Genomic DNA, 115,343 nt, shown 5'->3' with positions numbered 1-115,343 from the left:
ATAAAAAAGTGTTTTAAAGCAAATCGAGATGAGCGAAATATGAACGAAGCCGAAACCCGTGCCGAACTAATGAACAATACATCAACGCTGGGGTGAGAGAACTCGATCGCACTAAATTACCTCAACTGTTAGAGTTGAACTATCAGACCGTTCGTGATGCTGTTGCAGAACTGGGAAGCGTTGCGAATATCAGTGAAGTCTTTATCGGATTTCAGCAGTATTTGTACTCACAGGACAGAGCAGCTTAATTGGGCAGATCGCTACAATGAAACGCTGTTAATGTACTGAAATCTTGACTGTTGACTGTTGGAAATCAATTTGCTGTGTTATTATGTCTTGCATTTGTCGATTGAACTGCTTAAGTTTATCAATGTTGACTCCAGACAACTGCCAATATTTTTGATAATCGTAGGTCGTCATCCATAAATCATCGTTAAACTCGACAAGAATTAGTTCATCTAACTGAATTGAGCTATCAACATTCGCAGAATTGTCAACACTAATGAACATACAATCAAAAACTTTCTGATTAGATTGTAGTGTTTGCTGTTTACGTTGGATATTATCGAAACACTCTTCGATTTTCCGACTGCTTCCCGTATGTGCTTGCAGTATTTCAACCCATTGTCCGAACTCTAGATTAAACAGCCATTCCTTAAATGTTGAATAATTTGTTTCAGAATGAATAGCTTGATAAGTTTTGCTTATAATAATAGCAAATTGACGGTCATGCACGCCTAAACTCATTGCATAAACTGCTGCGGTAGTTGATACACCATGCGTTACAAATGAGGTTAGGTTATTGAAAATTTTAGGGATATTTTGACGATTTAGATAAAAGTTAAGATGTCTGATAAGTGAGTTAAATCCCCAAGAAAAGGCATGAGTTACTTTCTCCAATTTTTTGACAACGATTTCCGTTTTACCATCAAAATATAAATCTGCTAATTCTTTATAGTCCTTACCCTGAAGCCAGCCTATCAGTGGATCAATGCTATCAATCTTTAAACTTTCTGTTAGTTCTGGAAGATTTTTAAATACATCATAAGACGACAGTGAGAGAAAATCTTCAGTTGTCTCAAGCGAGAATAACCTAGACTGTGTCAAATGCCTTATGCCCGAAACAATAAAGCTTTCTGATACTTCTGTTGTTACTTCCTGGCGAACCATCTCTAAATCGTTTCTGTCACAAAAGATAATGTGTCCTTCTGTCTCAGAGCCTGCTCGACCTGCACGCCCGACAGCATTAGCATACTGAGCCATGCTAATCTTATTGTGCATTGACAAAGAATGAACAATTACATTCTTGATTGGAAGATTAACGCCTTGTGACAACGTGGTTGTAGAAACAATGAGTGGAATGATGTTATCGCGCACTGCATTCTCGATACGCCGCCTAACAACATTAGGGAGTTCGGCATGGTGATAACAAAATCCGAGAGCAACAGCTTTTACAAGTAAATGCTCAGAGCCAAGCAATTCAGTGCATTCATTTACAATTTGTTGTATTTCTGGTGAAACTGCTAAAGGCTGCTTTTGCAAAAGCGAGATTAAACACTCAGCAATAGTTTCAACAATAGGTTTAGTTGTAGTCAAAACTAAGGTAGAGCCAGTTTGCGTATAATACATAGCCAGCCGCGCTGCAACAACAACATTTTGTTTATGAAATTTGCCATTTGACTTCTTCATACTGCATTCTTTTTTTAAGAAAGGCAATGGCACAAAGAAATCATCAGATGGATAATCTCCCGTTTGAGGCAAATAACAGACTGTTGCTCTTGTAGTTTGACTCCATTGCAAGAAGCCCAATCGTTGTTTTGTCGGTCTCCAATCTATTTTGACAACATTATTTTCGTTTCCAGAAAGCCATTGGGCAAAATCACCAGCATTGTTAATAACTGCTGAAATTCCAATTACTCTAGCGTGATTTTTTTCGGCAATAGTTAGTAATCTTGAGTAGATTAATTCCTGTCTAAGACTTCTAGGATTTGCGGCAGATGAATCATGTGCTTCATCAATGATAATAAGTGCAAGCTTACTTTTGAAATCCTCGCTGTTGCGGGTGAGTAAATCTAATTTTCTGAAAAGGTTATATTTTCGTAGGTAGGGCTAAAGCCCACCGCCCCTTTATTGAGAAGGTGCAAGATGTCAGCTAACCATATAATCAAAGTTTTTTTGAAGGAACACTGGTAAACATTACACTCTTATGCGACGAATCGTATTATGCCTTGGAGCTTGAACAGGATGATGAGCCGTTGTTTTAAGGGAGAGGTCGAGACTATGAAACATGAAATCCTAACCCTAGTAGGCAAAAACTGTATTACACCTGGGGATGGTCAAAAGGTGTATGCTTTGATTCATCCAGAATTGCAAGCAGACCAACCTGTAGAACTGGACTTTGCAGGAGTGGAAATATTTGCCTCTCCATTTTTCAACTTTGCTATTGGGCAATTACTTAGAGATATCAAACCGGAAAACCTCAATCGCTTGTTGAAGGTTTCTAACCTTAACCCAGTTGGCAAGCAAATACTCAAGCTAGTCATAGATAATTCAAAACGGTATTACTCTGACCCTGAATTCCGTAGTAGATTAGACCAAGTCATCAGCGAGCAGGCTAATACCCTTTAATGCCAGTTAACTACACAGTTCAGGCTGAGGTAGTTAATCTCCAGTCTGACACTCCAAAAAAAGAAGACATATTTTTAGTAGATACAAACGCTTGGTATTGGTATACCTATACTAATGCCAGCATTTCATCTCGTCCCTATCAAATTACGGAATATCCTTCCTACATAGCAAAAGGCATTTCTGCTGGTTCGTTTGTGTAGCTGCACGTAGCCATAGCCAAGCCTTGCAATAGGTGTTTCGTTACCTTGGAAATCAATCATATCTTGCACCATTGGCATTGCGCTTGGCGATAATGTAACTGGCGAAGGCGGAAGCGAACCTCCCGGAGCGAATTTGGGACGGGGTGAGCTATTAGTCATTAACGCTATGCTCGCTAATAATAGCTGGTGGGCTTTAGCTCTACCTACTATCGGGATCGGCTTTTTGGGCTTTGATTTTCGCTCTTGAGACAATGGTGCAAGATAAATATCACCTTGCGAGTGATATTGCAATCATTAAATTATATAAAAACTAAAAGTTTAATTTATCTTTTACGTGTAGTTTCTCTTTGCATTACTTAACTTTGTTCTAATTAAAAAGAGTAAACATAGATTACAACTAATAAATTTAATAACCATTCATAAAGTTCATGAGCCAAAATTGATAGTAAGCTTAAATCATCAAAGCCTAGTTAAACATTTCAGCAACTAGGTGTAAAAAAACTTAACGGTTAGTAGTTAGTCGTTAGTAGTTAGTCGTTAATTGTTCTAACAACCACTAACTAGTAACCACTAACCACTAACTATTAGCTAGTAAACCAGGCAACCTGAACAATCCGAAGATCTAAGATGATAGAAAAAATTTTGCTGGCAGTCTCTGGATTAGGGCACGCGGAAGAAATGCTCAAAACTTTAAAGGACGTGCCATCAATTCAAAGAGCAAAAGTAACAGTTTTGCACGTTGTTCCCGACCAAGTGAGTGCTGAAAGCATGACCGCTAAATGGGAAGAAGGTGGCAAAATTCTGGCTAATGCCATTCAGTATTTGAGCCTAGATCCCAGTCAGGTGTCCTCTATTTTGCGTCAAGGTGACCCCAAAGCTGTAGTTTGTCAGGTTGCTGACGAAATTGATGCTGACTTAATTATTATGGGTTCCCGTGGTCTAAAGCGCCTGCAATCTATTTTGTCGAACTCAGTCAGTCAGTACGTTTTCCAATTGTCTTCTCGTCCCATGTTGCTGGTTAAAGATGACGTTTATGTCAAAAGAATTAACCGCATTATGGTAGCAATGGATAACTCAGATGCTTCCAAACACTGCTTGACTTTAGCTCTATTCCTCCTCAGAGATATTAAGGGAGGAGAGTTGTTCTTAGCTAATATTAATACAGATTTGCGTGGCAAAACATCTGATTTGGCTGAAGTTAGCCCGGAACAAAATTCTATTTTAGCCGCAGCTTCTCTAGAAGCTAAAAAATACGGCATTCCAGTTCGTTGTGTCACCAGTACCGGTAAACCTGGTGAAGAAATTTGTCGTTTGGCAGACGAGTGGAAGATAGATTTATTGCTGCTTGGTTCTCCCGACCGACGTCCCTCAATTGCTAAGAGTTTGGTAGATATCGACCGGCTTCTGGGTGCATCTTTGTCTGACTACGTTCGAGTGAATGCAAACTGTCCGGTGTTGCTAGCACGGACGGTTGCTTAAGTAAAGTAGACACATTAGTGGTTGATAAGTCAAAACCCCTACGTTATAAACGCAGGGGTTTTTGTGTTGCTTAAAAAAATTATGACTAATTTTTCTTGCCTTCGCGGCTAGCAGTTTGGATGTAAAGGATTATTAAAAAAACGCTGGGTACTAGAACGAACAGAATGCTCGCTACAAACCCTAAATCATTAACTTGCATGGAAAGATTCCCTCTCTTAAAATCTCCAGGTAACAATTTTAGGATACCACTATCTTGAACTAGTACACATCGGCAAAAATCAGGCTACTATTGCAAATGATTGTAAAGATTGCAGTGTAAGCGTATTACTTTCATCCTTTAGCCTTCATACTTTAGCCTTTTTGTACTAGTGTTCTTCTGGCGTGGCAAGAGTAATTTTACTCAGCAACTAAGATACTGGTTATGGCTTTGTTACAACGCTGACAGCCCCATTCACTAAAGTTTGACAAGCAAGACGGAAGTTTTCAGGCTTTTTCTTCAATAATTTGTTTTCTGCATCTGTACGGGGTGATAAATTTTCCAATCCTTCAACAATCTCAACTACACAGCAGCCGCACTGTCCGTAGCCTCCACAATTCATCATTTTGCCAAAAAGTTTGTATATGTCAACGTTGTTTTGTAAAGCTCTTTCTCGTAAGTTCGCACCAGTGGCTGCTACGATTTCTTTGTTTTCTTTCACAAATGTAATGTTACCCATATTTTATACCTCGATTACTGTAAGCTTGACCAGAAAAGTGTCATGGATAAAGGGTAAAGGATAAAAACCTGCTATTTCGTCCTTCATCAGATACAACCTCCCAGCTTTATCTGTAAAGGCTTCATCCTTTATACTTCCGGCTTTATTCTTTGAATCTATTACCTACTATATTAATGTATTACATTTTGTTAAGAAGTATCAACTTTACTTACATAATTAATTCTACAAAAAAACCCGGCTCTCAGTAGCAACCGGGGTCAGGGAGTATTGAGCTTAATATTGGGTCGATTGGTTTACCTAAAACCAATAGCTGCTTGCCATACGAAAGCCAGCAACAAGAAGAAGACGGGAATGATTGGTAGGACATCTACCAATGGATCGAGAACTTGGTAAGCTTCGGGTAATTTTGCTAACAACAGTGCTGCTTCCATATTTATTAAATCCACTTATCCAACACAGCTTTCAGAATTGAGAAATATCTTAACACGGGTCAGTAGTTAGTAGTTGGTGGTTAATGGTTAGTTGCCAAAAAATTACCAATCACTAAAGTTGTCACTCTCGACTTCTCCTGGAGTCAGCCATTGAGCAAACTCGGTAGCAAAGGTATTGTGCAGTATTGCCTCTCGTATCTTTTGGGTAAATCGAATCAACTCAGTAATATTGTGGATACTTAACAAAGTGTAAGCCAATATTTCTTGTGCTCTGACTAGGTGAGAAATGTAAGCACGGGTAAAGTTTTGGCAAGTGTAGCAAGGGCAAGTTTCATCTATTGGCGTAAAATCTTCACGAAACTTTGCATTTTTCAGGTTCCAGCGATCGCCCTGTACTATTGCGGTTCCATGTCTAGCCCAACGCGTGGGAATGACACAGTCGAACAAATCAATTCCCGATGCAATTGCAATGGCAATTTCGCGGTATGTACCAACACCCATTAAGTACCGGGGCTTTTCTGGTGGTAGTAGGGGTGCAGTAGCTTGTACTACACGAGCAATGAATTCTGGCGGTTCACCTACACTAACACCCCCGATAGCGTATCCCGGCAAATCTAACTCTCGCAGAGAAATAGCTGCTTGAGAGCGCAAATCAAGATATACACCCCCTTGTACAATCCCAAACAGGGCTTGGTCTTGACGTTGGTGGGCGGCTATACAACGTTCCAGCCAACGGTAAGTCCGTTGCGTAGCGGCTTCTACCTCTTGGCGCGTTGCTGGATAGGGCGGACACTCATCAAATGCCATAATGACATCCGCCCCTAAAGTATTTTGAATTTCGATGGAACGTTCTGGAGTCAAGTTAATAATTTGACCATCATGGGGTGAACGAAAAATGACTCCTTCTTCACTAATTTTTCGCATTTCGCTCAAACTGAAAACCTGAAACCCACCTGAGTCCGTAAGAATTGGCCCATTCCAGCCCATGAATTTGTGCAGCCCTCCACCTCCAGCGACAATGGCTTCACCTGGTTGGAGGTGCAAATGGTATGTATTGCACAAAACCATCTGCGCTCCAGTTTCCCCTAGTTGGGCTGGTGTGAGAGTTTTAACGTTTGCCAAGGTTCCCACTGGCATAAATCGTGGGGTTTCAACAAGACCATGAGGGGTACAAAAAATTCCAGCCCTCGCTTTCGTCTGGCTACAGCTAGCTAGACGTTGAAAAGAAAATTGTGCAGTCAAGACAGAAGTTGCTAATAGCTAATGGCTAATAGCTAATGGTAACAATGCAATTAGCAATTAACAATTAGGTAGCGGCAATTGGTTTTAAAACAAATCGGAATTATCGTCATCAATTTCCGCATCCCACCTAGCCGAGAGAACCTGCTCCATCATTGCCTCTAAAGTGCTGACATGAAAGCAACGCTCTTGTCTCTCTTGCAAAGGAGTCGAAAGGGGAATCAGCCGCAAACACATTCCTTCTTGAATCAGGTCAAAATAAGTGTCTTTTTCCGGAGACTGCTTTAATTCCAAGTAATCAAAACTATAAACATTCAGATAAAGTGCGTGATTGGCAACTAAGGTAGACCGTTGCGGATTGGCAAATACTTCCATCACATCGCCTTCCCCTTCGTTCTGCAATTGTCCCTCATGAGTGTGTATGTAGCGAACGCGACCTAGGTCTGACAGTAATCGCCGCATATCCTGCTTATTCACAACTACGCCTGTATTGATGATGCACGGTGCTGGTACCTTTGTTTCGGGTAGATGGTTACTCATAATTAAACAATTTTTGGAGCGGTTCGGGGATACAACATAGCTAAACAGCCATTGTTACAGCTTTGTTGAATCCCTACATTTTAATAAATATCTACACTTAGTAGGACGACTAAATTGAAAGCTTTAATTCCTTAAATTTGAGAGAGGCAGCACTACAAAACTGCCGTGACTCATCCAAGGTTACCTAAATTCATCCAACCAAGCGATCGTTTATACAAATATAAAAATTCAACACTGAGTTCAGCATAACAAAATTCTTGGAGTTCGTTCCTTAAACTGATAAATCTTATCTAAAGCTTCAAATATTGTTGTTATTTACCTGTGACTTTACTTTAATTGTAATATCTATTGTTTACAAAATACTTCATACTTTATCCTTAAAATGACCGATCGGCATCCGTGGTGGCAACAACAACTGCTGAATATAGCAGCTGCCACAATATTCTATACAAGTATCCCCTTACCATATATAAATGGATTAGATTTCCAATATGTAGCTCGCTATGCCCCGCTTATAGGGCTAATAATTGGGGGCATTCTGGGGCTAATTGATGCTGGAATGAATTTTTTGGGTGTGCCAACACTCACTCGCAGTGCTCTGATAGTAGCTGTCTGGATTGCCATTACTGGAGGATTGCATTTAGATGGGGCAATGGATACTGCTGATGGATTAGCTGTGGGCGATGCGAAGCGGCGACTTGAAGTGATGGCAGATAGTGCTACGGGTGCGTTTGGCGCAATGGCAGCTGTCATGTTGGTTTTTCTTAAAATAGCTGCACTGACAGATTTGCAGACAAACCGTTGGTTGGGATTATTGGGGGCTTGTGGATGGGGGCGTTGGGGTCAACAATTGGCAATTGCCCGCTATCCTTATCTCAAACCAACTGGTAAAGGCGCATTTCACAAACAAGCTATTGACTCTTACAAAGTTTTGTTACCGGGGTTGTTGTTGGTAATAAGTTTAAGTGGGTTAGAATTATTATTCAACAAACAACGTCTGTTTTTTGCTTTGGGAATGGCAATTGCAGGGAGTGCGATCGCAACTTTGACTGCTGCTTGGTTCAACCGTATTTTAGGCGGGCACACGGGGGATACCTACGGTGCGGTTGTTGAGTGGACTGAAGCTCTATTTTTATGTGTACTTACAGGTTTGGAAGGGAGTGAGTAGTTAGTGGTTGGTGGTTAGTGGAACAACTAACTACTTTAAGGGCGGCTTTGGTTATTGTTAACTGCCTTTCATGGGTTGTAATCGTGTTACCTTAAGTTTGAAAGCCCCAATCCCAGTTTCTCCAAAAGACCGCACGCGAATGATGTAATTTCCCGTCTCTGAGACGCGGGTAAAAAGCAGAGAATTGCTGCTACCATCGGGACCATCGTCATTTTCTGCTACAGTGGTACCATCTGGTGCTAGCAGCGTAATGATAGCATCGAAGCTCTCAGACGCTAGGTCAATTGCCAAGTTATCTCCCTTGGTTAACTTTACCGCGTAATCGCGAGCAAATCCGCCTTGACCTGTAGGTATGTCTTTGTCAGAGAGCATATCGGAAACTTCATTACTCAAAGGCAAAGGAATCGGACTATACAACTTGTTGGCTGGTTGAGCGAAAGCTGCTGTTGTACCTCCGCCAATTGCCAGCAGCATAGCACTCGCGATCGTGATTTTTCTCAACCCCACTGCAAAAGCCTTACTTATCATGCAGAGACTCTTCCCATGAAAACAGCGCCGTTAGGTTAATTATAGTTTTCTCAACCAGAAATTGCCCATGTATTACTTTATAGTTAGTACACATCGGCGAAATCAGGCTATCATTGCAAATCCTTGTCAAGCTAGCAGTATAAGTCTGTTACTTTCATCATTTAACCTTTATACTTCAGCCTTATAAAGGTTCTCCTGCTTGAGAGTAGTTGCTGTGGTGACTAACCCCAAAACTTTAATTCCGGCTTGATGAAATGTTTGTATTGCAGATTGAGCAGTAGCACCCGTAGTGTAAATATCGTCCACCAAAATTACCGAGGCTTCCAAGTTACGACGAAAATCTTCCCCGATGCCAAAAGCTTTAGCTAAATTTTCTTTTCTCTGCGACTCAGATAATTTATGCTGGGCTTCGGTATCTCGTGTTCTCTCTAACCCATTGATTTTTAATTTTAATCCTGTGGTTTGGCAAAAGCTTTGAGCTATCAGCGCGGCTTGGTTGTAGCCTCGCTTTTTATGCCTGTTAGGATGGAGTGGAATGGGAACAACCACAAATTGAGAATCCGAAATTGGGCAATTTGATAGCCATGTTTGCCCTAAATATTTACCTAAAGGGCGAGCAATTTCAGGATGATTTTGATATTTCATAATGGCAAGCGCGGTTTTAAGAGAACCACTGTAAGTTCCCCATGCAAAAACTGGTATGGGTTGATGCCAAAGAAGACGAGGTTCAGGCAAACGACATTTTTGCAGTTGTTTAGTACAGTTTTGACATAATTCTTGGGAAGTAGGGCGCTGGCATAAAGGACAGCTAGACTTTAAAAAAATATTCAGTAAATTTTTTAAATCTCCAGTCAAAAGTTGCATATTTTCAGCTATTAATTCTAGCTCGGTCAATTCCTAAAGCAATATAAGGCTAACTATTTGGAATTTATATATTTTAAATCATTCCTAAATGCCATTAGCAACCGCAAATACCGCAATCCTCGTTTTTGTATGAATGTTTAATTCATTATAAAACCTCCTTGAGTATAGTAAATTTACTGAAATATAAGTTTTTTGAATTTTTGATACATTCAGAATCGGTTAAGGTATCTAAAATATAGGCAAATTTCTAGCGACAGTGGAGCAGTAGAATGGATTCAAGGAGTGTAAAGACCGTTGCGGTTGGTGCATTATAGTACAATGAGTTGTTTAAGATTCCCAAAATCTCATACCAATACGCCTAAAGCAGCCTACAATTCAAATTGATATCTGTTTAAACCCGTAACAAAGTAGTTCCTATGGATAATTTCTCTAAAGTAGATAACAACCAGAAAAATCTTGGCAAAAAAAGATTAGAAGCTATTTGGGCAATAGCTACCTATGCAGTTGGAGGTGGTATAGTTTCAGGTGCGCCAAACCCAGGTGTGGAACTTCCAAAACAAGTTATATTAACTGCTTCTGATATTCTCATGTACACCACTATCTGGAAAATCTATTTTGAAGAAGAGTTATCCCACAAGGGACTTGTGGAAATACTGTTAGATATGGGTTTTGTGACCATTGCCGCAACAGGGACAGCCTACGTTGTAGCCAAAGGTACTACAGCAGTATTGCAAGAGATGACAAATTGGTTTGGTCCTTTGGGATGGGGTGTCTCAGCTGCAATATCTGGTTCCATCACAGGTGTAGTTGGAGCTATGTGGACATTATATTGCGATCGCCTTTACTCTCAGAAACAATCTCAACTAGCGTTATAAGTTATAAATTATCAGTTATCAGTTAATCTACATAAATTGCTGATAACTGATAACTGTTTACTAATTGCGATCTGTTACCAAATATTGCTCAAACCACTCACTTGATAGCCGTGCAACCATCTCTAGGGTTCCTGGTTCTTCAAAAAGATGGGTTGCTCCAGGAACAATTTCTAGCTTGTTTTCTACCCGTAATTGTTCCAACGCTTCTTGATTCATGCGAAGGACTGGAGTGTCTCTTTCACCAACAATAAATAGTGTTGGTGCTTGAACATTTGATAGTGATGCTCCTGCCAAATCCGGTCTTCCACCACGAGAAACAATAGCACAAATACCTTCTGGTTGTAGTGTAGCTGCAACCAATGCTGCAGCTGCACCAGTGCTAGCACCAAAGTAACCTATTTTCATTTTCTGAATATCCAGGTTTTGGGCAAGCCATTGTGTAGCATTCATGAGCCGTTCAGCCAATAAGTTGATGTTGAAGCGCAATTGTCCTGTCTGATTGTCTATTTCTTCTTCATCTAAAGTCAGCAGGTCAATCAAGAGGGTAGCAAAGCTTGCCTGATTCAGTTCTTCAGCAACATAATGATTTCGAGGACTGTGCCGACTACTGCCACTTCCGTGGGCAAGTAGTACAACTCCACGGGCTATTTCAGGTATTCTTAAATCACCTTCTAAGTGAATTGAACCTGATGCAACTTGAACTGAATGTTGTTCTATTGGCGATTTTATTATTCTATCCATGACATAATTCTCCTATTGCTTATGGACTACAGATAATTAGCGTCATTTGTATTGATAAATCATTAACTTTCTATTAAAAATGGTTAAAAATTTTGTCTTAAATTTAAGCTTCCAGTAGCCTTCTTGAGTAACTCTCATCTACCCTAAGTATAGAGCAACAAATAAAGTTACCTCGTGAAGAGCCTTATGTGCCATTTGTAAAAGGTTTAGCTATTTTTACATTTCTTCACATATTTGCTTTTATCTCCGCCCACTTACTTATTTATACTGTAGGATGGGGAGGATCAACCATTGTTCAATTACTGGGTCATAATTTTATTTTTAAAACATACGCAGGCAGTGCTCACCATTGTTCAATTGGTGGGTTAATATTCTCTATTCATTGCAGAAACATACTTATGGTGGGCAGTGCCCACCATACATCAATTGCAGAAGAAATTTTGAATTTTTAGAAGTTTGTGCTTGTAGTTACACTGCTACTTAAGATTGTTTTCTCACTTTTGGTATGCTCGTCATTTTAGTAACATGACTGGAGAAAGAGGAGAAAAGGCTAGCATCGATTTAGAATAGATTCGTAACATAAGTAATTTTAAAACACTTGATAGAAATTTCTCCTTACTCTAGAGCATCAGTGCAGTAATTCCAAGCAAAGCAGTTTCTTTGGCTGCAAAAATTGATATTTCGTTCACTAAACTCAAAGAAACTGGGTTTTTTACCCCTCATTTTGAATCATGGTCTGGTGTTATCATGGTTCGCCATATTGATTTTATGGGCTGCAAAATGCCCGACTTCCTTTGAAAAGTTAGGGAGCAGAACCACTAAAATCCTCATTCTCATATCTTGCACCATCACCTTATTGCAAAAATTAAAGCCCAAAAAGCCGATCCCGATCGTAGGTAAGGCTAAAGCCAACCACCTCCTCCCACAAAGAAGGTGCAAGATGTCAGCATTCCAATTAAGGGATTTGTAATTTGCTGCAATTGCAATGGGGTGTAAATAAGAGATTTGTTAGTAGTCATTGGGCTTAGAATCATGGCAAATGCAAGCACAACAAAACTTAGCGACGCAGTCCGTCAAGCAGTTCATCCCCTCACGGGTGCAGCTAACGATTACGATCCTCTATTGGAACTTATTGGTGATGCTCGCTTTGTGCTGATCGGTGAAGCATCTCATGGCACCCATGAGTTCTACGAGCAACGCGCTGAGATTACCAAACGCCTAATTCAAGAGAAAGATTTTACAGCTGTAGCAGTTGAAGCAGATTGGCCCGACGCATACCGAGTGAATCGCTATGTAGGGGGAGTCAATGATGACCTTACCCCAGAGGAAGCATTGGGAGGTTTTCAACGCTTCCCAGGTTGGATGTGGCGCAATACCGATGTAGTGAGTTTTATCGGCTGGCTGCGCCAATATAATGATTCATTACCGCAGAGTAAAACGAAAGTTGGTTTTTACGGGCTTGACCTCTACAGTATGTATTCCTCAATTGATGAGGTTGTTGCTTACCTGGACAAGATTGACCCAGAAGCCGCAAAACTTGCTCGTTCCCGTTATTCGTGCTTGGAACATTTTGGCGAAGACTCTCAAGCCTATGGGTATGCGGCTAGTTTTGGTATGAGCGAGTCTTGCGAGAAAAATGTCGTCAATCAATTAATGGAGTTACAACGCAAAACTGCTGAGTATAGACGGGTAAAAGAAGATGAGTTTTTCTATGCAGAACAGAATGCCCGACTTGTAAAAAATGCTGAGGCATACTACCGCTCAATGTTTCAGGGGAAAGTGTCGTCGTGGAACGTGCGAGATACACACATGGCAGAAACCTTAGAGTACTTGGTTGCTCATTTTGATAAACAGGGAAACCGTACAAAAGTTGTTGTTTGGGAGCATAATTCCCATCTTGGAGATGCACGAGCAACTGATATGGCATCTGCGGGTGAATTAAACGTAGGGCAATTAGTGCGCGAACGTTACGATCGCGATGCTGTACTTGTAGGCTTTAGTACATACACGGGCACGGTTACTGCTGCTTCTCATTGGGGTGGTGTGCCACAACTCAAACAAGTTCGTCCGGGGTTACCAGACAGTTATGAAGCATTATTTCACGATACTGGCTTACCTCGGTTTTTACTGAATTTGCGGCAAGATAATCAAGCAGTAACAGGGCTGCAAACAGAAAGATTAGAGCGAGCAATTGGTGTTATTTACCTGCCCCGAACAGAGCGTAGAAGCCACTATTTTTTCGCTAAACTTCCAGAGCAATTTGATGCGGTGATTCACATTGATAATACAAAAGGTGTACAACCTTTGGATCGCAGCCCTAATTGGGAAACCAAAGAAGCACCGGAAACATTTCCATCGGGGATTTGAATGATTGTGTTGAGAGTTATTGTGTGTCAAATACACCCATTTGTAGAGATGCTCTTATCTTACACCCCCACAATTGGGTGTATTTTATTCATTCAAGAATGGCTATAATGACTCATGACTAGCCTTACGCTTTTAACTTTTTGCTTAATAGAAGCAGCAAGGGTTTGATGGGTAAAACAATCATTCCAACACAACGCCTCCGCAGGCAGTTCATCCATTGGCTGCTCGAAGAAGACCGACAAGAGAAAGAAGGACCGTACCACAGGGAAAAACCACACCGAAGTCATCCTTGGTGGCAAGTTATGTGCCTGACAGGTGTAGATTATTTCTCTACCCTTGGCTATCAACCTGGTATTGCAGCATTGGCTGCTGGTGCTCTCTCTCCTCTTGCCACTCTCATTCTAGTCCTGCTAACATTGTTCGGAGCATTGCCAATCTACCGACGCGTTGCTGCCCAAAGCCCTCATGGGGAAGGCTCGATCGCAATGCTCGAACACTTGCTCGCCTGGTGGCAGGGTAAGTTACTCGTGCTTTGTCTACTTGGTTTTGTAGCAACAGACTTTATTATCACCATTACCCTCTCAGCAGCTGATGCCACGGCTCATATTATTGAAAATCCCCTTATGCCTGGTTGGGTTCACCATCAGGGGATCGGTATTACCCTGGTATTAGTGGCATTATTAAGTGCCGTTTTCCTGAGAGGTTTCCGCGAAGCCATCGGTCTTGCAGTCTTTTTGGTGGGATTGTATCTACTGTTAAATTTTGTTGTCATTAGCGTCGGTTTCTACCAAATTCTGCATCATCCATCTGCGATCGCTAACTGGCAAACTACACTTTTTGCAACCCATAGCAATCCTATAAAGATGCTTGGCGTAGCCATCTTGCTATTCCCGGAGTTAGCGTTGGGGCTGTCGGGCTTTGAGACGGGCGTTGCCGTTATGCCCCTTGTACGCGGTAGCAGCAGTGACACTTCTGAACAACCCAGAGGGCGCATTCGCAATACCCATAAGCTGCTTACCGCTGCTGCTGTTATCATGAGCTTCTTTTTAATTACTAGCAGCTTGGTCACGACTCTACTGATTCCTGCAGCAGAATTTAAAGTCGGAGGCAAAGCAAGTGGACGTGCCCTTGCCTACCTGGCACATATGTATCTTGGCAATGGCTTTGGAACAATTTACGATATCAGTACCATTAGCATTTTATGGTTTGCGGGTGCATCTGCAATGGCAGGTCTCCTTAATATCGTACCTCGGTATTTACCGAGATACGGCATGGCACCTAATTGGGCATTAGCATCGCGACCTTTAGTGTTAGTTTATACGGCTATTGCCTTTGCTGTGACAATTATATTTAGAGCTAATGTAGAAGCCCAAAGCGGAGCCTATGCCACGGGTGTGCTTGTGTTGATAAGCACAGCTGCATTTGCAGTCACTCTATCAGCCTACCATCGAAGCGCAAAGCGAAAAGCATTCGCCTTTGCAATTATCACGCTGATGTTTATATATACCACTATTGTTAATATTATTGAGAGACCCGAAGGGATTAGAATAGCTGCATTTTTCATCGGTACTATCATTCTCACCTCACTGGTTTCACGGGTGTGGCGTTCGACCGAACTACGAGTGGAGCAGATTGAACTTGACGAAGTTGCCCACCGATTTATTGCCGAACAGCGCGAGGGTACAATACGACTGATTGCTAATCGATTGAATCAAGGTGATGCCCAAGAGTATATTTTAAAAGAGAAAGAGGTGCGCGAGGACAACCATATTCCTCCTACCGATGCAGTTCTCTTTCTAGAGGTTTTGGTATCCGATGCTTCGGAATTTGCAAACACCATTAGAGTCAAAGGGGTAGAGGTTGAGGGCTATCGCATCCTGCGTGCTGAGAGTGCGGCTGTACCTAACGGTATTGCTGCCATACTTCTCTATCTTCGCGATCGCACGGGTAAGATACCCCATGCTTATTTCGGCTGGGCAGAAGGCAACCCCATAAAATACTTGCTGCGTTTTATCTTGTTTGGTGAGGGCGATATTCCCGTTGTCACCCGAGAAGTACTTCGCAAAGCCGAGAAGAATCCTGAAATGCGTCCTGCCATCCATGTAGGAGGATGAACTACTTGTTTTGACATCCTCCCCGCCCACACATAGTTAGGGATTCCTTAAATCACTTATTGGGTTTCCTCTTTCCAGGGCTTGGCTGACACTCTCGCAGTTGCCTCACTCATCTCTTGCACCACTGCTTTATTGAGAGAATCATAGGCTAAAAAGCTCATGAATTCATAGGGTGGACACTGCCCAGCTTCCCTTTATTGAGAAGGTGCTTTATTCATAGAATTTAACCTATGTGTATTACTATTTATGTGAAAAAATTAAATAGTTTAAGCAAAAGAAATAGTTTGTTATAAAATTTACAACTAGCTTAAGTCATCATACTTATGGATCGTAGGCAGAATATTAAATCTTGGATATTTACACTACCTTTTGCAGGTTAAAACTACCGATTTAATTCAATTAGTGATATATTTATAATCGGCTTGTTGTAACTAAATATTGACACTTTATGTCATCAACAAGCAAAGATTTGATTTTTGGTTTTCTCGCTATCGTTGCATTAGTAGGGTTATTGGGATTGTCCATGATAGACCAGTTCGCTAAGGAGACTTTTCTTAAGGTAGCCGAATGGTCGCTTGCAGCTTACCTGGGATATCTCATTCCAAATAAATAACCCCTATCGTTTTACATAGGGGTCACTCGATTATTAAGTCATATTGTCCTTATCATACCCCTATATTTTCAATTTGAATCACTCCCCAACTGGTAAGGGAGTGTTTCTTATTAAGCTGTACTGCGGCATAGCCCTGGCTATAAAAATCGGTAATGTTAGAGCGCAAAGGTAGTAAGCGCAACCATATGGTAGACAACGTATAAAACACAGTGTAAAACTTGACCAACCAAACTGAAGAGAGCAATAATTTTTCAAAAAAACCTATAAGATAATGTGTGAGGGTAGTGGAACGGTGGCAACACTAAAGACTGGCCTCAAATACTCAACCATTGCCGGAAAAAGTCCATGCAGTATCACTAATTGATTTGGCTAGGTCTCTGTTCCTCACTGTATTACGTACTTTTGAGATAGTAGTTTTCGACTGACACTCTAGCTTCCTAGTTGAAGTAAGTATAAACTGATTATTTATGTGTAATCTCTTTCTTCAAGTAGGAATCCTATATGAGAATTTTAATAGTAGAAGATGACGATCGCATTGCCAAACCCGTTGCAGAAGATTTAAAGCATCAATACTACGTTGTAGATGTAGCCCGTGATGGAATTGAGGGATGGGAATATACGCAATCTGCTCAATACGACCTAATTTTATTGGATTTGATGTTACCTAAACTAGATGGAATTAGTTTGTGTAAGCGTTTACGTGCTGAGAAATGCAATGCTCTCATCTTAATGATGACAGCACGAGATACAACTGCAGATAAAGTTATTGGGCTAGATGCCGGGGCTGATGATTATTTAGTTAAGCCCTTTGAATTAGAAGAATTAGCAGCTCGAATTAGAGCTTTATTTCGGAGAATTCCAGAGACTCGTCAACCAATACTTGTTCACGGTCATTTACAACTCGATCCCAGTAGTTGCCATGTCACATATCAAGGTAACCTAGTATCACTAACACCTAAAGAATATATGATATTAGAATGTTTTATGAGAAATTCCTCTCAAGTTCTAACTCGTTCAGTTCTTTTAAACAAATTGTGGGATTTTGACAAATCTTCCGGAGAAGATACAGTAAAAACTCATATAAAAAATTTGCGAAAAAAACTTAAAGATGCAGGAGGTTCAGAAAAATTAATTGAAACTATATATGGAATTGGTTACCGTTTAAGCAATGACTAGTAATTACCAAATACCTATGTTTCGGAAAATAAGGTATCGTTTATTATTATCTTATTTAGTTGTTTTGACATTAATATTGGGAGTTTTTGCTTTAGCAGTACGTATTTTTTTTATTCACAGTTTGACTCAGGAATTAACAGATAAACTCATTGATTTAGGAGAAGGATCTGCTGCTAATGCTAGATTTGAAAATGGTAATGTGAGAATAGAAAATTCATTTTCTATTCTCAATATTACTGCTCGGCACCAAGCCTTACAGTGGTTTGATACACAAGGAAATTTAATTGCTCAGCAGGGAAGTGATGTTCTTAATTTACCTCTTTCCCGCGATCGCACTATACAAATTCAAAAACAAAAAAATCCCATTCAAGCGGTGACTTTGCCGATTATTGGCAGTGATGATAGAAAGTTAATAGGGTATGTAAGAGCAAGTCAGTCCCTAAATGACTTTAATGCAACTTTAAATAAATTAGATTGGGGATTAAGCGGAGGAATTCTAATTGCAATTCTTTTAAGTGGCGTAGGTGGAATTTTGTTAACTCGTCAAGCAATGCAACCAATTGAAGACAGTTTTCAACGACTAAAACAATTTACTGTTGATGCTTCCCATGAACTCCGCAGTCCTTTAATGGCAATCAACACTAATGCTAAAGTAGCACTTAAGTACCCAGAAGGTATGCGAGAAGCAGATGTAGAAAAATTCCAAGCCATTGTTAGTGCTACTCAACAAATGTCTCGTCTCACAGAAGATTTATTATTTTTAGCACGTACTGACAAAATACCCAACCAAAAATGGGATACGGTCGATCTAGCTGAAATTTTAGAGAACTTAGTACTGCAATACAAACCTCAAGCAGAGGCTAAACAAATTGATTTACAATATGAAATAGGTAAAGACTTGTACTCCATAGGTGATGCCACACAACTAACGCGACTTTTTACTAATTTAGTTCAAAATGCACTGTACTATACACCTTATGGTGGCAAAATTGAAATTAAAGCTAGCCGTATAAGTTTTCATCTATTGGTGAAAATACAGGATACAGGTGTGGGAATTGCACCTGAGAACCTTGAAAAGATTTTTGAGCGGTTTTGGCGAGCAGATTTATCCCGTTCATATCATTCTGGGGGTGCGGGATTGGGATTACCTATTGCTCAAGCTATTGTCCAAAGTCATGGAGGCTCAATCGCTGTTACCAGTCAGTTGGGTGTTGGTAGCTGTTTTACAGTTCGTCTTCCAACTAGCGCAGCCTAAAAGCTTGCAAGTTCTGTTCCTTGCTTTGTATTTGCAGAAGTTCTAAAATAGTGACAAATTTATAACCTTTCTGCTTTAATTGACTAATAATTTGTGGTAAAGCAGCTACAGTTCTTGTGCGATTTCCACCACCATCGTGCATGAGTATAATACCACCGGGTTTTGACTGTTTTAGCACTCTATTGACCAAAGTTTTTACAGAAGGACGGGTGTAATCCTGGGAGTCATCAGACCACATAATAATAGTGTAATTTTGCTTTTTAGCGTAAGCCGCAGGACCATTCTTGAGTATTCCGCCCGGTGGACGAAACAATGTTGTTCTAGTACCAGTAATTTGATAAATTAAATTGCTGGTATTCTCTATTTCGGCTGCTGCTGTTTGATTATTGAGAGAACGATACCAATGATGCCAAGTATGATTTCCGATAGCATGATCTTCAGCTACAATCCGTGCTGCTAGTTTTGGATATTGCTTAATATTTTCTCCTATCATAAAAAAAGTTGCCTTGATATCATTCTGGTGAAGGATATTGAGTATCTCGTCAGTAGAATGTGACCAAGGACCATCATCAAAGGTCAGAGCGATGTATTTCTCATCCTTTGGAAGTTTTGCCCGATAAATAATAGAACCAGCAAATTGCGGTGCTACTGTAAGTGTAACATTTTTGGCTTTTATCTGTGAATTTAAATTTGTTACTTGTGTTGAATTAAACCTATTATTAAAAGATTTTTGTGATAATTGATAGTGTTTCGTATTCAGTTGCAATGCTAGTTTACTAAGAGTATTAATAGTATCATCATACTTATCATTTAACATTAGATATTGAAATAGACCAACAACTATAGTAAATAATGTTAATGATATGAAGTGCCATGAAACAAAGATTTTTTTTGCTTTCATTTTAATTACAATAAAAAAGTTGGGTTTCATCACTCCGTTTCCGCTATAAAATTACCGACTTTTGTAGGGGGCTATGCCATACAGCAGGCAACGTGAGGCATAGCCCTACCTACGTTTTTAGGTAATATTTTTGCCGGAAGAGAGCAATAGAAGAAACCCAACCAGAACAAGATGTGGTATGAGAGGTTCTATTGTTAGATAGTAACTTCTCTAGCAAGAGGAAGAAAACGCGGTCATGAAATCAAGTTATTGTTTCTTATAAAACTAAGTTTATTTCTTAGGATGAGTTGGTGTTGTTACATTAGTAGATGATACTCCTTTAACAGGTACTTGGTTGGCGGCGGGCTTGTGAGATTGTAGATTACTTGAAGATTTCTTAGTATTTTGTTGAGGTTGCTTTGTATTCAACGGATGTTGTGTAGTATTGTGGGTAGTCTTTACCGCTGTACTAGATTGAGTCTTTTTTTGATTTGAGATTTGAGATGATACAGCAAAGGTAGCCTGGGACATTACACCAAAACTCAAAAAACTCATTAAACCTAGAGTAAGAATAGTTCTGGATGCACTTGTCATAGTTTTCAAAACTTCTCCTTTATCTAGTTTTGTTTTCTTGATTGTTTAATCTATTGGGTAAAAGTGAAGAACTTGGAAAGATTTATTGGTATATGTCAAGTTTTTTTAGAGTAATGGCTTTGGTTAAAATTCGCCACTCTACACTCAATCTTCCCAAGTTCTTGACAAATTTTGTGTAATGTGGAGTTTTTCCCTAAAGATTTATAACTATGAGTAATTCAATCAAAACTCTTCTCACAGCCTCATTGTTTGTTGGTTTGGGCATAACTGAGTTATTAAAAACAACAGATATCAGCAAATCTCCACAACCTGTTGCCATTATGCCCCAGCATGACAATAGTTTTTTAAATACTCAAAACATAGTCAGCACTCGCCATCTCAATGACGTGCCAGACAAGCCATATCTAGTAAGGGATGTCAACTCTATGGTCAACAGCCGCCCTCTTCCTGTTTCCTTAACCAAGGTAGGTCAATACAGTAAAACGATTTATAACACAGCTAAGGCAAATGATTGGAAAAATGCTACAAAGAATTTATCTTTGTTGGAATGTGCAGTAAAGGATTTGAACACTGAAGTCAAAGGCGAAAAAATACTAATTTCAAGGTTAAATTCCAAAATTGCAATCCTTAAAGCTACTGTGAGTGCTAAAAATGGCTTAGCTGCAATGCATAATGCCAATCAAGTCATGCTAATAGCTGCTAACATGGCTGTGCAGTTTCAGCAAAAAGTACCCGTTGAGGTAACACTACTTCATTACTACGGACATGAGTTGGAAATTTGGGCACCCACAGGAAATAGAGCTTGGCTGCACAAAACAGCTGATAATATGCGTTCTACTTGGTATAGAATTCGTCCATCTGTTTTGGTTCATAGTGGAACTTCTCAAACGCAGAAGTTTGATACCTTGATTGAGCGTGTTGAGATGGCTTCGTCAGCTCAAGAATACAGTCATCTAGCTACATTTTTGCTTGATGAAATGGACAAGATTGAAGGTGTCTATAAAGACCAAGATAAAATCGATTCTGTTTCCAAATCTCCATAAATCTTTCCAAGTTCTTTACAATTGCTTCTTACTCTTGAAGATGCAGATTTATAGGACAGAGCTAGCCAGAATCGAGAGAATTTCAGGTTATGAAAACTTCAAAGCAGAATTTTCAAGAGAACTTTCAGCCAAACTTCCATTCATCAACTGATAAAAGTGTGAAACGATATAAGTTCAAACAACCAACAATTTATTTGGGTTTAGGATTGGTTCTTGCAGGAACAGGAATCGCAGTTTCAGGTATGCACTTACTGCAACCACCCCAAGCTGTGCTAGCTTTGACTCAAGCTCCTGCTGACTTAGCAGCAGCTCGTAGTTCTAACTTTATTACAGCAGTTGTCGAGCGCGTCGGACCTGCAGTAGTGCGGATTGATTCCACTCATACGGTAACGCATCCGACATCTGAAATTTTTGATGACCCATTTTTCCAACAATTTTTCGGCTCTGAATCGCCTGCACCCCCATCTAAAGAAGTTGTCCGAGGAGTTGGATCTGGTTTTATTATTAATTCTAATGGTGAAATATTGACCAACGCTCATGTGGTCAATGGAGCAGATACGGTAACAGTTACCCTTAAGGATGGGCGCACTTTCAAAGGTCAAGTTATGGGTACCGATGCGGTGACAGATGTTGCAGTTGTCAAAATTAAAGCCGATCGCTTACCAACAATATCTTTGGGTAATTCTGACCAACTCAAACCGGGGGAATGGGCGATCGCTATCGGTAACCCCTTAGGTTTGGATAATACAGTTACTGAAGGTATTATTAGCGGAACAGGTCGTTCTAGTTCTCAAGTGGGAGTACCTACCGAACGAGTTAACTTTATTCAGACTGATGCGGCTATTAATCCCGGTAACTCTGGCGGACCATTGCTAAATGCTCAGGGTCAAGTCATTGGTATGAATACTGCTATTATTCAAAATGCTCAAGGTTTGGGCTTTGCAATTCCAATCAATACAGCTAGTAATGTTGCCAAGCAATTAATTGCTAAGGGTAAAGTTGAACATGCTTATTTGGGAGTTCAAATGGTGACTCTAACACCAGAACTCAAGCAACAAATTAATAACAATCCCAATGCTCCCATTAGTGTTTATGAATCTCAAGGTGTATTGGTAGTCAAGGTTGTACCTGAATCACCTGCTGCAAAAGGGGGAATTCGTGCGGGGGATGTGATTGTCAAGGTTAACAACGAGCCTATGAATCAAGCTGACAAACTACAACAAACGGTAGAAAATACATCTGTTGGTAGCAATCTACAATTAGAAATTCGGCGGAACGAACAAACTCTCAATTTGACTATCAAACCAGGGGCGTTACCTGTTAGTGATAATCAAGGTTAGAGTTTTTCACTCATCTACATTAATTCAGCAGAAAGTTGTTTAATAGAGACAAACTTATCCATATAAACCCAAATTAAGCCTGTACTGAGTGTCAAAAATTTAAATGATAGAGAAAGTAGACGAGGTCATGTACTTTGTCAAGCATCATGGTAAAAATTGAATTCAGCACACAACTCTTACCTAGTTGAATTTGATGTCTAACAGCGAATGTGCGGCATAGATTTACCTACAAAAATTACAACGGTGGGCACTGCCCACCCTACAAAAATCGGTAATTTTAGAGCGAAAAAGGAGTAGCAATCACAAATTAACTACTTCCAGCCTAATATCCTAATGGTGGTTCAATTAGGGCTCGATCGGATTTACCAGCATTTGCACCAGGCTTGTCTACAATTTGTACTGTAGAAGCTTGGGGTCCTTCTTCACCCATAACCATAGAGAAACGGACACCCGTACCAATTTCTATACGGTCAAAGTCATCATGAATAACGCTGTTGCGGTGGAAGTAAATTTCTTGACCGTCTAAGGCTCTTATAAAGCCATAGCCACCATCACGAAATAGTTTGGTTACAATTGCTGTTGTTTCGTCTGCGTCATTGTGAGTTTGGGATTTATCACTCTCTTGCTGGCGCTCGTTAAGTTTTTTCAACTGAGTCACAGCCGCCTTAAATGCATCCCGAATCACTGCTTCTACGGGTGCATACTGGTTTTCATCTGTAGGATTGCTTTCTGCCACTAGTTCATGACCTGGTGGTACAGTCATATCAATCCGCACTCTGTAAGGAGAACCATTGCGCGGGCGATCGTGAATTTTTTCAATGGCAATATGACAGCTACTAATGTGATTGCAAACTTGCTCTAGCTTGGCAACTTTTTCGTTGACTAAGTTCTCTAGGGCAACTGTTTTATCTACGTCGCGATAGGTAATCTCTGGTGGTACTTTCATAGTTTAGTTAGTAGTTATTAGTTATGAGTCATTGGTCATAAGTCCTAAATCATTACTTTTGACTTTTGACTTTTGACTTTTTAAGACGCGCCTACTGTGACTTTGTCTTGTCTATTTGCAGCCTTCTCTAGTAGGTCGTAAACTTCTTCATCTGTGGTTTGTGGAAAATTTTCGTACCACAAACCAACGCTGTAGAAGGGATTTGGAGTGACTCCACAGATAATTTCATCGACTTTGGATTTAAATTCGTCGCAGTTTTCAGGTGCAGCAACAGGCACAGCAATAATTGTTTTGGCAGGCTCATATTTTTGCAACGCCATTACAGCTGCACGCATAGTGGCACCTGTCGCTAGACCATCATCTACCAAAATCACAATACGTTGATGCAGTACTAGATAAGGACGATCGCCGCGATAAAGACGTTCCCGTCGCTCTAATTCCTGCTTTTCTAACGCCGCTACCTGGTTTATATCTGCCTCGGAGATACAAAACGATTGCACAATATCTTCATTTAGTACCTGTACGCCTCCTGAAGCGATCGCTCCCATTGCAAGCTCTCTTTGCTCTGGTACGCCAAGTTTGCGTACTACAAAAACATCCAAGGGAGCATTTAGGGCTTTGGCGATTTCAAAAGCGACAGGTACACCACCACGTGGAAGCCCTAACACCAAGGTATCCGGACGGTTAGCATATGCAGCCAACTCCTGAGCCAAAAATTGACCAGCCGCTATTCTGTCTTTAAATCGCATGGTGCCACGCTCCTTTGTGCTGTCAAAATAAAAGAGTTTTACTGGGATGGGCGCTTCGGTTGGTTGTCTCTGCCCGATCGACTAGTCGTGTTGCATCTTTCCTCCTGATAGGTCTTAAACTACCACTTGCTATCGTAGTAAGTGTCACCCGTCTCTGAATTTTGCGCTTTTCACTCTCATAAAACGATCATAGAGAGCTAAAAATTCCCTTTCCTCTGACTAATGGCGGGTTGTACCTTTTTTATCGATATGCTGAACGAAGGAATTCACCCGTAGGAGTGGTATCATTATATAGTCAGCAATTCTCCATCGCGTCTTGTCAAAAAAGCGTCACAGGTTTCAAGTAAACAATGCCATATCAAACTATTGTCGTTGGCGCAGGACTAGCGGGGCTCAGTGCAGCTTACGAGTTGGTACGCGCAGGTAGGGACGTCCAAGTGTTTGAGGCACAAGAGCGTCTGGGGGGTCGCGTCCACACCGTGCAACTTGGCGCGGGACAGTATGGTGATTTAGGTGCTGAGTTCGTTGACGATAACCATACTGCTTTCATGACCTATGCACAAGAGTTCGGTCTTCAACTTGATTTTGCCTGCCGATTACCCGATGACCTGTATTGGTATATTGATAGAACACTCAAAAACCGGGAGTTGCTGAGTGTAGAACAACAGGATGCCTTGGGCGAATTGTACGCAAAGCTCCAAACCCTGGTGGACAATCAAGAAGATCCACAACAAAACCTCAATCAGTGGTTGGAAGCAAGCCGAATACCGCCCTTTGCCGCCTGGATTGCCCGTTTGTTGTCGCGATCGCTTTATACAGTTGAGCCAGAGTTGATGGGCGCGGGCTTCTTCGCCTACTATAGTGCAGCTAGCAGCAATGGATACAATATGCGCGTCCGTGGTGGGAGTTCGCGTCTAGTTGATGCTCTAGCTAACTATTTAGGAGAACGAGTTCACACCAGTACTCCCGTGCGCCGTATTGAGCAAGAAGATAGCTTCGTTAGCGTTAATATTGAGACATCCTACGGTTTAGTTAAGGTTACGGCTCACAATATAATTGTAGCAATTCCGTGGAGCGTGTTGCGCCATATTCCCATAATTGCCCCTCTGACTGACTCACAGCGAGAGGCAATTGCTCATTTGCCTTATGGTAGTTTGGTGAAGACGCTACTGCAATACCCACATCGTTTTTGGTCGAGACCTAATTTTGGGCTAGTGTTAATTGAGGGTAAGTACCAGGTGATTTGGGAGCCCAGCTATGCACAGACAGGAACAGAAAAAATTCTTTCCTGTTTCAGTGGGGGTAGTCCAAGTATAGAACTATCTGAGGATGCAGTTGAGCATGCAGTAGGAACAGTGCGTGCTATGTATCCTGATGCACCTGAGATTATAACTTCTCGTTCCTATGATTGGAGTGCTGATGAATGGGCACAAGGAGCCTACTGCTACTTTGGACCGGGGGATTTGCATCGCTTTAACCCACATCTGACGCAGCCTGCCGGTCGGATCTTCTTTGCGGGCGAGCATACTGCGCCTGTGGAGTATCGCGGTTATATGGAGGGAGCAATTCGCAGCGGTCAGTTTGCGGCACAACAGGTTCTAAAATCAGCGACCAATGACAACTAATCTAACTCACGTCGTCCTTCCAATGCCCTTGCCAAAGTGACTTCGTCGGCGTACTCTAAATCTCCACCTACAGGTAAACCGAAGGCAATCCGCGTGACCTTTGTAAATGGTCTCAGGAGTTGACCGACATACAATGTCGTTGTCTCACCTTCGACACTTGGACTTATTGCCAGAATGACTTCATGAGGTTTTTGCTGACTCACCCGTCGTACCAAAGCTTGGATAGTCAGCTGTTCTGGCCCAATGCCATCGATTGGGGAAATGACTCCACCCAAAACATGGTACTTTCCTTTGTATTCACGTGTTTTTTCTAAGGCAATCACATCGCGAGGGTCTGCTACCACACAGACAGTGGTGTTATCCCGGTTTGGATTGCGACAGATTTCACAAACAGGTTCAGCAGATAGGTGAAAGCAAACAGAACACAAACCCACCTGTTTTTTTGCTTCCATGAGGGCTTGTGCCAAAGCCTCTACTTCTGTTTCTGGTCTTTTGATAATGTGCAATGCCAACCGTTGGGCAGTCTTTGGACCCACTCCGGGCAAGCGTTGCAACTGCTCAATTAATCTTGCTAGGGGGCGTGCGTAAACCGTAGTTTTATCTCCAATTTTTTACTATCACTATGATGACATTAAAATCTAACGATCGCTGCTTCAATAGGAATTTGGATCTCAAACTCACTTCCCTCACCCGGTACAGATTTTACGTGGATCGCACCTCCGTGTTTCTCCACTATAATTTGATGGGCGATCGCTAATCCCAACCCTGTCCCTTTTTTTACACCTTTAGTAGTAAATAAGTGGTCAAAAATATGCTGTTTGACTTGTTCGGTCATGCCAATACCATTATCTTGAATGTAGATGGCGACATGTTTGAGATCTTTGGTTAAGCGGGTCTGAATAGTAATCCGGTTGGGATTGGCTTTGATATCTGCAAAACTACGTCCTTGATTGAATTCTTCTAAAGCATCTACGGCATTAGCTAAGATATTCATAAACACCTGATTCAATTGTCCGGGGAAACATTCAATTAGGGGAATATCACCGTAGTTTTTGACAACTTCAATGGCTGGATGTTGTTCATTTGCTTTCAGACGGTGTTTGAGAATTAAGATTGTGCTGTCGAGCCCTTCATGAAGGTTAAAATACTGAGGATAGTCGCTATCTGCACGAGAAAATGTTCTCAAACTGGTACTAATATTTTTGATGCGATTTATTCCTTCTCTCATTGACTCAATTAACTTAGGTAAGTCTTCCCGCACATACTTTAAGTCCATCGCTTCAATTTCATTTTGGATAACTGTACTGGGATTGGGATATTCTTCCTGATACAAATCGAGTAAAGCAAACACATCTTTGATATAGTCGAGGGCAGGTTGAATATTGCCTGCTAAGAAACCGGCTGGATTATTAATTTCGTGGGCAACACCTGCAACTAAATTCCCCAAAGCAGACATTTTTTCACTCTGCACCAGTTGAAGTTGAACTTTTTGCAGGTCTTTGAAAGCTTGCTCTAATTCTTCTGCTTGCTGTCTGAGTCTAACTTCTACCTGATGCCGTTCGATGGCAATCCTTGACAGGTAGGTTGCTTTTGCCAACAATTCGCGATCGTGCTTGTTTGGTTTGTAGGGAAAGGGATGATACATAGCAAAGGTTGCTAGCACCCGTCCGTCTGCAGCCAAAATTGGTGTAGACCAACACGCTTTCAAACCGTATTTCAATGCCATTTGGAAGTTTGCCCAAAGCGGATCGTTCGCAATGTCTTCCACCATGACGGAGGCTTTGTAATAGCAGGCTGTTCCACAGGAACCAACCATTGGGCCAATCTCAATACCGTCAATCTGTGCATTGTATTCCTTTGGCAAACTAGGTGCTGCACCGTGACGAAGCCGATTGTCTTCCATCAAAAGAAAAGAACAGTACACCTTCTTTTTTGAGTGGGATTCAATCAGCAGGGCTAACTTCTCTAGGACGGTTGGTAGAGGAGTTGCCTGAGCAATGGCTTCTAGGATTTGATGCTCTCCATCTGACAAGCTGAGGGCTTCTTCCAACTGTTGAGCATAGTCTTGAGATGCTCGATAAAGGCGGGCATTTTCTAGAGAAATTGCGGCTTGGTCGCATAAAAGGTTCAGCATTTCAACGCGATCGCTTGTAAATGCCCCAGTCACTAAATTATTTTCTAAGTATAAAATACCAAGGAGTTTACCTTGATTCACAATGGGTATACAAAGAACACTTTTTGGTAGATACTTAAGTACGTAATTATCTGCTGCCCAAGTCGTTTCTTTTGTAATGTCATCGATCGCGATAGGTTGCAGTGTTTGTTTGACTGCACCAACAATCTGTATGGGGATCTCAGTACTGTTATGAAAGGAAGATGAAGCGAGGCAAATAGGTTTTTCTACTGGTATTTCATCAATGGTAGAGACTGCAGCAACTACCCAATCAGTTTCTTCTGGTAAGGTCAGTGCAATCTTCTGTGCTCCGGAAGTTTGCAACAGAACTTGAATTAAATTAAAAATTAGCTTGTTAAAATGAATTTCTCTTGAGATCGACTGAGAAGCTTTTAAGATGGTAGCGAGGTCGAGGGTATTAGAAACATTGCGATCGCTGGAAATAAACGGCTTCGTTGATGAATGAACGGTTGGGAGCATTTTGACTTCTACTTCCCGTTCGTAAAGTGGTTCGGGGACAATGAATTGTTCTGAAACTTCAAGTTCTCCAAAGGGACAAGTCTTAATTTTTCCATTGTCTTCTAACTGATTAAGAATTTTGATAATGACTGATTTCCCATCACTCTCACGCACTGCACGATAAATAACCGTTGTGGAACCAGAGTATATTTTTTCAACCAGTTGATACCCAGGAATTCCAATGATTGAATCGACGGTGGTTTCCATATCGGTAAGCTTCATCCTATAGATTGCCTTTCAGTTAGTGTGCCCATAAGTGGGTTAGAAACTAAAGGATGAGCCAATTTATACCATAGAATTCAAAACACGCAGTTCAAAACAAAAAGCGTCCCCCATTGGAGGACGCTTCCATTTTAAGGAGACGCGATATATCGCGTCCTTACATTAATTAACCGTTGATTGCAGGAGCGCTCATTGCAACGGGAGTAGCCTCGCCAGAAGCCAAGTCGAGAGGGAAGTTGTGAGCGTTGCGCTCGTGCATCACTTCCATACCCAAGTTAGCGCGGTTGAGGATGTCCGCCCAGGTGCCAATTACGCGACCTTGAGAAATACGACCACTACGAAGTTTACAAGAAATACTTGCAAGACAGAAAGCTGACGGCGTTGCGTGACTTGCTCGACTTTGAAAGCGATCGCGCCCCTATTCCCCTTGAGGAAGTAGAGCCAGTGAGCGAAATTGTCAAGCGTTTCTGTACTGGTGGAATGTCCCTAGGCGCACTGTCACGGGAAGCACACGAAACTCTAGCAATTGCCATGAACCGACTTGGCGGTAAATCCAACTCTGGAGAAGGTGGCGAAGACCCAGTACGTTACAAAGTTTTAGATGATGTTGACCCATCTGGACACTCACCAACCCTAGACCATTTGAAAGGATTGCGGAACGGCGATAGAGCTTCTAGTGCCATCAAGCAAGTTGCCTCGGGACGCTTTGGGGTGACGCCAGAGTATTTGATGAGCGCCAAACAAATTGAAATTAAAATTGCCCAAGGTGCTAAGCCCGGTGAAGGCGGACAACTTCCAGGGAAAAAGGTCAGCCCCTACATTGCAATGTTGCGGCGTTCCAAACCAGGCGTTACCCTGATATCACCACCACCGCACCATGATATCTATTCAATTGAGGACTTGGTACAGCTCATTTTTGACCTGCACCAAATTAACCCGACAGCTCAAGTTTCAGTAAAGTTGGTCGCAGAAGTTGGGATCGGTACGATCGCTGCGGGTGTGGCAAAAGCAAACGCTGATATCATTCAGGTTTCCGGTCACGATGGCGGTACGGGGGCATCACCCCTGAGTTCGATTAAACACGCAGGTTCACCTTGGGAACTCGGTTTAACGGAAGTCCATCGCGTGTTAATGGAAAATAGCCTGCGCGATCGCGTCATTTTGCGTGTGGATGGCGGTATCAAGACAGGTTGGGATGTGCTGATGGGCGCATTAATGGGTGCGGAAGAATTTGGTTTTGGTTCCATCGCCATGATTGCTGAAGGCTGTATCATGGCAAGAATCTGCCACACCAATAACTGCCCTGTAGGTGTCGCTTCCCAAAAAGAAGAACTGCGGAAACGCTTCCCCGGTACGCCAGAACACGTTGTCAATTTCTTCTACTTTGTCGCAGAAGAAGTTCGCAGTTTGCTAGCGAGACTCGGTTACCGTTCCTTGTTAGACATTGTTGGACGTGCCGATTTGTTGAAGGTGCGTGATGGTGTGGAGATTGCTAAAACACAATCTTTGAACCTGAATTGCTTGCTTCAGTTACCGGATTCAAAAGAAAATCGCAGTTGGCTGGTGCATGAAGAAGTCCACAGCAACGGTGTGGTTTTGGATGACCAATTGCTAGCCGATCCAGATATTATTTCAGCCATTCAAAACCAGTCTACTGTTAGTAAAACAATGGCGATCGCGAACACCGATAGGACAGTTGGTGCGCGGTTAGCGGGTGCGATCGCTTCCCAGTACGGTGATAGTGGTTTTGAAGGACAAATCAACCTCAACTTCAAAGGCAGTGTTGGGCAAAGCTTTGGTGCTTTCAATCTTCCCGGTATGATTTTGACATTGGAGGGAGAAGCTAACGACTACGTTGGCAAAGGAATGAATGGTGGTGAAATCATCATCAAACCCCCAGCAGAAGCCACCTATAACCCAGCACAAAATGTGATTGTTGGCAATACCTGTCTCTACGGTGCAACCGGCGGATTTCTGTTTGCCAACGGTTTGGCCGGAGAACGCTTTGCCGTGCGTAACTCCAAAGGGACAGCCGTGATTGAAGGAGCAGGCGACCACTGCTGCGAGTACATGACTGGTGGTACCATCGTCGTCCTTGGAAAAGTAGGACGCAACGTCGCAGCCGGTATGACGGGCGGGCTTGCCTACTTCTTAGATGAAGATGGTATGTTCCCCGAGTTAGTCAACCGGGAAATTGTTAAACTTCAGCGAGTGATTACTCCGGCAGGAGAGAAGCAACTCCAAGAGTTAATCAAAGCTCATGCCGAACGTACCGGTTCGCGCAAAGCAAAAACAATTCTGGAAAATTGGCAAGAGTTCCTACCCAGATTTTGGCAGTTAGTTCCACCTTCTGAGGCAGACAGCCCCGAGGCAAACCCTCAAGCTGAAACAGAAAAACAATTGAGTTCAGTTTAGTAGGGTGGGCAGTGCCCACCACAACTAAGAACCCGGTTTTGTGGAAAAACCGGGTTTTTTTTCACCAACGAACACCAATGATTTTTGACACTCGCTACTAGCAGCACTCATAACACCAACGACAAATTTTTGTAGGTAGGGCTAAAGCCCACCAACAGTTAACTAATATCAGATGTAAAGAGGTCTAAATCTGACTTTGCCCTTGCAATTGTTGCCTTTCCGCCAAAAGAAGAAACTAGTAATTACCAGCAACATGAAAACGCATATTGGCAAATTACTAAGACATACAAAGATTTAGGTGCTGATGTTGTTGACGAGAATGAAATAGAGCCTTGGGTTTTTTCTCAACTTGAACGTATAACTCTTTAGGGATAGAGAGAAGTAGATTATTGTGAAGTAAATATTAATGCCCAATCCTAGCTACACGAATTAGGACGGGATTAGGCAATGCCCACTCTACAAAAATATACTGAGATTGTTGTAACAATTTTACTATTTAAGATTTATTGCTAACTAATAGACAACGGTGGGCTTTAGCCCTACCTACAAAAATCGGTAATTTTAGCGGGGAAAGGGAGTATTCGTCAGGACAAATAGGGGAAAATGGCTTCCCTATACTATTGCCCTAATTTTTCCAATTTTAACTTTCCTTTAATAAATAAAAACTATATTGCATTATTAAATTTACCTATAATTATACTTAATTAAAATCAGAAAAATCAATAATTATTACAATGGTAGAAGCAACTGCTAACTTAAGTAAACGTAAAGTAGCGGTCGTTGCCGTGCATGGTGTTTCAGACCAGCAACCCTACGATTCTGCTCGTGCGATCGCCTGTCTTCTTCTAGCTCTCAATCAAAATAAGGGCAACAAAACTCAATATACTCCCTTTTACGAAAAATTGGTAAATATTGCTGTTAGCCCAGTTAAGATTGACGGTAGTACCAAACAGAAATTGACATCAGAAAAGAAGTTTTTTCTAGACGAGAGAGGACCCTTTATTCAAAAAGGTCTGAAGTTAGCTTCAAAAGAAACGAAGGACTTGGAAGGCTATGCTCTTGACGAGTTAGACGACTACAGTCATGGATTTATATCCGATCAACTGCGCGAATATGAGGTAAGAAATCAAGACGCAGTTTATGAGACTGTGAGATTGGAAAGCACCTGCTTCGGACAAGGACATCAAACTGATGTGCATGTCTATGAAATGTACTGGGCAGATTTATCTCGATTGGGTACTGGTTTTCTCCGCATCTTTGGAGAATTTTATCAACTTTTATTTCACTTAGGTAGTCTTGGACGCCACAATATAGACTTTGCACGCCTTGAATATCAAAGAACCCATAATCTCGAAAATGTGCCTTGGTGGCATCGAGATCGTCTTAACTGGTTTATGTGGCAAACCTATAGCTGGCTGTTTGTATGGGCACAGCGAATGCTTGCCCTGTTTATTCCAATTCTTAATTTGTATCTACTACTGGCTGTACTAATTTCTATTCCAGGAAATATTCCCATTCAATATCAACCATTCATTGTTGCTATCAGTATTGTTGTTTCCATAGCAGTGTTCATCGGATGGTTTCTGTGGCAAAAACCTGAAGAGAACTCAGAAAACACATCTGCTATCAATTGGCGAAGTTGGGCAAGAACAACACCTATCTTAACCATAGTAACGTTATTGGCAGTTATCTTATATGGTTGGCTAAAAGGACCTTTTCACCTACTGCCACAATCAATATCCTATCGTTTTCTCGCATTTGAATGGAGTGTCTTACTAGCCATACCCATAGCCTACCTTATCAATCGATATGGGTGTCGTTCTCCGGGTGCAGTTAAAATTGCACTGATTTTGGGTATACCCCTTGCAGTTCTAACAACTATCTTCTTGATTATTGCTCCAGATTCTCACGAAGGAATTACTCAGGCAAGTTTTAGAGTTGTAGAGCTAATATTTATTGGTCTAGTATTAAGCTGGTTTGTCTTCAATTCCTTTTATTTCCTTTTAATTTTACTTGGGCAATTAGTTGTCAGAGGAATTCAACAGAAGGAGCAAAAAGAACAAGAACAACAAAAACAACAAGAACAACAAGAACAACAAGAACGGGCTCAACGGGCAATCTGGTTCAGCCGCCTTTCTCTTGGAATTCCCTCTGCCCTGTTTTTTATTGTCACGACTTCTTTTTGGACAGTCCTCGATCGAGTCAGTTCTTCCTTATTACCGCAGACGAACTTCTACACGCCAATCATCCCCTGGTTAAATCCCAAACAAGTTCCCATTTCAGGTCATGATTTTCTCGATAAACTAATTGTTTTCAGTGCTTCACCATTCTTTATACTCGTACTTTTTTTAATCTTAGGAGTAGTACTAGTAGCAGTTTGGTCACTTCTCCCGCTTGTTTGGACTGAAGTTCAACCCCCTAAATCAAATGATAAAGTACTATCTCGGAAGCTTGGTCAGTGGTTAACAAATGGCTTCAAGCTGATGTCTTGGTCAATAGACTTGCTAATCGTGTTAGCAATGGGATTTGTGTTTCCTGCAGGTTGTGTTTGTGCAATCCTGTACCCAGAAGTAAATTCTGAACTAACCAAAGCAATCTTAGAAATCTTAGGTACATTTTTGGCTGCTTCTGCAACGAGTTTAATCGCTTTAAGGGGTCGATTGGACAAGCTAGCACTCGGATTCCGGAGTTTGCTTGATGTCCTACTTGATGTTGATAGTTATCTGCGCCAGCGCCCATTTGATGACAATCCTAGCGCCCGTATATATTCTCGCTACGTCTCTCTACTACGCTATCTTTGTAAGTGGTCAGACCCGCAGGATGGAAAAGGATATGACTCCATAGTATTTGTTGCTCACAGTCAAGGAACTATTATCACTGCGGATCTCTTACGGTTCTTAAAGCGCAAGCCCGAGTCCGACCCGGAACTTAGTCCCTTGTTTTCTGCTACTCCCACTATCCCCATGTACTTTTTCACTATGGGCTGTCCTTTACGCCAGCTTTACAGTGTAGCATTTCCTCACCTTTACGAGTGGGCACGCCACAATGATATGACTCAATGGGAGTGGGAAAACCCCCTTCATATTGACGAGAATCAAAAACCAAACCCGAAAGATTTAGGAGTCAAGCTTTGGGTCAACGCTTTTTACAGTGGCGACTACATTGGGCGCTACCTGTGGCGTTCCGATCTGTGTTCGTATCAATGGTCTAGAAAATGCGTTGACCCTACTTATGTCTCAGAAGATGAATCTGGTATGAGGCGCGAGTTTTGCTTGGGTGCTGGTGCTCATACTCGTTATTGGGAACCTACAGAAAACGAAGTTGCTGAACAAATAGATAGCCTCATTGGCAAAGCAAGTAATGTTTCTTGAATATCTGTCATTTGTCATTTGTTATTTGTCCTTGGTCATTAGTTCTTTGCTAAGGGATTTCCAAAAAATAAATTTTCCTAGAATGTGGTACGGGTGTCCCCGCCCGTCCCGTACAAGTGGCGCTCTAGAAGCCCGCACTACACGAATATTTGAAGATTTTTTTATTTGGAAGTCCCTAATGACAAATGACAAATGACCAAGGACAACCTTCACCAGTTAACTTTATTTGTACCAATTAACTTAATAGCTATTTCTTACCAATTTTTTGGCTCTTTGCCTTTTTAGCAGATGCCAACTTGATGCCATTATCTTCCATTTCTAGAAGTTCTGGAACAGTCACAAAACGATAGCCCTGCTTTTTAAAGTTACTAATAATCTCTGGTAAAGCTTGTATTGTTTTGGTACGATTCCCACCACCATCATGCATGAGGACAATTCCACCGGGTTTGGAATCTCTCATAACATTCTTTACCAGCCTTGGTACAGCAGGACGGCTGTAATCTACGGAGTCAGCAGACCACATAACCACAGTATATTTTTGATTTTGGGCGTAACTCACTAAGCCGTTGTGCAACATCCCGCCTGGTGGTCTAAACAAAGTTGTTTTTACACCTGTCGTTTGATAAATCAAGTCTGATGTACGCTCGATTTCAAACGCTGCTGCCTGAGGATTAAAATAGTGGTACCAGTGATGCCATGTGTGATTGCCAATAACGTGACCGTCTGCTACGATTTGCCTGCCTAGTTCTGGGTGTGCTTTGAGCATTTGTCCAACGACAAAAAATGTACCCTTTATATTATTTTTCTTAAGAATATCTAGTATCTGTACTGTTCCTTCGGGCCAAGGACCATCATCAAAAGTCAATGCAATAACTTTCTCACCTGCGATCGTGTTTGCGCTTTCAATAGTGACACCTTGAAAGCGTGGTGGTACGAGGTAGGAAAGCCCCTTTGTTTTCGCCTCTTGTTGCCAAGTTGTCAGCATTGCTGCCTTGAATTTCTCAACGCGTTGCTGTGTTCCCGTACTGGCAGCTATTTCTCTTAAATTTACAGGTTGTCCAATTTCAGCTTTAGAAGCATTTGGGTTGATAGGTATCATCAACCCAAGGCTAAAACTACCACATAAGGCAACTAATGCAATCAATATCCCTTGCGACCAAACATATGATTTATTGCCTTCCACTTCAAGCACTCCTTCACTGGTGGAATTATCAGTTACTGCTCTGACGATAGGTTACAGCACAATTTTTTAGAGATTTCGATGACACAAAATATTTGGTCATCTTGAAAACTCAGATACAGACTTAACAACAAATATAGATATTAAGCTGATAAATTTTCTAGGTTTTAGTAGAACCTAAATTATTTGGATTTGCAGTCAAGTGCTACTACTAAATATAGTAGTTTTCATTGCCATGAATACACATACAAGGTTTAGGGGCACTCTTCAATTGTGCCCTTACAGATGTACTTCATTGAATTGCAAATCACTATAAGTAAAGATACAAGCGAACGTATATATAGACCATATTTTATCTCATAGTACTAAGTGTTTTCTTTATTAATAGTCCAGTATATTCTACTGCTAGATATTGTTACCTTCCAGAAAAAAAAGTTAATTATTTAACAACCTTATTTTTCTGTGGATGGATCGGTAGACGCAAATTGATTTAGTATAGTTTCTTGTTGCTATAAAAAACCAACGGGTTAATACAAATGCTATTAACCTCTGCTCAAAAAAGGTGAGAGAGTTTATTTGACTGTACTTTTTACCTATAGAATCTCTATAGTAAGTATAGAGTACAGATAGTCTGAGGTAAAACTTGCGATCGCAAGTTTATTACAGCTGTTACTTCATTGATATTCTAATTAAATATATATGTTTCCAGTATAAATACTGAAAATCATATAATTTTTATAAATTAGCTTTTCTCAGTATATTTATTGTGCTGCCATCTAAGCATTTCATCATCGATAAATAGTGTAAGCTTCTATACTAATAATTAAATCTTATTTAAAAACCGGATATTGTATTTAAAAATTCTATGAATATAAGATAAAGTGTGCTTTATATTGCATTATTAATTTTTATGCTACCCACTGGTCTTGAGCAAAGCGTATCGAAAAGCTGGCAAGTGGAATGGAGAATAAGCATATGGTAGTGTATCCCCAACGGGGATGGTGACTCAGCAGTATGCCAAGTGCTACTGATACTGCTACAATGCCGTAAGCCAAACGATTTAAGGAAATTGTACCTCCAGAGGCTAACAATAAAGCGATCGCACACAAACCATACACAACAGTGATGCTGCTAAGTTGAGCACGCAGAAGCCATAGTAGATAAGCCCCTCCAAAAACCATGACAACATTGGTTAACGGATCGCCTGCTAGCAACCAAAGTACTAGCCCAAGGAAAGCAAAACCGTACCTGACCTTGTTAGGGTTGAATTGTTTGCCCAAACGCCATAAGAAATAACCAATAATAATAATTATCAGAAATACTAACGGATGCAACGGGTCTTTGATATAACCGGACTTCCAATTTATTGGTCCGATAACAATTTGCATGAGCATTTTCAACCAACTCATCCAATCGATCCCCATTGTGGGACGCCATGCTTTCTGTGCGTGGAAAAATGCCAATGCATCACCATATTTTATTTGACAATACAAGCTAAACAGAACTAAACCACCACCAGTTGCTAAGCTAGCAATCAAAGCTTTCATACCTCTGCGTTCCAGCACAGCCACCAGCACAAATGCGAGTAACAGTGCTACACCTGTAGGACGTGTGGCGGTGGCTAAAGCACCCCAAAAAGCCGTCTTACCATATTGTTGTTTATCAAAAGCCCTTAAAGCAGCTGTACTTAAGAAAAGATACAACCCCTCAGTATAAATGACCGTGCCAAATAAAGACAGGGGACACCATGCCAAAACCGCTGTTGTCCACCTAGCTGCACTCACCCCATGCTGCTCGTTTATCCAACCGTACAGTACGATAAGGGCTGCTAAAAATGCCAAATTATTTACCAATGTTCCTGCTATTTGAAACGTGCAACCAAAGGTCATCAATGCACGAGCCGTTAAGGGAAATAATGGGAAAAATGCAACTGAATGCAGTTGTTTATTATCGGAGTATTGGTAACCAATGCTTGCTATCTGCTCATACCAACCACTATCCCAAGCATGGAAAACATCCCAACCAAATTGAGCAGCAATGCCATTTGGTGGCGCAGGCAGCAATGGAGCAATAAACAACATGGCGATCGTAATTATCAGCCGACTCGATAGCCACATTGTTAATGGAAAAAAAATTTTTGGAGCTTGACGATAGCTCTGAAGAATGGCTGCTGCTATCTTTGTGGCGACCTTATTATAGGAACTTATCATAAGCAAAGATAACTTGATAAAGACTGCAACAAGCTTATCAAATTATCAAAAATTTTCTGATTTTTTCCACACAACTAATATGACTCCAGCCACAATCAAAGCTAAGCCTACAACACGGGCTAAAGGAATAGATTCTTGAAAAAAGAAGTAACCCAAGCTTACAGAAAAAACATAAACAAGAGATGCAGCAGGACCCGCAACACTCAGGCTAACTCTAGTTAAAAGGAGGATGTAGGCGATTGCGCCCAAACCATAGAACATCAAACCTAGCAAAAGTTCTGGGGTTGTGAAGATGCCCAGAATCTGATGAAAAGCACTGGCTATGTTAAATTTACCTAACTTTAATGCTCCGATTTTCAAAAAAAACTGTCCGGTAACACTAGCTAGAACTGATACCAGTAGTAGAATAACCTCTCGCGGCGTCACAGTATCCTACCTGAAAGCAGAGGAATGGTTTGAAGTTGATTGTGATTGCTTGGCTCCTTGTGGAGAAACGCCTCCTGTTTCTTTTAGCGTATAAATAGGACGCCCCTTAACTTCTTCATAGATACGACCAATGTATTCGCCGAGAATACCAATGCAAAATAATTGGACAGACCCCAGGAAAAAAAGAGCAATGGTAATGAGTGTGAAGCCCATTAATGGAGTTGTTGGATCGAATAAGCGCCAATAGAGCACAAGCACTATCATCACAATAGCAACCCCTGCTGACAATAATCCTAGATATGTTGCCAGTCGCAGGGGAACTCTTGATAAGGAAATAATTCCGTTAACTGCTAATGCCCAAGATTTACCAAAGGTATACTTGACTTTTCCCGCATAGCGGGGTTCTCTTTCAAAGTAGACTGCTGTTTGCTGGAAACCTACCCAAGCCCTTAAACCACGAATATAACGATTGCGTTCGGGCATGGCGTTAAGTATGTCTACAACTTGCCTATCCATCAAACAAAAATCCCCCGTGTCGGCTGGTATGTCTACATCAGATAACCGTCGGAGAATCCGATAGAAAGCATAGGCAGTGAAACGCTTTAGCCAACTTTCTTTTTTCCGAGATATACGTTGAGCATAAACGACTTGGTAGCCTTGCCGCCATTTCTCAATCATTGATAAAATGAGCTCCGGCGGGTCTTGTAAATCGGCATCCATGACGATAACAACTTTGCCCCGAACAAAGTTTAGACCTGCTGTAACTGCGATTTGATGACCAAAATTTCGGGCTAAGCTTAGGTACCTTATCCGGCTATCTTGCAGGTGAAGATCGCGTATGAGCAACAGCGAGCGATCGCGACTCCCATCATCTACTAAAATCACCTCTGTCTCACCGTCCAGTTGCTTCATAGCATGACAGAGACGGCGGTACATTTCAGGTATATTTTCTTCCTCGTTATAAATCGGTATAATTATGGAGTAGATTGACTTAATCACCGTTATAGCCGTTCTCCTAAAAGTAGAGTTGAATTTTGTGTACCGACTTACTTATAACTAAACATCATACAGGCAAATTGCAAGCTAATAGTTGGACAGTCAACTACAAAAAAAGTTAATTAGAAGAACTTTTCTGTGCTAAGAGCAAAATAGACACACCAAAAGGAAGGCTAAACCGCTGTAGTAAGTGACGTTCACTTGCAAACAAAAGACTTAAAAATCGATTCACAGGTTTCGATGGCAAAGCTATGTCACTGCTGCCAACACAATCGCTTTCTAACCGGAGTAACCTCCGCAAGCAACGAACAAGGGCAACGATGGGAAACAAAAAAAAGTTAAAGTAGCTCCCATAACGCACAACAAAGCCAGCTTTCCTAACAACTTGCTTTAAACCCTTTAAGACATAACGGCGTTTGTGATGGTTGATTTCATCGTGTTGACTCCATAAGAACTGGTATGCAGGTACTGTGACTAATAACCAGCCATCTGGCTTGAGTCTTGAATGCAATGCCAACAGGGCTGCTTTGTCATCATCTAAATGTTCCAAAACATCTAGTATTACAACGAGATCGTATTTCTCTGTAAAAGGAATATTATCGGGCAAACTTCCTAACTGAACTTGAGTGACTTGTCGCTCATTAGCAATCTTGCAAGCCACTTCATCTAACTCCATTGCTGACACTTGACCGTGTCGAGCTAACAGGAGCAAGTTACCACCTGTTCCACAACCTGCTTCTAGAATTTTTGGATTTTTTGGCAGTTTGAGCTTGCGAACCACCGCGTCCACAATCAAGCGGCGACCTACAAACCACCAGTGCTTATCTTCAACAGACGCGTACTGTAGATAAAAATCCTTGTCCATAAACTAAGCCGCGATACTTTTCAAGAGCATTACTATTGTCCGACATGTTAATCATGACGGAAAGTTCATTTAAGTGCCAGAAGCAATTTATAGTTATTGTTGTTTATCGATCCCAAAACAATTGTGAAAGCAATAACACTTCTTGGTTCCACTGGCTCTATTGGTACCCAAACTTTAGATATTGTAGCTCAGTACCCCGATCGATTTAAGATTGTAGGATTGGCGGCTGGGAATAATGTAGAACTCTTAGCTGCTCAAATCCGACAATTTCGACCGAGAATTGCGGCTTTGTGTGCGGAGGAGAAATTACCAGCACTCAAAGAAGCAATCAAAGACCTCGATCCCCAACCAATATTACTTGCAGGCGAAACTGGAGCGATCGAAGTTGCCCGATATGGTGAGGCTGAAACCGTGGTTACGGGTATTGTCGGTTGTGCGGGTTTGTTACCTACGATCGCAGCTATTGAAGCTGGCAAAGACATTGCCTTGGCAAATAAAGAAACTCTCATTGCCGGTGGTCCCGTCGTTTTACCCCTGATCGAAAAACACGGTGTGAAGTTGTTGCCAGCTGATTCCGAACATTCTGCAATTTTTCAATGTTTGCAAGGAGTTCCGAAAGGCGGTTTAAGAAAGATTTTGCTGACTGCTTCTGGCGGTGCTTTCCGTGATTGGGCAGTAGAAAAGTTAGCAGAGGTGACAGTTGCTGATGCTCTGAAACACCCGAATTGGTCAATGGGACGTAAAATCACGGTAGATTCCGCTACTTTGATGAATAAGGGGTTGGAAGTGATTGAAGCTCACTTCCTTTTTCGGCTGGATTACCAAGACATTGAAATTGTTATTCATCCCCAAAGTATCATTCACTCGCTGATCGAACTGCAAGACACTTCTGTCTTGGCTCAACTCGGTTGGCCTGATATGCGTTTACCTTTACTCTATGCTTTGTCCTGGCCGGATCGCATTTACACGAATTGGGAACGTTTGGATTTGGTCAAAATTGGCAGTTTAACCTTCCGCGAACCAGACCACCAAAAGTATCCTTGTATGAAGCTAGCCTATGCGGCAGGTCGGGCTGGGGGTTCGATGCCTGCTGTGTTAAATGCGGCAAATGAGCAAGCTGTGGCTTTATTTTTAGAAGAAAAAATTGGGTTTTTAGATATTCCTCGCTGTATCGAATGGGTGTGCGATCGCCACTCTCAAGATAACCGTTCAAATCCTTCTTTAGAAGATATCTTGGCAGCAGATAAATGGGCAAGACAGGCAGTTTTAACAGCAACAGAACATTTAGAATCTCGTTCTCAGATTATTTCTGTACGGTAAGCCCGCTCATCAAATAAATCAAAAGTCAAAGGTCAAAGAAGCATTGCTAGCTTGTGACTTTTGACTTTTGAGTTTTCATGCTGACTTTATTACTCCCTTCCCGCCAAAAGATTACCTAAACATATAGATTTAGGTAGGGCTAAAGCCCACCATCTTGGCGTTGTGGTGGGCTTTAGCCCTACCTACAAAAATCGGTAATTTTAGAGCAGAAAAGGAGTAGTTCTTACCTGGAATTACAGTACTGAAGGTTCTACCCATCAACAAGTTGCTTAGCAGCATATATAAGTAACAAGGGACTGAGGGGTAATACCCCCTATAAAACAATTCATAATAACAAGATGTTATCTAGTCATAACTGATTGATTTTGTACTGAATAGCACAGTTCTACAGTAGCTGCTCTGGTATTGGCATCCTTAAAAATACTGAATTTAGCGCAGAAACTATAGAAAATAGTATCCCGACACTATCATAACTTGTACAATTTATTTGCAAGACAAAAAATAAAAATGCTCTTCATAAATTTTTTAAAAAGTCTTCTCATACAACTACTTTTTTGATTTTTTTGTTGTATAGTAAGCGCAGAACAATTATAGGAAAATCCAAAAAAGTAGCTACTAAAACTCGGTTCAAGAGTATTACACCTGTAATTGTTACATAAAGCACAATTTTTGTTTTTGAGAAGAACGCAGAACACAGAAATCAGAATAGTCCCATGAATTCATGGGATTCAGTAGGGAGAATTTATTTTTCCCTCCATGAATAAATTTGTCGGCTTGTAACCTTACTTGCTACCTAACAGATTGAGATTCATACTGAGTTCTAACTTCTGAGTTCTGAGTTCTGTGTTGGTCAACTTGTTCATCAGGGTTTATAAAATAGGGAATGGTGTGTCTATGATTGCTACCCTGCTTGTAGCTTGGATTGTTTTCACAGTTCTAGTTAAAACTATGAAAACGACGGCAAATACTGCGTTTATTGTTGCTGTCAGCATTGTTTTATTAGAGGCGGGTTTTGGTATCAGTCCTCCAGATATCTGGAATTCGGTTATGCAGTTGCCAAAATCCTTACATACAAGCAAGATTCAGTAACTAGTTTTCCGTGAATAACTACAAAAATTAAACTATCCCATGCCTACTCAAGACATGGGATGTCAACTTATAGATGTAGAAAGGCGTGCCAGTACATCCTGTACAGTTGCAGGTAACTGGCGCATTATCTTACCTCTTTCACGATCTACTGCGACTAGAGTTACTTTCGCAGTAACGTACAGCTCTTGCCTATCTGGTGACTCAATTGCGTAATCCCAATTAATACGGACCCCTGTCACTTCAGCCATGCGCGTTCTAACCACCGCTGGCATACCTAATTTAATAGGACTGTGATAGCGCACTGACAGTTCCACAACTGGTAGATCGCAGCCCAATGCCACAAGGTCGGCATAATCAACGCCAATAGCACGCAAGCATTCTACCCGTGCTTCCTCCATCCAAGCTATGTAGGTTCCATGCCAGACAACCCCTGCGTAATCACTGTGGTGAGGGTGGGCTCTCACGGGATATTCAAACCAATTTTCCAACGCCTGAGTTGATAAGCTGTCAAGAGCGGTTGTCGGAGGAAGTTGTGGTTGATTTAGTTTTTCTTCAGACATCTTAAAATTTTTTAGAAACTCAATAGAGATCGTCCTCATCTGACATAACATAAAAGTCATGCACCTTGTACAACGGATTCTCTAGCTCTCCGTGCTTGTGCTCTCTAGAACTGTTTTGTATGCAACTGAATTACTAATATCTGAATACTGTTAATGTTAGCAAGGCGAACCCTTTAGCTTCTGGTGTTAACTTAGAGTCGCAGCCACTAGGTCTTAATCTAGTTTTGAATTGGTAGTATTGAGTGCCTGTGAATGTAAGTTTAACTAGAGGTAACGGCGAGGAAATTTTATGTTTTGGAGTCCAGACTTAGAAGACTGCTACTGTGGCTGCTATTGCTTTACTATCAGCTGTCCCTTGTGCTAGCACTTAGTTTTGAATCGTGCATTCTATACCCTGCAGCAAAGAGAAAATTTGATGGAACCCCAAACTTTGCGGCAAGGGTAAGTCCTAGCGATCGTAGAGTTCGCCGGTACTTAGACAACAGCAGGACAAAATTATCGAGAACAGCTTGCCATTCCCCGATGGTCATTTGTCTTTTGTCCTTTGTTCTTTACAGATGACTAATGACTGGTGACGCCCTTCACTCATCAAGTTGATTTGTACCAACCTACTTAGCGGTGTTATTAACAGCGCTTAGCCAAGGTTTTACTGGCTGCGGGCGGTTGCACCGGATGCTTGACAATATTGGCAAGTTCTTGTAACTGGTTAACAGCTTCTGCACCCTCTAGCTTCATCAATTCGCGGTCATCCCGCATCTCAGTCCAAGTGATGCCATAATCAGAGACTAAAAACCGGATGAGGTGATTTTCCCCCAAGCTGACCATAAACGAAGCACTATTCATTTGGTCGCCGCAAGTGTAGCAGGATGCTGGATAACCGCGTCGCTCTAGCACGATTGCCAAAGCTTGCAGGTTCATTACTAGGTCTTGAACGAATTGCCGATGTTGTTGTGCTAATCTGAGAAACACTTCTTTCCTCCTAACACCACTGTTATTTGAGTCACTTTTATATTTTCTTTAGATTTTCTCACCAACTGGTATTGTAAACTATCCATTACAATTCCTACGATACAAATAGCGTTATTAATTGCTACTAGCTTAGGTTAGTCTATAAGTTTTTAGCTTGTCGTATCAAAATATTCAGTTTGCCAGACCAAAATTTCGGACAGAACGGTAAAAATTTATATTGTCTTTATACGATCCTGCCAAGGTAGATGTAAAGCGAAAGCGATTCGCTTTTAGATTAACTCAAATTAGGCGCAAGTCAACTGCTAAAATCACCGATATTGCGTCTTTATCGGCTACATTCGGCTAAATTTGCTGCCCCTAACGCGATAAACGCAACCTTACACCATTTTAAGAATTGTCATAGACGGCTGTTGACCTGCTAGTTATCTAACACCAATCGAGTATGAAAAAATCTTTGCAACACCCACTCTAATTTCTCTAGAGTAGATTGAAATTGGTAGATGACCGCGATCTGCCACTATGCTGTAGCGAAGCTATCGCATGAGATCCAAGTTTCAACAGACAGCTAACTTCTACCAGTTCTGAATTCTGAGTCCCGAAGATATATTCTACGGTGCTGGCTGCTCATTGCTCAGCACTGTTTTAGTGAGCCGATGCTGCCGAAGGGTTTCCCGGAGCTGGCGACTGCAACGTGCGAAGGGTATCTATCTGTAATGGAAACTTTACCAATCCACAATCTCAAGTGTAAAACCCAAATCGTTTGACTTAACACTGAAGATAACTAAACTTTCACCAGCAATGTTGCCATTTCGGCAGTTGTTCCATAACATACTGTTATGTATTGTTTAACACTTCGTAAAGTTCCAGTGTAGAAAAATTAATATTTGAGGTTTTTTGATGAGGGTGGTTAGTGGTTAGTGGTTGATTTCCACAAACCCGTAACCCCTAACCTCTAAAGCTTAATCCACAACTTGCCACCAACCGAACGCAGGGCCGATAAAACGAATAGTCAACCAAGCGGCGACCAAACCCCCAATACCGAACCAGGTTAGACGGTTTGCCCATTTGACAAGAAATTCGGCTTGAGATTTGGAGAATGGTATCCAAGGCAAGATCCGTTCTTGTTGACCGTATTGCTCTTTCAGCAATTCTTTCCGACGTTTTGCTTCACCCATAGTGTAAAAAAAATGATTGCTATGGCTGATGATAGCGCTGTCAACTATTGATTGCAGCAATAGCGAAAAAATCATTCATATTACAAGGATGCCAGCCCAAAAAGTTTGGCAGTTTTATCTCCACTACCACTGGCAAAGCTTCGTCCATCAGGAGAAAAAACAACAGAATTGACAACACCGGAATGTTCTGCAAAAGTGCGAATTGCTTGTCCCGTGCGCCAGTTCCAAAGTTTGACGGTTTTATCCTCGCTACCACTGAGTAGGGTTTGCCCATCACGATGAAAAGCAACAGAGTTCACAAAACTAGCGTGGCTTTCCAAACTCCGAGTCTGTTGTCCCGTACTGACATTCCACAGTTTGATTGTTTTGTCGTTACTACCAGTGGCAAGAGTCTGCCCATCAGGGCTAAAAGCAACGGATCGCACTGAGTCCTTATGTCCAGAAAGGGTGTGCAGAAGTACTCCTTTGTTTGGATTCCAAAGCTTAATCGTTTTATCTTTGCTAACGCTAGCAATGGTTTGACCATCAGGGCTAATAGCAACAGCAAACACTCCTGCAGTATGACCTTTGAGGGTATGGAGGGTGTCACCAGTTTGCACGTTCCATACCTTAATTGTGCGATCCCAACTACTACTTATCAGTTTCTCCCCATCAGGGCTGAAAACAACTGACCTCACATTTTTAGGATGTCCTTTGAAAGTCCGAATCAGTTTCCCTGTTGAAACATCCCAAAGTTTGATGGTTGCATCCTTACCACTACTAGCCAGTGTCTGTCCGTTAGGGTTAAAGTTAACTGATAATACTCCTTGAGAATGTCCCTCAAGGGTAGCGATCGCGTTTCCAGTTTGTAAATTCCACAGTTTGAGAGTTTTGTCTTCACTAGCAGTGGCAAGTAGAGGTTCTCGACCGTTTGCCCCTGTATCAGGGCTAACCGCAACCGACCAAATCCTATCGAGATGACCTGCAAAGGTTTGCTTGACCTGAAGGTTTTGCCCATTTATAAAGGGCGCTTCTACTTGAGTACTGTGTCGCAAATAATACGTACTGTAGGCGACACCAGAAAGTGCGATGACAGCAGCGATGCTATAGCCAAATAGTTTGGATTTCTGACGATTTGGAACTGGGGTGCGAGTTGTTTTGTCTTGTACCATTTGGCAATCTCCAACTTGAATGTGTTATTTCCATATCCTGATAGTTTGGTCGCGGCTGCTACTCACTAGGATGTGCCCCCAAGAACTCATAGCAATAGACAATACCCAGTCAGAATGCCCGGAAAGCGTTTGATATAATTTCCCAGTGTTTAAATCCCAAATCTTAATGGTTTTATCGACGCTGGCAGTGGTAAGTGTTTTATTATCAAAGCTGTAAGCGACGGAAACAACGCGATCGCTATGCCCGGTGATTGTGCGAACTAATTCACCGGTTGTAATATTCCAAATCTTGATAGTGTTGTCCCAACTGCCACTAGCAAAGTTCTGCCCATCAGGGCTGATAGCTATCGACCTGACTGCATCAGTATGACCCGTGAGAGTGCGAATCAATTGCCCAGTTTGCACATTCCAGATTTTTATGGTTTTATCTTGGCTAGCACTGACGAGGGTGAGACCATCAGGTGTAAGAGCAAGGGAAAAAACAGCAGCATCATGTCCGGGGATGGTTCTGAGGAGTTGTCCCGTGCGTACATTCCAAACCTTAATAGTTTTATCTTGACTTCCACTGACTAGGGTTTGACCGTCACGGCTTAAGGTGACTGACCAAACTGGTTCGGAGTGACCGGTCAGGGTTTTAAGCAGTTCACCTGTTCGAGTGTGCCAAATTTTGATGGTGTTGTCCCCACTGCCACTAGCTAGCATTTGTCCATCTGCACTGAGACTGACTGCTCTAACGTTCTGTGAATGTGACTTGAGAATGTGGTTGAGTTTTCCACTACTGGGATGCCAAATTCTAATGGTGTTATCCTCGCTACCACTCGCTAGGGTTTGCCCGTCAGCACTTAAAGCAACTGACCAAACAAAACTAGAATGACCCGAAAGGGTTCTGGCAAAAGTGAAGCTTTTTTCAGTGACATTTTCTTGTTTGGCGTTTTGTGGTGGTAGAGAAAGACTTATGTAGTAAAGACCTGCTCCTAGAGCGATCGCAAGCACTCCTGCAAAAGGTAATAAAGTTGAAAGATAACTGCTTTTTGGTGAAGCCGTCTTTGCAGTTTTCAACCCAGAATTTCCAGATAATGGTATGTTTATCTGAGTAGAAATACTACCACTGTCGGTCTCCAGACTTACCAGGTTAGATAGAGCAGCTTCTGCTGTTTGATAGCGTTGGCGATGGTCTGGTTCAACCATTTTCTCTAAGATATCTGCTATTTCCGGACTAACTTGAGTGAGATCGCGCCAATTTCTGAGAGCTGCATATGGGCTGTTGGGATCGATAAGAGTTTTCACTTCTTGAGCAGATAAGCCACTTGCTGCTTGTATGCCAATCACACCTGTCGCATAAATATCACTATTCAGTTTGGGGTAGCCATAGAGTTGTTCTATGGGCATATAGGCTGGTGTCCCAACTGCCAGTGTTAAATTGGGTGTACCTTGCTCATCAAGGGGAGGAATTTGTTTGATGGTGCCGAAGTCAATTAAAACTAATCTATCGTCTGTTGCTCTTCTAATGATGTTAGAGGGTTTCACATCACGGTGAATGACACCATAACTGTGAACAAATTTTAATATGTCTAAAATATCTATTAAGAGTTTAACAACTGACTTTGACTCCCAGGGTTGTCCCACAACCAGTTCCTGAGCGAGAGTGTTTCCGGGAATATATTCTTGAACTAAATAAAATTCGTTATTTTCTTCAAAATAAGCAAGTAATTGAGGAATTCGGTCGTGGAGACCTAATTTTTCTAAAGTTTCTGCTTCATTCTTAAACCAAACCTGAATCTTTTGCATGAATTCGGGCTTTTGTTGTGTAGGTCGCAGTTGTTTGACCACACATACAGGATGCCCAGGACGATGGGTGTCGATAGCAAGGTAAGTTTGCCCAAATCCTCCTTGTGCTAGGACTCGAGTGATGTGATAGCGACTACCCAAAAATTGACCATTCATAGAACTGGTGGCTGGTTAAGCTCAAAATTCAAGCATTGTTCTCTTGAAAATAGTAAACCTTAATTGTCAAAAGATAAGGGTAAGAGCTAATTTTTTCCTTACCCTTATCCTGAAAAAGCTACATACAAAAGGTGAACAATTCCCGATCTTTCAAGTTACATCTTCCTTTGGAGTGGGGGAGAACAGGCTGGGATCGAGATAATTAATGCGTGCTAAGGGGCTGAGGGCAGCCAAAACTTGAGCGCCATAACTTCTGACAATCGTGCGACTATCCAGTAAAGCAACAACGCCTTTGCTTTCTCGCACGGGTGCAATAGCGCGTTGCAGCTCATTCAAAGCAGTAGGCAACAAGTACACACGGAACCAATCTTGATGCGATCGCTTATAGTATGATACCCTCCCTGCCACCAAAGGATGCTCTAGAGATGGCAGGGGCAAAGTCGAGACGATGAGCAGTTGGGGGGCTGGCAAGACATTTTGATGTTCGCGCCAGAATTCCCAACCAGTGACTAAAATGCCGTTGTCATCCAAACAAGTTTTTTCCACTTGCACCCGCGAACCGAACTCAGAGGCAAGAATTGCCCCCACTTGAGCTTTCAGTGGCACATCCCCAACAATCACAACTGTGAGTCCGGGTGCTGTGGCGCTAAGACACACCAGGGTGCGAACTTTGTGAATAAACGCTGCTTGAAATTCTGGTGTGTTGGGTAGAGGAAACTGGTAGGGTACATACAATTGGATAGCATCTGTTTGACTATCCGATGAGAATTTTAAACAAGTCAGTTCGCCCAATCCCATTCGCCCTCGGAACAGGGGTGCCTCAGTTTCTGGTTCTAAGGCAGTTCCAATTAACACAACAGGTTGTCGGTGCCATATTGGTTCGAGTATTGTGTTTAATTCAATTGGGGCGCAGTGTAAGGAGAATAAACCCTGACGGCGGGCAATGGTTGCCCATACTAGAGGAGGAGGAGTGAGGGAGGACGGGAGGGAAGGAGAGAGGGAGAGAGTTTGGTTACGATGTTGAAATTGGTGCCAAAAGTTTTTCCAAGCATTGGGTAAGTTAGCTTTGTCCAATGCGGCATACAAGCGACTCAAAATCTCCTCTTCTGCTAGTGAAATGAGATAGCACTCATAGGGATTGGCTGGATGCTTAAACAGTTCGTGAGTAAGTTGTACTCGCGACGCACGTATTGTTTCTGCGAGACTTGGGTAAGCAAGCATGAGTTCATCCCAGTCATGTGCCTCCAAACTTACGGCAATTTGCTGGCGTGCCCAATCTTCTAGATCGTCCACCCCATCAATTATTGTGGGAATACCAGCAGGAAAACTATCGGAGGCACTCAGTTGAGCTTTTAACCAAGCTTCTGGAGTGACTAACAGAAGCCCTTGGAACTCATCACCGGGCCAAGTGTCTCCTGTTCTGATTGGTTTATTGGCTTGCAACCACTGCTGCAAGCGGGGTATTTCCACTCGCAACAAGCGTTGCTGTACGTCTTGGGGGGCAACAATAATCACTGCACCCTGCCACATCAACGCTGATGCAACAAAACTGGTGCGATATCGCCCTTGGTAACCACTCACTGCCCCCACTTGAATTAGGGCACTCCTTCCAAGACGCAAGGCGCGTGCTACCAACCGTGCCATCGTTAAATGATGAGGCCACGAAGGAAACCCCGCCTGCGATCGCAGGAAGTTATGTAAAGATAAATGAACTTCTGCCTCAATCACGCGCTTTCAATCCCCTACAAAGTCATTTTTTACTTCCAATAGCCCCATAGATATATCCATATAGGTTGTTAATCGTTAGTAATTAGTAGTTGGTAGTTAGTAGTTAGTAGCCTGTTATATTAACCACTAACCACTAACCACTAACCACTAACTAATAACCTTAACTTATGCCAACTTATACAGGAATTTCCAGCGAAGCCTTCAGACACCCCCTAGATAGCCAAGCCGAGCAAGCCTTACGTAGTTTACCGGGATTTGATTTTATCGCCCGGAAATTCGTGGAATTTTTCGTTGAGCGCCCTCAATTAATTTATCTAATGGGTAACACCATCCAAGTAGGGCCACGTCAATATTCCACTATTTACCAGATGTTTCGGGAATGTGTGCGGGATTTGGATATTTATCCTGAACCTGCACTTTTTGTTGAGCAAAATCCTCTAGCGAATAGCTATGCGCTAGGGCAAGAGCATCCTTATATAGTTATAAATACAGGGATATTAGACTTGCTGAGCGAAGCCGAAATCAGGGCTGTGCTAGCCCATGAACTGGGGCATATTAAATGTGGTCATACTATTTTAATTCAAATGGCGATATGGGCGATGAATGCTGCTTCCACGATCGGAGAATTGACCTCAGGCATAGGTAACTTATTTAGTCAAGGTTTAATTTACGGTTTTTATGAATGGCGGAGGAAAGCCGAGTTGTCGGCAGACCGCGCTGCATTATTAGCTATGGACGACTTAAACCCAGTAATGACTTCTATGATGAAAGTTTCTGGGGGCAGCCTTAAATATGCTAACGAATGTAGCCTAAAAGAGTTTATCCTTCAGTCAGAGGATTATCAAGCACTTGACATAGATGGAATCAATCAAATTTACAAATTTTTGATTTATAATGGTGGTCAAGGTGTATTTTTGAGCCATCCTTTTGCTGTAGAACGCGTGCATTATTTGCAACAGTGGGCAGAATCAGACGAATATCGGCAGATTAAGAGAGGAAATTATCAGCGTTCCGCTGCATCTGGTGCAGTCAACGTAAAAGCGCAAACCACTCAACAAGGAGAGGTGGAGAGTTTACGCAGGCAAATTGAAGAATTGCAAAGAAAAATTGACATGATGAAAAAATCCCATCCCAAAAATTGAGTAGGAGTATATGCCTATATTGACAAAATATGGAATTGTAGGGTGGGCAATGCCCACCATCGAATCGGCGAAAATACCCTACAGTTCGCCGTCCGGGAAACCACGCCAAAATAATTCGTAATTCGCAATTAAGAATTCATCCTATATTTTGGGGTTTACTCCGATTTACTACGATATGTTGTTACGCCAAGAACAGCAAAGCTCTAATTGCATTGAATTAAAAACTGCTATCAGCTACGGAGTTGGAGCAAAGTGGAAATCTGCTATCAGTGGCATTTCGAGAACAGGGTTCTGCGATAACCTTTGAGAAAAGAACAGAATTTCTAAGTTCTCAATCTCACCGGTAGTGGGGTTAAGACGAGCAATGACACCATAGTCGATTTCAGCTGGTTCTTGTTCTGGGTAAGGATGGCGCTTGTTAACATACAGGATATCGTTTGCGCGATCGTATTCAAATTGTAACGTGCTTTGCATATAATGTCTCTTGGGTAATGTTTTAGGTAATGTCAGCAGCAAGCAGCAACATTGCTTTTGTTTCCCGTAGTGGACGCTGACGCAACTGTCTGCGCTTTACAACAAACAGTAAACCCTTATCTTCAACAAGCGCAGTTAGTCAACAACTGTTTTGTGGAGTGAATCGATATACTGCGGCTAGTTCTCTATAATTAAATCTTGCCCCAATTAGTTCGTTAATCATGTCGGAAGAAGATATTCGTGCCACGCGACTGGAGAAAGTAGAACAACTGAAGCAGCTAGGCATGAATCCCTATGCCTACCATTGGGAATTAACCCATCATGCCGCTGAATTACAGGAGAAATTTGCGGATTTACCCAAGGGTGAAGAAGTTGATGTTGAAGTTGCCATTGCCGGACGGATTATGGCGCGTCGTGTTTTCGGTAAACTGGCTTTTTTCACCTTACAAGACGAAACGGGCTCAATTCAGCTTTACTTGGAGAAAAAGCGTATTGAGGAAGGCATGGCAGATGTGAACGCCGATGCTTTCAATCACTTGAAGCAACTGACAGATGTTGGTGATATTCTTGGAGCCAAGGGAACAATCAAACGGACTGAAAAGGGCGAGTTATCTGTATATGTAAAAAAATACACTATTCTTACTAAATCCCTTCTCCCCTTACCTGATAAATGGCATGGGTTGACGGATGTTGCCAAACGCTACCGTCAGCGTTATGTCGATCTGATCGTTAACCCCGAAGTTCGGCAAACGTTCCGCCGTCGGGCTCAAATCACTGCGGGTATACGAAGATACCTGGAGCAGCGTGATTTTATTGAAATTGAAACTCCTGTTTTGCAAGCAGAAGCAGGGGGGGCAGATGCCCGTCCGTTCATCACTTACCACAACACCCTTGAGATAGATTTGTACCTGCGAATTGCTACAGAACTCCATCTCAAGCGCTTAATTGTAGGTGGTTTTGAAAAGGTATTTGAACTGGGGCGAATTTTCCGTAACGAAGGCATTTCTACCCGTCACAATCCCGAATTTACGACGATTGAAGTTTACCAAGCTTATGCCGATTACAACGATATGATGGCGCTAACGGAGGGTATTATTACCACCGTTGCCAAAGAAGTTCTCGGTACACTCGAAATCACCTACCAAGGTACACCAGTGAATCTCACTCCACCCTGGCGGCGTGAAACGATGCACGATTTGGTGAAGGAATATACAGGCTTGGATTTTAACTCGTTCCAAACTTTGGAAGAGGCAAAAGAAGCAGGGAAAAATGCAGGTCTTGAAGGTATAGAAGATTGCCCATCAATTGGCAAGCTGCTGAATGAAGCTTTTGAGCAAAAGGTGGAGGAAAACTTAATTCAGCCTACCTTTGTCATCGATTATCCGGTGGAAATTTCGCCACTGGCAAAACCCCACCGTTCCAAACCCGGAATTGTAGAACGTTTTGAATTATTCATCGTCGGGCGGGAAACAGCCAACAGTTTCTCCGAGTTGACCGACCCCATTGACCAAAGACAGCGTTTGGAAGCCCAGGCTGCACGCAAAGCTGCTGGGGATCTGGAAGCCCAAGGGGTTGATGAAGATTTCCTGACAGCACTGGAATACGGTATGCCACCTACCGGGGGTTTGGGAATTGGAATTGACCGCTTGGTTATGTTATTAACAGATTGTGCCAGTATTCGGGATGCGATCGCATTCCCATTGCTCAAACCTGCTAGCAGCGTTATTAAGGGATTTGACTACAACTCAGCAACTCAAACACTTACAATTGAATTTAACAATGGAAGCGTTTACGAGTATTACAAAGTTCCTCCTGAAGTTAAGGAAGCGTTAGAGAATGCGCCATCTGATGGTAAATACTTTAACGAATCTATTAAAGGAAAGTTTAAGTATGAACAGTTGAGTTGAGGACGTAAGCCAAACATATCCAAGGTTTACGATGGCTTTAGAGATAATTTATAAAGTAGGTTGGGTTGAGGAACGAAACCCAACACTCAATCAAATTGTTGAGTGTCACTTGTTTTACCCAACAATAAATTTAGCAATTTAAGATGAACTTTATAAATGACCTCTCTTGCATAATCTACCTTAATGCTAACTTTGACGTAGGGTGTGTTACATTTGACAAACGCACCTTACAAATCTTTAGATTTTGATTGCTATTACTCCAAAATTAAAACTTGATTCCCCTACAAATGAGCAAGTATAATTTCTAAGCTTGGTTGCAGCAAAAAGTGAGCGACGATCCAAAAGTGGTTCTGGCAGGAAAACTAGAGTACTTACGGGTTTACCTAATAGACGCAATGCGCGAGTTAAGGACGAAAGCAGGACTGACTCAAGCACAACTAGCTGAAAAATTAGGTGTACAGCAAGCAGCAGTATCTAAGTTGGAGTCGGCGCTTAAAGACCATGAATTGGAATCAGTGCTGCACTATTTGCATATCTTGGAGGCAGATTTGCTCGTAGCTGTAAAGCGGGGAGAAGATTTCTATCAGGTAAGCGACAAAGAAGAAGTGTTGCTGATAGACGTGCCAGTGTCAATTGCACAAAAAGCTGAAGATGCGGGAATGAGCCTGCGTCAATATGTCCATGCAACTACTGAAAACTATTTCCCAAAATAGGAAATGTAAAGGGGAGCTTTACAATTGACAATTGGCACCCTAGCAACCTGTATATTTTATATTAAGTAGAAGTTTAATTACAGAATATAGAATATAACATGGTTTGAGGTAGAACATCTGTTGCAAGCAAAAGAGATAAAAGATAAACTGAGAGCACTACTGAAAGAAGCATCTTCCATCGACTCTAACTTAGCGAAAAGATTAGATGAGGTAAATCGCTGGGTGAAAGACGTAAAGCTTGGTTCTCTTACAGCTAAGAAATTCGTTATTTTATTTTTGCAACAGATTATTAATGACTCTCGAACTTGGTTAGACCTCAAAACCCTAAATTCAGAAGATGAAAGGCAAGCTTACTATGCAAAAATGACACCGACTGAAAGATATTGGTACGGTGAGTTATTCCCCAAATGGTTAAACGAAAATGACCCAAAGTTTTACATATGGAGACAAAAACTCATGGCGGGGGAGTTCAGTCAAAAAGATGCTGCCGTGATGAATTCCATTGCCGATATTATTAAGCTTCGCAAAGGTAGTGTTTTGCAACGTTATGTTGCAGATTTATCAATGGCAACTGATATAATTGTCAGTAGTACCCAGGGAAACCCTCTGTGTATTCAACTGACTAGTTTATCTGAAGATTTTGCTCACGATAAATCCCACGATTGGGAAACAACTTTACGACTGTGGGGAATAGAGAGAGGATTATTTTTAAGTTACAATCCTGCCATGAGTGATTTTGTAAATAGAATGGTCAATATCACATTGTACAACAGCGATCGCCTTTCTATAGAAGTCTATCTAAAGTTCAATTTGTAGTTGTCGGTTATTTTCATTAAATGAGTACTTATAAAAACATTCTTTAATAACTAAAGCCATTCAAATGAACGAAGAATTAACTGACCATCAACAGAGATTAGAGAAATTCCTTCAACATTTAGAAGAAGCACGGAAATTACAAGACGACATATTTAACTACGGGCTTGATGCTGCTTACTTGTATGTTGAGGATGTGGATGGTGATTGGTTGGAGAAATGGGGAGAAGAAGACGACGAACAACAACAGAAGATTTTAGAATCTATAACTGCGTTTTTGCAAAGCGATGACTGGGTAGCTATCAGGATTCGCAAGCAGTTAAAGGAAAAAGGTACATCATTACCAGACCTTGCTAGTAAATTAGAAAAGTGTCTGTGTATTGCTGAACCTCATGAGAGAGTCTTTGAGGTCAAGAAAGTGTTCGCTGCTACGCTGACAGGTGGAAAAGCCAGTCTTAACGATCGCAATGAATACAGTGAATTTGATTTACTAGATTTAGCAGAAGAAATGCTGGAAAAATTGGCAAAAGTCTTAGACAACGTTTCGGAAAGCGCCTTTAGCTGGAAATATGGGTCAAATTAGGGAGGATGGATAGTAGTTAGTGGTTAGTAGTTAGTAGTTAGTAGTGATTTTAACAACTACCCACTATTTACTAACCACTAACCAAACTAATTTGCTACTTCAGCCATTTCAATAATGCGACCTTCATAATCCTTAACCAAAAAGTTAAGTGGCTTTTGGCTGCGAATTTTGAATTTCAAGCCACGGGTTTCGACTTTCATTAAAATCATTTCCAAACAATCGCGGTCAAAGCAAACGTGGCGCTGCTGATTTTTAGTACCTACACTCGCTCCAGTAATGACATGCAACTGAGTATTTTTCTTTAGCTGATACCAAAGCCCATCACTAGCACTTGTCATTCTACTACCCGCAAAGGAGGGGCTGCTAGATAGGTAAAGGGGATCGATTCCCGTCGCACCTATAGTTTGCTCGTAGTTGTAGTAGTAGTGTAAAGGCACTTCAGCTGCTGGCAAATCGAGTAGCCCTTCATACAACTGTCGTGCTATTTCTAAATCGGACACCATGACAGTATGCACTTTTGGGGCACTGGTGAGGAACATCCACATGGCACCAGCATATGCTGCTAGTAGCATCACCATTATGCCTTGAGTGGAAAACAAGCTGTCTAAGGGTAAGAAAGGCAAGAAAGAGCCTATGGTATGAGGAACTAGCAGGGACGGTAACACGCTAAAAATTATAACCATGAATACATTGAGAACTGTATAGGGATAGCCGCTTTTAACTTTTGTAGATCTAGGACTTAGCTTAAATTTGTATTTCTAGTGTATCAATTACAATACATTCTAACTGTTCATCTCAAGTAGACCAACAGCAGGATATTATTGCGGTTAACAATAAGATTGCCACTCTTACTCTCATTTTAGCAACATACTCTCATCCGAATGGTACAAATACCTCATTTTACCGAAGCCAATCATCCATTGGTGAAATCGCTCTTTCATCACAGTGACCAGGAGCTACTGACTCAGTTTCAACAAGAGCCGGATGCTGGCAAATACTTTACGGCAATTTTTTGCCGATACACTCCTATAGTTTATACGTTGATTCGTCATTCCGCCCGCTCGCCCGTGCAAGCGGATTATTTGTTTGCTCTGACTTGGCGGCATATTTATTACGAACTTCGGGGATTGGATTTAAACAGCGGTCAGCCAGCTAGGGAAGGTCTTACCCTACAAAACTGGTTGATTAACATGACGGCATTTTGTATCAACGAAATTCAATTACCACCAACCGAAGCCATTCATTATTCTCTCAAAACAACTTCTCCGCCGTTGTGGTGTTATGTAGAACAAGCTTTAGACCAGTTACCACCAATGCTGCGGTTGATAGTCGTGATGGCTCAAACTTTCCACTGGAGCGAAACAAGAATAGCTGCCTACCTACAAGCTGAAGGAAAAGCGATCGCTCCCATCGAAGTAGCAAATTTTCTCCAACAAGGTTATCGTATGTTAGAGGAAAAATTACCAACAGATATACGCGCTATCTACTTAGGGGAGAATTTCCTTCAACCTGGAGTTGCGTGATTTTACGTAATAACGTGTTTATGGGTTGGTAAACTTTAATTTTTTTAACCTTTTACTTAAACCCGCCACGGGAAAATTTTATGAAAAGATGGCGTTTATTCCCAGGAGCAAATTATATTTTGCTGTTAGCTGTTTTGCTACATCCATTTGCAGCAACCGCAGGTGACATCACCGAACAACTCCATTACCCTGTGAATCGTTCGTTGGTACAAGAATCCGCAACTGCAGCAGATGAGTTGGTGCGCCAGGGAGAAAAACAATACCAGCAAGGACGTTCGGACAAAGCAGTTGAATCTTGGTTAAAAGCACTGGAGCTTTATCACTCAATCGGCGACCTGAAAGCACAAGGTCTAACTTACGATTCTCTCAGTAGGGGTTACGTGCAACTTGGTCGTTATAAGGAGGCGGAAGATGCTATGCGTCGGCGCTTGTCCATTGCGCGTGATATCAAGGACTTCCAAGGGCAAATTTTTGGCTTGAATAATATCGGCAGTTTACTTCTACGAAAAGGAGAAAATAAAGCAGCTTATCAAACCTTGACAGAAGCAGTAGAAATAGCCAGCCAGTTAAAGAATACTGAAGGTCAAGGGCTATCTTTCAATAGTTTGGGTTTGGCAACAGCAAGGTTGGGAGAGTACAACAAAGCCATCAAATTTTACGAAAAAGCACTGACTTACCGCCGTCAACTCAATGATGTTATTGGTCAAGCAAATACCCTAAATAATCTCGGTGATGCTTACTCAGCAGCTCGTGATTATCGAGGTACCATTGGCGCTTACGGCGAAGCACTGGGGTTGGCTAAAATAGCAGGCGAAAGCACTAACCAATTACGAGCAATTGACGGTTTAGTCATTGCTCATGGCGAAGTCAAACGTTACGAACGTGCCTTAGACTTGCTAGAACAGAGACTAGCCCTAGCAAAAGAATTAAAAAATTTGCGGGAAGAGCTGAAGTCATTTGAATCTTACGCTCAATTATACGAGCGCATGGGCGACCTGCCAACGGCTCGGAATTTTTATGAGCGAGCGGTAATCTTAGCAAGGAATCTCAACGAAAACAAGTGGGAAGTGCAACTGGTTGATAAAATCACTCAACTTCGACGTAAACTGACCACTGCATCTAAGAAGGGGAGATAGTGGTTGGCGTAGTTAGGCGTAGGGTGGGCAATGCCCACCGATATAAATAGAATGACAAATGACAAATGACAAATGACAAATGACCACGTACAGTGTTGGATGCACTAACTGACCGGGTACGATCCGCTGAGTACCATCTGCAATCACTGTGTCACTGGGCTGAAGTGTACCCCGCACGAGAACACGGCTTCCCTGTGTGTGCAATACCTCAACGTTTTGTTGTTCGACTCGATAAGACTTTGTTCCATCTGATAAGTTTTCTGCTTCTCTTAAGGCATAACAAGACCACAAACCACGCTCTCCACGTACCAATGCTGTGATTGGTACCCAGTATCCATTGGCTCTAATTGTTTGCGGAATTGTCAAGCGTGCGATTTGTCCGGGAGCTACTGACTGCGCTCTCGATTCCTCTAATGTCAACACCACAGTTCGAGTACGAGTTGTGAGGTTCACTTCTGGTAAAATTGATGAAACTTTACCTTTGTATGTTTTTTGTCCTATTTGTAGGTTCTGCGTACTTCCCAGTTGAATCTGTGGTATTAACTGTACGGGGACACCAATCTCTACTTCTGGTTTAGTGTTTTCCACCAAGCGCACCACTGCTTGACCTGCATTGACAACAGTGCCTTCATCTAAGCGACGTGCTGCAACGATCCCCGAGAACGGAGCTTTGATTGTACTCTTGGCAATTTTAATTTTAATTTGAGCGATGCCAGCATCTAACTGTTTCACAACTGCCTGTTGTGCTGCTATCTGTTCTTTGCGCGTGCCTGCTAGTAACTCATTTAATTCACTGCGGGCGGCTGCCAACCGCTCTAACAAAACATTAGTATTAAAGGCAACTTCTTCATACTGCTCTCTAGAAATAGCTCCTTGATTGTATAAATCTTTTCTTCTGGTATGCTTGATTTCTTCTAGTTTCAACTGTTGTTCTATTTGTTTGACTTGGGCGCGGGCAACAGCTATTTTCTCCGCTCGCGGTCCGGCTTTGAGTTCCTCAAGAACAGCTACAGCTTGGGCTTTGCGGGCAAGTAATTCTTGAACTTGAGTTTCTAGGTCACTGCTATCGAGTTGTGCTAAGGGAGTTCCCGCAGTAACGCGTGAGCCCCGATCTACCTTTAGCTCCACTACCCTTCCAGAATGCTCAAAACCCAACTCACTGACTCGCATCGCTGCAACTTCTCCCGTGTAAGCCTGTGATAATTGATAGGACTTGGCTGCTTCGATCCGTTGAGTTTTCACCGGAATAACACGGTTATTAGATATAATTTTGTTGTCATTTTTTTTCGTACTGGAGTTTAGCCCTACAAAAGCAAGACCAGATACAGATAGTAGCAGTATAGCGATCGCACTTACGGAGGTGAATCGCCTTTTTCTCCACTTGAAACTTGGCATGACCTCAATTAAAGTGCCGTCATTTAACTGCAACACCGTATCTTGTTCCTTATTTGACTTTTTTTTCATAAAACTTACCTAACTCATTGATTTTGAGAATCTGATTTGCCGCAGTTTCGTGATTTTTTCACCATACCTAGTAGGGATATGCTGTACAAAAGCTCGCTCCTGGGACTATGCCCTACCTACGGTACTGAAAAGTTTTTCATAAATGATTTAAAATCCCTATATTTTTATGGGGTATTAGTAAAAACAGCTGATGTGTATGCAACACAGAAATGAAAAAGAATATTTTAAGTAGATCTAGAGTGTCAGTTTAGTATTCAAGAATAGGTTTGACCACAGTTTCTGACTTTTGTCAATACTAAATTTGTTGACATATCGACGCTTTAAACAGCGCTTCTGTATTCAGAAACCGGGTTAAGTAGAATTAATGGACTACTGCTCTAGACTCAAAGGGTCAACTTTTTCTAAAAACAAACTCTCTTACGCAAATTTCGGAAATTTAAAACGATTTGTGAGAACAGGTTTTTATCCAGCCTTAAACATAATAGGACTTACGCAAAAAAACCGGTTTCTATGAAAAATAGCCCATTTACCCAGCCAATAGCTAAGAAGAAACCGGATTTTTGGGAATTGATGCGTAAGTCCTGAAAATAGGATACATTATCTAACCAATATGAAATGCCTAGTACAGAAAGGCTGAAGTATCAAGGATAAAGGATGAAATTAAAAGGCTTACACTGTAAGCTTTGGAGCAATTTACAATGGTTGCCTTATTTACGCCGACTTGTACTAGTATTTTATTATTCATCCCTCATAACTATTTGAGGAAAATAAGAGGATTCTCCGTTCAATGAAGATTTAGTAAAAATGGCATTTCCATCTCCGCAGGAATTGCCCCACGATGTGTTCTATCAATTACAAAAATTGTAAAGTTTTGTAAAGATAGGCGTAATTGCCAAAATCTGTTCTGATTCCTTAATTAAGGATTAAAAATGAAATATCGGCTTTACGGTAGGGTAATTGTGTGAAAACACTCTATATTTTCATGCATACTTACACGATACTTTATGAATTTCACTATCATGTGAATTCCAGTAACTATCTTTTAGAGAAATGTGGAGCAAACTATATAAAATGGATAGATATTATACAAGATAATCAAATTTAATAGCAGAGAAAAAATAGAAATTAACGACTGGTGTTATGGTTTCTAGTAAGTTTGTTTCAGAGCAAGGTCAGATAGGATGCATTCTAAATCCAGAAGAAGAATTGCAGTTTGCTAAATTATTTCTAGATCGGACTACAGTTGCTATTTTCTGGGTAGATTCAGAAGCACGATTTCTTTATGTCAACAACTCAGCTTGTGTTACGACTGGCTATTCTCGTGAGGAATTTTTCTCAATGACTGTCGAGAAGCTGAATCCCCTCTTGCGTGGAAAAGATTGGTCGAATTACTGGAGAAAAATCAAACAAAAACGCTTTTTGACCTTTCAATCTCTGCAACAATCTAAAGAGGGCAGGAGTTTTCCGGTGGAAATCGCCGCTACCTATTTGAAAGATTACGATAGGGAGTGCGCTTGTCTAGTGGTTAGCAACATCACCAAAGAGCAGCAAAGAGAAACAGTCCTAGACTATCACTCAAGTCATCCCAAAAACTCAGTTTTGTGTGAAAAAACTGAAACTTTATTGAATACACTAGAAAAAACTGAATTTTTTAGCCCCGATATTGAAGACTTAACCGACTCTACAGATTTGGCTATTGAGCCGTTAGAATTGAAAGTTCAAGATTGTACTGCTAAATTCAATAATATTAACGAACGATTGTGTTACGAGATGAGCGATCGCACTCAGGTAGAGTCAGCACTGCAAGAGAGTGAAAAACGGTTTAGCGCCACATTCAATCAGGCGGCTGTCGGTTTAGCCCATGTGGGAACAGATGGACACTTTATACTAGTTAACCAAAAGTTTTGTGACATTGTGGGTTATACATCAGAGGAATTGCTGGAGCGAGCTTGTCCGGCTATTACCCATCCTGACGACCTGAAAACTGAATTAGAGTATGTTTGTCAAATCTTAGCAAATGAAATCCAGACTTACTCAATGGAGAAGCGCTACATCTGTAAAAATTCTTCGTATGTTTGGGTTCATACAACTGTGTCCCTTGTTCGAGGTTCAGACGGCTCGGCAAAGTATTTTATTATTGTTACTGAAGATATCACAGAACGCAAGCGCATTGAAAAAGCACTGTGTCAAAGCGAAGCTAGATTTCGCACTTTGGCAGAAATGACTAACGTCATTATATTTATTCAACAAGGAACCCAGTTTTGTTATGTCAATCCTGCGGCAGAAGCTATCACAGGCTACAAAAGAGAAGAGTTATTAGCTCACCCTGATATTTGGGAATTAATTAAAGAGCGCAGACAATTACATCGACAACAACAATTGGTTTTTGTCGAAAATGAAGAAATCAAGCGCTGTGAAGAAGAAATGAAGATTCTGACCAAAACTGGTGAGGAGCGTTGGCTAAATTGCTGTATTGGTTCAATTGAATTTGAAGGAAAGTTAGCTGTATTGGGAACAGCGATCGATATTACCAAGCACAAACAAGCGGAAGTAGACATTAGACAGGCTCTAGAACAAGAAAAAGAACTTAGCGAACTTAGAGCACGTTTTATCTCCATAGTTTCCCACGAATTCCGCACTCCATTAAACAACATTTCTTTTTCTACCAGTTCGCTGAGACGCTACGGTTACAAATGGACTGAGGAGGAAAAACTTGAGTATCTCTATGGTATTGAAACGGACGTTGAACAGATAAACTCATTGCTAGATCAGGCGCTGATTATTGGTGGTTCGGAAGCAGGAAAACGAAAATTCGATCCACAACCACTCGATGTAGTGCAATTGTGCCGTCACGTACTGGTAGAAATGCAAATGCAAGACAGTGGTGAGCACGTCTTGTCTTTTGTTAGTCAAGGTGACTGTTTAACAGCTTGCGTGGATAAGAACCTGCTACAGCCCATTCTGACAAATTTGCTCTCAAATGCCATGAAATATTCCCCACCAAGCAGTCAAATCGATTTGCAATTATCTAGCCAAAATGAAAACTTAATTTTTCAGATTAGCGATCGCGGAATTGGTATTCCACTGGCAGATCGACAACAATTGTTTGAGCCATTTCATCGAGGTAGTAATGTTGGCGAGATAGAAGGCACAGGGCTGGGGCTATCAGTTGTCAAAAAATTTGTAGATTTACACGGGGGTCAAATTCACGTGAACAGTACTGTTGGTGAAGGCACTACATTTATTGTTACTTTGCCACTCCTGAATTAACCGAAGACCCAGTAGTGATTACCTTCATAATTTCACTAAATCGGCGGAGCGCAGAGAAAATTATGAAAAAAATTCTAATAATTGAAAATGAAACACGAACACGCAATCTCTTTTTAAACAGTCTTAAAACAGATGGTTACAACGTCATTGGGGTTGAAAATGGTCTTGTAGGTGTCCAATTAGCAAAAGAGCAGTTACCGGATTTGATAATTTGCGACATTCAAATGCCGGGACTTGATGGTTATGGCGTGCTGAAAACACTACGGGAAGAACCTCTCACAGCAGTCATTCCCTTTATTTTTCTCACTGCTAAAGTTACCAAAGCCGAGCTACGCCTGGGAATGGAACTCGGAGCTGATGACTATCTGACTAAACCCTGTAAGGTAGAGGAATTACTGCGAGCGATCGCCATTCAACTGGAAAAACAGGCAATGCTCAAGCAGTGGTATTCTACTGAAAGTCAAGTCGTGAAAGAGTCAGAGCCTATTAATACTGCGATCGTGCCAGACCCTCAATCAATTTTTCCTGACAGCTTCCCCCAACTCCATCCAGTCTTCCAATTCATCGAAGAAAATTATCACAAACAAATTAACCTTAACAATGTAGCTGAGGCAGTTGGTTATTCTACTGCTTATTTAACCAATTTAGTCAAACGTCAAACTAACAAGACTGTATACAACTGGATTGTCGAGCGCCAGATGGCAGAAGCACGTATGCTGCTTTTAAAGACTGATGAACCGGTGAATCAAATTGCTGCTAAAGTAGGTTATCCAGATGCAGGTCATTTCATCCGTCGGTTTCGCCAGATTTACTCTATATCTCCAAAACAGTGGAGAAACACACATCGTACACAGTTTTGACGGAACAAAGTCCAAGCTACATTGTTGATGGACTTTGCTAGGTGGTGATTCCGACGTAACACCACAACAAATTATCTGCGATGTCATGTTATCAAATCGCGTCAAAACGTATTGACAACCAAAAAGAGGCTTTCATCCCTGCCTTAAAGGGCACAGATGAAAGCTGTTTTCCCGATCGACTAAATCGACGAGCCGCGCTGGTTTTTCCATCTTTTCTGAGAAGAAACAACACCTAAAGCGCCAAACATCAGTAAACCCAACGCCGAACAGGGTTCGGGTATTGATACCGCTCGAAGAGTGCCCAGAAATTTAAGATTTATGATACCGAAACCGTTGCCCGTAGTAAAATTACTGTCATCAACGTTGTTGTCTTCAATAACTACTTGGACTCCACCACCAGCAGCAGTAACATCTTGTAAGAAAGCATTAGCCAAAGCGTCTGCAAATGGATCTAGCCCAGCCACTTTTGTTGCCTTAGTTGGGTCAGTAAAAGCGGTGTCAATATCATCAGACAGTTGAGTTGTTGCACCGTAATCGAGTACTGAGTAGATATTAGAATATCCGACACTGACTATTTTCTGTGTCCCATAGGAGAGGAACACTTCAACGTCATCTGGATTAGCTCTATATATTCTTTCCTCAATATTTGAATTAGGACTAGCGAACCAATCTTGACCGAGCTTATCTTCACCTAAATTCCAGGTTTTGGTAAAACTTCGGTCGCTTTTTTGTCCAAAACCAAATCCAAGATTGCTGAAGGAAATCCCGTTATTAGTTAAAAAGCTGCTTAAGGTTGGGAAACTAGCGATCCCAGTAACGGTTGCTGTTCTGGTAGAATTGCTTGGAGGTTGTTCGGGACTTCCTTGACGACCAGTCGTGTAATAAGGAGCGCCATTACCTGATGCATTCAAGCTGATATCTCTATGACCAAAGTCTAGGGCATTAGGATCTAGCCTGAAGAAAGCTGAATACCCTTCGTTCTCGGATGGTATTCCCTCTAAGCTCAGCGTATACGCAGATTCGATTGGTCGTGATGAAATATTTTGCAGTCGATCGAAGTTGAAAGTTGCAGCTCGAGCAGATAGAGGAGCTGACACTGCGATAGTGGTAGTTAATCCCAGAAGTGTTGGAAGGTGGTATATACGCATAAAGGTTTTAACAAGGCTAAAAGAAATACAATGGTTATTTTCTGACTATATGTAAAAATTACTGTTTTATATATAAAGTTCTGTTGAAAAAATGAGCGAGCGCGGGGGCGTTACGACTCAAAAAATTTTCAACAGAACATTTCACTTAAGCCGAGTGACGCAACTTAGATGCAGCTAGTACCGCACCAACCATTAAGATTGCTAGCGCACTACTAGGTTCGGGAACCAAAGCAATATTCCTATCGCCTTGAATTTCCCCAAACTTTAAGCCTGCAATCGGGACATCTGCTCCTGCTGCAACCAGAAAATCGCTGAACTCCTGAGCTATGAAGGTGTCGAAATTGAGCGTTACAGTTTGATTGTTAAGATCGACTTTTGGAGGAGCCAATGGCTCCAGAGTAAATACTGGCAAACCAGTGTTTGCCCTATCTAAAACATCAAGGTCAATAGCTGGTTGGGCAAATAAGTCTCCTATTTCTAGTTGAGGAGGAAGAGCAAGCTTAGTCGTGTCTACGTTGAAAAATATGCTGCCAGTTAAATCTACTGTGCCATTAAGGGGAATAAATTCTTGTGTGACATCATCGTAGCTGAAGGTAAAGTTACTAATTGGATTGTTAGGGTCTGAACTGGCAGGAAGGACGTTAAAACCATAGGTGTAACCCGGAGCTGGTTCGGCTGTATTTTCTACGAAAGCCAAAGATAAACCCAGGGACTCCAGCACCTCAAGTGCTTCTGCATCAACATTGACACTCTCTTTACCACCTACAAATTGATAGACCTTGGCTTCAGCCTTAACAGGTAGGGGAGCCTGTGCAACAATGGCAGCAGTCACTCCAAAAAGTGTTGAAAGCAGGTAATTACGCATATAATAATTTCTCACAAAGGTTTGCAGATTCTGTCAAATTCAGATAACAACAATAGTATCAACAGGGTTTCATACCCTCAGACTTTTTCCCCTTTTTCTTATATTTTGTCATCCACGGAACTACACCTACAACTCCAAACGTTAATAATCCCAACACTGGGGAGGATTCAGGTACACTCTTACTACTGACTACTCTAATCTCTAATGGAAAGGACAAATTGAAGATTTGATACTTATCAGTAAAGGCCACAGAAATATCAGAAACCTTAGGTTGGTCTTCAGAAACAAACTGAACACTTCCACCAGCCGCCACATCTTGCAAGAAAGCATCAGCTAACCCCGACGTTAAGGGATCTAGACCAGCTACTTTATACGCTGGGACAGGGTCAGTGTAAAAGACATTCCAATTGTCATCGGAGACAACACCACTGCTATTATCTGAGATTACGTAAAAATCTGAATATCCAAAATTAATTATCTTAGTTGTTCCATAAGTTAGAAACAACTCTACATCATCTGGATTCGCTCGATAAAGCTGCTCCTCAATAGCTGAATCTGGGCTAGAGAACCAATCTTGACCTAGCTTATTTTCTCCTAAGTTCCACGTTTTGGTTAAATCTCGATCGTTTTTTGGAGCAAAACCGAAGCCAACACTACTGAGGGGAATATTATTTTTGTTTAAGTAGTTGAAGAGGTTATTGAAGCCTGTAAAATTTTCTAAGCTTGCTGAGCGAGTTGCACCGCTTTGTTCGGGACTGCGCTCCCGACCTATTGCATAATAAGAGGTGTAAGTCGCATTGATGCGGTTACCCACACGACCTGTGTCTGGGGCATCGGGATCTAGATTAGAGAAAACTGCGTATCCTTCATTCTGAGACCAATCTCCATAAAGAGAGAGTACATTATTAGACTCAATCGGTCTTGCTGATAGATTTTTCACTCTGCTATAGTCATAGTCCGCAGCTTGAACAGTCATAGGTTTTAAGACAGCTATGGTTGTGGTCAACCCTAAAAGTAGAGAAAGAGCAGATTTAGCCATATTTTGACAAACTCCTATGAATCGATAAAACTAGGGCAAAAAGGAAGTTGTGAATTTAATTTGTAGATTCGTCCTTGTTGTTCGGTTTTGTTACATTACTTACTGCAATAATGATACTATCATCAGTAGCCCTACACTTTAAGAAAGTTTAAGAAACATTGATTTTTTTTAACAAGAGCAACGAGCACTTTGATAGACTGCAAACCTATTACAAAAGCTTTGTTTTTTACTTGGTAGATGTTGTCATGTTATCTTTTATGACGATAACAAGTTGAAAACACGCTTGCAATCGATATTCTTTTGAAAAAATGGGATATTTCTTTGAAGAAATTAGCCATTTTTTGGCTGTTGCCTTGTCATATTTGTTTACAGGGGATGGGCTGAAATAATGGTATACTCACCTAGTCTTGCAACGAGACTTTCACTAAGCAATCTCCAGTTTTAGACCTCTGTTAAGAGTTTGGGTTAAACAATCAGAAATTATGTCAAATGTTTCACAGATGATTGTTGCTGAACTTCTTTAACAGATTGGTAGCGTTTTTCAGTGGCGTTATACAGATGGCACTGACTAATGATTTGCTTAATGAGCGACCATGAAAAATTAACCTCCCTGATAAAAGGTTTCCAATTCTGTTGAAGACTCTGATGAGCTAAACGCAGGTTATAGAAAGGGATCGCAGCTGAAACGTGATGGGGAATATGATAGTTAATGTCGTGGCAGAAAAATTCAAACCATCGGGGGTAATTACATTGAGTAGTTCCCCAAAGTTGAGCTTGGACAGCATTCCACTCAGTATTTTCTTTCCAAATGGTTTCAGGAGATGTGTGGTGAAGTAGAGTAATTGTGCTAAACCAAAAATGGAACATCAGCCAGGGAGCTAGCCAAAACTTGATCAGTCCCCAGATTCCTGTAGTCAGAACAAGGGTAGGTAAGACAATCCCAGCAAAAGCTAGCGAGATCGCGATCGATAGCTTTACCTTGGAACGGTCTTTTGTAGATAATTTAGATGTATCGAGGGTGATTTGGTACCACCAACCCAGAATCGTTATTAGCCACCAAAATCCTCCTTTCAGCTTTTGATAAATCCAACGAGTCTTTGGTGGTAAGCTTTCATAAAGCTCCACTCTGAAGGGGTGCCAGTATGGATCTGCTTTTCCATTTGATATGTCTTCCAATTGCTTCAAACCTTCCCCTCCCAGCTTATTTGTATGAGCGTGGTGGCAATTGTGTTGAATCCGCCAATTGTAAAATGGGTAAAATACGGGGGTCATAAATAAGTGCCCTGCTAAATCGTTTACCCACGGTTTTTTGGCAAAAGTATAGTGACCGCAATCATGACCTAACATAAAAAAACCAGTTAACGCTATACCAGTCCAAATCCACACTAGTGGTAACCAGTACCAGGGAAGAATTGCCATCCCACAGTAACCCAAAACAATGAGCAGAAAACTAATTAATGCACCAGTCCAAGCTTTCCGAGGATTCTTGTGAAAACATTCAGGGGGTATTGTTTTGATAACATCAGCTAGAGTAAAGTTTATCTCGCCCAGAGCAATTTCTTGGTTCTGATGGCTGATTATTTGATTTGACCTATGGGTTCCCCCCAAAGTAGATAAATCCTCAATTCGATAATTTTTTGTTTCCATTATTAAATCTTCCAAACTTAATTAAGAACTACAGTTTTGTCAACTTTCACTACTTGCTTTTTTTAGGAACATTCCAATCATGTAGGGCTTCTAGATACTTCAGGAATACTTGTTAGTAGTTTAGGGTGGGCAATGCCCTGCCAGAAGACTCATGTGCTTGGCTTTAGCCCTACATAAGTGTATTTCAAACATCCAAAGGCAATAGACCTTTATGCAGCTTGAGAAGTAAAAAATGCTTTTTTAGGTTGCCTCATTACCCGCTCTAAAAATATTACCAAGCTGATTAACAACAAGCTAAATATATAACGATCGCCGAACATTTTCATGGTGATGGAGGAAAGTAAAGGTCCAGCGGTACATCCCATGCTATACACTGCTGTGAATAAGGCACTTCCAGAAGATAATTCATCTCGCGAAAGTTTTTCTCCAATGAGTGCTAATGATAGGGGGAAAATAGGAGTCAAGCTAGCTCCAGTAATAAAGGTAAGTAACTGAACAGCAATTAAATCCTGCGTTAATGAAAGCGATAAGATAGATAATATGACGACACAAACACTCACCAGAAGAACATTGATTTTGCCAAATCTATCTGCAAAATGTGTAATCGGAATCGTCGCAAGCAAACCTCCAACGACGAATATAGAAAAGGTATAGCCTATGCTATCCACACTATAGTTTTGTTGGAGAAGATACACTGGATATAGGGAGACTAGAACTGCTTCAGCAAAACCGAAAGCAAATGCACCTAACAGAGGCACTGATAGCCTTTTAAAAATTCCAGTACGTGAAGATGGTTGAAAAACGACAACCGTTTCAGGTATACCTATCAAGACGACTACTATACCGCTGAAAATTAAAAGACTACCTAAAGAAAAAGCAAGTGTTGGTGAAAATTTATAGAAGACGGAAGCGATCGCAGGACCAATACCGAATCCTAAACTAAAGGTAAGAGCATACAAACCATTAGCTATCGCCCGATTACTTTCACGGCAAAAGTGGTTTAATCCTGTTTGTCCGCTGACGAAGTACAAACTGCAAGCAATACCCATGACAGCACGTATAACAAACCACAAGGACACTTCCGTGGTCATGGTAAATAGAGGCGCAGTTAAACCCATGAGTCCCAAGCCAAACATCATAGTTCGCCGCAGCCCTACTCGGGGCAACATCTTTGCGACAACGGGGGTTCCCAAAGTGATGGCAAGATAGTACAATGTAGAGTTCGCACCTATCAACATTTCAGGAACTTTATGTTGAGACATGAGTGTTGAAATAAAGGGACTAAAAAGCCCCATAGATAAACCAGACAGGAACCCGATAATGTATAAAGCTGGTAATCCAGTGGAAAATGGAGAATTTGAAACTAATTTGGGCGCATAGCCACTTGCTTCAGGGAACAACTCATTCAGGGGAATTGATAGCTCTTCTACTAGGGTTTGTGCGCCATTTTTATCCTGGATTTCCGTTTGACAGCTTTTCTCGTATTTTGTAACCTGCTTAGCCGATTGAAGCGCCCTAGGAGCATCTTGTGGCGTTCCTTGAAAGGATGATTTAATCTTTGTAGGTGCGTCTTGTAGCGTGCTCTGATTAAAAGGAACGATTGTAGCCCCGTCTTGTGGTGTCCCCCGATCGAAGGGAACGATCGTAGCCCCGTCTTGTGGTGTCCCCCGATCGAAGGGAATGATTGTAGCCCCGTCTTGTGGTGTCTGTTGGTAAGGAAATCTAATCACTGTAGGTTCGTCACTACCCTGAAATCCATGTTGAAACCGATCTCTGGGGGGCAGCAATGGTGGTTCCTTTCCTGAAATTTTTAGGGCGTTTTGCCCCTTTTTTGGCGCTCCAAGTTTTTCCTCGTAATAGTTCTGCATGGGGAAAGCAAGAGCTTCCAGCATTGCTTTAACTGCTTGCAGAAAACTATCCGGTCCGCAAACATAGACTGTACGTTCTTGCAAGTCAGGGGCGATCGTTTGCAGCATTGCTTCAGTCACTTTACCAGTTAAGCCCATCCAAACATCACCCGGTTCTGGCTGAGTCATGGTCATTGCCAGACGGAATGTGGGCATACGTGCTGCCATTAGCTCCAATTCCCGTTTGAAGATGATATCTCGGGGAGTACGGGCGCTGTGAAAAAAGACAATATCAGACCCATCTGATGATGTATCGCTCATCCACCGCGTTATGGACATTATTGGAATGATACCGTTCCCAGAAGAAATCATCAGCAGTTTCTGCGAGGGTTTGTCAAAACAGGTAAATTCCCCCATCGGACCGCCAATTAATTTCACCGTACTGCCAACAGTGAGGCGATCGTGCAACCAATTAGAAACCAAAGCCAGTGACCTATTGCGGGAGTCGGTTGCACGCCCCACGCGTTTGACGGTAATTTCCAGGCTGTGGGGTCTTGAAGGTGTGGAGGAGATGAAGTAGGAGCCCAGTATCGACTCCCCATTGATGTCCACCTCTAAGGTGACGTATTGCCCTGGTTTATAGCTAAACAGCACCGATGGTTCGGCGACTAAACGAAACGTTTTTACATCCGCTGTTTCATCGACTATCCCCACACATCGAACGAGCGCATCATCCTTTATCCATTGACCCGTGCTGTATTGTCTCCCCCCCTGAAAGGTTTCTCCACTTAACAAAGATGTCTCTATTGCTTCAACAAGGATGACAAATCCCCCGATGCGGATAATGTCATTTTCTTGCAGGATATAGCTCTGGTTAGCCTTGACCTCTTCATTGTTAATTCGGGAGCCGACCTTACTACACAGGTCAGTAAAATAATACTGTCCTCTTTGAAAAATAATCCTGGCGTGTATGCGGCTGACCTCAAGGCTCATCAGAACTAAATCACAGTTTAAGGCTCGTCCAATAGTACACTGACCTTTTCCGTTTGTTTCTGGTGTCAGATCCATTGGGTGGATCTCACCTGTTTGATAATTGAAAACTTTGATTTTTAGCATTTCCTCTATTTCCTTGTTGAGGATTCCGTGTTTTTCTTTGACAACAGCAAAGAGAGCAAGCAGCAAGCCTTGACAAACTCAGGTGAGTGCCTTGGCTCAAATCCTGCTTAAGGAAGTGTCGAAATTTTAAAATTAAATTGCATTATTGCTTTACAGATTTCGGATTATAAAAACTAAAACCCATTAAAAGCTTTGCTAGTATTTATGTCTCTGTATTACTCCATCAAGCCCAGAGTTAAAGATTACGGAATCCTTTAAAAAACTACATATTTAGCTATGACTCAAAGTTTCCAAGCACGGTTGGCATTAACAATGGGGGAGGGAGAGAGTTTTCCGGTTTTTGCACAGATTGTTTAATAATAACTAATTAACCGGGCTTAATATAAATTCTCCTTTGAATGTGGTACGGAGAGCAGCGCCGTGCTCTCTTAACCAGAGTTGAGGCGACTGCGGAACGCCCTCACCCGTCTTTTGTAAATGGCTCTCTGGAAGCCCGCACCACAAGAGAAAGTTGGGGATGGGTAGCTTGCCGATTCTACGCAGTTATTGTTGCGTACACGGCTGCAAGCACGCTATTCATAAGCTCCAAGTATTGCTTGCCAAGTTGGTTGATGGTTTCGGGACGGTGGAAATTGCTAGAGTACTCGATTTCTAAGTGCAAGCTTCCATTGACAATGGAAAAGAAAAACTCCAGCAAGGTTGTGCGTTTCTGCTCGGGAGGAGACAAACGGCGATCGCGATCTTCCTCTGGGAACTCAAACAACTCAAAAGAGGGTAGAGTGCGGTTCCCCAGGTAATTAGCTCGTATCGGTGTCAAATTAGCGTCAGGATAGATATGGCTGGGCAAGCGATCGGATATCCAATCAAATGTATTACCATTCATTGGCAGCCCATCAAATCCATCTTTAATATTCTTAATAATCTGTTCCCACTTTTCCTGATGTTCTACATTGATGCCCACTGGGAAATTGACAGCATAGTTACCAACGCTTTCCCAGAACAGATGATTCTCACCCAAGTCCCTACCGTTAGTGCGATGGCTAACCACTACCCAAGATTTGTTAGACCAATTTGCCATTAGCTGGTATAGAGGAGCCAGTAAAAGAGTATACACATTACAACCATAGTACTGTTTGGCTTTGCGTAGCAGAGCATTGGTTTGTTCTTTAGCCAAGACAAATTTTTGACTGCAAGCAGAAGCCTCATCGTTCGAGCCTTGAAGATGGTCAAAAGGAACTAAGAACGTGTATTCCCTAGAAGGAAACTGGGAATTCCAGTAATCAACATGGCTCGCCAAAGCTCCACCTTTATCTTGTTCCACAAGCAAACGCACGTAATCTGTATAAGACTGTGGAGAAGGGTTTTCAAAGCTGACATTTCCACCCACCAACATCCGGTCATATGCGTACCAGAGTTCCTTAAATAACACGCTCGTACTGAGCATATCAGCAATGATATGGTGTGCGACGACTGTAATGTCATAGCACGATTCACTTACCTTGACCGCAATTGTCGCTAACAAGGGCCACTCATCAATCCGCAGTTTTTGGCTGCTTTGCTGTATCATACTGCGAATTTGTTCATCGCACTGTTCAGTTGTCAGATGACTACCATCAAGAAAATTGACACTCAGTTGCTGCGGTTGATTGAGCACTCGCTGTTGCCATTGCCCTTTGTGTGACACAAAGACAGTACGCATAGCGGGATGGCGTTTCACCATAAGGTTGAGAGCTTTGTTAAAAATATCCAGATTTAAGGATTGGTGGTATAGAAAACGCGTGTACCCCGTCCACTGGTAAGGGGGTTGAAAGTATGATACGAGCCAACGCTGAGCTGGTCCTAGGGGCAAGTATTCATCTGATGACTCGATTGCTGTTGATGAATCAGTTGCAGTTGCAGTTGCAGCTTTTTCTGTTGTTGGACGGTTCTCCGGTAATAAAGCCTGCAGAGCTTTACGATCTAGCTTACCATTATGATTTTTGGGCAAACTTGCAAGCCATTCCAATCTTTGAGGAATCATGTAATCCGGCAGTTGCTTGGAGAGATGTTCCTTAATTTGTCTGTTGTTGACCTTCTGTCCAGACAACCAAGCGACCAACCTTTTTTGCCCAAAGCCATAATCTACTGCTAAGACTGCTGCTTCACGCACGGATGGGTGAGTATTGAGAATACTTTCGATTTCTCCAAGTTCTACACGAAAACCGCGTATCTTAACTTGGTGGTCGATACGCCCGTGATATTCAAAACTACCATCTGGCAATTCTTTCGCCAAATCGCCAGTTCGATAGAGTTGTTCTCCAGGAATCTCGGGAAAGGGATTGGGGCGAAAGGCTGCTGACGTTCGTTCCACATCGTTCAGATAACCCTTAGCCAGTTGTATACCTCCTATCCAAAGCTCTCCTAACTGCCCCAGCGCGACTGGCTGCATTTGTTCGTCTAATATTTTGATGTAGACATTATCAATGGCTTTACCGATAGGAATATTTTCATCAGGGCGCTGAGCAATGATATGGGCGGTCACGTCAATAGACGCCTCGGTAGGTCCGTACAAATTTGCTAACCCAGTACCCATGCCATACTTATCAATCCAACGCTGTATAAAAGATAACGGTAAAGCTTCACCACTAAAGATTAACCAGCGCAACTCGGGGAACGACCAAGTTTCATCTTCCAAAGCACTGATAAACTCTCCAAACAGCGAAGGGACAAAGTGCATAACATTGATTTGGGTATCCTTTATCCACCGTGCAAACTCCCAAGGGTTGATGACTGTTTCCCTTTCTACAGGGCAAATGGTAGCTCCTTCCATCAGCGTCCAAAAGAGTTCCCAGACCGATATATCGAAACAGAAAGAAGTTTTCTGTGCTACCCGATCTCCGGGTTTTAGCTGAAAGGTTTTTTGCATCCACTCTAGGCGGTTCATATAGCCTCGATGGTTGAGCATTACGCCTTTAGGACGACCGGTAGACCCAGAAGTATACAGAACTGTCATCAAGTCATCTGGGAGATTAGTATAATTTAAGTCCTCATCTGAGACAGCAGACCAAATATTTTTATCAACTAGGCTTAGTTCTTTTCTTTGTTGGATGGTTTCTCCATTATCCAAAAACATCAAGGTATGCAATAACGACTTCTCATCCAAGCATTCTTCGAGTTTGGAAGTTACTTGAGACTCAGTAACCAAAGTGCCAATTTTTGCATGCTCTAGAATATAACGTATGCGTTCTGCTGGGTAAGAAGGATCGAGGGGAACATAAGCGCCTCCAGCTTTGAGGATAGCTAAAATCCCTATTACCATGAGAGAACCGCGTTGGGTCATAATTCCCACCAATGTATTTGGTCCTACACCTAAACTACGCAAATAATTTGCAACCTGATTGGAAAGGCGATGTAATTCGGCGTAAGTCAATTTGGTTTCTTTATGCAGTACAGCTATAGCGTCAGGTGTTTGCTGAATCTGTTCGACAATTTTTAGGTAAGGAATTTCTACAATATTGTTCATTTTAATTATTTCCTAGTAATGTTTCTTGCCTTCGTGCTCTTTGTGTCTTCGTGGTTTCAAAATAATTTTTTAACCACGAAGACACGAAGAACGCAAAGAAAATACTCGACAGGGCTAGCAATGTTTACCCTAAGATTGTGAAATCTTTATATACACAGTACGTTTGCCATTTCCTGCAAGCTTCTGCAACTGAACAAGGCTTGGCGATCTACTTTTCCGTACAATTTTTCAAGGCGGGTAACAATGCGGATGCGTTCTAGTGAATCCATACCTAAGTCCGCCTCTAAATCTTGATCCATTTCTTCCGAGGTAATCGGGTAGTGACAAATTTCCTCTGCTACCTGTCTGAGTAGAGACTCGATATCAGTATCACGCTGAGTATCTTTTTGTGACGCCAGAATCGGTTGTGTTACCTGTTGGGTTTGAATTGTTAGTGAGGTTAATTCTTCTATCTGAGAAATATATTCCCTCATTAAGCTATCAATTACGGACAGGTTGAAGAAGTTCTCATCGTAACTTGCAAACAGATGCAGGCTGTCGTCAAATATCTCTTGTAATATATCTATCGTTCCTGCAGCGTTTATACCACCTGCTTGATAACCAGTTACCGCTATAGGACCGTATTGAGTTTCAATGTGGGTGTGTCCCGTGTAAGGGAAATATAGATTGGATTTCAACGCACTCCGGAATACAGATAGACTATGTTCGGGGATTTTGCCGTCTTCCAACGCTATATTGTTCCGGAAAATCGTGCCAATCTGACGAGTTTGAGATCTGTCAAGTCCATTGGCTATTCCATTTTGAACTTCCTGATGAAGACGGTTTAATAGAGTTGACCAGTCTTCGTTTGGCTGTGGTGGCGCGAAGCTCAGCGCTAAATTCTGCGCGAAGCTGCTGACCATATGAGATGCATCTACTCCGGGGTAAATTCTACCACCAGTGGGGACTTGAAGGATAACGGATTTAGAGGACTGCTCAAACTTCACAACCGCTCGTAGGAAAGCTCCCATTAGCAGGGAATTGATAGGCAATCGCCATTCTCGGGTTTGGGCAATTAGCTGAGCGGTGGTTTCGCGTCCAAGGCGGTACCGTAGGGTGTGAAATTGGGGACACTTATTGTCTACAGTATCACCTTTTGGATTCCAGAAATAAGAATCTTTACCTTGTTTACTAGTATACTCTGCTAGTGAGCGGTCTTCTTCTGGGTCGTACCAAGCATTCATGGCTCGAACGACTTCAGAGTAATCTTGGAGCGTGGTGGCTGTCGGCAGATTAGGCTCATCATTGCTGACAAGTGCGCGATAAATTTCCATAAATTCGCGCAATATTATGTGATTTCCCAGAGCATCCGAAATCAAATGTTCGTTACCTAAAAATAGTTGATAATCGTTATCTCCCAGACGGAGTACAGAAAACCGATGCAGTGGCCATTCAATCATTGACCATTGGTAATTCAGCCATCGGTGTAACTCTTCTTGTATTGCCTGTTCTTGAGCGTCACTGTCAAGATGTCTGAGATCGGTGACTGGAATTTCAGGGGGAGTCACTTGTTCAAGAACTTCCATCTGATAGTCTTTGAAGCGAGTTGCGCCAACTGGTACATGGAAGCGAGCTCGTAACATGGGATGGCGAGATATTAGGAGTTTCCAGCTCTGCCATGCAACATCAATGTCAAAAGTTCCTTGTAAACGTAAGGAAGAAAACAGGCTGTTGGAATTAACGACCCAATGCCCCACTAAATGAAAATACTGACCGTGTAGCATTTCTACACTTTCTACTTCCTGTTGTTGCTGTACGGTCAATTGTTCTCGATTGACAACTTTTGCTTCCTCAGTACTGTTTGTGTCTTTCTTACCAGAGGGTTGCCATTCTTCAAATCTTTCAATGACTTGCCTTACGGTTTGCAACTGCATCAAGTCACGTAAAGAAAACTGACTGCTAAATGCTGCCTTTCGATCGTCTGGAATGATTTTCGCTAAGTCACTCATCAGTTGCGTCATCATGAGAGAGTCTAGACCTAGTTCTCCCTCCAGAGTCATATCCAGACTAATTTGGTCTTGTTTTTGTCCGCTCGTCTTGGCAATTATAGCAAGGATGCGATCTTGAAAATTTGTTTCTGGAATGCTGGTCGAGAAAGTCTCTTGCTTTTTGACTTGTGCTTCCTCTTTATTGGAAGGTACCTCGGCTGCTTTGATGTCCAACCAATAACGTTGGCGTTGGAAAGGATAGGTAGGCAGGGGCACTTTTGCACGTTGGTAATCCCGGTCAAAGCCCGACCAGTCAACTTTCACGCCGTTTACGTATAACTTTCCTAAACTCTGGAGGAGTTGCTTCCAATCATCATGTTCTCGACGCAATGAAGGTAACCATACTTCTGTTCCTTCTGGCAAACACTGTCGCCCCATTTCAATCAGTACGGGATTTGGTCCGATTTCCACTATCAGCTCGACTCCCTGTGCGTGCAGGGTCTGCATTCCATCGGCAAATTGCACGGTCTTTCGTATATGTTGCCGCCAATAACTGGCTTGACTCATTTCTGAAGGGCGGATCAGTTGACCTGTCACATTGGAGATGAGGTCTATGTTGGGTTCGCTGTAGGTAACCGTTGCTGCTTGCTGCTCAAAAGCATCTAACATCGGTTCCATCAAGGGCGAGTGAAATCCATGAGATACACTTAAGCGCCGAGACCAAATTCCACAAGCTTGCAGTTCCACAAGTACTGCCTGTACGCTTTCTCCTTCACCCGAGATAACCACGTTTTGCGATCCATTCAGCGCTGCAATCGCCACTTTTCGTCCGTAGGGAGCAATGGCAGCCCTTACAGTCGCCTCAGGAGCAAACACTGCAGCCATTTCACCCCCTGCCGGTAGGGCTTGCATCAGGCGCGATCGCTCTGCTATCAGTTTCAGACCGTCTTCCAGACTGAATACCCCTGCAACGCAAGCTGCCACATATTCACCGATGCTGTGACCCATGACCACATCTGGGGTGATGCCCCAAGAGCGCCATAATTCATACAAAGCATATTCTAGGGCAAACAGGGCAGGTTGGGTGTAAGCTGTCTGGTCAATGGGGGATTGAGAGTCGTCAGTTGGATAGAGTACAGACAACAGGGGTTGTTGTAAATAGGGGCGCAGGATAGCATCGCAGCGATCGAGGGCTTGGCGGAAGGTGGGTTGGGTTTTGTAAAGCTGGCGACCCATGCCTGCGTACTGCGACCCTTGCCCAGTAAACAAAAAAGCGATTTTGGGCTGATGGGTGTTTTTAAAGAGCCCCGTAAACATATCATTTGGTTTCAGACTAACACTAAAAGCTGCTAGTTGCTCGCACACCTGCGCTGGGCTTTTAGCAACCAGTGCCATTCGATGGTCAAAGACAGAGCGACCCGTATTGGCAGTGAAGCAAACATCGGCAAGGTTGACATTGGGATTTGCTTTGAGCGCTGTGTAAAAATCGCTGACTAATTGCTGTAATGCTTCTTCACTTTTTGCCGAAAGGCTGAGCAGATGCAAGGGACGTTCTTCTTTCATCGGCTCGCTCTCGCGGGCTGGAGCTTCCTCAATCACCAGATGAGCATTGGTTCCACTGACGCCAAACCCACTCACCCCTGCAATGCGGGGTCCATTTCCTGACATCCAGAGCATTCGCTGGGTTGGAATGACCACCGGAAGTTCTGCCCACCTAATGTGAGGATTGGGATTTTTCAGGTGCAGATGGGGAGGTATTTCTTTATTTTGCAGTGCCAGCACTACTTTAATCAGCCCAGCTACCCCAGCTGCTGATTCCAAGTGACCGATGTTAGTCTTCGCTGAGCCGAGCGCGAAAGGTTGTTCCTTGGAGCGTCCTTGACCCAGTACTACCCCTAAGGACTCTACCTCAATCGGATCTCCCAAAGATGTCCCCGTGCCGTGGGCTTCTACATAGCTCACTTGTCCTGGTTCTACTCCAGCATTAGCTAGGGCTTTGCGGAGAAGTGCTTGTTGGGCAACTCCATTGGGAACTGTCAGACCACTGCTGGGTCCGTCTTGGTTGACTGCTGAACCCCGAATCACTGCCAAAATGTTGTCTCCATCGGCAATTGCATCACTTAGCCGCTTCAGAACCACGACCCCGCAACCCTCTCCTCGCGCAAAGCCGTCGGCTGACTCATCAAAGGTTTTGCAGCGACCATCGGGAGCTAACATTCTCGCTCTACACGTTGCAATGGTTGAAATCGGTGATAGGATGAGGTTGACCCCGCCAGCAAGGGCTAGATTACACTCTTGATTGCGTAGACTTTGGCAGGCAAGATGGATAGCTACCAATGACGACGAGCAAGCTGTATCGACTATCATACTGGGACCCACAAGACCCAAGGTATATGACAAGCGACCAGCTACAGCGTTGAGGCAATTGCCTGTGGTACTGTAGGCGTCGATGTTGCTGCGATCGCCAGATTCTACTTGGAGTTGCAAATAGTCATTAGTAGTAATCCCTACAAAAACCCCAGTTTGACTGTTCCTAAGTCCTTCTGGAGCAGTGCCAGAGTGCTCGAGTGCCTCCCAACTGACTTCTAACAGGAGTCGCTGTTGGGGATCCATGCTGACAGCTTCCCGTGGAGTAATACCAAAAAATTGGGGTTCAAACTGGTCTACCTGCTCCAAAAACCCAGCGCTTCGGACATACATTTTTCCGGGTGTATCGGGGTTTGGGTCGTAGAATTCATTGATATCCCATCGGTCGGGTGGAACTTCTGTAATAGCATCGACTCCATCACGCAGCACAGACCAGAAGGCTTGTAGGTTTTTAGCTCCTGGAAATCTACACCCCATGCCAATAATCGCGATCGGTTCTGTCTTAGAAAGCTGCATTGCGTCAAGCTTGGCTCGCATTTCTCTAAGTGCAATAAGTGCATTTTTTAAACGAGATTGATAGTCAATAGCTTCTGAAGTATTTGTCATTTTAGTAATTCTTTGGTATCAATTTAAAAATTTATGGATAGAGGGCGGTTAGTGGTTAGTGGTTAGTGGATAGTGGATAGTGGTTAGTGGTTGGGGGACAGAGGGCGGTTAGTGGATAGTGGTTAATTGCCAATCTTTGATGAACTACTAACTACCAACCACTAACCATTAACTACTACTCACCTCAAGAAGCTGTGCTGAGTTTTGCCCAACTATTTAATTCTTCATCAAGTAATGATGCCAATTCGGATTCGGAAAGTTTTTCTAGTTCCGTTGACGCCTCGAAAGGCTTATCGCTATCCTTTGGCAAGGCTGAAACAGTTTCTGCTGCTGGTTCTAGGGATAAAACTTCGGTAGCCAGGTAATTAGCAAGAGTCTCTATATTGGGATAGTTAAAAGCCAATGTTGAACTTAAGGTATGTCCCAGGCTGGCTTCGAGAGTTGTTTTCAACTCAACAGCCATTAAGGAATCCATGCCTAGTTCGACAAATCCCTGTCGTATCTGTGGTAGTTGAGATTGTTCTAATCCCAGTACCTTAGCGACTGCCGTTTGAAGATGAGAGATTAAGAAACCATAACGTTTGTTTGCAGGAAGACCTTCTAATTGCTGTACGACCTCTGAGCGTTTTGCTTGAGAAGATTCATTTTTCTCCTGAGGCTGTTTGTCAATTTGTTCCAGTAGTGGTCGCTGTCCCTTAACTTCGTAAATGGGTTTGAAGATACTCCAGTCAATTTGAGCTGCTGTTATTTGAGCAACGTTCGTACCCAAAAACTGTGCTAACGCTGCAATCCCTTGCTCTGGTAGCCATGCTTCGACTCCCATGCGTTTCAACAATGTCTGGGTTTCAGAAGATGCCATTCCGCCACCAGCCCAAGGTCCCCAGTTGATGCTTAAAGCTGGTAATCCCAAAGCTTGGCGATGATGGGAAATAGCGTCAAGGAAATGATTGCCTGCAGCATAATGGGCTTGTCCTCTAGACCCCCACACCGAAGCAATTGAGGAGAAGCAAACGAAAAAGTCTAGCTTCATGTCTTGGCTGAGATGGTGCAGGAGCCAGGTACCGACTACTTTAGGTCGTAGTGTAGATTGGAGTGTGCTAAAGTCAATATCTTGTAATACTTTGTAATCTGTAACACCAGCTGCATGGACAATTCCTCTTAGGGGCATAGTGTCTCGCAACTGTTCAAAGACCGCAGCCATCTGAACCGAGTTACTGACATCCGCCTGCGCCACGATGATATTGGCTCCCATGTCTTCCAAGGATTGAATTGCCTTAACCCGTTCCCAAGTGTCAGTACCATGTGGTATTGTAGACCACCGCTCGCGATCGGGAAGACCTTTGCGCCCTACCAGCACCAGGTTTCGCGCACCTTGTTCTACCATCCACTGGGCAGTCCTAAGCCCTAAACTACCTAAGCCACCAGTAATCAGGTAAGTCGCATCCGCCTGCAAATGCACGGGTTGCGATTTAAGATTGCTGCTACGCACTAAACGAGGAACATAGCGTTGTTCACCACGAAAAGCAATTTGGTCTTCGCCATCTGGTTGCCAAATTTCTGCAAGTAAGGACATTGCCTGTAATTTGGTTGCCTCCTTTCCAGAGGTATTGGCGTCTAAATCGACCAGTCCCCCCCAAATTTCCGAATGTTCTAACGCAATTACCCGACCCAAACCCCACAAAGGTGCATTAGCCACTGCTAGGGGAACGGGTTTTGCTTCCACTGCCTGGGTTCCGCAGGTTGCTACCCACAATCGGGGTGAGATTGAATTGGTATGATTAAGTAGCGCCTGAACTAGATGCAGCACGCTTCCACTACCCAAGACCTGAGCAACTTCCAGAGAGGATGGTGTAATTTGGTTCCAAAGCGCAGTTTCTAAACTCCACAAATGTACGATTCCACGACATGGCAGTCCGTTAGTGGCGATAAGTTCTTGGAACAGCCTTTGAAAGTCACTCAGGTTTGCAGGGTTTATTTTTCGATTTCCGTCTTCTAAAATTTCGTATGCTTCCCCTGGGTAAACCATCAAACATTTCTCACCACGGGCTTGCAGTAGTTCTGCTAATGTATATCCTACTCCTGCGCGATCGCTAAAGATAACCCACTTGCTACGTTGGTTTGTTTGGGTTTGCTGGGGTAAAGCCTTACGGTTCTGGAGTTGCCATTGAATTTCGTATAAAGAATCACTCCAGTTTTCTAAAGTCAGTGGCTGTGGCTCTTGCTGGATCAGCTGTTTGAGTAGCTCGTGTCTTTCTGGAGATAGTTTAGCAATCCGTTCGGACAGGTTAGTTAAACGTAAATTTTCAAGTAATGATATGACTTGCTCTACTGGAAGTTGTTCAACGATTTCTAACTTGCGAGTCAGTTCTTTTGTATCTACAGAATGTAAAAAATTGTGGATGGGTTGAGGAACTGCCCGATTTTCGAGCATTACAATAGAAGACTGTTGTTGTTTGGGGGAATCCACTTCCACCCAGTACCGCTTTCGTTGGAAGGGATAGGTAGGTAAGGGGACTTTTGCTCGTTGGTAATCCCGGTCAAAACCCAACCAGTCCACGTTCAAGCCGTTTACATACAAGGCTGCCAAACTCTGGAGAACTTGCTGCCAATCATTCTGTCCTCGGCGCAAGGATGGCAACCATACTTCTGTTCCTTCTGGCAAACACTGTCGCCCCATACCGCTTAAAACTGAATGCGGTCCGATTTCTACAATGATGTCGATCGCCTGTGCTTGCAGGGTCTGCATTCCATCGGCAAATCGCACTGCTTCGCGCACGTGACGCCGCCAGTAACTGGCTTGACTAACTTCTACTCCCCTTGCTAGCTGACCTGTGACATTAGAAATCAAGTCGATTTTGGGTTCGCTATAGGTAACCGTTGCCGCTTGCTGCTCAAAAGCATTTAACATTGGTTCCATTAAGGGTGAGTGAAACCCATGAGATACGCTCAAGCGTCGGGACTCAATTCCTTTGGCTTGTAGTTCCGCGATCGCTGCTTGTACGCTCTCTCCTTCACCGGAAATCACGACGTTTTGCGGGCCATTGATGGCTGCGATTGCTACTTTTTGTCCGTAGGAAGAAATTGCCGCCCGCACAGTCGCCTCAGGAGCAAGCACCGCAGCCATTTCACCACCTGCTGGTAGAGCTTGCATCAGGCGCGATCTCTCTGCAATCAGTTTCAGACCGTCTTCCAAACTGAATACACCTGCAGCGCAAGCGGCTACGTATTCACCGACGCTGTGACCCATAACGACATTCGGAGTAATGCCCCAAGAGCGCCATAATTCATACAAAGCATATTCTAGGGCAAAAAGAGCAGGTTGGGTGTAAGCTGTCTGGTCAATGGGGGAGTTAGATCCGTCCTTTGGATAAAGTACAGACAACAGGGGTTGTTGTAGATAGGGGCGCAGAATAGTATCGCAGCGATCGAGGGCTTGACGGAAGGTGGGTTGGGTTTCGTAAAGCTGGCGTCCCATTCCTACATACTGAGATCCTTGCCCGGTAAACAAGAATGCTACCTTTGGTCTCTTGGTCTCTTGAGGTAACCCTGCAAACACTCCGGATTGATTTTGCCCAGAGCTAAAGGCTGCAAGTTGTTCGGACGCCTGCTTTGTATTTTCTGCTACTATTGCCAGTCGGTGGTCAAAGACAGAGCGACCAGTGTTGGAAGTGAAGCAGACATCAGCAAAGTTGAGGTTTGGATTGGCTTTAAGTGCCTTTTCCAATCGGCTTGCAAGCTGCTTTAATGCTTCTCCACTTTTCGCCGAAAGGCTGAGCAGATGCAAAGGACGTTCTTCTGAGATGAGGTCATCTTTTCTCCCCATCTCCCTAGGAGGAGCTTCCTCAACGATCGCATGAGCATTGGTTCCACTAAAGCCAAAGGAACTGAGTCCCGCGATCCGCTTACCGTTAACGGAAGTCCAAGGAGTAAGTTCTGTAGTAATTTTGATGGGAAGTTCTGCCCAAGGAATATGAGGATTGGGGTTTTTTAGGTGTAGATGGGGCGGTATTTCCTTATTTTGCAGTGCTAGCACTAGCTTAATTAAACCCGCAACCCCAGCTGCTGCTTCCAAATGTCCCATGTTTGTCTTCACTGAGCCAACAAGCAGGGGTTGGTTCTGCTTTCGCCCCCGTCCCAGCACTGCTCCTAAGGCTCGCAATTCAATCGGATCTCCCAGAGATGTCCCCGTACCGTGGGCTTCGACGTAACTCACTTCCCCTGGCTCTACTCCTGCATTCGCAAGGGCTGAGCGGATAACTGCTTGCTGGGCTGGTCCATTGGGAACTGTAAGACCCCCACTGCGACCGTCTTGATTGACTGCCGTACCCCGAATCAGAGCTAGAATGTTGTCACCGTCAGCAATTGCATCACTCAAACGCTTGAGAACCAGGATACCGCATCCCTCTCCCCGTGCATAACCATCAGCAGAGGCATCAAAGGTTTTGCAGTGACCATCAGGGGCAAGCATCTTAGCCCGACATTCATTAATCATCACCGTTGGTGTTATTATAAGATTCACACCAGCAGCAAGAGCCAAATTGCACTCTTTAGAGCGTAAGCTTTGGCAAGCAGTGTGGACAGCCACTAATGAAGACGAGCAAGCGGTGTCTATCGCCATACTCGGTCCTTGCAGACCTAAATTGTAAGACAATCGACCAGAAGTAACGCTAAAAGCGTTGCCTGTGGCTGTATGGGCATCAACGCGAGCCCGGTCGCTCGCCAGCTGAAAGTAATCCAAATTCATAATCCCGACAAAAACGCCAGTTTGACTGCCAAGTATCTTGTCTGGCGCGATGCCTGCATTTTCAAAAGCTTCCCAGCTAACCTCCAAGAGCAGCCTCTGCTGGGGATCCATGTTGACGGCTTCCCGAGGGGAAATTCCAAAGAACTGAGGATCGAACTGGTCTACCCGATCTAGAAATCCCGCTTTCCGGACATACATTTTCTCAGGGGTATCAGGATTGGGGTCATAATAGGCGTCAATGTCCCATCTATCTGATGGTACTTCTGTCATTGCGTCTACCCCGTTACGCAGCATTTGCCAATATGCTTCCGGATCGTTTGCTCCTGGGAATCGACAGCCCATACCAATAATGGCGATTGGTTCTGTCTTTGCTTGCTCGTTTGCTTCGAGCTTGGCTTGCATTTCTTTTAAGGCTAAAAGCGCTCGTTTTGTAGGAGATAAAGATTGGGAATTTTCTATAGGGCTCATATTTAATTCCTGATATTACAATCTGACGGAAGAAGGAATGAAGTAGGGTAGGTAGTTAACATCTTGCACCTTCTTTGTAGGAGGGTTGGTGAGCTTTAGCCCTACCTATGGAAGAATAAGTTTTTTAGGTTGTGATTTTTGCAATAAGACGATGGCGTAAGATATGAAGTAGTACTATTATCAAAAGGCAAAAGTTCGGAGGTAGAGGTCAAGTCGCTTCGCTTCAATTCGTAATTCGTAATTTGTAATTAAGTGCGCCTAGCACTTGATAGGTACTTCTGCCTTCATGTACTAGCTTTGTGCCGACAAATTCGTTCCTGTCTCAATCCAAGGTTGTAGCTTGCCTTGATAGCGGTAAGTGGTAAATTCCTGACGCATTTTAGCAATTTTAGTATTATCAGGTAAGCCTTTGGTTTTCTGTTTGTAAATCATTTCACCTATTGCACACTGAACTGAATCGCTCAAGAAACTGAACAAGTAATATAGATTTTGCGGCTTGAGCAACCCTAACAAACCAAAGCCTTTCCACAAAAACTTTGCATACCAAACAGCCATGTAAAAGTTGGTGTATTTTAAGGAACTAAAAATGTTGCACCGCTTGGGCTCAAGTTTTGTATTCTCTACAAAGTCATCAAAGTGTTTGACCGTGTGGTAACCCCAGAGCAACTGATCTGCACGGTGACAGTCCATGAAGCCGATGTTAATATCACGCTCTACTAGTTCATTGAATTGGTTATGCAGATATGGCCAGAAGCCTGTCATAGTTGCTTTAGCAGTTGCCACATATCTGGATATGAATCCTAAGTCTAAATGCCATTTGCCCACATACATAGGTAAGACAATACCAAACCATGCCATGTATTCAAAGTAGATGCGCCAGCTCATAATGCTAGCGTGACCAAGCTGTTTGTCATGATCGTGGATGAGTTGGTTGTTGAGTCGTGTGTAAGTGAGGTTAAATTCGTTGTAAGCTGCACGCTTCTCCTCTGCATCAGCCGCGCCTGCTAGTTTGGCTCGGATAATTTCCGTGACTCCTTCAATAGCAAAGGCAATCATTGTCGTCCCCAAAGAATAGAAGGGGTCGAAGATACAGGCTGAATCTCCAAGCACATACCAGTTATCTGGAGAGAACATAGTCTTACTAGCATGGGAAGGTCTTGCTAGGTAGTGAAAATCTACGTTTTCACCACTCGTTACTAACCGATAAAGAACGTTATGATTTGCCTTTAAAAAGGCGTAGAACTTTTCTTTTGTATTGATTTGATGGTCGGCGATGACCCTACGATGTTGGGAGATCCCTATTGAGATTTCCTGAGAATCCTTTTCTGTTGGAATCATCCATATCCAGTGACCACGACCAAACCAGTGATTGGTAGCATAATAATAACTGGCTGTAGCACCGATTGGGTCATAACCATTATGGAAGATGGTGCGATCTACACCTTTGACCCGCACCCATGCTGTGCCAGTATCAACGCCAAACAAATTTTCCGGTCCAAACAGAAGATTGTCTGTTTTTCGCCCGATAATAAATTTGCGACCCGCTGCATCAACAACGTGTTTGGTTTTGAGTTCTATATACTCACCATCAATTAACTTGACCTTGACAGTTTTAATGGCATCTCCTGGGGTTAGGTCTACATCCATCACACGACCACGATAAAAGACAGCCCCCATAGATTGATTCATCTTCAGCAAATCTCGCTCGAACTTGGCTCGATTCATTTGAAAGGAAGCAAGAGGAAGTTGTCTGTTGTTCCAGATATGATAGTAATTATCTATGGTTTCAGTTTTTTCTGGGTCTTTGGGCCAATGGAAACTGAGTCCGGCTTTGGGTGGATGGTTTTCAATCATGTAGTCATAAAGACCCAACTCTTTGCAAACGAAAAGAGTCGCAACTTCTACCATTGATTCGCCAAGTTTGAGGTCTTTTTGCGTCCGTTCTTCTGGGCGGGGGTCGATCAGGGCGATTTTTATTCCTGGGATATTCAGCAGCAGGTGACGAGCTTGGCAAACACCTACAAAACCTGCACCCATCATGACAACATCGTATTCTTGAGACTGAATATTATTCATTATGTTATTTGCCAGTAAATTGTGTAATTTTAAATTGATGAAAGCTTTGGATAACTCCAAGGGAAGATAAATTGTTGACTTTCCTCTGCCAATGTTGACAAATTCATGGGTAGATATAAGAGGCTTTTTTAAAAGCGGTTGAGGAGAAAGTCTTTAATTTTTTCGATTATTTTAGAAGGATACAGTTACCTACAAATTCAACTTGCTTCTTTCCGGATGTGTTCAACTATTGTCAGTAAGTTGGTAACCAATACTGCGTAAGTTTTGTATAAAAATACGAAAATACGTAGGTTGGGTTGAGGAACGAAACCCAAGTGATAAGTAGATGCACCCTGATGATCTGGAGAGCTGCCCAAGTGGCTCTCTTTTTTTTTGCATACTTTTATATAAAGTTGAATGTCCTCGTCTAAACGAGGGGTATAACCAAGCATCCCTAATATGCTATAAAATGCTTTTAAGATGCACCCTGATGATTTGGAGAGCTGCCCAAGTGGCTCTCTTTTTTCTGTTTGTTAGATGATTTTTGGAACCCTGCCCGTAAATTAGCAGGGACGAAAGCTTGATATAATCGCCAGTCGAGCGAATATTATAGTTGTGGGGAAAATAAATGGCAGACTGGCAGGAAATTACTGGCGGTGTTACTGCACCTCGGGGATATCAGGCAGCAGGAATTACCGCAGGACTCAAACCTTCAGGACTACCGGATTTAGCTTTGATAGTGTCAGATGTAGAAGCAATTGCCGCAGGTGTATTTACAACGAGTCACGTAAAAGCTGCGTGTGTAGACTATTGTCGCCAGCGGTTGCAAGCCAAGCATAGCGCTCGTGCTATTCTTTGCAATGCAGGACAAGCAAACGCTGCCACAGGTCAACAGGGCTGGTTGGATACCCTAGAATCTGCAATGGCGCTAGCCCAAGCGCTGAACATCCCGTCGGAATCCGTGCTTCTTGCTTCTACCGGAGTCATCGGAAAACGCATTCCTATGGATACTCTCAAAGCTGCAATTCCCAAACTGGTTGCAGCCCTTAGCTCAACGGGATCTGATGCAGCAGCAGGTGCAATCATCACCACAGACTTGGTTCCAAAATCTATCGCACTAGAAACAACTATAGGCGATCGCCCGGTTCGGATTGGTGGCATTGCCAAAGGTTCTGGAATGATTCATCCCAACATGGCAACTATGCTAGCGTTTGTCACCTGCGATGCCGCAGTGTCTCCGAATTTATGGCAGCAAATGTTGAGCCGCGCAGCTGAAAAAAGCTTCAATGCTATCACTGTTGATGGTGATACAAGCACCAATGACAGCTTAATTGCCCTTGCTAACGGGGAATCCCGAACCCCAGCAATAACTGAGATGGGTGCAGAAGCTGAAACATTAGAGGCGATGCTCACGGCAGTATGTCAGCATTTGGCGAAAGCAATTGCCCGCGACGGTGAAGGTGCAACCTGTCTTGTCGAGGTACGAGTCACAGGAGCACAAGATGCACACGCAGCACAACAAGTGGCGAAAACTATTGCAGGTTCCTCTCTTGTCAAATCCGCTATCTTTGGACGCGATCCCAACTGGGGTCGTATCGCTGCCGCTGCCGGACGTGCTGGAGTTCCCTTTGAGCAAGAAAATCTCAAGATTAAGTTGGGAGATTTCTTGTTGATGGAGAATGGTCAACCGCTACCCTTCGATCGCGCCGCAGCAAGTGAGTATATGAAAAAAGCTGCATTGGGTGCTTATCTTCAAGAGGACACGGTTCTCATTTGTGTCAGTCTTGGCAATGGAAGCGGTTCTGGTACTGCTTGGGGTTGTGACCTAAGTTATGACTACGTTAAGATTAACGCCGAGTACACAACTTGAGATTTTGAGTCGAGACGCGATCTATCGCGTCTCCACACGAACGATTTGTATCATTCTTTTCCTGAAATGATATAACTGCAGCTTTTTGTAAGCTGATTCTATTTTCACGTCTCCTGCCCCACTTTTCCCCACAATTTCATTAGTAATCGAACTAACACTTCCTCTCCACTTTACAACTACCGATTTTTGTAGGGTGGGCATTGCCAACTGTTTGCTACGTCTTTAGGTAATCTTCTGCCAGGAAGGGAGTGATTTAAGGCGTTGGTTAGCGTGGAACTGTTTTGAATGCGGAATATGGGTTTATTGGCAAGTGAATTTAGACATTTTAAAACCGTAGTATTCTAATTGTTAATCAACATTTATACGTTTCTTTAAAAGAAAATATTTCTGAAGATAGTTGTTTTATAAAAATACCATCATATGAATAAAATAATGAAAAAGCTTTATAATATAAATAGCTTTGTTGAATAATGAGGAACAACAAAAATGACATCATCAAACGCCCCTAAAAATGCGAATTTGGATGTTGACGTGAATGTTAATCCACCTTCCACAGAAACTCGGAAAAATATTCAGGTAGAAGAATTTAGGATTAGTAGTGATACTCTAGTTCCCAAGATTCAGGAACTGATTCATCAAGCTACTATTCGGAGAGTCATTGTTAAAACAGAAGATGAATATACACTGCTTGACATTCCTTTGACAGCAGGAGTTGTAGGTGGAGTGCTGGGTTTCACCTTGTTTCTACCAATTGCACTAATAGGGACAATTGGTGCTGCCGTTACTCGTTTGAGAGTCGTAGTTGAAAGAGCCGCAGCATAGAGACACTTACTGGTTGGAACCCGTTTAATCTAAAATCACTGTTACAAAACGTATCAAAAAATTTAGTATTTGGGTGGAGCGATCAACTCCACCTTTAACCTTAAGATAGAGTGGAGTAGTTGTTGGTAATGATAATGTATTACGTAACAGCTATCTTTATATTATCCTTAGTTCTTAGAATTAGAGGTTCTACTCCTTGCGATAATTCAATTCAGTGGTGCGATCGCATTGGCTCTAATGGCTGTTTCATATAGACAACACTGGACAAAGAGTAAAAATAGCCATCGTAGTGTTGTAGTACTTTGCAGTACTTATGATTGATTATTGGCAATTTTATAGCCCCAGTGTTGATGTCAAACTGTCCGCGTATTAGTAAATATTTTGAACAAACTTTAATTATCAATAGCATCTATCATACACTAAGAAACGCGTGCATTGTTGATGTAAGAAAACGCTCCACGAGATTAACAGCAACTTCTAATTCTTCAGCTTGTCTAAATTTTTTACACCTTGACCGATCCGCTTGTGGTTGCAGAATATTGAAGTATGCGTTCTACCATTGACCTGTACACCCGCAAGCCAAAGTTTGCCCAATGTGGTGAGCAATAACGCTACATCTGATTGAAGGGTCTGCAGATGGTGTAACGAAGAAAGCACGGCTTGTTGGGTTTGTCGATCTAGATACCTGCGCTTAACTTGAAACGTGTAAGATACATCTAGAGCCCATATCAAGATGTTGCTTTATTAATCGTGGAAACTTTAATAATTGCATGGATGCGATGTCCAATGGAGATTGCATCTGCCAGGGGCTTGAGGACAACAATTCCGATACCGTTACCACTTACTATTCCTTGCGATTGGGCATCAAAAGCTCGGCAATGTCCATCAGGAGAAAGAATCATGACCTCTTGATATAAATTCTTTCATAGATAACAAAATGATTATTAAGATTCATGAAAAGACTTACTATGGAAAGCCAAAACCTGTTGCCGCTGCTTCAGTGCCTGTTGAGAAGTTGCAATTATAGTTTCCAGATGATGGTTGCTCAATCCATCACTAACAGATTTATTGATAACTATAGCCAGTTGCTCTGGTGTCAAGTTTTTAATACTAATCGCTATTTTAGTAGTTGTTTCATCCAAGGTATTATGGTGAATTTCAGCTTGATTTACGGAACTGTGAAGCTTAGATGTGGAAGCAAGCTTTATATCTGTAAAACATGGCGAACTTATTTGTGGTTCTACTTTTTTCGGCAAAGCATCTGATGCAAAGTTACTATTGGAAAGTTGGTATTGCAATGTTGTTAATGATTTATTAGGCTCGCAATCTACATTTGCTACAGCAGCATCAAGGATTGCTGACTGGTTCTTTTTGGGAGAAGCCGTTTTTTTATGTTTGCCGATAATTTCCTTTGCTTTGGCGTAAGTAATCTTTTCACCGATATTAACACGTTCTATAGCTTCCAATCTAGCTAATGAAGATGTAGAAGGAGCAGCTAGAAGGTATAGCGCTGAGGTAGTAATATTTAAATGTGTAAAATTTACACATTTGAACTGCTGTGCAACATGCATGAACTTATTAGCAGCTGACAGGCTCCAACTAAACTCAGAGTTGAGCCATTTTCTGAAGTGTCCGTGTCCTAGATGCTGCTTTACCTCAAGTAAGTTTTGCCCAATATCAATCATGTCTTGAGCAGTACGGTGCATTAGGGTCTTAATTTTACTAGTACGCTGTTGTACTATCGTATAAGTTTCAGTGTCCAGAGTACTATAGTCAAAATCCGAACTTTCTTGACTTGATATTTGTTTTGATAAGGTAGAGGCTGAGTAGTTGTGATTCATATGCTGTCATCTTGCATTATAGAGATTACACTCAAAAACATTGCAAAATTTATACAACGTCTTTTATTGGAGACGAGAAATTAACACTTGTAAACCTGCGTATGGCTGTTTTCGGTGTATATATCTAAACTTTTCTAGGTGTTGATGCGGGGTATCACAAGCGCTACGGGTAGTTGAAATTTTAAAACGCAGCACTATCTAATACCTTGTACTTATGAAAAGTGCGTTAGACTTTGTAATTCCAGAAGCAGAGCCTAGCTTGGACACAGCAAGTACAGAATCACCTCCTTATACAAGAACGGTCGTAAGTATGATTCGTCTTATAAGGATTTCATTAATACAATCAGCTCAAAGATTTTAAAAATCAAGAGTCGTAAGAATTGGTCAGGGAAACACTTGAAACTAAACTATTTAGAATTCTCTAGAAAGCAGAAGGGTATTTTAGTGAGGCTTTAAAAGCGCCTTGTACAAAATAGCTATCCCCCATATATTAAGTCAAGGAAGTTATAAATCACACCAACCTCGATTGCTGTGAGTCAACAGTGCCCGTTCATTGACAACTGATTTTTAAACTTTGAAGCCAAGTTACAAAACAATTATCATTTATATCAAATAACAATTACTGTGTCAATCAAAAAGATTTCCTGTTGCCTTAAAAATTAGGTACATTTTTTACTCTTGGTACTTAAGTCAGAGTCTAGTCTTTGTAAACTTCATCTTACATAATCGTACATATAGCTTGATTTTTCTTAAACAGTTCATCTCCCAAACACCGTGTGAAAAGCATAGTTTATTTTTATATTTTTTTAAGATTTATTCATGTCTAAATATTCCAAGCTTATAAAAATCTTTATTAATTAAATTGTCTTTATTAAAGAATATACAAAATGCAATATTTTTAATACAAAGTGCTATTACCCAATCGCTGCCGCTTACAGCTTAGTTATGCTTCTGCCCTGGGAGGGCGGCAATATTCGGGTGAAGAGCTATCTTCTTTAAAGGAGGCTGGCTTTGTTGATATTGAAATCAAAGCAACTTTCGGTTATTGGAGCATAGTTACTGGTCGCAAACCTGAAAGTTAAGAGGTGCAATCTGTCAAAAGCAAGAATACTTATGGTATTAAGCTTGTTCCCTTCATCCTTTAGCCTTCATACCTCAGCCTTTTTATACTAGTTTTGCGGTTGCTATTCCGCGATAAAAAATCCAACAGCTCTTTCAAAGCGCAAGATTTCCAAACTGCTGTCACCATAGACTCCCTCTATCTGCTGGCGACAGCATTCTATGGCAAAATCATTTAATTCTTCCGCGTGTATACCATACATATCCGCGAACGCCTCGGCTTCCACGCGACAGAATCGCGGGCGGTTTTGGTAGATGCGGCACTCCCGATTTTCCTTATCGTAATTCACGCACCATCCATCGGCAGATACCATGCTCAGGTACAGCTCTAGTTCTTCCGGGGTTAAATACTCATGTAAGTCTGGACGCTCTGCTGGATCGAGATGACAGCATGCTCCACATTGCTTCACACATTGCCAAGTTGCCACTGTTAAAACCTTTATTTTTTATTTCTTATACTTTTGTTAAGTTACTTAAAGACTGCAGTCGAATGCCGGATATGATAATTTGCAAGTTTTACATTTGTATTTAATCTCTTAAGACAATCGGGAGGAAAAATGGAAGCTCTAGCTAACGTCAACTGGGAAGTGATTTTCCAGCTAACATCTGTTGCACTCATCATGCTAGCAGGTCCAGCTGTAATTTTTGTTCTGGCATTTCGCAACGGCAACCTGTAGAAGTCAGGAGTTAGGACTGAAGGGTAAGAAACACTCACCACTCCTCGCCCTTCACTCCTTCCAAAGCTTGAAAGGCTGCTTGGATAATACCTTGATACTGAGGCAGAGAAATATCAATTTCTCTAGCCTCTTGCCGATTGATCCCCAGTATCCCAATCGACTGACCTAGAGGAACCGCTAGAATAACCCCTTCAGGATTCAAAATTCTCAATTCGGGGAAAGAACCATTTTGATAAATACCACAGGTATAGGAACGCTGTTTGTACTCAAAAGAAGTTCTTGTTGGAAGGATTTTGGAAAGGGATTGAGACGCAAAAAGCTGGTGTTGTTGGTTTGGAAGCCTGACACCAAGTAGTTCCAACTCGATACTTATATTACCATTAAACTCATTCTCTCGGAGTTTGTAAGCTATATCAACTTGTGACGGTAGAGGAAAATAGTCACGCCAACGCCATGCGATCGCTTTAATTCTGTACGGCTGATTGTCGAGGGTTTGTATCACCGTAAGCTTAAGGTGATTTTTGCCGACAATTTCCTGGTCAACCACACGGACATTAGCTGTCCAAAACACTGGATCGGGGTTGTCGATCCCACAGGGTTCCAAAACATTCATTTGTTGATAAAAATGGCGATTAATTTGAGCCAAATTGACTTGGGTATCAATTTTTAAAAGAGGCTTGAGATGTTGTGTTTCCAAGCACTTATTAGCAAACTCACTTAAACGCGATCGCAAAGCAACAAGATTTTCCGATGGCAGAGAAAAACCTCCAGCTGCTTTATGTCCGCCAAACTTGCCAAGCAAGTCGTAACAGTACTCTAAAGCCTCAAAGACATGAAATTCTGGAATTCCTCGTGCCGAACCGCGAATGTGTGTGCCATCCTCATAGGTACCGATGAAAACTGGAGCACCATAGCGTTCCACCAAGCGGGAAGCAACGATACCAATTACCCCGTGATGCCAGTTAGGTTGAACAAGGACTAACACCCGATCCTCAGGAAGAGAGGCAAGATACTCTTCTTCTACAATTATGACTGCCTCCTTTTCAATTTGCTCGCACATTTCCTGGCGTCGGCGGTTAACTTCTTCGCATTGCATTGCTCTTTCCAATGCGATTCCCATATCGTCAGTTGTGAGCAATTCAATCACAATTTGAGGATCGCCAATGCGACCAATCGCGTTAATTCGCGGACCAAGGCGAAAGCCAATATCCTCTGGCTTCAACGATTTTGGTTTTGAGGAGTAAGGACTTGCAGATATTTTTCCCCCCTCGGACACTCCCCCCTTGCCCCCTTCCTCTTGTCCGCGCACCTGCACTCCAGACATCTGAATCAGGGCTTGCACTCCAGCAAGTTTAGATTTTGGTAATTTTTGCAAACCACTTTTCACCCAATGGCGATTGACTCCAGTTAAGGGTGCTAAATCCGCGATAGTACCCAACGTAAACAGTTCGAGCATTGGATCTAATATGCTGCTATGAGCTTGCCCTAATTCGCTTGCCAGAGATACCGCTAAAATATAAGCAACACCAACTCCAGCAATCCCTCTATAGGGAGAAGATTTTTGGATGAGTTTGGGATTGAGGATGGCATTGGCTGGCGGTAATTGTTGGGGGAGATCGTGGTGGTCGGTGACAATAACTTTTAAACCCAGTTCTCTGGCTCTAGCAATTGGTTCAAATGCAGAAATCCCATTATCGACAGTGAGGATCAAACTTACACCTTCGCTATGGAATTCTTCAACAATGCGTTTATTGATGCCATAGCCATCGTGCATTCGACTGGGAATTGCGTAATTGACTTGAGCATTCAGCCACCGGAGACAGCGTAAAAGTAAGGCAGTGCTTGTCATACCATCAGCATCATAATCCCCGCAGATAGCAATTTTTTCTTGAGCGGCGATCGCACTTTGTAATAACTCAAGACACGCAGCTAAATCAGGAAAGTCATCTAATGGCGAAGGCAGCGCCAAGAACTCCAGAGACAAAAAAGTTTGTGCTTGTTCCGGCGTTTCAATCCCACGGTTTATGAGTAGCTGGTTAATCAGGGGAGGTAAATTGGTAATTGCTGCCAGCTTTTGTGCCAATTCACTTTTTTGAGGGTAGATTTGCCATCGCTGTGATGGTAATTTTTGACCGAGACGAGAAAATTTGGGTGGAGATTGGTCTAGCACGGGCAAGGGAGGAGTTATGAATTATGAATTAGGAGCGAGCATAACTGAATTTCTCACTCCTACCTCAGTTAGTAGTTACTTTTTAACTTTAAAACACATTTACGCGACCATCATCGCGGATGTAGACAGTGCGATCGCCGGGAGATTGCCAGCTAGGACGGAGTTCTACTCGAAGCGTACCAAAATTTGGTTTAGAGACGATAGCCTTTAAAGGCAATCCCGTGTTATCCCAAAAGACAACAGATACATTGGGTTCTGTACCGTCTCCCTGCTCTAACTGTATTCGCTGCCCCGGTCTTAAAATAAGTTGACCGACACCATAGGGCTTCTCCACTTTAATCAACCTGGGTGTAGCATTTAAAACTTCTATTCTTACGTGCTGACCGGGTGTAAATTCAATTGGCTGCAGTCCGCATTTGGAGGCACAAGTTCCAGCGAGTGTCAGGTTACTTTGGTTAGCTGCTCCCAAGAAAAGGGTTGTTGCTAATAAGGTTAAGGTTGCAGATAAAAACTTAGACATAGATAGGACTTACGCAGTTTGGCAAAAGTATGTAGATTTTAATACTCCAGCCTAACATTACAGATCGCGTTTTGAGTACTTTTTTCTGACATTTCTACTACTAAAGAAATAGTAAAAATCACTTACAGTTAATGTGATAATCATTACATAGTTTTTGCTTTTTTTTCCTAGTAGTCTGGCAGCCCAAGGGGATATGAACTGGCTCAAGTTCTTGTTAGTGAAGATTTTGCAATAATTGAATACATTTTGCTCTGTCTCTAGTATTGGAAAAACATTTTATATGAGATAAATTTTATTACCACAGTTAGAAGATTTCCTTTTACAAATTAGATAGTATTTCTTCGTATAATAATTAGTTTTAACCTGTTGAAAAAATTAGCTTAAGGTGTAACAAAATAACCGATTTTTTAACAAAAAGAGCATGGGAATTATGACTGCAACTAACAAAAACCAGGTAGACCGAGACGCTAGTCCTAAAAAAGATAGTTTACTTCAAAAACTCTGGGATGCAAAAGTGGTTTTAGCCACAGCATTCTTAGCCATGTTAGTTCGCGCAGGTTATGGTAGCGATGCAGCTTCACCGCCAGGGCTTACCAGCACATATGATATAACCAATAACACGGAAGACTACATTGGTAAAACTGTGACGGTTATCAGCAAACCCTTTGAAAAAGTTGGTTTAAGCTCTTTTACAGTAAGTGATAGCCGATATATGAGCGGTGAGCCTTTTGTGGTGGTCAACGCTTCTGGTGTACCTTTTGATTTACCCAGAAACCGAGATGTCAAAGTTCAAGTTACAGGTCAAGTTCAGAATTTGGAAATTGACAAGATTGAGCGAGACTATCAGTTGAATTTGCAGGATGGAGACTATAAGGAATATGTCAATAAACCTGCTATTATTGCTGAGGATATAATACAAGCACCAACACCAGGTCAAATAAGCAGCAACCCTACAAGGTTTTATGGCAGAAAACTTGCAGTAAAGGCTGAAGTCGAAAACATTCAAAGCCCGGTTTTGTTTACTTTAGATGAAAATTACTTGTTAGGTGCAGAAGATTTACTGGTTTTTCTAACAGCACCGCCAGAACAGGAAATCAAGAAGAAGCAGACAGTTATGGTCATGGGTGAATTGCGCCCGTTTGTAGTAAACGAGATTGAGAGAGACTACAACGTCAGGTGGGATGAAAGAGTAAAAAAACAGTTAGATACTGATTACAGGAATAAGCCCGTATTCATAGCTGAAACTATATATCCCTAATCCAACATTTTACTCTGGGCACTGCCCACCAACACCCATTTGTCACAAAGTTGTAGGGTGGGCAGTGCCCACCAACAGCCATCTGTCACAAAGTTTATCAGATAATTTTGATGGTATCAAAGTATACTATTTTTCATCATAGCGATACTAAAGGATGTCCAAGAAATAAATTATCCATCTTATGGGAAGGGAATTTTCGCCCTTCTTATAGGAGTGGTGGGCTGGAAGCCCGCACCACAAGAGAAAGTTGAATATTTTTTATCTAACAGTACCTAAATTACTGTTGAAAAATCTTTAAGTAATGTCCTACAAAGGAAATTTCAAAGTTTATAGACCAAGAAAACAAGTTATGTGGGATTACTGGACTGATGCGAAGAGTGAAAATAACCTTAAAGATACATATCCAAAGATAGGTGTTTCCTGGCTATTTTGGCGATAATACTATAATCATATTCGTCTTTCGTCAGATGTCTAATTTAGTATTTGACGAGGATTAAATCTCTAGAAAGGTTATGTAACATTGTAGGATGTTAATTCAAAATGGAGCCAGAAAAAGAGATTCTCATAGAGCAAACTTTCATCGAACCTTCCTCGAGTTCTTCTACACTACAAAGCGAGGAACATTTTCTTAACGAAGCGTTGATTTTAGTGCCCCTTCTCTTCTTATTCATCTTTTCGGTGGCTTTTTTAAAGCAATCAAATTTAATCCAAGCTTTATACAATCGAATCATCACTCTAAGGCTTTATACTCAGATTCCGTGTTTTAAATGTCAATTTTTTAAGCAAAATCAGTATCTACAGTGTGCTGTACAGCCTTGTTTAGTATTGAGCAAAGAAGCTATCCAATGCCCAGATTTTAAGTCTAATCGTGGGAAATTCTGAAAAAACAGCTGTGCAATTATTATAACTATTGATTGCGCGATTGCGGTAACTAAATAGTAGAATTACACAAAAGTATCTAACTAAAATGGGTGCAGAATTGGCACCTTTTTATGGTGTGCGGGAAATATCCCATTGCCTGAGCTAAAGTGCTTACCTAATAAATTCAACAAATATCTCTGCATCAGTTGAGTGCAGGCGAATAAGGTTTTGCTTTGAGCATGCTTTACTCAGCACCATTGCTTATGCCAGCAATCGTTAACCATTATTATGGAGAGTCAGTTGGATGAAAGATCATTGGTATAAAAATGCGATCGTATACTCCCTGGATGTTGAAACCTTTATGGATTCAGATGGAGATGGCGTAGGAGACTTTCAGGGACTAAGTAACAGATTGGAACATCTAGCTGGGCTGGGCATTACTTGTTTGTGGCTCTTACCATTCTATCCTTCCCCCAATCGCGATAATGGCTATGACATTATGGACTACTACAACGTAGATCCCCGGTTTGGAACATTAGGAGATTTTGTAGAGTTCATGCACGAGGCGGGTGAACGCGGAATTCGGGTCATAGTGGATTTAGTTGTTAACCACACATCCAATCAGCATCCTTGGTTTCAAGCAGCAAGAGCGGATAAAAACTCCAAATACCGCAATTACTATGTCTGGGCAGATAAGCCACCTGAAAATCAAATTGAGCCTGCGTTTCCTGATGTTGAGGACAGTGTATGGGAGTATGACGAAAAAGCACAAGCTTACTACCTGCATCACTTCTACAAAGAACAACCAGACTTAAACATTGCGAACCCCGCAGTGCAAGAAGAAATTTACAAAATTATGGGTTTTTGGCTAGAACTTGGTGTATCTGGCTTTCGGATTGATGCGGCTCCTTTTTTGATACACGGAATTGGAATAGAAGGAGCAGACGATCGATGCCTACAAAATTTCCTTACTCAAATGAGGGATTTTCTCTCATCTCGCAATGCCAATGCAGTGCTAATTGCAGAGGCAAATGTCACCCCAGATAAATTTTCCGTTTATTATGGACAAGGCAACCGGATGCATATGCTGTTTAACTTTATCTTGAATCAGCATATGTTCCTTGCCCTCGCTCGCCAGCAGGCAGCACCGCTTGTTGATGCGTTAAAGTCCGTCATACCAAAAATTCCCTCAATCGGGCAGTGGCTCAACTTTGTGCGTCACCATGATGAATTAGACCTGTCTCAACTGCCTCAGCAAGAACGAGAAGAAATCTTTGCTGCTTTTGCCCCAGAAGAAAATATGCAGATTTTTGGACGGGGTATTCGTCGCCGACTACCTCCAATGCTGGAGGGTAATTGCCATCGTATAGAGCTCGTTTACAGCTTAATGTTCAGTTTGCCAGGAACTCCTCTGTTACGCTACGGTGAGGAAATTGCTATGGGCGAAGACTTATCGCTAGAAGGTAGAGAAAGCGTCCGCACAGTCATGCAATGGTCAGATGAACCCAATGGTGGGTTTTCTACTGCGCCGGAAAATACCCTTGCCCGACCAAGCATTTCACAAGGTAAGTATGGGTACAAACATGTTAATGTTGCCACAGAACAGCGCGACCCCGGCTCATTAATGAACTGGATGGAACGAGTCATCCGCCTTCGCAAGCAATGTCCAGAATTTGGTCGAGGAGAGTGGCAAATTCTGGAAACTGACGAACCCTGCGTCTTTGCTCACTGTTCCCAGTGGCAAGGTAGAGCTATGATTGCAGTTCACAATCTTGCAGACCGCGCCTGTGTCGCTACTATCAAAACATACAAGTACAAGCACCTGATAGAGCTATTTTGCAATCAGCACTATGAACCAATTAATGGCGAATTGCTTTCCATTCCTTTGTCAGCATATGGCTATCGCTGGTTCCGAGTGAATACTATGCGCTAATCGCTAATGTCCTTAGTCTTTGGCCATTTGTCCTTAGTCCTCGATCGATAACAAATGACAAATGACAAATGACAAATGACAAATAACAATCCTCAAATTTAAGAAAAATATGGCAAAGATTGGCTGTCAGGCTTCCCACGAACAATTTAAGCCCAGCGAACTGTTGAAGTACGTCCAACTGGCAGAACAAGCTGGCTTCACTCATGTCCTGTCGTCCGACCACTTCCATCCTTGGAGCGAACAACAAGGACAAAGCGGTTTTGCATGGAGTTGGCTGGGTGCAGCAATGCAAGCCACCCCAACACTTTCTTACCGGGTAGTTTGCGCCCCCGGTCAGCGCTATCATCCAGCTATCATCGCCCAAGCTGCCGCAACCCTCACAGAAATGTTCCCCAATCGCTTTGTGTTAACCGTTGGCAGCGGACAGGCACTCAACGAACAAATTACTGGAGAAGTTTGGCCTACCAAGGCTAAGCGCAATGCTCGCCTTAAAGAGTGTGTTGATGTTATGCGTGCCCTGTGGGCAGGGGAGACAGTGACGCATCACGGTTTAGTGTGTGTTGAAGAGGCAAAACTATACACTCGTCCTGAAATACCACCCCCAATTATTGGGGCAGCTGTCACAGCTAAAACTGCTGAATGGCTTGCTAGCTGGGCGGATGGACTGATTACCATTTCTCACCCACTTCCTAAACTTAAAGAAGTTGTTGAGGCTTTTCGCCAAGGTGGTGGCGAAAACAAACCTATGATTTTGAAAGTGCAGTTGTCCTATGACCTTAATGAGGAAACAGCGCAACAAAAAGCATACGAGCAATGGCGCAATAATATCTTTGAAAACATTTTGATGACAGAATTGCGGACTCCACAGCAATTTGATGCTGCTGGGCAGTTTGTCCAACCTCAAGAGATGAAGGAATTTGTCCGCATCTCAGCAGACCCAGAGCAGCATATTCAGTGGCTTCAGGAGTACATTGAACTGGGGTTTGATGAAATTATTCTGCACAATGTCAACCGAGAACAGGAGCAGTTTATAGAGGTCTTTGGTGAGAAAGTGCTTCCAAGATTAACCAATAACTAACAAATACTTGCTCTCTACTACTATTTATGATAAAATCCTCGCCAAGCAATAATGATGGCAAGGATATCATTGTGTTATTGCGGTGCGGTGATTTTTCATTTATCATTATTTGTTATTTGTTTAATACTTTAATTCCTCCGTAAGAGAGGTTTCATGCCTCTATCTATAGATAGATGTTATTCGTGCTAGAATTCCATATTCAGATTGATCACAAAATCTACCTAAATGGAGATTTCATTTCCGTAAAGCCGTGTTTATCCTTTGATGAAAAGCAATTGAGACGCCAATAGCACACATGCTCAGTCACTTTTAGGTTCAGAGGGAACCCAGTTTAACCAACCGCTCCAATTTTGAACGATTTCTGCAAACTCGGCATAACCTGCTGCTTTGGGATGAGCACCATCATTCGCTATTGCCTCTTCCAACCAGATATTTGACTTTTCTAGGATAGGAAAAATATCCAGATAAGGTACATCTAATTCCTGGCAAACTAAAGCAAACTGTTGGGATAAATTAGCTATTCTCTGATTTCTTCCATCCTTTTCTTCATCAGCTAGAGGTGGCGGTCCAATCATTAAAACAGGATATAACTCTTTGGCTTGACTCAAAATATAGCGGGTATTTTTTATTGATTCTTCTAATTCAACACGCAATATACCCTGTTCAAACCCTGTATCGTTAACGCCAAAAGAAAATACAACTCTGCCATCGTGCTCTTTCGGTAATCGATAAGAAACTTCTCTGAGCCAACGTTCTCTTAGCTGTGTACTTGTTTCTCGCCTCACTCCTAAATTATAGGAGGTAATATCGTAACCTTTTGAACTGGCATTCACACATATTCTTCCAGCCCAACCAAGATGTTCTGGGTCACCAGTTCCGTTAACAAAGGACTCACCTAAAAAGCAAATTCTTAATTCACGTATATTTTTTGACATTACAATTTCTATTTTAATATTGTCAAGGCCTACCTCGAACAGCGCAAACAGTTACTACTAGCCCAAATTAATAATCAAGAGCAATCTTCACAAGAATAAAACAGAACCATGACGAAGCTCTCGTGCTTGAACGCGGAATCGCTTATGTTTTGATGGAGGCGGATATATCAATGTCAGTTTTATTCTTTTCAGTGGAAAAACCCTAGCCTTAATAGCTAGGGTGAGAATGCTCAGTCCAAATGTCGATAAGAGTTTTTAATAGCAAAGTCCACTCGTCTTAACCAACTGCAAAAGCAACCAGAACTAAAGTAGTGACAAGTAATGTAGCAAACACGCCTTGGATAACATATTGACGTTGCTCCCAAATAGCAGGGTATTCAGCAAAATGCATCTTTGGCTCGGTTGGATAGTTGTTGAGGACGCCGTCTTCATTAACAGTAGTATACATAGCTCTTTTCCTTGTTTGTTATCTTATGTAAATAAATATAACAACATTGTTACAAAACATCAAGAGTGCTTGACGTAGAAAGACAAATAGTCTTCATAAGAGGAGCTAATCTGTGGGTTGTTCTCATGCGATCGCTTGAGATTTCGCTATAAGTAGTCATCGCATTCCGTATATAAAAGAAATGACTACACAAAATTGCCCTATTTATAGCATTAACGATGAGGTTGCTTGTGAAGCCAATGAATTAATCTGCTTGAGTAGTTACAGGACTGAGTAAGGCACTAGGCTAAAGTTTTCGTGTTGATCGGCAAGGAGAAGGCGATCGCAAAGGTTTGCGGCAAGCAAGTGAGCGAGACCGATTCGTCCTTCACTCTGAATGGGCAGTTCGACCGAGAGATGTTCGACGAGCACTTTTAAACTTTTCGCCCCATATCGTTCATTTTTCTGGGCATGGAGCAGAGGATGGTGGTTTAGCATTTGAGAACGAACTGGGAAATATACAATTAGTGTCTCCCGACGCACTTGCTGGGTTGTTCAAACTTTTTTCAGAGTCTGTAGAGTGCGTACTCCTGAATGCTTGCTACTCAGAAATCCAAGCTCAAGCTATTGCTCAACATATTAATTTTGTCATTGGAATGAATAGAGAAATTGGGGATCGTGCTGCCATTGAATTTGCTGTAGGTTTTTATGATGCTTTGGGATCTGGGTATCCCGTTGAAACTGCCTATGAATTTGGTTGTAATGCAATTCAAATGGCAGGGATTGCAGAATTTTCAACTCCAGTCTTGAAGTGTAAGAATAGTTCCTTACCAGAGCGCAATCTTGATCGTTCCCCAACAACAACTCTCATGAAAGCCATTTACTGATAATAGAAGATGACCAAGGGCGTAAAGAGTTTACTTTGGATCGTCCTACTTACTCTATTGGTAGAGATCGGGAGTGCGATATTCGCCTTGTGTCACAATTTGTTTCGCGCCGTCATGCCACTCTCGTTAGGCTACCGCGTGATGATAAAAAACGGGGCTATTATTACCGAATCGTCGATGGCGATGCAAAGGGTAAAACTAGTTCCAACGGTTTGATGATTAACGGTCGCAAAATTCCAGCTCACGATCTCAAAAATGAAGATGAAGTTGTTTTTGGTCCGCAGGTTCGTGCTATCTACTACCTAGTTCGGGATACCATGAGGGCTACAGGACAAATCGATAATGCTAAGTACAATATTACACTTATAAATGCTGGCATGACCGAGGATATGGAAGACTAGTTTGAAAAAGGGAGTGAGAAATGTTCGTATCTATTTTTCCTCGCATCGTAGTGTCTCTTCTTTTACTTAACATTGAGAGATATATTTCCCTTGCACGTAGTTATGGTTTTGACATTCAATTTTTCAGGTGCAAGATGTGAGTTTACCGTCCAGCTGATTTTGCTTGATTTTTGGGGCTTATTCATAAGCTGTGCTTATCCTTTGTCTAAAGCAATCAACTTTTTACATTCCTTCAAGAAGCTGTATTATACACTACTATTTTTTAGCGATCTGCCCAAAGGGCAGGCGCGAAGCTATCGCAAAACTTTTCGGTCTACTAAACTTGGTTACAGTTTTTGATACACGAGTCATTTACTCAATTAGACTGCCAAACAATGGAAATTGTTATGTGGTTAAGAAACGCGTTATGACTCAAACTGAAAATAGTAATCATTTAAGAGATAATACATCGTCTTCACATTCGGGTACGAGATACTGGGGAAAAGTTGAGGTTATAGAAGAAGGAGAACATTATCGAATTAGTCGTGTACAAATCAAGCCCAAGCACAGCATCAAACCACAAATTCATTATCACCGCAGCGAGCATTGGGTCGTTGTTTCAGGTACTGCAAAAGTAACCTGTGGCAATCAGGAAGTACTTTTGAACCAAAATGAATCAACTTTTGTTCCTCCTGCAACGCTTCATAAGGTAGAGAACCCTGGATTTATTCCTCTGATTATTCTAGAAATTCAGAATGGTGAGTACTTGGGTGAAGATGATACGGAACGCCCATTAGATTTGACTTTAGCTTAAGTAGACATTCATCCTATATCTTTGACCGCAAAGGGAGTGTGGGATAAATATCCAGACAACAGTAGTGCGATACCCGATTAGCGTGCATATTCCAAGTGCGTGGAGACGTAGCATACTACGTCTCTACAAATATTATTGCTCGCGATCGCTGTAAGCAAGTGCCCGATTGCGTCCTTGCTGTTTGGCTTGATAAAGTGCCCGGTCGGCCATTTTCAACAACTCCTCTGGCATAACCTCTGGAGTAGGAACTAAGCTACTCACTCCGAAACTCACACTCACATAACCTTCAGTTTGTGATTTAGGATGAGGTAACTGGAGTTTGTGTATTTCTGCACGGATCAGTTCCGCTACTTGCATTGCTCCCGTTAAGGGGGTATTCGGAAGCAGGATGGCAAATTCATCTCCTCCATAACGAGCAACTAAATCAGCAGGACGCCGGACGCATACACTAATAGTGCTAGAGACTTTTTGCAAACAATAATCTCCAGAAAGATGACCGCAGCTATCGTTATATCCTTTAAAATTATCGATATCACATAAAATTAACGACAAAGGTAACTGTTCTCTTTGCAATCTGCGCCATTCCTGCTGTAAAACTTGATTGAATCGACGGCGATTACCTACATGAGTCAACTCATCTAAGTTAGCAAGGCGCTCTAATTCTTGATTTGCTTTTTCAAGTTGTTGATAGAGTTGTGATTGTTGAATTGCGATCGCCAGTTGGTCAGTTACAACTGTCGCAAGTTGTAAATCTGATTTTGTCCACGGTACCGAGCAATCTCTGATGACACAAAGGCTTCCCCAAACCTGAGTATCTGAGTAAATGGGAATGGGCAAACAAATTTTGGGATACTGTTTTTCTATGTCGATATTTAAGTTAGCGCTCGCCCGATTCACCACATCTAGACTCAATACTTGTAACTGTTCCGGATCTATGTCTAAAAAAGTATCTTCTGCGAGTATTTCTTGTTTATTTACAGCTTGTATGGAAGGAGATAAATATTCTGCTACCATTTGCCACGTTTTTTGCTCGGGAGAATATTGCCTAATCCCAACCCATTGAGCATCAAGCACATTACCAATGGCTGTAACAGTGGTAGAGAAAATTGCAGACAGATCCAGAGAGTCACGGATTGCTTGAATCATACGATTTAGGGCTTGCTCTCGTTGATATTGCGATCGCAGTGCAGCTTCCGTTTGTTGGCGTTGTAAAATCTCTCTTTGAAGTTGTCGTTTCTGAGACAAAATCATGATTTGATTGTTAACACGTGCCAAGACTTCTTGAACCTGAAATGGTTTTGTAACGTAATCTGCTCCTCCAACATGAAAAGCTCTAGCCTTATCTAAACCTTCACTCAGGGCACTTAAAAAGATAACTGGAATGTCTCTTGTGTGTGGTTCAACTTTCAGCCTTTGACAAACTTCATACCCATTCATATCAGGCATTAGAATATCAAGCAGAATTAAATCTGGAGGAGAGGCTAAAGAAACCTCAAGGGCTGATTGCCCATTTGTGACTGGTCTAATCTTATAGCCATGTTTACCTAAAATTTTAAATAATAAGCCTAAATTTGCTGGTGTATCATCTACAACTAATATTTCTGCTTTTAAGTTATTTTTTCTTGTATAATTCATTGGCTAATATAACAAAACTATCGGACTTAGCTGTTCATATTCCTACTTTTGCTTTAGAAAACTTAAAAAACCATCGTATTTATAACGAAAAAATATTTTAGTACGTTGTTCCGCTAAAAAAAATCATTATATACTTGTATTCATTTTGCCCGCTTATTAAGTATTAAACCTGGTTCACAGGCTTAATTGTGACAAAGTGGTTTACGGACAGTTGTGGAATGTTATATTGTGAAAGTAAAAATTTTATAAATCAGCCCTGTAACAACTCTGGTCAAGAACTAACAAGCCTTTGTTCTGGCTCGAGTAACACAGAAACTTTCCGTGAATTTTAGCCTAGCTGTTGAGTCATTCGTTTCCTAACTAAAGCGGGGCAAAACCAGTAAAACTACTTTTGCCCCCGATAAGCTTATTGCGATCGCTCTTTTCATTGATTGTAGTGCGATCGGTCAATCAAGCGACCTCAATTTCTCATCAATCCACCCCAACGGCAATTTTCACCTCTGACACCAATGGAGACTCAGACAAAGGCTTAATAAGGAATATATTTCGCAATATTTCAATAACTGACTGACTGCGTGGTTCTCGAACAAAAACTAAAGGTAGCAGAGCAATTAATCGCAAAACAACTGAAAGGGCAAACAAACCGGGTAAACCCGCAACAAAGTCTAGCCCAGCTATAAAGCCACCGACGGTTGAACCTAAACCTCCACCGACACCGGCAACAGCTGCAGCAAGAGCAAAATATTGAGAAGGTCGATCCACTGGAGCAACGGACATTTGAATATTATTGATACACAATTCACTTGCTGCGATAGAACCACCAGTAGCTAGGTGTATGAGGGGTAGCCAGACCCATACAGAAACTGCATCTGCCCCAGTAAAGAGCCAGAATATCGGTGTAACTGCTATCAGAATACCCACTAATAATAAAAGTGGACGATTGCCCACCCTGTCAGCCAGCTTGCCCCAGAACACCAGCATGACTAAGTTAGCGCCAGATGCCAAACTGGTGTAAAGCGTCACCACGTTCAAATCCAATGCCAAATTTTGCATCATATAAAGATTAAAGAACGGTGCGCTAAGGTTAACTGCAAACATCCACAAACCTAAATACAGCAGTAACCTTAGAAAATTGATGTCTTTAAGTATACTGACTTTTTCTTGCGAACCTTGGTTGTTCTCTCGATTTTGCAGCGAAGTTTCAAGATGAGTGATTTGCGGATTCACATCTACCATCCAAAACTGACAGGCTAAACTGGCTAGCCCAAGGATAATTCCAACCAACAACATCACACCGAAACCCTGCACTTGACCACCAGGCCAAGCCGAAATGCCAAATCCCAGCAGTGGCATGCACAAGAGATTAGTCAAGCTTGCAGAACTATTGCGAAGACCAAAATACCGACCCCGCAACCGTGGGGGAACTAAAGCCGCCATCCAGCTAAACCAGGCAGAAGAGCCTAAAGCCCCCAATACATGGGTGATAAGAATGATTGCCAGTGTCCAAGTCACTAATTGATGGGGAGGATTCCCAAACCTGACCATCCATGCGATACCTAGTAGTAACACCAGCCACAACAGCCTGGAAGGAGCAAAAATGGCTAACACATACCAATGACGGCTGCTCCTGCGATCTGCAATGAATGCTCCTAGGGGTTGTAAGAAGTTTACCAACAGGGGAATTGATGATAGGAACCCGATTTCTACTGGAGTTGCTCCTAATTCAAGTAAGAAGTTCACCAGCAAAACGCCACTAGTAATGTTGGAAAAGATAGTGGCTAAAATACCATCAATGGTAGATGCTTTAAGACTAGTTCTTATATCTTGTTTGGAAATTTTTGTTGATGGGTCTATTTTTTGACCCAGCACTGACGTAGGAAGAGGTTCCAGTACTTCTAGAGTAGGGGAAGATAAAGTGTTCACTATAAATTGATATTAAGTTAGTAGGTTAGATGAGTGAGTCCTGACTACAAAAGGTGTCAGCGCTTATGAACTGACATTAACTTGACCGCATTAAACTGGAAAACAGCCTGAGGAGTGATACATTTCTCAATCTAGCGAAACATAAATAAAAAGTAAAATTTTACCTATTAGCAACTTTGTTGCTTCAAATGCATAAGTTGCTTAAACTGAAAACTATCTCAAAGTAGAATTGAACAATTAAATGGTTGCTAACCACTTCTAGTTATGTCCAGGTACGAGTTCCAGCGCAATTTTGCCGTTATTATTGCTATCAATGATTACTCTAATGGCATCCCACCTTTAGAGACGGCTGTCCCTGATGCTCGTGAACTTGCCAGGATTCTTAAAGATTATCAATATAATGTCCGGCTGCTCTTAAATAATGATGCTTCCCTGGAAGGGTTGAATCAGCTGATTGCGGCTTTTAAGCAAGGGGAAATACCTATAAGTGAAGAAACTGTAAAACTAACTGACACTGACAGAGTGCTGTTTTACTTTGCCGGACACGGTATAGCGTTAGATGCCTTGGAAAATGAAGATGGACCATCCGGTTACCTTGTGCCTGCTGATGCCCAATTAGGTAATATCAAGACTTACCTGCTGATGCAAGAGTTACATGATGCTTTGCTCTCCCTGCCTTGCAGGCATTTGCTAGTTATCCTTGATTGCTGTTTTGCTGGTGCATTTCGATGGTCAAGTCACAAAAGAAACGTTGTGCGTTTACCAACTATTTATAAAGAACGCTACGATCGCTTCATTCAAGACAGGGCGTGGCAAGTAATAACATCTGCGGCTCACGATCAAAAAGCTTTAGATTTTTTAGCCAATCGCGGACAGGTAAAGCAGCACTCTCCTTTTGCTGCAGCGCTGTTTGAAGCCTTAGGTGGTGATGCAGATATTTACCTACCAGGCAAAGATGATAAACCTGTGGGTGATGGAGTCATTACAGCAACAGAGCTTTACTTTTACCTTCGGGAAAAATTGGAGACAACAACCGAAAAACTCGACAGTCGTCAAACCCCTATTTTGTGCCACCTACCAAAACACGACAAAGGAGAGTACATTTTTCTAGTTCCCGGTCACGAGTTGAACTTACCTCCCGCACCGCCGCTGAATTGCCAGAATAATCCTTATCGGGGACTAGAATCTTTTGATGAAACTCACACTCAGTTGTTTTTTGGGAGAAAGCAGCTGACAGAAAAATTAAGTGCATTTGTGTGCGATCGCCAGCTTACAGTAGTCTCAGGAGCTTCGGGAACTGGCAAATCGAGCCTTGTGAAAGCTGGATTAATTCCTCAGTTACGCAATTCTGACACGCAACAGTGGCACATTTTGAAGCCAATTCGTCCTGGTGGGGCTCCAATGACTGCCCTTTCTCAAGTTAGGAAGCAAATAACAACCGATTCTCCATCACTCAACGATGAAACAGTAACCAACTACCAAGCTTGTGGTGGGGGATTGGAAGCAGTTCTCTCAGACAACCACCAATTACTTGTGGGCTCAAAGCCACTGGGCTTGTCGCTGGTAGATGTCGTGACTGGTTGGTGCAAAGCCAATCCTCAGAAGAAGCTACTGCTAATTATTGACCAGTTTGAGGAATTGGTCACCATGTGCCACAACGATAAGGAACGGAAGCAGTTTTTGAGCGAACTGGAAAAAGCACTGAAAGTCTCTCAGTTTTGTATTGTGTTGACATTACGCTCAGATTTTGAGCCACAGTTTCTGACATTTGCCTTCGAGTCCCGTTGGATGGATGCTCGATTTACAATACCACCAATGACACAAAACGAGCTGCGAGAAGTGATTGAAAAACCAGCCGCAGAACGAGTGCTCTATTTTGAGCCTGTAGATTTAGTGGAACGATTGATTAACGAAGTGGTACAAATGCCAGGAGCATTACCGCTCCTTTCCTTTACCCTGAGCGAACTTTATTTTAAGTATTTGCAGCGTAGAGGAGACAACAGAGCCTTAACAGAAGAGGATTACAGGGAACTTGGGGGAGTTGTTGGTTCACTTACGCAACGAGCAACTCAGGAATATAAAAATTTGGTAAAGTGCGACCCAGCTTATGAGCACACTATTCGTAAGGTCATGTTGCGAATGGTGGCAGTGGATGGTGGTGGATTGGCCCGCAGAAGATTACCTTTGAGCGAACTTGAGTATCCAGATCCTAAAGAAAATCATCGAGTAAAGAAAATTCTTCAACGTTTTACAGATGCGCGTTTGATTGTTGGTGGAACAGAACCAAGCGGTGAACCTTATGTGGAACCAGCCCACGACGCTTTGGTTCGGGGATGGGATTTGTTACAGAAGTGGAAGAACGATGAGCAAGAAAACAAGGGTTTGCTGCTGCGTCAGCGTCTGACACCGGCTGTTAATGATTGGTACAATCTCAGCTTTGAGTCTAAACCGGAATATCTCTGGAATAACAATCCTCGTCTTGATGCATTAGAGAAGGTCTTAAAATCTCCTGTCCATCAGAACTGGCTAAATCAGCGAGAGACAGAATTTGTGAAAAATAGCATTGACAAAAGAAAGGATGAACTTGAGGAAACTAAGGAACGCCTGCGAATCTCACAGCAGCAAGAGCAAATTGCTCTGGCTCGCTTATTAGCAACTCAAGCACAACTAATGCAAAGGGAGGACATTAGTCTACTACAATCTAGTGTTTTGCTAGCTGTAGAGTCTATGAAAAGATTTAATAGGGTGGAAATGAGGTATCTCCAAGCCGATCAAACCCTACGTCAAGGGTTAAGTTTACTCCCTCGCTCCATCCTTCGCATCACTAAAAAAAGCAATCGTCGTTATGCTTGTTCGCAATCATTTACCTTTTGTTCTGATGGCAAACACATGGCGATCGCCAACGATCGTATACAGTTGTTAGAAATAACCAGTGGTAGAAAAGTTGCAGGTCTAGAGTATGAACAAGATTTAACAGTTGCAACTCTCAGCCCAGATGGTCAATATGCTGCTACGTGTGGTCAAGATGGTGTGGTCAAAATTTGGCAATTGAGTTGCGAGGGATACGCACAAATACCTCATTGTGAAGAAGTACAAAATATTGTTTTTAGTCCGGATAGCCGCTACATAGTTGTTATTAGTGGTAATTTGAGAAGAGTGTGGCAATTGACTGGTTCTTTAGAAGCGAACCCTGTAAAATTACCATTGGTAAAACTGCCGGATATTTCTTGCGGTCAAAGTGCGATCGCTTTTAGTGCGGACGGAAATTATTTAGCTGAATTTGTTGAAGACAGCCCTAATTCTGAAGAAGGTAGGCGACAAGTTTGGGAACTTGCCAGTGGTCGGAAACTTATTCATGAAACAGTCAATTTATCTTCCCCATCAAGCATCGAAATCAACTTAAGTCTTGGGGAAAATATTGATGATATGGCATTTAGTTCAGACAGTAAATATTTTGTTGCAACAGTAACTCTCAATACAGTTAAAGTATGGAAATTACCCAGTGGTGAAGAAATGATGACCGTGCAGCATAGCACATGGATAAATACCATTGCTATTAGCCCAGACGGTCAGTACATAGCTGCTGGAGATAAGAAAGGAGAAGCAGTAATTTGGAAAGTCCCTTACGGCTATCAAGTGGCACACTTAACAGATAGTCCTACAACCTGGTTGGGTCGAATTGTCTTTAGTCCAGACGGGCAATACTTGGCTACCGCAGGTAAAGGTTTTAATAAAGTTGCCAGAGTGTATCACGTCTTTCGCGGTAGAGAAGTAGCACGCATAATACACGAAAACTATGTTCTAAATATCGCCTTTAGTCTAGATGGTAAATACATAGCTACCCAAGAAGATAGGTATCCAAACAAAGGTTACAGCGATACGCTAAATCTTTGGCAGATTGTTGATGATTTTGATGGCAAAATCCTAATTCAACTTGATGCAGAAAAATTTATAAATCACATTACTGTAAGTGCAAGGGGTAAGTATTTGGGTCTAACCTGCAGCCAAGCTAATAGTTTACAAATTTATTTAATAAAAGGTAGTGCTAGAGAAATAAGTTTTATCAAGCACGAGGGAGTACATTACGCTGTCTTCAGTACCGATGAAGAGTTAGTTGCTACTGTAGGTGACGATAAAACTGTACGCATTTGGGAACTAGCTAGCGATCGAGAATTGACATCAATACATCATGATGCATCAATCATGAGAATCGCCTTTAGTGACGATGGAAAATTTTTAACTACATTAACTTACTTAACATCGATTTATAACGATAACATTGAAGCCTTGATTTGTGATGTCATAGTTTGGGATTTAACAACTCTCAAACAGGTTAAGCACATAGAAAATATTAAAGTAGTTAGCATAAGCCCAGATGGAAAATATCTTGCCACCCTCGTTGAAGACCCTATTTTTCAAGAGAAAACTTTGTCAATCCAACAGGTTTTAAAAGAAGAGGAAGTTGCGCTTATAAAACTGGAAAATGAACAATTGAGTGAATTTACTCTCAGTGGAGATGGAAAATATCTTGCTGGCTTTGGTGGTTTCTATGGTTCAGATACATCTGTAGACAGCGATGGTATTATGCAGGTGTGGGATTTATGCGGTAAAGAAATCTTACCTACCATCAAATTGGGAAGAGCGGTGAGAGAAGTGGTTTTTAGTCCCGGTAGTCGTTTTCTAGCAGCAGCTGTTGGTGATAATACTGTAAGAATTTGGGATTTGATCAATCAGCAAGAAGTGATAAGTATCGAAGTATACGGAAGTGTCAGCCATATGATTTTCAGTTGGAACAGTGAATATCTAGTGACTGTTAACTATCTAAATCAATTGCAATTGTGGAATTTACAACCAGAAGTTTTTGTTGAGGAGGCTTGCAGCCGCTTGGCCTGTAATTTAACCCAGGAAGAGTGGCAACTCTATTTGAGAGATGAACCCTATCAAAAGACTTGCCCCCATCTACCATAGATTTATTTGTAAATTTAACGGTTGAAACTCTCACCTTGAAGAACTAAAATCGAACAAGGTGCATTGTGAAGGACATGACTGCTGACACTACCTAACAAAACTTCTGTGAATCCTTTAAACCCTCTACGACCCAGCACAATTAAATCAGCTTTCCATGTTTGTGCTAAATTGCAGATAGATTTACCTGGTTCCCCTACACGGCAGAGGCATTCCACTGCAATCCCCTGCTTCTGTGCCATTTGCTGGTAAGTCTGGAGCAATTCTTCAGCTTCTTGGGTTTTTTCCTTGATTTCAGTTGGATATGTAAGTTTTGACCCCAAATCAACCCCGTTGAAGATCATCAAAGTTGCTGACTCTTTTTTGGCTAATTCTAAAGCTTCCTCAAACACTACTCGTGCTTCAGGTGATGGATCGATAGCAACTAAAATTCTTTTAAAACCCACGGTTAACCTCTAAATATCAGTTATTACGCCCACCTACTTATTTTCCTACAAAAACACCTCTCATATTAAGTTTGGATGAATACTCATTATTAATTAAGCGTCTTAGCGGTATGTTTTTGTGCTACAACTCAAACGAAAAATAAGCATTGTGCTGTGTAGTATTAGGTTACAAATAGCATGGTGCTTCATATTTTGTTATGGACAAAACTAAATAAGTGATAGAAAAATCTCTTGTCAAATGTATTGTGTAGCGCTCGACAAAAATTTGATTAAATGTTGGGTTTTGTTCCTCAACCCAACCCACACTCTCAACAGGATAAAGGATGAAAAATAGCTTGATAAATGGATAAATCTCCTCAATTTATTGAAGGGGTTTACAACCTATCTCATACTTTATACTTCATATTTCATACTTCATTTGCGTTCCTGCATATTTCTGACAATCTTAGTTAATAATTTTCTTGGTGCAAATCTTACACTTTGAGCTAATATCTTATTCTTAAACCCAGGAATGACAACAGTTTTACCTTCCATGAGGGCATGATAACCAATTTTAGCTACAGTTTCCGCATCCATAATTTTTTGACCGCTCACTAGTTTTGAGTCTTCCATTGCAGCTCGTTGCTGAAAACCAGTTTCTGTCGGTCCCGGACAAAGTGCTGTCACTGTAACACCAGTACCCTCTAATTCATTTGCAAGTGCTTCAGAGAAAGATAAGACGTAAGCCTTAGTTGCAAAATAAACCGTCATCAAGGGACCTGGTTGAAAAGCAGCAGTTGAAGCAACGTTTAATATTTTGCCGTAGCCTTGCTTGACCATGTCCTTGAGAAAAAGCTTTGTTAAATGGGTAAGACACACCACATTGACTTGCATCATTTGCAGTTCGGCGTTTAAGTCAGTTTTATTAAATAAACCGTATGTAGCAAATCCGGCGTTATTAATTAGGACATCTGGGGCTACAGCTTCTTGCTGTAACTCTTGAAAAATCTCAAATGCTGCTGTGGGAATAGATAAATCCTTGGTAATGACTTTGACTGCAACACTGTATTTTTGCTTTAAATCTTCTGCGATTTGAGTCAGCTTTTGTTCGCTTCTAGCTACC

General features: G+C 42.1%; 84 protein-coding genes and 4 pseudogenes (1 of these 88 running past the window's edge). 37 read left to right on the top strand and 51 right to left on the bottom strand.

Annotated features, from left to right (window positions below):
- Window positions 1–92: 92 nt before the first annotated feature.
- Complete coding sequence (locus ACYRY3_RS36725; RefSeq protein WP_460206646.1) at window positions 93–248, top strand: hypothetical protein; 156 nt, start codon at window positions 93–95, stop codon at window positions 246–248.
- A gap of 28 nt (window positions 249–276) precedes the next feature.
- On the opposite strand, the gene ACYRY3_RS36720 is transcribed toward ACYRY3_RS36725, so the two are convergent.
- Window positions 277–1,761 (bottom strand): helicase-related protein, encoded by a 1,485-nt coding sequence (locus ACYRY3_RS36720; protein ID WP_460206645.1) that lies wholly within the window; start codon window positions 1,759–1,761, stop codon window positions 277–279.
- 519 nt (window positions 1,762–2,280) lie between these two features.
- On the opposite strand from ACYRY3_RS36720, the gene ACYRY3_RS36715 reads away from it, so the two are divergent.
- The 3 genes from ACYRY3_RS36715 (at window position 2,281) to ACYRY3_RS36705 (ending at window position 4,307) form a co-directional block, all read left to right on the top strand.
- Window positions 2,281–2,628 (top strand): STAS-like domain-containing protein, encoded by a 348-nt coding sequence (locus tag ACYRY3_RS36715; protein ID WP_460206644.1) that lies wholly within the window; start codon window positions 2,281–2,283, stop codon window positions 2,626–2,628.
- Window positions 2,628–2,828, top strand: coding sequence for a hypothetical protein (locus ACYRY3_RS36710; RefSeq protein ID WP_460206643.1), 201 nt, complete (start codon window positions 2,628–2,630; stop codon window positions 2,826–2,828). Before ACYRY3_RS36715 ends, ACYRY3_RS36710 begins: the two co-directional genes overlap by 1 nt.
- A 627-nt stretch (window positions 2,829–3,455) precedes the next feature.
- The gene (locus ACYRY3_RS36705; protein ID WP_460206642.1) at window positions 3,456–4,307 is read left to right on the top strand and encodes a universal stress protein; all 852 of its coding nucleotides are present in this window, start codon (window positions 3,456–3,458) and stop codon (window positions 4,305–4,307) included.
- 85 nt (window positions 4,308–4,392) lie between these two features.
- Here the strand turns inward: ACYRY3_RS36705 and psbM are convergent, their stop codons facing one another.
- The 5 genes from psbM to ACYRY3_RS36680 form a co-directional block, all read right to left on the bottom strand.
- Window positions 4,393–4,506 (bottom strand): photosystem II reaction center protein PsbM, encoded by a 114-nt coding sequence (psbM, locus tag ACYRY3_RS36700; protein WP_460206641.1) that lies wholly within the window; start codon window positions 4,504–4,506, stop codon window positions 4,393–4,395.
- A 220-nt stretch (window positions 4,507–4,726) separates the two neighbouring features.
- A complete protein-coding gene (locus ACYRY3_RS36695; RefSeq protein ID WP_460206640.1) occupies window positions 4,727–5,023 on the bottom strand; it encodes a 2Fe-2S iron-sulfur cluster-binding protein in 297 nt (98 codons plus the stop codon).
- Between the two features lie 293 nt (window positions 5,024–5,316).
- Window positions 5,317–5,454 (bottom strand): photosystem II reaction center protein K, encoded by a 138-nt coding sequence (locus ACYRY3_RS36690; protein ID WP_063779436.1) that lies wholly within the window; start codon window positions 5,452–5,454, stop codon window positions 5,317–5,319.
- A gap of 102 nt (window positions 5,455–5,556) precedes the next feature.
- Entirely contained in the window at window positions 5,557–6,696 is a 1,140-nt protein-coding gene (gene tgt / locus ACYRY3_RS36685) for a tRNA guanosine(34) transglycosylase Tgt (protein ID WP_460206639.1), read from the bottom strand.
- Window positions 6,697–6,780: 84 nt separating this feature from the next.
- Window positions 6,781–7,233, bottom strand: coding sequence for a hypothetical protein (locus ACYRY3_RS36680; protein WP_460206638.1), 453 nt, complete (start codon window positions 7,231–7,233; stop codon window positions 6,781–6,783).
- Window positions 7,234–7,615: 382 nt separating this feature from the next.
- On the opposite strand from ACYRY3_RS36680, the gene cobS reads away from it, so the two are divergent.
- Complete coding sequence (gene cobS / locus ACYRY3_RS36675; protein WP_460206637.1) at window positions 7,616–8,401, top strand: adenosylcobinamide-GDP ribazoletransferase; 786 nt, start codon at window positions 7,616–7,618, stop codon at window positions 8,399–8,401.
- A gap of 57 nt (window positions 8,402–8,458) precedes the next feature.
- Here cobS and ACYRY3_RS36670 read toward each other — a convergent pair whose 3' ends face one another.
- On the bottom strand, window positions 8,459–8,929 hold the full coding sequence (locus tag ACYRY3_RS36670; RefSeq protein ID WP_460206635.1) for a PPC domain-containing protein: 471 nt from the start codon (window positions 8,927–8,929) through the stop codon (window positions 8,459–8,461).
- Between the two features lie 168 nt (window positions 8,930–9,097).
- The gene (locus tag ACYRY3_RS36665; RefSeq protein WP_460206657.1) at window positions 9,098–9,793 is read right to left on the bottom strand and encodes a ComF family protein; all 696 of its coding nucleotides are present in this window, start codon (window positions 9,791–9,793) and stop codon (window positions 9,098–9,100) included.
- Window positions 9,794–10,209: 416 nt separating this feature from the next.
- On the opposite strand from ACYRY3_RS36665, the gene ACYRY3_RS36660 reads away from it, so the two are divergent.
- The gene (locus tag ACYRY3_RS36660; RefSeq protein WP_460206634.1) at window positions 10,210–10,668 is read left to right on the top strand and encodes a hypothetical protein; all 459 of its coding nucleotides are present in this window, start codon (window positions 10,210–10,212) and stop codon (window positions 10,666–10,668) included.
- 60 nt (window positions 10,669–10,728) lie between these two features.
- Here the strand turns inward: ACYRY3_RS36660 and ACYRY3_RS36655 are convergent, their stop codons facing one another.
- Window positions 10,729–11,409: a dienelactone hydrolase family protein gene (locus ACYRY3_RS36655; protein WP_460206633.1), complete on the bottom strand. Its 681-nt coding sequence runs from the start codon at window positions 11,407–11,409 to the stop codon at window positions 10,729–10,731.
- Window positions 11,410–12,441: 1,032 nt separating this feature from the next.
- Between ACYRY3_RS36655 and ACYRY3_RS36650 the strand changes: the two genes are divergently transcribed.
- The 5 genes from ACYRY3_RS36650 (at window position 12,442) to ACYRY3_RS36630 (ending at window position 18,934) form a co-directional block, all read left to right on the top strand.
- On the top strand, window positions 12,442–13,776 hold the full coding sequence (locus ACYRY3_RS36650) for an erythromycin esterase family protein (RefSeq protein WP_460206632.1): 1,335 nt from the start codon (window positions 12,442–12,444) through the stop codon (window positions 13,774–13,776).
- A gap of 167 nt (window positions 13,777–13,943) precedes the next feature.
- Window positions 13,944–15,890, top strand: coding sequence for an APC family permease (locus ACYRY3_RS36645; RefSeq protein WP_460206631.1), 1,947 nt, complete (start codon window positions 13,944–13,946; stop codon window positions 15,888–15,890).
- A 448-nt stretch (window positions 15,891–16,338) separates the two neighbouring features.
- The gene (locus ACYRY3_RS36640; RefSeq protein WP_460206630.1) at window positions 16,339–16,503 is read left to right on the top strand and encodes a hypothetical protein; all 165 of its coding nucleotides are present in this window, start codon (window positions 16,339–16,341) and stop codon (window positions 16,501–16,503) included.
- A gap of 501 nt (window positions 16,504–17,004) precedes the next feature.
- The gene (locus ACYRY3_RS36635; RefSeq protein WP_460206629.1) at window positions 17,005–17,679 is read left to right on the top strand and encodes a response regulator transcription factor; all 675 of its coding nucleotides are present in this window, start codon (window positions 17,005–17,007) and stop codon (window positions 17,677–17,679) included.
- 16 nt (window positions 17,680–17,695) lie between these two features.
- On the top strand, window positions 17,696–18,934 hold the full coding sequence (locus ACYRY3_RS36630; RefSeq protein ID WP_460206627.1) for a sensor histidine kinase: 1,239 nt from the start codon (window positions 17,696–17,698) through the stop codon (window positions 18,932–18,934).
- On the opposite strand, the gene ACYRY3_RS36625 is transcribed toward ACYRY3_RS36630, so the two are convergent.
- Window positions 18,921–19,865, bottom strand: coding sequence for a polysaccharide deacetylase family protein (locus ACYRY3_RS36625; protein ID WP_460206626.1), 945 nt, complete (start codon window positions 19,863–19,865; stop codon window positions 18,921–18,923). The genes ACYRY3_RS36630 and ACYRY3_RS36625 overlap by 14 nt on opposite strands.
- Before the next feature lie 240 nt (window positions 19,866–20,105).
- Window positions 20,106–20,408: a hypothetical protein gene (locus ACYRY3_RS36620; protein WP_460206625.1), complete on the bottom strand. Its 303-nt coding sequence runs from the start codon at window positions 20,406–20,408 to the stop codon at window positions 20,106–20,108.
- A gap of 209 nt (window positions 20,409–20,617) precedes the next feature.
- Here ACYRY3_RS36620 and ACYRY3_RS36615 point away from each other — a divergent pair, with 209 nt between their 5' ends.
- A complete protein-coding gene (locus tag ACYRY3_RS36615; protein WP_460206624.1) occupies window positions 20,618–21,451 on the top strand; it encodes a hypothetical protein in 834 nt (277 codons plus the stop codon).
- An 89-nt stretch (window positions 21,452–21,540) separates the two neighbouring features.
- The gene (locus tag ACYRY3_RS36610; RefSeq protein WP_460206623.1) at window positions 21,541–22,791 is read left to right on the top strand and encodes an HhoA/HhoB/HtrA family serine endopeptidase; all 1,251 of its coding nucleotides are present in this window, start codon (window positions 21,541–21,543) and stop codon (window positions 22,789–22,791) included.
- Between the two features lie 322 nt (window positions 22,792–23,113).
- Here the strand turns inward: ACYRY3_RS36610 and ACYRY3_RS36605 are convergent, their stop codons facing one another.
- Complete coding sequence (locus tag ACYRY3_RS36605; protein WP_460206622.1) at window positions 23,114–23,737, bottom strand: HPF/RaiA family ribosome-associated protein; 624 nt, start codon at window positions 23,735–23,737, stop codon at window positions 23,114–23,116.
- A gap of 80 nt (window positions 23,738–23,817) precedes the next feature.
- Window positions 23,818–24,486 carry a phosphoribosyltransferase gene (locus ACYRY3_RS36600; protein ID WP_460206621.1) on the bottom strand — a complete coding sequence of 223 codons (669 nt, stop codon included), beginning with the start codon at window positions 24,484–24,486 and terminating at the stop codon, window positions 23,818–23,820.
- A gap of 350 nt (window positions 24,487–24,836) precedes the next feature.
- Between ACYRY3_RS36600 and ACYRY3_RS36595 the strand changes: the two genes are divergently transcribed.
- Window positions 24,837–26,111 carry a flavin monoamine oxidase family protein gene (locus ACYRY3_RS36595; protein WP_460206620.1) on the top strand — a complete coding sequence of 425 codons (1,275 nt, stop codon included), beginning with the start codon at window positions 24,837–24,839 and terminating at the stop codon, window positions 26,109–26,111.
- Here the strand turns inward: ACYRY3_RS36595 and recR are convergent.
- From recR to ACYRY3_RS36575, 4 genes and pseudogenes are all read right to left on the bottom strand, one after another.
- Window positions 26,108–26,665 (bottom strand): recombination mediator RecR, encoded by a 558-nt coding sequence (gene recR, locus ACYRY3_RS36590; protein WP_460206619.1) that lies wholly within the window; start codon window positions 26,663–26,665, stop codon window positions 26,108–26,110. The genes ACYRY3_RS36595 and recR overlap by 4 nt on opposite strands.
- A gap of 77 nt (window positions 26,666–26,742) precedes the next feature.
- A complete protein-coding gene (locus tag ACYRY3_RS36585; RefSeq protein ID WP_460206656.1) occupies window positions 26,743–28,035 on the bottom strand; it encodes a GAF domain-containing sensor histidine kinase in 1,293 nt (430 codons plus the stop codon).
- A 180-nt stretch (window positions 28,036–28,215) separates the two neighbouring features.
- A pseudogene (locus ACYRY3_RS36580) lies at window positions 28,216–28,764 on the bottom strand (GAF domain-containing protein); the annotation flags it as partial.
- Between the two features lie 427 nt (window positions 28,765–29,191).
- Window positions 29,192–29,350, bottom strand: a pseudogene (locus ACYRY3_RS36575) (photosystem II q(b) protein); the annotation flags it as partial.
- Between ACYRY3_RS36575 and ACYRY3_RS36570 the strand changes: the two are divergent.
- Together ACYRY3_RS36570 and ACYRY3_RS36565 are read left to right on the top strand one after the other, a co-directional pair.
- Window positions 29,341–31,440: pseudogene (locus tag ACYRY3_RS36570) on the top strand (glutamate synthase-related protein); the annotation flags it as partial. The pseudogenes ACYRY3_RS36575 and ACYRY3_RS36570 sit on opposite strands and share 10 nt — an antisense overlap.
- A gap of 734 nt (window positions 31,441–32,174) precedes the next feature.
- Window positions 32,175–34,811, top strand: a complete 2,637-nt coding sequence (locus tag ACYRY3_RS36565) for a hypothetical protein (protein WP_460206618.1) — start codon at window positions 32,175–32,177, stop codon at window positions 34,809–34,811.
- A 247-nt stretch (window positions 34,812–35,058) separates the two neighbouring features.
- Here ACYRY3_RS36565 and ACYRY3_RS36560 read toward each other — a convergent pair whose 3' ends face one another.
- From ACYRY3_RS36560 to ACYRY3_RS36540, 5 genes are all read right to left on the bottom strand, one after another.
- The gene (locus tag ACYRY3_RS36560; RefSeq protein WP_460206617.1) at window positions 35,059–35,994 is read right to left on the bottom strand and encodes a polysaccharide deacetylase family protein; all 936 of its coding nucleotides are present in this window, start codon (window positions 35,992–35,994) and stop codon (window positions 35,059–35,061) included.
- A 905-nt stretch (window positions 35,995–36,899) separates the two neighbouring features.
- Entirely contained in the window at window positions 36,900–38,108 is a 1,209-nt protein-coding gene (locus tag ACYRY3_RS36555; RefSeq protein WP_460206655.1) for a mannosyltransferase family protein, read from the bottom strand.
- Between the two features lie 138 nt (window positions 38,109–38,246).
- On the bottom strand, window positions 38,247–38,627 hold the full coding sequence (locus ACYRY3_RS36550; protein ID WP_460206616.1) for an EamA family transporter: 381 nt from the start codon (window positions 38,625–38,627) through the stop codon (window positions 38,247–38,249).
- A gap of 6 nt (window positions 38,628–38,633) precedes the next feature.
- Window positions 38,634–39,626 (bottom strand): glycosyltransferase family 2 protein, encoded by a 993-nt coding sequence (locus tag ACYRY3_RS36545; protein ID WP_460206615.1) that lies wholly within the window; start codon window positions 39,624–39,626, stop codon window positions 38,634–38,636.
- A gap of 115 nt (window positions 39,627–39,741) precedes the next feature.
- Window positions 39,742–40,488 (bottom strand): class I SAM-dependent methyltransferase, encoded by a 747-nt coding sequence (locus ACYRY3_RS36540; protein ID WP_460206614.1) that lies wholly within the window; start codon window positions 40,486–40,488, stop codon window positions 39,742–39,744.
- Between the two features lie 123 nt (window positions 40,489–40,611).
- Between ACYRY3_RS36540 and ACYRY3_RS36535 the strand changes: the two genes are divergently transcribed.
- Window positions 40,612–41,808, top strand: a complete 1,197-nt coding sequence (locus ACYRY3_RS36535) for a 1-deoxy-D-xylulose-5-phosphate reductoisomerase (protein ID WP_460206613.1) — start codon at window positions 40,612–40,614, stop codon at window positions 41,806–41,808.
- Window positions 41,809–42,702: 894 nt separating this feature from the next.
- Window positions 42,703–42,897, top strand: coding sequence for a hypothetical protein (locus tag ACYRY3_RS36530; RefSeq protein WP_460206612.1), 195 nt, complete (start codon window positions 42,703–42,705; stop codon window positions 42,895–42,897).
- Window positions 42,898–42,959: 62 nt separating this feature from the next.
- Here the strand turns inward: ACYRY3_RS36530 and ACYRY3_RS36525 are convergent, their stop codons facing one another.
- The 6 genes from ACYRY3_RS36525 to ACYRY3_RS36500 form a co-directional block, all read right to left on the bottom strand.
- A complete protein-coding gene (locus ACYRY3_RS36525; RefSeq protein WP_460206611.1) occupies window positions 42,960–43,457 on the bottom strand; it encodes an acyl-CoA thioesterase in 498 nt (165 codons plus the stop codon).
- A 624-nt stretch (window positions 43,458–44,081) separates the two neighbouring features.
- Entirely contained in the window at window positions 44,082–44,426 is a 345-nt protein-coding gene (locus ACYRY3_RS36520; RefSeq protein ID WP_460206610.1) for a DUF1815 family protein, read from the bottom strand.
- A gap of 959 nt (window positions 44,427–45,385) precedes the next feature.
- Complete coding sequence (locus ACYRY3_RS36515; RefSeq protein ID WP_460206654.1) at window positions 45,386–45,601, bottom strand: DUF2839 domain-containing protein; 216 nt, start codon at window positions 45,599–45,601, stop codon at window positions 45,386–45,388.
- Window positions 45,602–45,681: 80 nt separating this feature from the next.
- A complete protein-coding gene (locus ACYRY3_RS36510) occupies window positions 45,682–46,752 on the bottom strand; it encodes a WD40 repeat domain-containing protein (RefSeq protein WP_460206609.1) in 1,071 nt (356 codons plus the stop codon).
- A 24-nt stretch (window positions 46,753–46,776) separates the two neighbouring features.
- A complete protein-coding gene (locus ACYRY3_RS36505; RefSeq protein ID WP_460206608.1) occupies window positions 46,777–48,696 on the bottom strand; it encodes a protein kinase domain-containing protein in 1,920 nt (639 codons plus the stop codon).
- Window positions 48,697–48,846: 150 nt separating this feature from the next.
- Window positions 48,847–50,424 carry an ATP-dependent DNA helicase gene (locus tag ACYRY3_RS36500; RefSeq protein ID WP_460206607.1) on the bottom strand — a complete coding sequence of 526 codons (1,578 nt, stop codon included), beginning with the start codon at window positions 50,422–50,424 and terminating at the stop codon, window positions 48,847–48,849.
- A gap of 167 nt (window positions 50,425–50,591) precedes the next feature.
- Between ACYRY3_RS36500 and ACYRY3_RS36495 the strand changes: the two genes are divergently transcribed.
- The gene (locus ACYRY3_RS36495) at window positions 50,592–51,566 is read left to right on the top strand and encodes a M48 family metallopeptidase (protein WP_460206606.1); all 975 of its coding nucleotides are present in this window, start codon (window positions 50,592–50,594) and stop codon (window positions 51,564–51,566) included.
- 234 nt (window positions 51,567–51,800) lie between these two features.
- On the opposite strand, the gene ACYRY3_RS36490 is transcribed toward ACYRY3_RS36495, so the two are convergent.
- Entirely contained in the window at window positions 51,801–52,040 is a 240-nt protein-coding gene (locus tag ACYRY3_RS36490; protein ID WP_460206605.1) for a DUF2283 domain-containing protein, read from the bottom strand.
- Between the two features lie 221 nt (window positions 52,041–52,261).
- Between ACYRY3_RS36490 and lysS the strand changes: the two genes are divergently transcribed.
- The 4 genes from lysS to ACYRY3_RS36470 all read left to right on the top strand — a co-directional run bounded on the left by lysS (window position 52,262) and on the right by ACYRY3_RS36470 (window position 56,056).
- Window positions 52,262–53,947, top strand: a complete 1,686-nt coding sequence (gene lysS / locus ACYRY3_RS36485) for a lysine--tRNA ligase (RefSeq protein ID WP_460206604.1) — start codon at window positions 52,262–52,264, stop codon at window positions 53,945–53,947.
- 326 nt (window positions 53,948–54,273) lie between these two features.
- Window positions 54,274–54,660, top strand: coding sequence for a helix-turn-helix domain-containing protein (locus ACYRY3_RS36480; protein ID WP_460206603.1), 387 nt, complete (start codon window positions 54,274–54,276; stop codon window positions 54,658–54,660).
- 120 nt (window positions 54,661–54,780) lie between these two features.
- Entirely contained in the window at window positions 54,781–55,476 is a 696-nt protein-coding gene (locus ACYRY3_RS36475; RefSeq protein ID WP_460206602.1) for a hypothetical protein, read from the top strand.
- Window positions 55,477–55,540: 64 nt separating this feature from the next.
- Entirely contained in the window at window positions 55,541–56,056 is a 516-nt protein-coding gene (locus tag ACYRY3_RS36470) for a hypothetical protein (protein WP_460206601.1), read from the top strand.
- An 86-nt stretch (window positions 56,057–56,142) separates the two neighbouring features.
- On the opposite strand, the gene ACYRY3_RS36465 is transcribed toward ACYRY3_RS36470, so the two are convergent.
- Window positions 56,143–56,739 (bottom strand): glyoxalase-like domain protein, encoded by a 597-nt coding sequence (locus ACYRY3_RS36465; protein WP_460206600.1) that lies wholly within the window; start codon window positions 56,737–56,739, stop codon window positions 56,143–56,145.
- 198 nt (window positions 56,740–56,937) lie between these two features.
- On the opposite strand from ACYRY3_RS36465, the gene ACYRY3_RS36460 reads away from it, so the two are divergent.
- Both ACYRY3_RS36460 and ACYRY3_RS36455 read left to right on the top strand, forming a co-directional pair.
- Window positions 56,938–57,579: a sigma-70 family RNA polymerase sigma factor gene (locus ACYRY3_RS36460; RefSeq protein ID WP_460206599.1), complete on the top strand. Its 642-nt coding sequence runs from the start codon at window positions 56,938–56,940 to the stop codon at window positions 57,577–57,579.
- A gap of 80 nt (window positions 57,580–57,659) precedes the next feature.
- Complete coding sequence (locus ACYRY3_RS36455; RefSeq protein ID WP_460206598.1) at window positions 57,660–58,715, top strand: tetratricopeptide repeat protein; 1,056 nt, start codon at window positions 57,660–57,662, stop codon at window positions 58,713–58,715.
- Window positions 58,716–58,727: 12 nt separating this feature from the next.
- Here ACYRY3_RS36455 and ACYRY3_RS36450 read toward each other — a convergent pair whose 3' ends face one another.
- Window positions 58,728–60,179: an efflux RND transporter periplasmic adaptor subunit gene (locus ACYRY3_RS36450; protein WP_460206597.1), complete on the bottom strand. Its 1,452-nt coding sequence runs from the start codon at window positions 60,177–60,179 to the stop codon at window positions 58,728–58,730.
- A 1,140-nt stretch (window positions 60,180–61,319) separates the two neighbouring features.
- Between ACYRY3_RS36450 and ACYRY3_RS36445 the strand changes: the two genes are divergently transcribed.
- Together ACYRY3_RS36445 and ACYRY3_RS36440 are read left to right on the top strand one after the other, a co-directional pair.
- On the top strand, window positions 61,320–63,449 hold the full coding sequence (locus ACYRY3_RS36445) for a PAS domain-containing sensor histidine kinase (RefSeq protein WP_460206596.1): 2,130 nt from the start codon (window positions 61,320–61,322) through the stop codon (window positions 63,447–63,449).
- Window positions 63,450–63,511: 62 nt separating this feature from the next.
- Complete coding sequence (locus ACYRY3_RS36440; RefSeq protein ID WP_460206595.1) at window positions 63,512–64,309, top strand: response regulator transcription factor; 798 nt, start codon at window positions 63,512–63,514, stop codon at window positions 64,307–64,309.
- Between the two features lie 179 nt (window positions 64,310–64,488).
- On the opposite strand, the gene ACYRY3_RS36435 is transcribed toward ACYRY3_RS36440, so the two are convergent.
- The 9 genes from ACYRY3_RS36435 to ACYRY3_RS36395 form a co-directional block, all read right to left on the bottom strand.
- On the bottom strand, window positions 64,489–65,457 hold the full coding sequence (locus ACYRY3_RS36435; RefSeq protein WP_460206594.1) for a hypothetical protein: 969 nt from the start codon (window positions 65,455–65,457) through the stop codon (window positions 64,489–64,491).
- Window positions 65,458–65,602: 145 nt separating this feature from the next.
- Window positions 65,603–66,322 carry a PEP-CTERM sorting domain-containing protein gene (locus ACYRY3_RS36430; RefSeq protein ID WP_460206592.1) on the bottom strand — a complete coding sequence of 240 codons (720 nt, stop codon included), beginning with the start codon at window positions 66,320–66,322 and terminating at the stop codon, window positions 65,603–65,605.
- Between the two features lie 58 nt (window positions 66,323–66,380).
- Window positions 66,381–67,361 carry a PEP-CTERM sorting domain-containing protein gene (locus ACYRY3_RS36425; protein ID WP_460206591.1) on the bottom strand — a complete coding sequence of 327 codons (981 nt, stop codon included), beginning with the start codon at window positions 67,359–67,361 and terminating at the stop codon, window positions 66,381–66,383.
- 480 nt (window positions 67,362–67,841) lie between these two features.
- The gene (locus ACYRY3_RS36420) at window positions 67,842–69,008 is read right to left on the bottom strand and encodes a fatty acid desaturase (protein ID WP_460206590.1); all 1,167 of its coding nucleotides are present in this window, start codon (window positions 69,006–69,008) and stop codon (window positions 67,842–67,844) included.
- A gap of 209 nt (window positions 69,009–69,217) precedes the next feature.
- Complete coding sequence (locus ACYRY3_RS36415; RefSeq protein ID WP_460206589.1) at window positions 69,218–72,037, bottom strand: MFS transporter; 2,820 nt, start codon at window positions 72,035–72,037, stop codon at window positions 69,218–69,220.
- A 469-nt stretch (window positions 72,038–72,506) separates the two neighbouring features.
- Window positions 72,507–75,473 carry an amino acid adenylation domain-containing protein gene (locus tag ACYRY3_RS36410; RefSeq protein WP_460206588.1) on the bottom strand — a complete coding sequence of 989 codons (2,967 nt, stop codon included), beginning with the start codon at window positions 75,471–75,473 and terminating at the stop codon, window positions 72,507–72,509.
- 146 nt (window positions 75,474–75,619) lie between these two features.
- The gene (locus tag ACYRY3_RS36405; protein ID WP_460206587.1) at window positions 75,620–80,413 is read right to left on the bottom strand and encodes a beta-ketoacyl synthase N-terminal-like domain-containing protein; all 4,794 of its coding nucleotides are present in this window, start codon (window positions 80,411–80,413) and stop codon (window positions 75,620–75,622) included.
- Between the two features lie 184 nt (window positions 80,414–80,597).
- Complete coding sequence (locus ACYRY3_RS36400; RefSeq protein WP_460206586.1) at window positions 80,598–85,625, bottom strand: type I polyketide synthase; 5,028 nt, start codon at window positions 85,623–85,625, stop codon at window positions 80,598–80,600.
- Window positions 85,626–85,916: 291 nt separating this feature from the next.
- Window positions 85,917–87,701: an NAD(P)/FAD-dependent oxidoreductase gene (locus ACYRY3_RS36395; protein WP_460206585.1), complete on the bottom strand. Its 1,785-nt coding sequence runs from the start codon at window positions 87,699–87,701 to the stop codon at window positions 85,917–85,919.
- A 607-nt stretch (window positions 87,702–88,308) separates the two neighbouring features.
- Between ACYRY3_RS36395 and argJ the strand changes: the two genes are divergently transcribed.
- Complete coding sequence (argJ, locus tag ACYRY3_RS36390; protein ID WP_460206584.1) at window positions 88,309–89,550, top strand: bifunctional ornithine acetyltransferase/N-acetylglutamate synthase; 1,242 nt, start codon at window positions 88,309–88,311, stop codon at window positions 89,548–89,550.
- A gap of 486 nt (window positions 89,551–90,036) precedes the next feature.
- Entirely contained in the window at window positions 90,037–90,372 is a 336-nt protein-coding gene (locus tag ACYRY3_RS36385) for a DUF4342 domain-containing protein (RefSeq protein ID WP_460206583.1), read from the top strand.
- A 743-nt stretch (window positions 90,373–91,115) separates the two neighbouring features.
- On the opposite strand, the pseudogene ACYRY3_RS36380 reads toward ACYRY3_RS36385, so the two are convergent.
- From ACYRY3_RS36380 to ACYRY3_RS36370, 3 genes and pseudogenes are all read right to left on the bottom strand, one after another.
- A pseudogene (locus tag ACYRY3_RS36380) lies at window positions 91,116–91,289 on the bottom strand (beta-ketoacyl synthase N-terminal-like domain-containing protein); the annotation flags it as partial.
- A 27-nt stretch (window positions 91,290–91,316) separates the two neighbouring features.
- Window positions 91,317–92,213 carry a DUF3102 domain-containing protein gene (locus ACYRY3_RS36375; protein WP_460206582.1) on the bottom strand — a complete coding sequence of 299 codons (897 nt, stop codon included), beginning with the start codon at window positions 92,211–92,213 and terminating at the stop codon, window positions 91,317–91,319.
- A gap of 1,184 nt (window positions 92,214–93,397) precedes the next feature.
- Window positions 93,398–93,760 carry a YkgJ family cysteine cluster protein gene (locus ACYRY3_RS36370; protein WP_460206581.1) on the bottom strand — a complete coding sequence of 121 codons (363 nt, stop codon included), beginning with the start codon at window positions 93,758–93,760 and terminating at the stop codon, window positions 93,398–93,400.
- 129 nt (window positions 93,761–93,889) lie between these two features.
- On the opposite strand from ACYRY3_RS36370, the gene psb30 reads away from it, so the two are divergent.
- Window positions 93,890–94,009, top strand: coding sequence for a photosystem II reaction center protein Ycf12/Psb30 (gene psb30, locus ACYRY3_RS36365; RefSeq protein WP_460206580.1), 120 nt, complete (start codon window positions 93,890–93,892; stop codon window positions 94,007–94,009).
- A gap of 34 nt (window positions 94,010–94,043) precedes the next feature.
- Here the strand turns inward: psb30 and ACYRY3_RS36360 are convergent, their stop codons facing one another.
- Window positions 94,044–96,179 (bottom strand): single-stranded-DNA-specific exonuclease RecJ, encoded by a 2,136-nt coding sequence (locus tag ACYRY3_RS36360; RefSeq protein ID WP_460206579.1) that lies wholly within the window; start codon window positions 96,177–96,179, stop codon window positions 94,044–94,046.
- Between the two features lie 88 nt (window positions 96,180–96,267).
- Window positions 96,268–96,699: a cupredoxin domain-containing protein gene (locus ACYRY3_RS36355; RefSeq protein WP_460206578.1), complete on the bottom strand. Its 432-nt coding sequence runs from the start codon at window positions 96,697–96,699 to the stop codon at window positions 96,268–96,270.
- A gap of 430 nt (window positions 96,700–97,129) precedes the next feature.
- Between ACYRY3_RS36355 and ACYRY3_RS36350 the strand changes: the two genes are divergently transcribed.
- The 3 genes from ACYRY3_RS36350 (at window position 97,130) to ACYRY3_RS36340 (ending at window position 101,829) form a co-directional block, all read left to right on the top strand.
- A complete protein-coding gene (locus ACYRY3_RS36350; RefSeq protein WP_460206577.1) occupies window positions 97,130–97,957 on the top strand; it encodes a hypothetical protein in 828 nt (275 codons plus the stop codon).
- 1,165 nt (window positions 97,958–99,122) lie between these two features.
- The gene (locus tag ACYRY3_RS36345) at window positions 99,123–100,751 is read left to right on the top strand and encodes an alpha-amylase family protein (protein ID WP_460206576.1); all 1,629 of its coding nucleotides are present in this window, start codon (window positions 99,123–99,125) and stop codon (window positions 100,749–100,751) included.
- Between the two features lie 109 nt (window positions 100,752–100,860).
- Entirely contained in the window at window positions 100,861–101,829 is a 969-nt protein-coding gene (locus ACYRY3_RS36340) for a TIGR03885 family FMN-dependent LLM class oxidoreductase (protein WP_460206575.1), read from the top strand.
- A 299-nt stretch (window positions 101,830–102,128) separates the two neighbouring features.
- On the opposite strand, the gene ACYRY3_RS36335 is transcribed toward ACYRY3_RS36340, so the two are convergent.
- Window positions 102,129–102,764, bottom strand: coding sequence for a GDSL-type esterase/lipase family protein (locus ACYRY3_RS36335; protein ID WP_460206574.1), 636 nt, complete (start codon window positions 102,762–102,764; stop codon window positions 102,129–102,131).
- Window positions 102,765–103,041: 277 nt separating this feature from the next.
- Complete coding sequence (psb34, locus tag ACYRY3_RS36330) at window positions 103,042–103,212, bottom strand: photosystem II assembly protein Psb34 (RefSeq protein ID WP_460206573.1); 171 nt, start codon at window positions 103,210–103,212, stop codon at window positions 103,042–103,044.
- A 332-nt stretch (window positions 103,213–103,544) separates the two neighbouring features.
- Here psb34 and ACYRY3_RS36325 point away from each other — a divergent pair, with 332 nt between their 5' ends.
- From ACYRY3_RS36325 to ACYRY3_RS36315, 3 genes are all read left to right on the top strand, one after another.
- Entirely contained in the window at window positions 103,545–104,078 is a 534-nt protein-coding gene (locus ACYRY3_RS36325; RefSeq protein WP_460206572.1) for a CHAT domain-containing protein, read from the top strand.
- Window positions 104,075–104,479 carry an FHA domain-containing protein gene (locus tag ACYRY3_RS36320; protein WP_460206653.1) on the top strand — a complete coding sequence of 135 codons (405 nt, stop codon included), beginning with the start codon at window positions 104,075–104,077 and terminating at the stop codon, window positions 104,477–104,479. Before ACYRY3_RS36325 ends, ACYRY3_RS36320 begins: the two co-directional genes overlap by 4 nt.
- 406 nt (window positions 104,480–104,885) lie before the next feature.
- Window positions 104,886–105,272, top strand: a complete 387-nt coding sequence (locus tag ACYRY3_RS36315) for a phosphomannose isomerase type II C-terminal cupin domain (RefSeq protein ID WP_460206571.1) — start codon at window positions 104,886–104,888, stop codon at window positions 105,270–105,272.
- Between the two features lie 132 nt (window positions 105,273–105,404).
- Here ACYRY3_RS36315 and ACYRY3_RS36310 read toward each other — a convergent pair whose 3' ends face one another.
- Both ACYRY3_RS36310 and ACYRY3_RS36305 read right to left on the bottom strand, forming a co-directional pair.
- A complete protein-coding gene (locus ACYRY3_RS36310; protein ID WP_460206570.1) occupies window positions 105,405–106,907 on the bottom strand; it encodes a diguanylate cyclase domain-containing protein in 1,503 nt (500 codons plus the stop codon).
- Window positions 106,908–107,378: 471 nt separating this feature from the next.
- Window positions 107,379–108,830 carry an MFS transporter gene (locus tag ACYRY3_RS36305; RefSeq protein WP_460206569.1) on the bottom strand — a complete coding sequence of 484 codons (1,452 nt, stop codon included), beginning with the start codon at window positions 108,828–108,830 and terminating at the stop codon, window positions 107,379–107,381.
- 264 nt (window positions 108,831–109,094) lie between these two features.
- On the opposite strand from ACYRY3_RS36305, the gene ACYRY3_RS36300 reads away from it, so the two are divergent.
- Entirely contained in the window at window positions 109,095–113,798 is a 4,704-nt protein-coding gene (locus ACYRY3_RS36300) for an nSTAND1 domain-containing NTPase (protein ID WP_460206568.1), read from the top strand.
- Between the two features lie 14 nt (window positions 113,799–113,812).
- On the opposite strand, the gene ACYRY3_RS36295 is transcribed toward ACYRY3_RS36300, so the two are convergent.
- Window positions 113,813–114,241 (bottom strand): universal stress protein, encoded by a 429-nt coding sequence (locus ACYRY3_RS36295; protein WP_460206567.1) that lies wholly within the window; start codon window positions 114,239–114,241, stop codon window positions 113,813–113,815.
- Window positions 114,242–114,655: 414 nt separating this feature from the next.
- Window positions 114,656–115,343, bottom strand: partial view of an SDR family NAD(P)-dependent oxidoreductase gene (locus ACYRY3_RS36290; protein ID WP_460206566.1) — the 3' portion only. The gene runs 116 nt beyond the window's last position; 688 of the gene's 804 nt are visible here — the last part of the coding sequence; its start codon lies beyond the right edge, outside the window; it ends in the stop codon at window positions 114,656–114,658.

The sequence above is a fragment of the Scytonema sp. NUACC21 genome, from assembly GCF_054684315.1.
This window is presented reverse-complemented; position numbering and strand designations above follow the sequence as displayed.

Coding starts and splice junctions, on each gene's coding strand:
- ACYRY3_RS36630 (WP_460206627.1), top strand. CDS start 17,696: ATGTTTCGGAAAATAAGGTATCGTTTATTATTATCTTATTTAGTTGTT.
- ACYRY3_RS36375 (WP_460206582.1), bottom strand. CDS start 92,213: ATGAATCACAACTACTCAGCCTCTACCTTATCAAAACAAATATCAAGT.
- ACYRY3_RS36310 (WP_460206570.1), bottom strand. CDS start 106,907: ATGAATTATACAAGAAAAAATAACTTAAAAGCAGAAATATTAGTTGTA.
- psb34 (WP_460206573.1), bottom strand. CDS start 103,212: ATGTATACTACTGTTAATGAAGACGGCGTCCTCAACAACTATCCAACC.
- ACYRY3_RS36405 (WP_460206587.1), bottom strand. CDS start 80,413: ATGACAAATACTTCAGAAGCTATTGACTATCAATCTCGTTTAAAAAAT.
- ACYRY3_RS36680 (WP_460206638.1), bottom strand. CDS start 7,233: ATGAGTAACCATCTACCCGAAACAAAGGTACCAGCACCGTGCATCATC.
- ACYRY3_RS36555 (WP_460206655.1), bottom strand. CDS start 38,108: ATGTGGCTATCGAGTCGGCTGATAATTACGATCGCCATGTTGTTTATT.
- ACYRY3_RS36435 (WP_460206594.1), bottom strand. CDS start 65,457: ATGCGTATATACCACCTTCCAACACTTCTGGGATTAACTACCACTATC.
- ACYRY3_RS36655 (WP_460206633.1), bottom strand. CDS start 11,409: ATGGATAGAATAATAAAATCGCCAATAGAACAACATTCAGTTCAAGTT.
- argJ (WP_460206584.1), top strand. CDS start 88,309: ATGGCAGACTGGCAGGAAATTACTGGCGGTGTTACTGCACCTCGGGGA.
- ACYRY3_RS36640 (WP_460206630.1), top strand. CDS start 16,339: ATGTCATCAACAAGCAAAGATTTGATTTTTGGTTTTCTCGCTATCGTT.
- ACYRY3_RS36505 (WP_460206608.1), bottom strand. CDS start 48,696: ATGAATGGTCAATTTTTGGGTAGTCGCTATCACATCACTCGAGTCCTA.
- ACYRY3_RS36625 (WP_460206626.1), bottom strand. CDS start 19,865: ATGAAACCCAACTTTTTTATTGTAATTAAAATGAAAGCAAAAAAAATC.
- ACYRY3_RS36645 (WP_460206631.1), top strand. CDS start 13,944: ATGGGTAAAACAATCATTCCAACACAACGCCTCCGCAGGCAGTTCATC.
- ACYRY3_RS36620 (WP_460206625.1), bottom strand. CDS start 20,408: ATGACAAGTGCATCCAGAACTATTCTTACTCTAGGTTTAATGAGTTTT.
- ACYRY3_RS36710 (WP_460206643.1), top strand. CDS start 2,628: ATGCCAGTTAACTACACAGTTCAGGCTGAGGTAGTTAATCTCCAGTCT.
- ACYRY3_RS36635 (WP_460206629.1), top strand. CDS start 17,005: ATGAGAATTTTAATAGTAGAAGATGACGATCGCATTGCCAAACCCGTT.
- ACYRY3_RS36510 (WP_460206609.1), bottom strand. CDS start 46,752: ATGGTACAAGACAAAACAACTCGCACCCCAGTTCCAAATCGTCAGAAA.
- lysS (WP_460206604.1), top strand. CDS start 52,262: ATGTCGGAAGAAGATATTCGTGCCACGCGACTGGAGAAAGTAGAACAA.
- psb30 (WP_460206580.1), top strand. CDS start 93,890: ATGGAAGCTCTAGCTAACGTCAACTGGGAAGTGATTTTCCAGCTAACA.
- ACYRY3_RS36350 (WP_460206577.1), top strand. CDS start 97,130: ATGACTGCAACTAACAAAAACCAGGTAGACCGAGACGCTAGTCCTAAA.
- ACYRY3_RS36440 (WP_460206595.1), top strand. CDS start 63,512: ATGAAAAAAATTCTAATAATTGAAAATGAAACACGAACACGCAATCTC.
- ACYRY3_RS36525 (WP_460206611.1), bottom strand. CDS start 43,457: ATGTCTGAAGAAAAACTAAATCAACCACAACTTCCTCCGACAACCGCT.
- ACYRY3_RS36530 (WP_460206612.1), top strand. CDS start 42,703: ATGATTGCTACCCTGCTTGTAGCTTGGATTGTTTTCACAGTTCTAGTT.
- ACYRY3_RS36445 (WP_460206596.1), top strand. CDS start 61,320: ATGGTTTCTAGTAAGTTTGTTTCAGAGCAAGGTCAGATAGGATGCATT.
- ACYRY3_RS36345 (WP_460206576.1), top strand. CDS start 99,123: ATGAAAGATCATTGGTATAAAAATGCGATCGTATACTCCCTGGATGTT.
- ACYRY3_RS36600 (WP_460206621.1), bottom strand. CDS start 24,486: ATGCGATTTAAAGACAGAATAGCGGCTGGTCAATTTTTGGCTCAGGAG.
- ACYRY3_RS36395 (WP_460206585.1), bottom strand. CDS start 87,701: ATGAATAATATTCAGTCTCAAGAATACGATGTTGTCATGATGGGTGCA.
- ACYRY3_RS36565 (WP_460206618.1), top strand. CDS start 32,175: ATGGTAGAAGCAACTGCTAACTTAAGTAAACGTAAAGTAGCGGTCGTT.
- ACYRY3_RS36300 (WP_460206568.1), top strand. CDS start 109,095: ATGTCCAGGTACGAGTTCCAGCGCAATTTTGCCGTTATTATTGCTATC.
- ACYRY3_RS36355 (WP_460206578.1), bottom strand. CDS start 96,699: ATGTCTAAGTTTTTATCTGCAACCTTAACCTTATTAGCAACAACCCTT.
- ACYRY3_RS36460 (WP_460206599.1), top strand. CDS start 56,938: ATGGTACAAATACCTCATTTTACCGAAGCCAATCATCCATTGGTGAAA.
- ACYRY3_RS36540 (WP_460206614.1), bottom strand. CDS start 40,488: ATGGACAAGGATTTTTATCTACAGTACGCGTCTGTTGAAGATAAGCAC.
- ACYRY3_RS36650 (WP_460206632.1), top strand. CDS start 12,442: ATGGCAAATGCAAGCACAACAAAACTTAGCGACGCAGTCCGTCAAGCA.
- ACYRY3_RS36660 (WP_460206634.1), top strand. CDS start 10,210: ATGGATAATTTCTCTAAAGTAGATAACAACCAGAAAAATCTTGGCAAA.
- ACYRY3_RS36335 (WP_460206574.1), bottom strand. CDS start 102,764: ATGTCAAAAAATATACGTGAATTAAGAATTTGCTTTTTAGGTGAGTCC.
- ACYRY3_RS36515 (WP_460206654.1), bottom strand. CDS start 45,601: ATGGGTGAAGCAAAACGTCGGAAAGAATTGCTGAAAGAGCAATACGGT.
- ACYRY3_RS36340 (WP_460206575.1), top strand. CDS start 100,861: ATGGCAAAGATTGGCTGTCAGGCTTCCCACGAACAATTTAAGCCCAGC.
- ACYRY3_RS36605 (WP_460206622.1), bottom strand. CDS start 23,737: ATGAAAGTACCACCAGAGATTACCTATCGCGACGTAGATAAAACAGTT.
- ACYRY3_RS36470 (WP_460206601.1), top strand. CDS start 55,541: ATGAACGAAGAATTAACTGACCATCAACAGAGATTAGAGAAATTCCTT.
- ACYRY3_RS36315 (WP_460206571.1), top strand. CDS start 104,886: ATGACTCAAACTGAAAATAGTAATCATTTAAGAGATAATACATCGTCT.
- ACYRY3_RS36420 (WP_460206590.1), bottom strand. CDS start 69,008: ATGGAAACAAAAAATTATCGAATTGAGGATTTATCTACTTTGGGGGGA.
- ACYRY3_RS36495 (WP_460206606.1), top strand. CDS start 50,592: ATGCCAACTTATACAGGAATTTCCAGCGAAGCCTTCAGACACCCCCTA.
- ACYRY3_RS36705 (WP_460206642.1), top strand. CDS start 3,456: ATGATAGAAAAAATTTTGCTGGCAGTCTCTGGATTAGGGCACGCGGAA.
- ACYRY3_RS36425 (WP_460206591.1), bottom strand. CDS start 67,361: ATGGCTAAATCTGCTCTTTCTCTACTTTTAGGGTTGACCACAACCATA.
- ACYRY3_RS36430 (WP_460206592.1), bottom strand. CDS start 66,322: ATGCGTAATTACCTGCTTTCAACACTTTTTGGAGTGACTGCTGCCATT.
- ACYRY3_RS36410 (WP_460206588.1), bottom strand. CDS start 75,473: ATGAACAATATTGTAGAAATTCCTTACCTAAAAATTGTCGAACAGATT.
- cobS (WP_460206637.1), top strand. CDS start 7,616: ATGACCGATCGGCATCCGTGGTGGCAACAACAACTGCTGAATATAGCA.
- ACYRY3_RS36595 (WP_460206620.1), top strand. CDS start 24,837: ATGCCATATCAAACTATTGTCGTTGGCGCAGGACTAGCGGGGCTCAGT.
- ACYRY3_RS36665 (WP_460206657.1), bottom strand. CDS start 9,793: ATGCAACTTTTGACTGGAGATTTAAAAAATTTACTGAATATTTTTTTA.
- ACYRY3_RS36695 (WP_460206640.1), bottom strand. CDS start 5,023: ATGGGTAACATTACATTTGTGAAAGAAAACAAAGAAATCGTAGCAGCC.
- ACYRY3_RS36690 (WP_063779436.1), bottom strand. CDS start 5,454: ATGGAAGCAGCACTGTTGTTAGCAAAATTACCCGAAGCTTACCAAGTT.
- ACYRY3_RS36385 (WP_460206583.1), top strand. CDS start 90,037: ATGACATCATCAAACGCCCCTAAAAATGCGAATTTGGATGTTGACGTG.
- ACYRY3_RS36615 (WP_460206624.1), top strand. CDS start 20,618: ATGAGTAATTCAATCAAAACTCTTCTCACAGCCTCATTGTTTGTTGGT.
- ACYRY3_RS36450 (WP_460206597.1), bottom strand. CDS start 60,179: ATGAAAAAAAAGTCAAATAAGGAACAAGATACGGTGTTGCAGTTAAAT.
- ACYRY3_RS36610 (WP_460206623.1), top strand. CDS start 21,541: ATGAAAACTTCAAAGCAGAATTTTCAAGAGAACTTTCAGCCAAACTTC.
- ACYRY3_RS36465 (WP_460206600.1), bottom strand. CDS start 56,739: ATGGTTATAATTTTTAGCGTGTTACCGTCCCTGCTAGTTCCTCATACC.
- ACYRY3_RS36490 (WP_460206605.1), bottom strand. CDS start 52,040: ATGCAAAGCACGTTACAATTTGAATACGATCGCGCAAACGATATCCTG.
- ACYRY3_RS36455 (WP_460206598.1), top strand. CDS start 57,660: ATGAAAAGATGGCGTTTATTCCCAGGAGCAAATTATATTTTGCTGTTA.
- ACYRY3_RS36670 (WP_460206635.1), bottom strand. CDS start 8,929: ATGATAAGTAAGGCTTTTGCAGTGGGGTTGAGAAAAATCACGATCGCG.
- ACYRY3_RS36400 (WP_460206586.1), bottom strand. CDS start 85,625: ATGAGCCCTATAGAAAATTCCCAATCTTTATCTCCTACAAAACGAGCG.
- psbM (WP_460206641.1), bottom strand. CDS start 4,506: ATGCAAGTTAATGATTTAGGGTTTGTAGCGAGCATTCTGTTCGTTCTA.
- ACYRY3_RS36715 (WP_460206644.1), top strand. CDS start 2,281: ATGAAACATGAAATCCTAACCCTAGTAGGCAAAAACTGTATTACACCT.